General features: G+C 64.8%; 80 protein-coding genes, 1 other RNA gene and 2 pseudogenes (1 of these 83 running past the window's edge). 36 read left to right on the plus strand and 47 right to left on the minus strand.

The features are described 5' to 3' along the window. The 7 genes and pseudogenes from VSR72_RS10760 to VSR72_RS10790 all read left to right on the plus strand — a co-directional run. On the plus strand, window positions 1–510 hold the 3' portion of the coding sequence (locus tag VSR72_RS10760) for a paraquat-inducible protein A (protein ID WP_342952351.1). 297 nt of this gene lie to the left of the window's left edge; only the last 510 of its 807 coding nucleotides appear in the window; the start codon falls outside the window, past its left edge; its stop codon occupies window positions 508–510. Beyond that, entirely contained in the window at window positions 507–1169 is a 663-nt protein-coding gene (locus VSR72_RS10765) for a paraquat-inducible protein A (protein WP_342952352.1), read from the plus strand. The genes VSR72_RS10760 and VSR72_RS10765 overlap by 4 nt, the downstream gene beginning before the upstream one ends. A gap of 16 nt (window positions 1170–1185) precedes the next feature. Then, window positions 1186–2775: pseudogene (locus VSR72_RS10770) on the plus strand (MlaD family protein); the annotation flags it as partial. Then, window positions 2772–3476, plus strand: a complete 705-nt coding sequence (locus VSR72_RS10775) for a PqiC family protein (protein ID WP_342952353.1) — start codon at window positions 2772–2774, stop codon at window positions 3474–3476. The pseudogene VSR72_RS10770 and the gene VSR72_RS10775, both read left to right, overlap by 4 nt. A gap of 167 nt (window positions 3477–3643) precedes the next feature. After that, a complete protein-coding gene (locus VSR72_RS10780) occupies window positions 3644–3961 on the plus strand; it encodes a type II toxin-antitoxin system RelE/ParE family toxin (protein ID WP_342952354.1) in 318 nt (105 codons plus the stop codon). Window positions 3962–3967: 6 nt separating this feature from the next. Further along, a complete protein-coding gene (locus VSR72_RS10785; protein ID WP_342952355.1) occupies window positions 3968–4273 on the plus strand; it encodes an addiction module antidote protein in 306 nt (101 codons plus the stop codon). A gap of 110 nt (window positions 4274–4383) precedes the next feature. Then, window positions 4384–5706, plus strand: a complete 1323-nt coding sequence (locus VSR72_RS10790) for a class I SAM-dependent RNA methyltransferase (protein ID WP_342952356.1) — start codon at window positions 4384–4386, stop codon at window positions 5704–5706. A gap of 57 nt (window positions 5707–5763) precedes the next feature. Here the strand turns inward: VSR72_RS10790 and VSR72_RS10795 are convergent, their stop codons facing one another. Further along, the gene (locus tag VSR72_RS10795) at window positions 5764–6546 is read right to left on the minus strand and encodes a glycosyltransferase family 2 protein (protein ID WP_342952357.1); all 783 of its coding nucleotides are present in this window, start codon (window positions 6544–6546) and stop codon (window positions 5764–5766) included. Between the two features lie 225 nt (window positions 6547–6771). On the opposite strand from VSR72_RS10795, the gene VSR72_RS10800 reads away from it, so the two are divergent. Together VSR72_RS10800 and VSR72_RS10805 are read left to right on the plus strand one after the other, a co-directional pair. After that, on the plus strand, window positions 6772–7161 hold the full coding sequence (locus VSR72_RS10800; RefSeq protein ID WP_342952358.1) for a VOC family protein: 390 nt from the start codon (window positions 6772–6774) through the stop codon (window positions 7159–7161). Between the two features lie 78 nt (window positions 7162–7239). After that, window positions 7240–7932 (plus strand): annotated as a pseudogene (locus tag VSR72_RS10805) (YafY family protein); the annotation flags it as partial. A 79-nt stretch (window positions 7933–8011) separates the two neighbouring features. Here VSR72_RS10805 and VSR72_RS10810 read toward each other — a convergent pair. From VSR72_RS10810 to VSR72_RS10820, 3 genes are read right to left on the minus strand one after another with little or no spacing between them, the layout of a single operon-like run. Next, window positions 8012–9466: an NAD(P)(+) transhydrogenase (Re/Si-specific) subunit beta gene (locus VSR72_RS10810; protein WP_342952359.1), complete on the minus strand. Its 1455-nt coding sequence runs from the start codon at window positions 9464–9466 to the stop codon at window positions 8012–8014. Beyond that, window positions 9467–9793, minus strand: coding sequence for an NAD(P) transhydrogenase subunit alpha (locus tag VSR72_RS10815; protein WP_342952360.1), 327 nt, complete (start codon window positions 9791–9793; stop codon window positions 9467–9469). 17 nt (window positions 9794–9810) lie between these two features. Further along, window positions 9811–10962 carry a Re/Si-specific NAD(P)(+) transhydrogenase subunit alpha gene (locus VSR72_RS10820; protein WP_342952361.1) on the minus strand — a complete coding sequence of 384 codons (1152 nt, stop codon included), beginning with the start codon at window positions 10960–10962 and terminating at the stop codon, window positions 9811–9813. A 296-nt stretch (window positions 10963–11258) separates the two neighbouring features. On the opposite strand from VSR72_RS10820, the gene VSR72_RS10825 reads away from it, so the two are divergent. The 3 genes from VSR72_RS10825 to VSR72_RS10835 all read left to right on the plus strand — a co-directional run bounded on the left by VSR72_RS10825 (window position 11259) and on the right by VSR72_RS10835 (window position 14826). Next, window positions 11259–11750 carry an NUDIX hydrolase gene (locus VSR72_RS10825; RefSeq protein ID WP_342952362.1) on the plus strand — a complete coding sequence of 164 codons (492 nt, stop codon included), beginning with the start codon at window positions 11259–11261 and terminating at the stop codon, window positions 11748–11750. Window positions 11751–11767: 17 nt separating this feature from the next. Then, window positions 11768–12967: a tRNA 2-thiouridine(34) synthase MnmA gene (gene mnmA, locus VSR72_RS10830; RefSeq protein ID WP_342952363.1), complete on the plus strand. Its 1200-nt coding sequence runs from the start codon at window positions 11768–11770 to the stop codon at window positions 12965–12967. Between the two features lie 251 nt (window positions 12968–13218). Beyond that, window positions 13219–14826, plus strand: coding sequence for an FMN-binding glutamate synthase family protein (locus tag VSR72_RS10835; protein ID WP_342952364.1), 1608 nt, complete (start codon window positions 13219–13221; stop codon window positions 14824–14826). Window positions 14827–14923: 97 nt separating this feature from the next. Here VSR72_RS10835 and VSR72_RS10840 read toward each other — a convergent pair whose 3' ends face one another. Next, window positions 14924–15535: a glutathione S-transferase C-terminal domain-containing protein gene (locus tag VSR72_RS10840; protein ID WP_342952365.1), complete on the minus strand. Its 612-nt coding sequence runs from the start codon at window positions 15533–15535 to the stop codon at window positions 14924–14926. A 271-nt stretch (window positions 15536–15806) separates the two neighbouring features. Between VSR72_RS10840 and VSR72_RS10845 the strand changes: the two genes are divergently transcribed. The 9 genes from VSR72_RS10845 to VSR72_RS10885 all read left to right on the plus strand — a co-directional run bounded on the left by VSR72_RS10845 (window position 15807) and on the right by VSR72_RS10885 (window position 25261). Further along, the gene (locus VSR72_RS10845; protein ID WP_342952435.1) at window positions 15807–17204 is read left to right on the plus strand and encodes an aminopeptidase P N-terminal domain-containing protein; all 1398 of its coding nucleotides are present in this window, start codon (window positions 15807–15809) and stop codon (window positions 17202–17204) included. A 53-nt stretch (window positions 17205–17257) separates the two neighbouring features. Then, window positions 17258–18538, plus strand: a complete 1281-nt coding sequence (locus VSR72_RS10850) for a UbiH/UbiF/VisC/COQ6 family ubiquinone biosynthesis hydroxylase (protein WP_342952366.1) — start codon at window positions 17258–17260, stop codon at window positions 18536–18538. Window positions 18539–18732: 194 nt separating this feature from the next. Beyond that, on the plus strand, window positions 18733–19800 hold the full coding sequence (gene dusB, locus VSR72_RS10855) for a tRNA dihydrouridine synthase DusB (RefSeq protein WP_342952367.1): 1068 nt from the start codon (window positions 18733–18735) through the stop codon (window positions 19798–19800). Continuing rightward, entirely contained in the window at window positions 19797–20030 is a 234-nt protein-coding gene (locus VSR72_RS10860) for a Fis family transcriptional regulator (protein ID WP_342952368.1), read from the plus strand. Before dusB ends, VSR72_RS10860 begins: the two co-directional genes overlap by 4 nt. Before the next feature lie 64 nt (window positions 20031–20094). Further along, the gene (gene purH, locus VSR72_RS10865; protein WP_342952369.1) at window positions 20095–21660 is read left to right on the plus strand and encodes a bifunctional phosphoribosylaminoimidazolecarboxamide formyltransferase/IMP cyclohydrolase; all 1566 of its coding nucleotides are present in this window, start codon (window positions 20095–20097) and stop codon (window positions 21658–21660) included. A 190-nt stretch (window positions 21661–21850) separates the two neighbouring features. Next, window positions 21851–22393: a crossover junction endodeoxyribonuclease RuvC gene (gene ruvC, locus VSR72_RS10870; RefSeq protein ID WP_342952370.1), complete on the plus strand. Its 543-nt coding sequence runs from the start codon at window positions 21851–21853 to the stop codon at window positions 22391–22393. Window positions 22394–22512: 119 nt separating this feature from the next. After that, window positions 22513–23094, plus strand: a complete 582-nt coding sequence (ruvA, locus tag VSR72_RS10875; RefSeq protein WP_342952371.1) for a Holliday junction branch migration protein RuvA — start codon at window positions 22513–22515, stop codon at window positions 23092–23094. 99 nt (window positions 23095–23193) lie between these two features. After that, the gene (gene ruvB, locus VSR72_RS10880) at window positions 23194–24270 is read left to right on the plus strand and encodes a Holliday junction branch migration DNA helicase RuvB (RefSeq protein WP_342952372.1); all 1077 of its coding nucleotides are present in this window, start codon (window positions 23194–23196) and stop codon (window positions 24268–24270) included. 118 nt (window positions 24271–24388) lie between these two features. Continuing rightward, complete coding sequence (locus tag VSR72_RS10885; protein ID WP_342952436.1) at window positions 24389–25261, plus strand: oxygenase MpaB family protein; 873 nt, start codon at window positions 24389–24391, stop codon at window positions 25259–25261. 81 nt (window positions 25262–25342) lie between these two features. Here the strand turns inward: VSR72_RS10885 and VSR72_RS10890 are convergent, their stop codons facing one another. From VSR72_RS10890 to VSR72_RS10915, 6 genes are all read right to left on the minus strand, one after another. Then, window positions 25343–26488 (minus strand): branched-chain amino acid ABC transporter substrate-binding protein, encoded by a 1146-nt coding sequence (locus tag VSR72_RS10890; RefSeq protein ID WP_342952373.1) that lies wholly within the window; start codon window positions 26486–26488, stop codon window positions 25343–25345. Between the two features lie 326 nt (window positions 26489–26814). Then, complete coding sequence (locus VSR72_RS10895; protein WP_342952374.1) at window positions 26815–27498, minus strand: histidine phosphatase family protein; 684 nt, start codon at window positions 27496–27498, stop codon at window positions 26815–26817. A gap of 31 nt (window positions 27499–27529) precedes the next feature. Next, window positions 27530–28000 (minus strand): D-aminoacyl-tRNA deacylase, encoded by a 471-nt coding sequence (gene dtd, locus VSR72_RS10900; protein ID WP_342952375.1) that lies wholly within the window; start codon window positions 27998–28000, stop codon window positions 27530–27532. After that, window positions 27997–29250 (minus strand): tyrosine--tRNA ligase, encoded by a 1254-nt coding sequence (tyrS, locus tag VSR72_RS10905; protein ID WP_342952376.1) that lies wholly within the window; start codon window positions 29248–29250, stop codon window positions 27997–27999. Before tyrS ends, dtd begins: the two co-directional genes overlap by 4 nt. A 136-nt stretch (window positions 29251–29386) precedes the next feature. After that, complete coding sequence (locus VSR72_RS10910; RefSeq protein WP_342952377.1) at window positions 29387–29698, minus strand: HigA family addiction module antitoxin; 312 nt, start codon at window positions 29696–29698, stop codon at window positions 29387–29389. A gap of 12 nt (window positions 29699–29710) precedes the next feature. Next, entirely contained in the window at window positions 29711–29989 is a 279-nt protein-coding gene (locus VSR72_RS10915) for a type II toxin-antitoxin system RelE/ParE family toxin (RefSeq protein WP_342952378.1), read from the minus strand. Between the two features lie 303 nt (window positions 29990–30292). On the opposite strand from VSR72_RS10915, the gene VSR72_RS10920 reads away from it, so the two are divergent. Then, entirely contained in the window at window positions 30293–31447 is a 1155-nt protein-coding gene (locus tag VSR72_RS10920; protein ID WP_342952379.1) for an anhydro-N-acetylmuramic acid kinase, read from the plus strand. A 73-nt stretch (window positions 31448–31520) separates the two neighbouring features. On the opposite strand, the gene erpA is transcribed toward VSR72_RS10920, so the two are convergent. From erpA to rplM, 3 genes are all read right to left on the minus strand, one after another. Next, on the minus strand, window positions 31521–31886 hold the full coding sequence (gene erpA, locus VSR72_RS10925) for an iron-sulfur cluster insertion protein ErpA (protein WP_042262553.1): 366 nt from the start codon (window positions 31884–31886) through the stop codon (window positions 31521–31523). Window positions 31887–32097: 211 nt separating this feature from the next. Next, window positions 32098–32490 carry a 30S ribosomal protein S9 gene (rpsI, locus tag VSR72_RS10930; protein ID WP_028209425.1) on the minus strand — a complete coding sequence of 131 codons (393 nt, stop codon included), beginning with the start codon at window positions 32488–32490 and terminating at the stop codon, window positions 32098–32100. Between the two features lie 11 nt (window positions 32491–32501). Beyond that, window positions 32502–32930, minus strand: coding sequence for a 50S ribosomal protein L13 (gene rplM / locus VSR72_RS10935; protein WP_027795838.1), 429 nt, complete (start codon window positions 32928–32930; stop codon window positions 32502–32504). 614 nt (window positions 32931–33544) lie between these two features. On the opposite strand from rplM, the gene VSR72_RS10940 reads away from it, so the two are divergent. Next, entirely contained in the window at window positions 33545–33967 is a 423-nt protein-coding gene (locus VSR72_RS10940) for an OsmC family protein (RefSeq protein WP_342952380.1), read from the plus strand. Between the two features lie 81 nt (window positions 33968–34048). On the opposite strand, the gene rnpB is transcribed toward VSR72_RS10940, so the two are convergent. The 3 genes from rnpB to pyrC form a co-directional block, all read right to left on the minus strand. After that, an RNA gene (rnpB, locus tag VSR72_RS10945) (RNase P RNA component class A) lies at window positions 34049–34459 on the minus strand. A gap of 70 nt (window positions 34460–34529) precedes the next feature. Further along, window positions 34530–35396 (minus strand): DUF3025 domain-containing protein, encoded by an 867-nt coding sequence (locus VSR72_RS10950; protein WP_342952437.1) that lies wholly within the window; start codon window positions 35394–35396, stop codon window positions 34530–34532. Window positions 35397–35467: 71 nt separating this feature from the next. Beyond that, complete coding sequence (pyrC, locus tag VSR72_RS10955) at window positions 35468–36523, minus strand: dihydroorotase (RefSeq protein WP_342952381.1); 1056 nt, start codon at window positions 36521–36523, stop codon at window positions 35468–35470. Window positions 36524–36848: 325 nt separating this feature from the next. Between pyrC and VSR72_RS10960 the strand changes: the two genes are divergently transcribed. Further along, on the plus strand, window positions 36849–37757 hold the full coding sequence (locus VSR72_RS10960; RefSeq protein WP_342952382.1) for a class II glutamine amidotransferase: 909 nt from the start codon (window positions 36849–36851) through the stop codon (window positions 37755–37757). A 67-nt stretch (window positions 37758–37824) separates the two neighbouring features. Here VSR72_RS10960 and VSR72_RS10965 read toward each other — a convergent pair whose 3' ends face one another. From VSR72_RS10965 to VSR72_RS10995, 7 genes are all read right to left on the minus strand, one after another. Continuing rightward, entirely contained in the window at window positions 37825–38550 is a 726-nt protein-coding gene (locus VSR72_RS10965; RefSeq protein ID WP_342952383.1) for an amino acid ABC transporter ATP-binding protein, read from the minus strand. Then, window positions 38547–39224 (minus strand): glutamate/aspartate ABC transporter permease GltK, encoded by a 678-nt coding sequence (gltK, locus tag VSR72_RS10970; protein WP_342952384.1) that lies wholly within the window; start codon window positions 39222–39224, stop codon window positions 38547–38549. The genes VSR72_RS10965 and gltK overlap by 4 nt, the downstream gene beginning before the upstream one ends. Next, window positions 39224–39964: an amino acid ABC transporter permease gene (locus tag VSR72_RS10975; protein WP_342952385.1), complete on the minus strand. Its 741-nt coding sequence runs from the start codon at window positions 39962–39964 to the stop codon at window positions 39224–39226. Before VSR72_RS10975 ends, gltK begins: the two co-directional genes overlap by 1 nt. A gap of 89 nt (window positions 39965–40053) precedes the next feature. Further along, window positions 40054–40947 carry a glutamate/aspartate ABC transporter substrate-binding protein gene (locus VSR72_RS10980; RefSeq protein WP_342952386.1) on the minus strand — a complete coding sequence of 298 codons (894 nt, stop codon included), beginning with the start codon at window positions 40945–40947 and terminating at the stop codon, window positions 40054–40056. Between the two features lie 178 nt (window positions 40948–41125). Continuing rightward, a complete protein-coding gene (locus VSR72_RS10985) occupies window positions 41126–42412 on the minus strand; it encodes a Glu/Leu/Phe/Val dehydrogenase (protein WP_342952387.1) in 1287 nt (428 codons plus the stop codon). Between the two features lie 201 nt (window positions 42413–42613). Next, a complete protein-coding gene (locus VSR72_RS10990) occupies window positions 42614–43570 on the minus strand; it encodes a LysR family transcriptional regulator (protein ID WP_028201941.1) in 957 nt (318 codons plus the stop codon). Between the two features lie 99 nt (window positions 43571–43669). Continuing rightward, a complete protein-coding gene (locus VSR72_RS10995) occupies window positions 43670–45472 on the minus strand; it encodes a tetratricopeptide repeat protein (RefSeq protein ID WP_342952388.1) in 1803 nt (600 codons plus the stop codon). 243 nt (window positions 45473–45715) lie between these two features. On the opposite strand from VSR72_RS10995, the gene purB reads away from it, so the two are divergent. Next, on the plus strand, window positions 45716–47104 hold the full coding sequence (gene purB, locus VSR72_RS11000; RefSeq protein ID WP_342952389.1) for an adenylosuccinate lyase: 1389 nt from the start codon (window positions 45716–45718) through the stop codon (window positions 47102–47104). A gap of 70 nt (window positions 47105–47174) precedes the next feature. On the opposite strand, the gene VSR72_RS11005 is transcribed toward purB, so the two are convergent. The 4 genes from VSR72_RS11005 to edd form a co-directional block, all read right to left on the minus strand. After that, window positions 47175–47684: a gluconokinase gene (locus VSR72_RS11005; protein ID WP_342952390.1), complete on the minus strand. Its 510-nt coding sequence runs from the start codon at window positions 47682–47684 to the stop codon at window positions 47175–47177. 15 nt (window positions 47685–47699) lie between these two features. After that, complete coding sequence (locus VSR72_RS11010) at window positions 47700–49061, minus strand: GntP family permease (protein ID WP_342952391.1); 1362 nt, start codon at window positions 49059–49061, stop codon at window positions 47700–47702. A gap of 299 nt (window positions 49062–49360) precedes the next feature. Next, complete coding sequence (gene eda, locus VSR72_RS11015; RefSeq protein ID WP_342952392.1) at window positions 49361–50002, minus strand: bifunctional 4-hydroxy-2-oxoglutarate aldolase/2-dehydro-3-deoxy-phosphogluconate aldolase; 642 nt, start codon at window positions 50000–50002, stop codon at window positions 49361–49363. Between the two features lie 23 nt (window positions 50003–50025). Then, window positions 50026–51918 (minus strand): phosphogluconate dehydratase, encoded by a 1893-nt coding sequence (edd, locus tag VSR72_RS11020; protein WP_342952393.1) that lies wholly within the window; start codon window positions 51916–51918, stop codon window positions 50026–50028. A gap of 289 nt (window positions 51919–52207) precedes the next feature. Here edd and VSR72_RS11025 point away from each other — a divergent pair, with 289 nt between their 5' ends. After that, on the plus strand, window positions 52208–53065 hold the full coding sequence (locus tag VSR72_RS11025; RefSeq protein WP_342952394.1) for a MurR/RpiR family transcriptional regulator: 858 nt from the start codon (window positions 52208–52210) through the stop codon (window positions 53063–53065). Window positions 53066–53196: 131 nt separating this feature from the next. Here the strand turns inward: VSR72_RS11025 and VSR72_RS11030 are convergent, their stop codons facing one another. Further along, window positions 53197–57960 (minus strand): YadA-like family protein, encoded by a 4764-nt coding sequence (locus tag VSR72_RS11030; protein ID WP_342952395.1) that lies wholly within the window; start codon window positions 57958–57960, stop codon window positions 53197–53199. A 1251-nt stretch (window positions 57961–59211) separates the two neighbouring features. Between VSR72_RS11030 and VSR72_RS11035 the strand changes: the two genes are divergently transcribed. Next, the gene (locus tag VSR72_RS11035; RefSeq protein WP_342952396.1) at window positions 59212–59664 is read left to right on the plus strand and encodes a nuclear transport factor 2 family protein; all 453 of its coding nucleotides are present in this window, start codon (window positions 59212–59214) and stop codon (window positions 59662–59664) included. Between the two features lie 103 nt (window positions 59665–59767). Here VSR72_RS11035 and VSR72_RS11040 read toward each other — a convergent pair whose 3' ends face one another. The 9 genes from VSR72_RS11040 to VSR72_RS11080 all read right to left on the minus strand — a co-directional run bounded on the left by VSR72_RS11040 (window position 59768) and on the right by VSR72_RS11080 (window position 69511). Further along, entirely contained in the window at window positions 59768–60190 is a 423-nt protein-coding gene (locus tag VSR72_RS11040; RefSeq protein ID WP_342952397.1) for a CopD family protein, read from the minus strand. 74 nt (window positions 60191–60264) lie between these two features. Beyond that, window positions 60265–61536, minus strand: coding sequence for a glutamate-5-semialdehyde dehydrogenase (locus VSR72_RS11045; protein ID WP_342952438.1), 1272 nt, complete (start codon window positions 61534–61536; stop codon window positions 60265–60267). Window positions 61537–61735: 199 nt separating this feature from the next. Then, window positions 61736–62950, minus strand: coding sequence for a DNA polymerase III subunit delta (gene holA, locus VSR72_RS11050; RefSeq protein WP_342952398.1), 1215 nt, complete (start codon window positions 62948–62950; stop codon window positions 61736–61738). Window positions 62951–62993: 43 nt separating this feature from the next. After that, on the minus strand, window positions 62994–63557 hold the full coding sequence (gene lptE, locus VSR72_RS11055) for an LPS assembly lipoprotein LptE (RefSeq protein ID WP_342952399.1): 564 nt from the start codon (window positions 63555–63557) through the stop codon (window positions 62994–62996). A gap of 100 nt (window positions 63558–63657) precedes the next feature. Beyond that, a complete protein-coding gene (gene leuS, locus VSR72_RS11060; RefSeq protein ID WP_342952400.1) occupies window positions 63658–66252 on the minus strand; it encodes a leucine--tRNA ligase in 2595 nt (864 codons plus the stop codon). Window positions 66253–66394: 142 nt separating this feature from the next. Further along, on the minus strand, window positions 66395–66826 hold the full coding sequence (locus tag VSR72_RS11065; RefSeq protein ID WP_342952401.1) for a biopolymer transporter ExbD: 432 nt from the start codon (window positions 66824–66826) through the stop codon (window positions 66395–66397). A 12-nt stretch (window positions 66827–66838) separates the two neighbouring features. Continuing rightward, a complete protein-coding gene (locus VSR72_RS11070; protein WP_342952402.1) occupies window positions 66839–67567 on the minus strand; it encodes a MotA/TolQ/ExbB proton channel family protein in 729 nt (242 codons plus the stop codon). A 60-nt stretch (window positions 67568–67627) separates the two neighbouring features. Beyond that, complete coding sequence (dapB, locus tag VSR72_RS11075) at window positions 67628–68425, minus strand: 4-hydroxy-tetrahydrodipicolinate reductase (RefSeq protein ID WP_342952403.1); 798 nt, start codon at window positions 68423–68425, stop codon at window positions 67628–67630. 153 nt (window positions 68426–68578) lie between these two features. Then, complete coding sequence (locus VSR72_RS11080; RefSeq protein WP_342952404.1) at window positions 68579–69511, minus strand: outer membrane protein assembly factor BamE; 933 nt, start codon at window positions 69509–69511, stop codon at window positions 68579–68581. 136 nt (window positions 69512–69647) lie between these two features. On the opposite strand from VSR72_RS11080, the gene fur reads away from it, so the two are divergent. After that, on the plus strand, window positions 69648–70076 hold the full coding sequence (gene fur / locus VSR72_RS11085; protein WP_065065157.1) for a ferric iron uptake transcriptional regulator: 429 nt from the start codon (window positions 69648–69650) through the stop codon (window positions 70074–70076). A 93-nt stretch (window positions 70077–70169) separates the two neighbouring features. On the opposite strand, the gene VSR72_RS11090 is transcribed toward fur, so the two are convergent. From VSR72_RS11090 to VSR72_RS11100, 3 genes are all read right to left on the minus strand, one after another. Then, on the minus strand, window positions 70170–70682 hold the full coding sequence (locus VSR72_RS11090; RefSeq protein WP_342952405.1) for an ureidoglycolate lyase: 513 nt from the start codon (window positions 70680–70682) through the stop codon (window positions 70170–70172). A gap of 13 nt (window positions 70683–70695) precedes the next feature. After that, window positions 70696–71715: an allantoicase gene (gene alc, locus VSR72_RS11095; RefSeq protein ID WP_342952406.1), complete on the minus strand. Its 1020-nt coding sequence runs from the start codon at window positions 71713–71715 to the stop codon at window positions 70696–70698. A gap of 61 nt (window positions 71716–71776) precedes the next feature. Beyond that, complete coding sequence (locus VSR72_RS11100) at window positions 71777–73120, minus strand: C4-dicarboxylate transporter DctA (RefSeq protein WP_342952407.1); 1344 nt, start codon at window positions 73118–73120, stop codon at window positions 71777–71779. A gap of 264 nt (window positions 73121–73384) precedes the next feature. Between VSR72_RS11100 and VSR72_RS11105 the strand changes: the two genes are divergently transcribed. Next, entirely contained in the window at window positions 73385–74110 is a 726-nt protein-coding gene (locus VSR72_RS11105; RefSeq protein WP_342952408.1) for an FCD domain-containing protein, read from the plus strand. 56 nt (window positions 74111–74166) lie between these two features. Here VSR72_RS11105 and gap read toward each other — a convergent pair whose 3' ends face one another. Together gap and tkt are read right to left on the minus strand one after the other, a co-directional pair. Then, on the minus strand, window positions 74167–75177 hold the full coding sequence (gap, locus tag VSR72_RS11110; protein WP_342952409.1) for a type I glyceraldehyde-3-phosphate dehydrogenase: 1011 nt from the start codon (window positions 75175–75177) through the stop codon (window positions 74167–74169). Window positions 75178–75325: 148 nt separating this feature from the next. Then, window positions 75326–77368 (minus strand): transketolase, encoded by a 2043-nt coding sequence (tkt, locus tag VSR72_RS11115; RefSeq protein ID WP_342952410.1) that lies wholly within the window; start codon window positions 77366–77368, stop codon window positions 75326–75328. A gap of 227 nt (window positions 77369–77595) precedes the next feature. On the opposite strand from tkt, the gene VSR72_RS11120 reads away from it, so the two are divergent. From VSR72_RS11120 to VSR72_RS11130, 3 genes are all read left to right on the plus strand, one after another. Beyond that, the gene (locus VSR72_RS11120; RefSeq protein ID WP_342952411.1) at window positions 77596–77988 is read left to right on the plus strand and encodes a hypothetical protein; all 393 of its coding nucleotides are present in this window, start codon (window positions 77596–77598) and stop codon (window positions 77986–77988) included. A 105-nt stretch (window positions 77989–78093) separates the two neighbouring features. Continuing rightward, window positions 78094–78507: a VOC family protein gene (locus VSR72_RS11125; RefSeq protein ID WP_342952412.1), complete on the plus strand. Its 414-nt coding sequence runs from the start codon at window positions 78094–78096 to the stop codon at window positions 78505–78507. Between the two features lie 19 nt (window positions 78508–78526). Then, window positions 78527–79267: a 16S rRNA (uracil(1498)-N(3))-methyltransferase gene (locus VSR72_RS11130; RefSeq protein ID WP_342952413.1), complete on the plus strand. Its 741-nt coding sequence runs from the start codon at window positions 78527–78529 to the stop codon at window positions 79265–79267. Window positions 79268–79367: 100 nt separating this feature from the next. On the opposite strand, the gene VSR72_RS11135 is transcribed toward VSR72_RS11130, so the two are convergent. From VSR72_RS11135 to VSR72_RS11145, 3 genes are all read right to left on the minus strand, one after another. Then, on the minus strand, window positions 79368–79925 hold the full coding sequence (locus VSR72_RS11135) for a barstar family protein (RefSeq protein ID WP_342952439.1): 558 nt from the start codon (window positions 79923–79925) through the stop codon (window positions 79368–79370). A 7-nt stretch (window positions 79926–79932) separates the two neighbouring features. Beyond that, window positions 79933–80376, minus strand: coding sequence for a ribonuclease (locus tag VSR72_RS11140; RefSeq protein WP_342952414.1), 444 nt, complete (start codon window positions 80374–80376; stop codon window positions 79933–79935). Window positions 80377–80649: 273 nt separating this feature from the next. Next, window positions 80650–82944: an NADP-dependent malic enzyme gene (locus tag VSR72_RS11145; RefSeq protein ID WP_342952415.1), complete on the minus strand. Its 2295-nt coding sequence runs from the start codon at window positions 82942–82944 to the stop codon at window positions 80650–80652. 176 nt (window positions 82945–83120) lie between these two features. Here VSR72_RS11145 and thiL point away from each other — a divergent pair, with 176 nt between their 5' ends. From thiL to VSR72_RS11165, 4 genes are read left to right on the plus strand one after another with little or no spacing between them, the layout of a single operon-like run. Then, window positions 83121–84107 carry a thiamine-phosphate kinase gene (gene thiL / locus VSR72_RS11150; protein WP_342952416.1) on the plus strand — a complete coding sequence of 329 codons (987 nt, stop codon included), beginning with the start codon at window positions 83121–83123 and terminating at the stop codon, window positions 84105–84107. Next, the gene (locus tag VSR72_RS11155; protein WP_342952417.1) at window positions 84100–84708 is read left to right on the plus strand and encodes a phosphatidylglycerophosphatase A; all 609 of its coding nucleotides are present in this window, start codon (window positions 84100–84102) and stop codon (window positions 84706–84708) included. Before thiL ends, VSR72_RS11155 begins: the two co-directional genes overlap by 8 nt. A gap of 24 nt (window positions 84709–84732) precedes the next feature. Beyond that, the gene (locus VSR72_RS11160; protein ID WP_342952418.1) at window positions 84733–85233 is read left to right on the plus strand and encodes a CinA family protein; all 501 of its coding nucleotides are present in this window, start codon (window positions 84733–84735) and stop codon (window positions 85231–85233) included. Window positions 85234–85290: 57 nt separating this feature from the next. Further along, window positions 85291–85827 carry a cupin domain-containing protein gene (locus tag VSR72_RS11165; RefSeq protein ID WP_342952419.1) on the plus strand — a complete coding sequence of 179 codons (537 nt, stop codon included), beginning with the start codon at window positions 85291–85293 and terminating at the stop codon, window positions 85825–85827. 143 nt (window positions 85828–85970) lie between these two features. Here the strand turns inward: VSR72_RS11165 and VSR72_RS11170 are convergent. After that, window positions 85971–86265 (minus strand): OmpA family protein (locus VSR72_RS11170; RefSeq protein ID WP_342952420.1); only part of this gene is annotated, 295 nt, incomplete at its 5' end.

The following is an 86265-nucleotide window of genomic DNA, read 5'->3' on the forward strand; positions in this document are numbered from 1 at the left end:
TTCTGCGCAACCATCCTCTTTCCGCTCACGGAGATGGTAGCGCTGCTCTACGTCCTGCTGCCGGTGCGGCGCGGCTTCATTCCACCGGGCTTCAACTACGTGTTGCGCGCCATCCAGCTCGTGCGGCCGTGGGGCATGCTCGAGGTGTTCATGCTGGGCGTGCTCATCACCATCGTGAAAATGGTGAGCCTCGCGCGCGTGATTCCCGAAACGGCGCTCTTCGCCTTCGGCGCGCTCACGCTGATGTTCACCGTGGTCGTCACGTTCGATGCGCGCACGCTCTGGGACATCGCCGACGGCCTGCGCGACGCCGCCCGCGCGGCGCGCGAGGGCGGCGCGGGACCGTCTGATCTCCCGGGTGGATCGAGCGGCCCATCGGCGCCGCACTCGCCCTCCTCGCCGTCGCCGCACCCGCACCCGCTCTCCGAGCCCGAGATCCGCGAGCCCGGCGCAGGCGCGCAAGACCCGGCGGCGCCGCGCGGCGGCCCGCTCCCCAAGGGGCCCCGATGAAATACCAGACCGCCACCGACGCCGGCTACGTCTCCTGTCACGCCTGCGGGCATGTGCAGCCACACGTGCGTGCGCCCAGGCACGTGCGCTGCGCACGCTGCGGCTCGCCCGTGCACGAGCGCAACCCGGACAGCATCATGCGCACGTGGGCCCTCCTCGTTGCCGCGGCGCTGCTTTACATTCCCGCGAACCTGCTGCCTGTGATGCACACGGCCTCGCTCGTCGGCGACGAGGACGACACCATCATGAGCGGCGTGGTCTACTTCTGGACCTCGGGGGACTGGCCGCTCGCGGTGATCGTGTTCATCGCGAGCATTCTCGTGCCCATGCTCAAGCTCTCGGTGCTCGCGCTGCTCGCGTTCACCTCGCAGCGCGGCTCGACATGGCGGCCAGTCGAACGCACGAAGCTCTACCGGCTCGTCGAGTTCATCGGCCGCTGGTCGATGCTCGACGTGTTCGTTGTCACGCTAACCGTCGCGCTGGTACGCTTCCAGTCGCTTGCGGTCATCACGGCGGGCCCCGGCGCGATCGCGTTCGGCTCGGTCGTGATCCTGACGATGATCGCCTCGATGCAGTTCGATCCACGCTTGATCTGGGATCCGGTGGACGAAGACAAACACAAACCTGCGCAACACTCTCAGGATCAACCCCATGAATAGTCCGAAAGGACCGACCCCGCCCAATCTGCCAGAGCCGGAGATCGTCAAGCCGAAGCGCTGGCTCCCCTCGCTCGTCTGGATCGTGCCGATCGTCGCGGCGCTGATCGGCGTGGCGCTCGTCGTGAAGTCGGTCGCTACGCGCGGCCCGACCATCACGATCAGCTTCGTGAGCGCCGAAGGTCTCGAGCCGGGCAAGACCAAGGTCAAGTACAAAGACGTGGACATCGGCTCGGTGCGGGCAATCAAACTCTCGCCCAACCTTTCGCATGTGATCGTCACGGTCGAACTCACCAAGGACGCCGAACGATTCGCCGTGAAAGACAGCCGCTTCTGGGTGGTGCGCCCGCGCGTGGGCGCAAGCGGCGTTTCGGGGCTCACCACGCTGCTCTCGGGCTCGTATATCGGCGCGGACGCCGGCCGCTCGCAGGAGTCGCAAAGCGACTTCGTCGGGCTGGAGGCGCCGCCTGCCGTGACCATCGACGAGAAGGGGCATCGCTATACCCTGCACAGTTCGACGCTCGGGTCGCTCGACATCGGCACGCCGATTTTCTACCGGCGCATCCAGGTCGGGCAGGTGACGGGCTATTCACTCGACAAGGACGGCACCGGCGTGACAGTGCAGGTGTTCGTGAGCGCGCCCTTCGACCAGTACGTGGGCACCAACACGCGCTGGTGGCATGCGAGCGGCGTGAACGTGCAGCTCGATTCGAGCGGCATCAAGGTCAACACGCAGTCGCTCGCCACGATCGTGGTGGGCGGCCTCGCGTTCCAGGCGCCGGCCGGCCAGTCGATGGGTCCGCAGGCACCCGACAGCGCTACGTTCGCACTCGCCTCCGACGAGACTGAAGCGATGAAGGAGCCGGACGGCGCGCCGCAACGCGTCGTGATGTACTTCAACCAGTCGTTGCGCGGCCTTTCGGTCGGCGCGACGGTCGATTTCCGCGGCATTGCGCTCGGCCAGGTGACCGACATCGGCGTCGAGTACGACCCGAAGCAGCACAACTTCACGATGCCCGTGACGATGGATCTCTACCCGCTGCGCCTGTCGCGCCGTATCCGCGGCGAAGCGCCCTCGCCGCATACGCCGCAAAGCCAGGAGCTGATCAAGCGGCTCGTCGCGCGCGGCCTGCGCGGCCAGTTGCGCACCGGCAACCTGATCACGGGGCAGCTTTATATCGCGCTCGACATCTTCCCGAAGGCGGGCCCCGCGACGGTCGACTTCAACCACGACCCGCTCGAGCTGCCCACGGTGCCGAACTCGCTCGAAGAACTGCAGCTGCAGGTGGCGGACATCGCGAAGAAGCTCGATCAGATTCCGTTCGACAAGATCGGCAACAACCTGAACGAGTCGCTCAAGAACGCCAACCAGCTGTTCGGCAAGGTGAACGACCAGATCCTGCCGCAGCTGCAAGGCACGCTGGACCAGGCGCAGAAGACCTTCAACGCCGCGCAGTCCACGCTGCAGCAGGATTCGCCGCTGCAGTCCGACGTGCACCAGGCAATGCAGGAACTCACGCGTACGCTGCAATCGCTCAATTCGCTCTCCGACTATCTGGAGCGCCATCCCGAATCGCTGCTGCGCGGCAAATCTGGAGACAAGCCATGACGTTCCGACGCGTCCCCTCCCTTGCCACGCTCGGCGCGCTGGGTGCGCTGGTGTTCGCGGCCGCGCTGGCGGGCTGCAGCTCGCCTGCCAGCCGGTTCTACACGCTCAGCCCGACGGACGACTCAGCCCGCACCACTGCTGCGTCGAGCACGGCCAACGCCCCATGGCTGATCGAGCTGGCGCCTGTCGATGTTCCGCCGCAGGTGGCGAAGGCGCAGATGGTCGTGCAAACCGACGCCAACCAGGTGCGCGTACTCGAGCAGGAGCGCTGGTCCTCGATGCCCGGCGACGAGATCCGCCGGGCGCTCTCGGGCGACCTCACGCAGCAGCTCGGCACCATCGACGTGTACGGCTCGCCGCACCCCGAGGGCGTGCCGGTGTACCGCGTGAGCGTGAACGTGCAGCGCTTCGAATCGTGGCCGGGCTCGCATGCGCTCATCGACGCCGTGTGGAGCGTGCGCGCGCTCGACACACAAACGGTCCTGACCTGCCGCAGCGTGCTCAAAGAAAACGTGGGCGACGGCTACGACGCACTTGTCATCGGCCACCGGCAGGCGGTCGAGGCGCTCTCGCAGTCGATCGCGAGCGGTGTGCGCGCACTCGCGGCCGCGCCTCGCGTGAGCGTGGCGGGCAACGGCGCGAAGGCGGGTTCGCGCGCGAAACCGGCGCCGAGCATTGCTTGTCCGCAGATGGCGTCCTGAGCCGGCGGTCTTGCCGGTGTCGCTAAAAATGACAGTAAATGATGGAAGTTGACCGACGATAAAACGCGATCAACGCGAAGACGGTAGAGTCGACCTATCAGCACCGGCCAGGTGTTCCGTCCTTCGCGCCATATTGCGCGTGAACTCTGGTTCACAGTTAGTCAACCATGGATTACACTTCTTCCTGTATCACGATTCGGACGACCGAGATATTCGATGCCTGGTTCGTCAACCTGAAAGACCGGATTGCGAAACGCCGGATTCAGGCACGCATCGACCGGCTGATGCTCGGGAATCCGGGGGACACACGCTCTGCAGGTTCCCCGGTTACTGAGATGCGCATCGATCATGGCCCCGGATACCGCGTCTACTACGTGCAGCGTGGCTCCGTCCTCGTGATTTTGCTCTGCGGCGGCAACAAGTCCTCCCAGGAAGCCGACATCAGGGCTGCGCACAGCATGCTCGCCGAACTCGACACGGAGTAAGAAGCCATGTCTGCAAAGACAATCAAGACCCGGCCTTGGGATTCCGCGGAGCATCTCCAGACCGAAGACGACATCGCCGAATACTTCGAAGCCTGCCTCCGCGAAGGCGGCGATGATCCGGCGTTCATCGCTCATGCGCTGGGGGTGATCGCTCGTGCCCGTGGTATGGCGCAGGTGGCGCGCGATACGGGAATCAGCCGTGAGGGCCTCTATAAGGCGCTCTCCTACGAAGGTAATCCCAGCTTTGCGACCATCCTGAAAGTCGTGAAAGCGCTCGGGCTCGAGCTGCACGGCTCTAAGGCGTCCGCCTGATTCGCTCAACGTCCGCGCGGGCCGCCCGGCGCGCCAGCGGCCGACAGCACCTGGCCGCTCCCGCAACCCGCGTACAATAGCGCCTTCCCCGCAGCGTCCCATCCTCCTTCATGTCTTTCGATTTCTTTGCCCCCTGCCCGCGCGGCCTCGAAGCCGCGCTCGCCGCCGAACTGGCCGAAACCGCGCAACGGCGCCTGCCGCCCGGCGCACTCGAGGTCGGCGCCGAGGTGCCCGGCGGCGTGCACTTCCGCGGCAACTGGGCCGGCGGCATCGCCGCCAACCTGCATTCGCGCATTGCGAGCCGCGTGCTCCTGAAGATCGCCCAGCGCCCGTACCGCAGCGAACAGGACATCTACGCGCTCGCGCGCGAGCAGCAGTGGGAGAAGTGGTTCTCGGCGAACGAGACGATCCGCATCGACATCACCGCGATCAAGTCGCCGCTGCGCAGCCTCGAATTCGCCACGCTGCGCGTGAAGGACGCGATCTGTGACCGCATGCGCGACAAGGCCGGTGCGCGTCCGAGCGTCGATACTGCCTACCCGGATGTGCGTGTGTTCGCCTTCCTCACGGTGAACGAGTGCACGCTCTATCTCGACACGTCGGGCGAGCCGCTTTTCAAGCGCGGCTGGCGTCTGGACAAGGGCGCCGCCCCGCTGCGCGAGAACCTCGCCGCGGGCATCCTGCGCCTCACGGGCTGGACGCCCGGCACGCCGCTCTATGACCCGATGTGCGGCAGCGGCACCTTTCTCGCGGAAGCCGCGCAGGTCGCGCTCGACATCGCGCCGGGCCTTGATCGACGCTTCGGCTTCGAGTCGCTCAAGCAGGCCGACATGGCCGCGTGGCGGCACCTCAAGAGCGAGGCGAACACGGCGCGCAATCTCGCACAAAGCAAAACCGGCGATCTGCTGATTTATGGCAGCGACATCTCCGACGTGATGCTGGAAAAGGCGCGCGCGAACTTCAAGCGCGCGGGCTTCGGCAGCGTGACGCTCAAGCAGCTCGACGCGCGCAACATGACGCCGCCCTCGGCTGCGCCCGGTATTCTCGTGGCAAACCCGCCGTACGGCGAGCGTATCGAGGTGCGTGGCCGCAATGCGCGCGGCGAAGTGCGCCCGACGGCGCGCGAGCTGCGCGGCGACGACGATGAAGGCTTTCGCCGCGCCAAGGACGAAGCGCCCGACGCCGAGTTCTTCCAGGCGCTCGGCGACGCGCTCAAGCAGCGCTTCACGGGCTGGCGCGCCTTCGTCCTCACCTCGGACCGCAAGCTGCCGGGCCAGTTGCGCCTGCGCGAAGCCGCGAAGACGCCGCTCTTCAACGGTGCGCTCGAGTGCCGCCTGTTCCGCTTCGACCTGATCGCGGGCAGCGTGCGCCAGCGTCCGGCGAGCGGCGGCGCGAACCCCGCCGCCGGCAACGACGACAACAACGCCAGCTGACGCAAGCCAACGCGCATGGCGGGTGGCGTTTGCACCCGCCGTCGCGCCGCGCGAGGATCAGCCCGGCGCCGTCGCCGGCGCGCCCACCGCCAGCGGATACCCTTCGTACTCCGGAAACATCTTCGGCAACGTGAATGCCGGCATCGAATAGCGCGAAAAGCAGCGCGAGGTCGAAGCCGGGTGGATCAGGTGCAGGCAGCTCGCCTGAGTGTCATCCGCGGCGAGCACCTTGCGGCCCGCTTCGACAATGCGGCGGATGAAGCTCTCGTCTTCGCTCAGGTCGATATCGTCGAAGCGAGCCTGCTCGAAAAGCGCCTTGCGATACACGTACGAGAAACCGTAGAACAGGATGAAGTCCGCGCCGATTTTCATCTTGTCGTGGAACTCGACCGTCGCGACGCTATTGCCCGTCAGCACATAGTGCAGCCCCACGCGCGCATTCAGGTCCATGTAGCCGAAGAACCGCGTGTGCGGCGCGTACATCCAGAACGTCGCGAGCTTCATGAGGTCCGCGCCGTTGTCCCCCAGCATCTTCACCATGCCCGCGAGATAGTGCGAGGCGTAGTGGTCGTCGTCGTCGAAATGGGCGATCAGCGGGCTGCGCGCCTCGTTCACGAGAAAGTTGCGCTTGGCGCCGATCGACATGCGCGTTTTCGACCAGTAATAGCGCACGCGAGCATCGGTCTTTGACAGCGCGCTCAGGAATGCACTGGGCTGCGGGCTGTCGTCGAGGACAAGCCATTCCCAGGCCACGTGCTGACGCTGGATGCAGCGCCAGATTGCCGGCAGGAAGGCTTCGCGGTTGCCCGTGGGCGTGATGATCGAGACGGTGGGAGACATGCGGGTACGGGGATTTCGAACCCTCCGATTACAGCAGAGATGCGCAGAAGTCTCTCTCGAAAAGATTCGAAACGGCCGCCGGAGCTCATGCGGCACGGCGCGCCAAACCTACTGACAACACGCTGTCAGCAGCCCCCAGGCACACTGCTTCTACGCCATCTGGCGAGGCTGCCGCCGTCCGGCTGCCGCCATTTACTGTCCGCCGTTGCCTTCGAGGAGCGCATTGTGTCTACCGATCTGTCCCGTGTGATCTCGTGGTTCGAAATTCCCGCGTTCGACCTGGAGCGCGCGGCCCGTTTTTACGAAACCGCCTTCGACACCGCGCTGCAGCGCGATGTGGTCGGCGGCGTGCCGATGGCGCTGTTCGCGCACACCGATACGGAAACCGGTGGCTGCATCGTGTTCAATCCGCATGACGCCAAGCCCGACCCGAAGGGCGTGCTCGTGTATCTGAACGCGCAGCCTTCGGTCACGGCTGTGCTGGACCGCGTGGAGAGAGCCGGCGGCAAGCAGCAGGGGCCGGCGGTAGAGCTGCCGAACAACTACGGCTATATCGGCTTCTTCATCGACACCGAAGGCAACCGCGTCGGCCTGCACGCGCCGAAGCTCGGCTAACCGCGACCGGGCGCCGCGCGCGCGCCCGGCGCTATCATCTGTGGTTATTCCAGTTACCGCGCCCGCTTTCGCGACCGCCCTGCCATGACCCGCCGCGCCGACCGCCTTTTCCGCATCGCCGAGCTACTGCGCGGCCGGCGTCTCACCACCGCTCAGCAGTTGGCCGAATGGCTCGAAGTCTCGCCGCGCACGGTCTATCGCGACGTGCGCGACCTGCAGCTCTCCGGCGTGCCGATCGAGGGCGAGGCGGGCATTGGCTACCGGCTCGCGCGCACGGCAAGCCTGCCGCCGCTCACCTTCACCGCCGACGAGCTCACCGCGCTCGCGGTTGGCGCGCGCATGGCCGAATCGTGGGGCGGCGCGGCGCTCGCAAGCGGTGCACGCGGCGCGCTCGCGAAAGTCGCCGCAGCCATGCCCGCGGAAAAACGCGCCGTGCTGGAACGGCTTGCCGTATTCGCGCCCGCGTATCACATGGATCACGCGTTCTCGGACAAGCTCGACGCGCTGCATCGCGCCGTCGACACGCGGCTCGTCGTGCGCTTCGCGTACTGCGACCGTATCGGCGCGCATACGGAGCGGCGCATCTGGCCGCTCGGGCTCGTGTACTGGGGCGCGCAATGGACCGTCGGCGCCTGGTGCGAAATGCGCGAGGACTTCCGCAACTTCAACATCGCGCGCATGGAAAACGTGGAAGTGCTCGAGCAGTTTCCCGATGTGAGCGGGCGGCGCCTCGCCGATTATTTGCGCCGCGTGAACGCGCCTTCGCTGTAAACGCACCACAATGCGCGCGCCGATGAAAAAAGGCGCGCATCGCTGCGCGCCTTTTGCGTGGGTTTGAAGCGAGCAGCGCTTACTCCACGGCTTTCACCATCTCCTCGATCACCTTCTTCGCGTCGCCGAAGACCATCATCGTCTTGTCCATGTAGAACAGTTCGTTGTCGAGGCCCGCATAGCCCGCCGCCATCGAGCGCTTGTTCACGATGATCGTGCGCGCCTTGTACGCCTCGATGATCGGCATGCCCGCGATCGGCGACTTCGGGTCGTTCTTCGCCGCCGGATTCACCACGTCGTTCGCACCGAGCACCAGCACGACATCGGTCTGGCCGAACTCGTTGTTGATGTCCTCCATCTCGAACACCATGTCGTAGGGCACTTCCGCTTCCGCGAGCAGCACGTTCATGTGGCCCGGCATGCGGCCCGCCACCGGGTGGATCGCGTAGCGCACGTCCACGCCTTTTTCGACGAGCTTGTCGGTGAGCTCCTTCAGCGCGTGCTGCGCGCGCGCCACTGCGAGGCCATAGCCCGGCACGATCACGACGCTTTCGGCATTGCCGAGCATGAACGCCGCATCGTCAGCCGAACCCGACTTCACCGGACGCTGCTCCTGCGCACCGCCCGTCGCCGCCCCGCCCGCCTCGCCGCCGAAGCCGCCCAGCAGCACGTTGAAGAACGAGCGGTTCATCGCGTGGCACATGATGTACGACAGAATCGCGCCAGACGAGCCCACGAGCGACCCCGCGATGATCAGCATGGCGTTGTTCAGCGAAAAGCCGATGCCCGCCGCCGCCCAGCCCGAGTACGAGTTCAGCATCGAGACGACCACCGGCATATCCGCGCCGCCGATCGGAATGATGATGAGCACGCCCAGCGCGAACGCGATCAGCGTCATGATGATGAACGGCAGCCACGACTGCGTAATGAAGAACAGGATGCCGAAACCGATCATGCCGAGCGCGAGCATCAGGTTGATCAGATGCTGGCCAGGGTAGACCACGGGCGCGCCCTGAAACAGGCGGAACTTGTACTTGCCCGAGAGCTTGCCGAACGCAATGACCGAACCGCTAAACGTAATCGCGCCGACGAACGTGCCGATGAACAGTTCGATGCGGTTGCCGTACGGCAGGAAGCCGGGATACGGCGCGTCTTCTGCCACCAGCCCGAACGCTGCCGGTTCGGAGACGACCGCATAGGCAATGCAGACCGCCGCGAGACCGATCAGCGAGTGCATGGCCGCGACGAGTTCGGGCATCTTCGTCATCTCGACGCGCGCGGCGACATAGGCCCCAAGGCCACCGCCCACCACGAGCGCCGCAAACAGCAGCATGAGGCCTAGCCCGAGATTCGAGCCGAACTGTGCGGACTCCTTCACGATCAGTGCAAGGGTAGTGAGAATGGCGATGGCCATACCGACCATGCCGAACACATTGCCGGCGCGTGCGCTCTTCGGATTCGACAGCCCCTTGAGCGCCTGGATGAAGCAGACCGACGCCACCAGATAAAGCAGCGTAACGACGTTCATGCTCATTTACGCGCCCTCCTTGGCCGGACCGGAGAGCTTTTTCGGCTCCTTCTTGCGGAACATCTCCAGCATTCGCCTCGTGACGAGGAACCCGCCAAAGACGTTCACGGCCGCGAGCAGCACGGCGAACGTGCCGAAGAACTTGCCTGGGCCACCCACGGTCAGGCCCGTGGCCAGCATGGCGCCGACGATCACGATCGCCGAGATCGCATTGGTCACGGCCATGAGCGGCGTGTGCAGCGCGGGCGTGACGTTCCAGACCACGTGATAGCCCACGTACACGGCCAGCACGAAGATGATCAGGTTGATGACGGTATGGTTAATGACTTCCATTGTTGGTCTCCTCCTCGTCATGCCTTGCGCGTGACCTGGCCGTCGCGGGCCAGCAGCGTGGCCGCGACGATGTCGTCCGCGAGATCGATGTTGAGCGTGCCTTCCTTCGTGAGAATGAGTTTCAGGAAGTCGAGCAGGTTGCGTGCGTACAGCGCGGAGGCGTCGGCGGCGACCATGGAGGCGAGGTTCGTGTAGCCGCAGATCTGTACGCCGTGGTGCGTCACGACCTTGTCGGCCTCGGTGAGCGGACAGTTGCCGCCGCGTCGGCCGCTTGCCTGATCGGCCACCGGCCCGCGGCCTGCCGCGAGGTCGATCACCACCGAGCCCGGCTTCATCGCCTGTACGGTTTCCGATGGCAGGAGCGTCGGCGCATCGCGGCCCGGAATCAGCGCGGTCGAGATGACGATGTCGGCCTGCTTCGCACGCTCGTGCACCAGCGCGGACTGACGCGTGAGCCACGATGGCGGCATGGGCCGGGCATAGCCGCCCACGCCAACGGCGGCATCGCGTTCCTCATCGGTTTCGTAGGGCACGTCGAGGAACTTGCCGCCAAGCGATTCGATCTGCTCCTTCACGGCGGGGCGCACGTCCGAAGCCTCGATCACGGCACCCAGGCGCCGCGCCGTAGCAATGGCCTGAAGGCCCGCCACGCCCGCGCCGAGAATCAGCACGCGCGCGGCTTTCACCGTGCCGGCGGCGGTCATGAGCATCGGCATGAAGCGCGGATAGAGGGTCGAGGCCACGAGCACCGCCTTGTACCCGGCGATGTTGGCCTGCGACGACAGCACGTCGAGGCTTTGCGCGCGCGTGGTGCGCGGCGCAGCTTCCAGCGCGAAGGCCGTCACGCCTGCCTCGGCGAGCTTTGCGGCGTTTTCCGCATTAAAGGGATCGAGCATGCCCACGAGCACCGCGCCGCGCTTCATGAACGTCAATTCGCTGACGGTGGGTGACTGGACCTTGAGCACGAGATCCGCTCCGAGAGCGGCGGCTGCATCGGCGATCTGGGCGCCTACGGCCGTGTAGGCCTCATCGAGATAGCTCGCGCCGACGCCCGCGCCGGCCTGGATCGTGACCGTGTGGCCCTGGGCGACGTACTTCTTGACTGTCTCCGGCGTCGCGGCCACGCGGGTTTCGTTCGCCCGCGTCTCTGCAGGCACTCCGATATGCATCGTTGTTTCCTCCTCGACCTTCTTGTTCTAGCTGTTCTGGCTCGAATCGAGCGAAGGGAGGCCGACAAACGGCGTTCAGGCGCCGGCATCCATTGCAACGGCAAACGACGGCACCACTTTAACCGAAACGAGCGGCGGCTTTGTAGCAGGAATTGCCCGCTTCGGCGCGACGCACACACGACACGCTGCGTCGCCCGACCGGACGGTCGGCAGTGCCAGGTTAGCCGGCATGTGCGCCGTCGGGGCCCGATCCGGCCCCGGGCAGCGTTCTCGCCGTCCCGGTAAAATACCGGCCCATGAATGAGGAAACCTGGGCACCCCACGTCACCGTGGCCGCGATCGTCGAGCGCGACGGGCGTTTTCTGCTCGTCGAGGAGCACACACCGGCCGGCCTGCGCCTGAACCAGCCCGCCGGGCATCTGGAAGCGGGCGAGACGCTGCACGAGGCGGTGGAGCGCGAAACGCTCGAGGAAACTGCGCATGTGTTCACGCCTGAAGCGCTAGTCGGCGTATATATGACGCACTTCGGCAAGCCAGGCGAGAGCGGTGCGACATATGTCCGCTTCACGTACTGCGGCCGCGTCGCAGTCGAACCGGAAAACCGCGCGCTCGATCCGGACATCGTCCGCACGGTGTGGATGAGCGCCGACGAACTGCGCGCGGCGAGCGAGCGCCATCGCACGCCACTCGTGATGCGCTGTGTCGACGATTACCTCGCAGGCAAGCGCGTACCGCTGGATTTCATCCAGACGCACGCAACGGCGCCCAAGGTAGCACCCAAGAGCTGAAACAAGGCAGCAACGAAATGAGCAAACGTAAGGTCGTGGTAGGCATGTCGGGCGGCGTCGATTCGTCGGTTACCGCATGGCTGCTCAAGGAGCAGGGATTCGACGTCGTCGGTCTCTTCATGAAGAACTGGGAAGACGACGACGACGGCGAGTACTGCTCGACGCGCCAGGACTGGATCGACGTGGTGTCGGTCGCGGACCTGATCGGCATCGACGTCGAAGCGGTGAACTTCGCCGCCGAGTACAAGGACCGCGTGTTCGCGGAGTTCCTGCGCGAATATTCCGCGGGCCGCACGCCGAACCCGGACGTGCTCTGCAACGCCGAGATCAAGTTCAAGGCGTTTCTCGACCACGCCATGTCGCTCGGTGCGGAAACGATCGCCACAGGTCACTATGCGCGCGTGCGCCAGAACCACGAGCGTGACGGTCGTTTCGAACTGCTGAAGGCGCTCGACCACACGAAAGATCAGTCGTACTTCCTGCACCGCCTGAACCAGGCGCAGCTTTCGAAGACGATGTTCCCGCTCGGCGAAATTCCCAAGACGAAGGTGCGCGAGATCGCCGAGAAGATCGGCCTGCCGAACGCGAAAAAGAAGGATTCCACAGGAATCTGCTTCATTGGAGAGCGGCCGTTCCGCGACTTCCTCAACCGTTATCTGCCGACCAAACCCGGCCCGATGATGACGCCCGACGGCCGAGTCGTCGGCGAGCATATCGGCCTCGCGTTCTACACGTTCGGGCAGCGCAAGGGCATTGGTCTCGGCGGCAGCAAGGACGGCAGCGGCGAAGCGTGGTTCGTGGCGGGCAAGGACATGACGTCTAACACGCTCTACGTCGTGCAGGGTCACGATCATCCGTGGCTGCTCGCGCACGAACTGCGCGCGGGCAACGTGAGCTGGGTGGCGGGCGAGCCGCCGGCGCAGGACCACGCGTGCGGCGCGAAAACGCGCTATCGCCAGGCCGACGCGCCCTGCTCGTTCCATACCGCAGACGAATTCGGCGCGGGCCAGTTCACGCTGCGTTTTCCCGATGCGCAGTGGGCCGTCACGCCCGGCCAGTCGGCGGTGCTCTATGACGGCGACGTGTGCCTGGGCGGCGGCATCATCGAGGCGGTGACGACGCTCGCGCCGCACGTGCCCGCCGTACTGCCGCCTGAGGCGCCAAAGAAAAAGAAGCGCATACCGCGCAAGAAGCCCGCTGCGGCCACGACGGCGTGACGGCGGCGACGGCGACGGCAGGCCAAACGTAAGAGAACACCGCGCGGCGCCCTGGGCGCCGCGTTTTTTTATCAGACCTTCGACACCTCGCAAACACCGCTCAAACGGCGTGCCCGCTTCCCAGCCAGATTCACGAACTTGCGGCATCATTCCCGCAAGCCGCGCCCGGCAACCGCGCGGCTGACGCGCACCGCCCCTTTACGAGAGGAGAGCAGGCGCGCGCATTAAATCAAGTTCGAGGAGTTCCCCCAATGCTTTCCCGACGTTATCTCGCCATGTGGGGCGCGGTGCTGCTGCTCGCGGCCTGCGTCGCCGCGGCCGCGCTCCATCACCTGTCGTGGTACTGCGTGATCGTGCCCGCACTGCTCGTCGCGCTCGGCCTCTACGACATGTTCCAGGAGCGTCACGCGATCCTGCGCAACTACCCGATCTGGGGTCATCTGCGCTTTCTGTTCGAGTTCGTGCGGCCCGAGATCCGCCAGTACTTCGTCGAAGACGACACCGACGAAAAACCGTTCTCGCTCGCCCAGCGCAGCCTCGTCTACCAGCGCGCGAAGAACGCCGTGGACAGCCGCCCGTACGGCACCGAACTCGACGTGAAGGCCGTGGGCCACGAATGGATCAGCCATTCGCTCGCGCCCACCAGGCTCGCAGGCAGCGACTTCCGTGTGCTCGTTGGCGGCACTCGCGCGCAACCGTACTCGATGTCGATCTTCAACATCTCGGCAATGAGCTTCGGCGCGCTCTCCGCGAACGCCATCCGCGCGCTCAACATGGGCGCGAAGAAAGGCGGCTTCGCGCATGACACCGGCGAAGGCTCGATGTCGAAGTATCACCGCGAGAACGGCGGCGACATCATCTGGGAAATCGCTTCGGGCTACTTTGGCTGCCGCAACGACGACGGCACCTTCAGTGCCGAGAAATTCCAGCGACTCGCGAACGAGCCGCAGGTGAAGATGATCGAGGTGAAGCTCTCGCAAGGCGCGAAGCCCGGCCACGGCGGCATGCTGCTTGCCGCGAAGGTCACGCCCGAAATCGCCGAAACGCGCGGCATTCCCATCGGCAAGGATTGCGTCTCTCCCGCGCGCCACTCGGAGTTCTCCACGCCGCGCGGGCTGCTCGAATTCGTCGAGCGTCTGCGCAAGCTCTCGGGCGGCAAGCCCACGGGCTTCAAGCTGTGCATCGGCCATCCGTGGGAGTTTTTCGGCATCGCCAAGGCGATGCTCGAAACCGGCATCCTGCCCGACTTCATCGTCGTGGACGGTGCGGAAGGCGGCACGGGCGCAGCGCCGCTCGAATTCACGGATCACATCGGTACGCCGCTGCAGGAAGGCTTGCTGCTCGTGCACAACACGCTCGTGGGCATCGGCCTGCGCGACAAGATCAAGATCGGCGCGAGCGGCAAGATCATCACCGCGTTCGATATCGCGCGCACGCTCGCGATCGGCGCGGACTGGGTGAACTCGGCGCGCGGCTTCATGTTCGCCGTGGGCTGCATCCAGGCGCAGAAGTGCCACTCGGACCGCTGCCCCACCGGCGTCGCCACGCAAGACCCCGTGCGCCAGCGCGCGCTGAACGTGCCGGACAAGGGCGAGCGCGTCTTCAACTTCCATCACAACACGCTGCATGCGCTGCAAGAGCTGATTCAGGCCGCCGGTCTCGCGAGCCCTTCGGATCTGCGCGCGCATCACATCGTGCGGCGCGTGTCGTCGTATGAAGTGAAGCTGATGTCGGAGCTGCTCAAGTACCTGAAGCCAGGAGACCTGCTTGAAGGCCGCTATCGCTATCAGTTGTACGAGAAGTGGTGGCCGGTTGCGCGCAGCGATTCGTTTGCGCCGGCCGAGGAAAAGATCGTCTGAGGAAGACGCCGCGCATCGCCGCGCGGCTCACGCAAAAACGCCCGACGGCACGCCATGCCGTCGGGCGTTTTCACATCAACTGCCTGTGAACCGTTGATTAGCCTTGCGGCACCGTGTCGACGAACGACTGGCGCTGCGAGAGCTTCTCGAAGTAGCGCGCAAGATTGGGATGCGCCTCGCGCCAGTTCAGCTCCGGCATGCGGAAGTCGAGATAGCCGAGCGCGCAGCCCACGGCGATATCCGCGATCGTGTAGCGGTTGCCCGCGCACCACGGGTTGCCGTCGAGCCCCTTGGCCATCGCGGTCAGGCTTTCCTGGATCTTGCGCTCCTGGCGCTTCACCCACGCCTCGTTGCGCTGCTCCGGCGTGCGCTGCGTGCCTTCGAGACGGATCAGCACGGTGGCGTCGAGCATGCCGTCGGCAAGCGCCTCCCAGCAACGCACTTCAATGCGCTCACGGCCTGCGGGCGGAATGAGCTTGGCCACAGGCGAGAGCATGTCGACGTACTCGCAGATCACGCGCGAGTCGAACACGGCTTCGCCGTCGTCCATCACGAGACACGGAACCTTGCCGAGCGGGTTGAAATCGTGAATCGCCGTCTCGGCACCCCACACGTTTTCGAGCACCAGCTTGTAGTCGATTTTCTTTTCAGCGAGCGTGATCCGCGCCTTGCGGACATACGGGCTGCCGAGCGAACCGATAAGTTTCATACCACCTGCCTTTTCTGGAATCCGGCCGAAGTATACGTTGGATTCGTATTTTTCTGACGTGCCGCCTGTTGCAGTGCAGGATTTTTCCTACAAATAATGTCAGCAGGAGACAACACCCCGCGACAGCGGCGCGTCCGTTGGGTGTCCGCGAGCCAGCGCGCCCGATTGTAGCCAGCGCTACAATCTCACGATGGACTCGACCCTCAAGCAAAGCGCCCCGGCCGCCTCGAGCGAAGCCCACCCTGCGGCCAACGTGGCCGACGCAGCCGACATGCAGCGTGGCCCCGACGGCGGCGCGGCGCTCTATCGCGAGCGCCGCGAACGCGTGCTCGCGGCGCTGCGCGCGCAAGGCGGCGGTGTTGCACTCGTGCCGACCGCGCCCGAAGTGCTGCGCAATCGCGACGCGGACTATGCCTACCGGCACGACAGCTACTTCTACTACCTCACCGGCTTTACGGAGCCCGAGGCGCTGCTCGTGCTCGACGCGAACGCGGGCGAGAACCAGCCCGCCGCCATCCTGTTCTGCCGTGCGAAGAACGTCGAACGCGAAACGTGGGAAGGTTTTCGCTTCGGTCCCGACGCCGCGCGTGAAGCGTTCGGCTTCGACGCCGCGTTCCCCTTCGACGAACTCGATGCGCGCGTCCCGCAGCTGATCGCCAACCGTCCCGCGCTGCACTACGCGCTCGCGGCCTCCGATCGCTTCGACGCGCAAGTGAAGCGCTGGATCGACGCGGTGCGCGCGCAAGGGCGCAGCGGCGTCACCGCGCCGGCCGCGGCGTACGACTTGCTGCCGCTGCTCGACGACATGCGTGTAATCAAGGATGCGCACGAACTCGACACGATGCGCCGCGCCGCGAAGATCTCAGCGCTCGCGCACGTTCGCGCGATGCAGACGTGCCGGCCCGGCATGCGCGAATACGAGATCGAGGCGGAGTTGCTCTACACGTTCCGCAAGCACGGCGCGCAGGCGCCTGCCTACGGCTCGATCGTCGCGGCAGGCGCGAACGCGTGCGTGCTGCACTACCCCGCGGGCAACGCGGTGGCGCGCGAAGGCGACCTCGTGCTCATCGACGCCGCGTGCGAGTTGAACGGCTACGCCTCGGACATCACGCGCACGTTCCCTGCGAGAGGCCGCTTCACGAGCGCGCAGCGCGAGCTTTACGACATCGTGCTCGCCGCCCAGCAGGCCGCCATCGACGCCACGCGCGCCGGCGTGAACTTCGAGGCGCCGCACGACGCCGCGGTGCGCGTGCTCGCGCAGGGGCTGCTCGATACCGGCATCATCGACCGGCAGCGTTTTGCGAGCGTCGACGACGTGATCGCCGAGCGCGCCTATGCGCGCTTCTATATGCATCGCACCGGGCACTGGCTCGGCATGGATGTGCACGACGCGGGCGATTATCGCGAGCGTGATGTTACGGCGAGCGCCGACAAACCCGGCGCCCCGCCGCCCTGGCGCACGCTGCGCCCCGGCATGACGCTCACGATCGAGCCTGGCCTCTACATCCGCGCGGCCGAGGACGTGCCCGAGCGCTACTGGGACATCGGCATCCGCATCGAGGACGACGCCATCGTCACCGAAACGGGCTGCGAGCTGATCACGCGCGGCGTGCCCGTTGCCGCCGATGAAATCGAAGCGCTCATGCAAAACGCGCAACGCGGCGCCTGACGCAGGCGCAAGTGCGAACACGTGAAGATTCCACACGAAGCGAAGCAAACGACATGAACGCAGTTTCCGGCAGCGCGAACGACACCTCGAATGGCGCGAACCCGCACGCCCATTTCGATCACGACGTGACGATAGTCGGCGCGGGGCCGGTGGGTCTCGCGCTCGCGGGCTGGCTCGCGCGGCGCAGCGCCACGCAAGGTCTCTCGATTGCGCTGATCGACGCCCGCGAACCCGAGGACAGCGCAGGCGACCCGCGCGCCATCGCCGTATCGCAGGGCAGCCGCACGCTGCTCGAAGCGCTCGCGTGGCCGCACGACGCCACGCCTATCGAGCGCATCCATGTTTCGCAGCGCGGCCATTTCGGGCGCACACTGATCGACCGCCACGACTACGACTTGCCCGCGCTCGGCTACGTGGCGCGCTATGGCGCGATCGTGCAGGCGCTCGCGCAGGCCGTGCGCGGCACGCAGGTGCACTGGCTGCATCACGCGCAGGCGCACGATCCCGTTGTGGAAAACGACGGCGTGACGCTGCCGGTCGTGAGCGCGGGCGTCGAGCGGCAGTTGCGCACGCGCATTCTCGTGAACGCCGAAGGCGGGCTCTATCGGGCGCTGCCGCAACGTGACGCGCAAGACGACACCGACGAGACAGACGCGCAAGCGGTCGTGCCAGCCGCCGAAACCAAACGCACGCGCGACTACGGCCAAACGGCGCTGGTCGGCGTGGTGACGCTCGCGGCCCCGCAGCCGCACGTCGCGTGGGAGCGATTCACGAGCGAAGGCCCGATCGCACTTTTGCCGATGGGCGGCGTGCGCGGCGCTGACTACGCGCTTGTGTGGTGCTGCTCGCCCGCGCAGGCCGAGCGCCGTGCTCAACTCAACGACGCCGACTTTCTCGCCGAACTCGGCGTAGCGTTCGGCGCGCGCATGGGCCGCTTCACGCAGATTCACGGTCGCGCGGCTTTCCCGCTCGGTTTAAACGCGCTTGACGCCCTCGTTTCCGGCCACGGCCGCATCGCAGCGGTCGGCAATGCGGCGCAGACGCTGCATCCGGTGGCGGGCCAGGGCCTCAACCTCGGCCTGCGCGACGCCCACGCGCTCGCCGATTCGCTCGCGCAGCACGGCGCCACGCCGCGCGCGCTCGCCGAATTCGCGGGCCGCCGCGCGTTCGACCGGCGCATGACGATCAATGCGACGGATACGCTCGCACGCCTTTTCACCGTCGATTTCGGCCCGCTCGCCACGCTGCGCGGGCTCGCGCTCACGGCGCTCGAATTCGCACCGCCCGTGAAGACGGCGCTCGCGCGGCAGATGATGTTTGGGCAGCGGAGTTGATGCCGCGAACTAAGGGTCGCATCGCTTTTCTTTCAACACCGCAACACCGCTCTGAATCACGACCAGGGTCCGCGCTGCGCGACCTCGCATCCCGCTTACGCTAAAATACGCGTTTCCCCTTTTGCAAATTCAGGCCGTTCGCCGCGCCAGCCGGAATGCCATCCGGGTCGCGGCTCCGGCTTCGCCCGCGCGTCATGTTCACTATCGGCCGTCACACCTTGCGTAATAACCTGTTCGTCGCCCCCATGGCGGGTGTCACCGACAGGCCGTTCCGCCAGCTGTGCAAGCGGCTCGGCGCTGGCTATGCGGTGTCCGAAATGGTCGCGTCCAACGCGCAGCTCTGGAAGAGCGAAAAGACCATGCGCCGCGCCAATCACGCGGGGGAAGTGGAACCCATCTCTGTGCAGATCGCGGGCGCCGATCCGGAAATGATGGCCGAAGCCGCGCGCTACAACGTCGCCAACGGCGCGCAGATCATCGACATCAACATGGGCTGCCCGGCCAAGAAGGTCTGCAACGTCGCGGCCGGCTCGGCGCTGCTGCAAAACGAGCCGCTCGTGGCGCGCATCGTCAAGGCCGTGGTCGACGCCGTGGGCGTGGGTCCCGACGCCGTGCCTGTCACGCTCAAGATCCGCACGGGCTGGGACCGCGACAACCGCAACGCGCTCACCATCGCGCGCATCGCCGAAGAGAGCGGCATCGCCATGCTCACCGTGCACGGCCGCACGCGCGCCGACCTCTATCACGGTGAAGCGGAGTACGAAACGATTGCCGCCGTGAAGGCCGCCGCGCGCATTCCCGTGGTCGCGAACGGCGACATTACGTCGCCCCAAAAGGCGCGCGAGGTGCTCGCGCTCACGGGCGCCGACGCCATCATGATCGGCCGCGCGGCGCAGGGGCGCCCGTGGTTGTTCCGCGAAATCGAGCATTTCATGGCGACGGGCGAGCTGTTGCCGCCGCCGCGCGTGGACGAAATCCAGACGATCATGAACGAGCATCTGGAGGACCACTACGCGTTTTATGGGGAATTTACGGGCGTGCGTACTGCGCGCAAGCATATCGGCTGGTACACTCGCGGCCTTTGCGGCGCCAATACGTTCCGGCACCGCATGAATACGCTGGACACCACGCGCGAGCAGCTCGTCGCCGTCAACCAGTTCTTCGACGAACAGAAGGCGCGCTCGGAGCGCCTCGTCTACGTCGACGACGAGAACAACGACAGCGACGGCAGCGACGAATCAACCGATCGACTGGCAGCATGAGCAAGCACAACATCGAACAATCCGTCCGCGAGAGCCTTGGCATCTACTTCCAGGACCTCGACGGCAGCAATCCGCACGGCGTCTACGATATGGTGATGGCGTGCGTCGAAAAACCGATGCTCGAGGTGGTGCTCGAGCAGGCAGGCGGCAATCAGTCGCTCGCCGCCGAGTATCTCGGCATCAACCGCAACACGCTGCGCAAGAAGCTCCAGCAGCACGGCCTGCTGTAACGCCGCTGCGTTTAACTGGACCTTCGGCGCGGACTCCTCGATCTATCGGCAACTCTCCCACATCATGATCAAGCAAGCGCTCATCTCCGTTTCCGACAAGGCAGGCATTGTCGACTTCGCGAAATCCCTCTCGGATCTCGGCGTCAAGATCCTGTCGACCGGCGGCACCGCGAAACTGCTCGCGGACGCGGGCCTTTCCGTCACCGAAGTGGCCGACTACACCGGCTTTCCGGAAATGCTCGATGGGCGCGTGAAAACGCTGCACCCGAAGGTCCACGGCGGCATTCTCGCGCGCCGCGACCTGCCCGAGCACATGGCCGCGCTCGAAAAGCACGACATCCCGACGATCGACCTGCTGGTCGTGAACCTCTACCCGTTCGTCCAGACGGTGTCGAAGGAAGAGTGCACGCTCGAAGACGCGATCGAGAACATCGATATCGGCGGCCCGACCATGCTGCGCTCGGCGGCGAAGAACCATCGCGACGTGACCGTGGTCGTCGACCCGGCCGACTACGCGAAGGTCCTTGAAGAGATGCGCGCGAACGGCAACACCGTGAGCTACGCCACGAACTTCCGCCTCGCGACCAAGGTGTTCTCGCACACGGCGCAGTACGACGGCGCGATCACGAACTACCTCACGAGCCTCACCGAAGAGCTCGAGCACAAGTCGCGCAACACCTACCCGGCCGTGCTGAACCTCGCGTTCGACAAGGTCCAGGACTTGCGCTACGGCGAGAACCCGCACCAAAGCGCCGCGTTCTACCGCGACCTCGCAACGCCCGCCGGCGCACTCGCGAACTACAAGCAGATTCAGGGCAAGGAACTCTCGTACAACAACATCGCCGACTCGGACGCGGCATGGGAATGCGTGAAGACGTTCGACGCCCCGGCCTGCGTGATCATCAAGCACGCCAACCCGTGCGGCGTGGCGATCGGCACGAACGCGCTCGAAGCGTACTCGAAGGCGTTCCAGACCGACCCGACCTCGGCGTTCGGCGGCATCATCGCGTTCAACCGCGAAGTGGACGAAGCCGCGGCTCAAGCCGTGGCGAAGCAGTTCGTCGAAGTGCTGATCGCGCCGTCGTTCTCGGAAGCCGCAAAGGCCGTGTTCGCCGCGAAGCAGAACGTGCGTCTGCTGGAAATCGCGCTGGGCGACGGCCATAACGCGTTCGATCTGAAGCGCGTGGGCGGCGGCCTGCTCGTGCAATCGCTCGACGCGAAGAACGTACAGCCGCACGAACTGCGCGTGGTGACGAAGCGCCACCCGACGCCGAAGGAAATGGACGATCTGCTGTTCGCATGGCGCGTCGCGAAGTTCGTGAAGTCCAACGCCATCGTGTTCTGCGCGAACGGCATGACGATGGGCGTGGGCGCGGGCCAGATGAGCCGCGTGGACTCGGCGCGCATCGCCAGCATCAAGGCGGAAAACGCGGGCCTCAAGCTCGCGGGCACGGCAGTCGCGTCGGACGCGTTCTTCCCGTTCCGCGACGGCCTCGACGTCGTGGTCAACGCCGGCGCGACCTGCGTGATCCAGCCGGGCGGCTCGATGCGCGACGACGAAGTGATCGCCGCCGCCGACGAGCACAACATCGCCATGGTGATGACGGGCATCCGCCACTTCCGTCACTGATCTTCGCCGCTTTGGTTGCATGCAGCGCGTGACCTGCACGTGACGCGCCGCTTGTGCTAAGCCCGCCGGACGTATGTCTCGCGGGCTTTTTCTTTGCGCCGCGCGCCTTGTTCGCCTGCGTCTTCAAGGCTCGCGGCATCTGTGCCGTTCGTTGTACCATCCCAGCCACACCCGCTTTTTCCCGCATTTCATGAGAATTCTCGGCATCGACCCCGGCTTGCGCGTCACCGGCTTTGGCGTGATCGAGCGTCACGGCCATCAGCTCACGTATGTCGCGAGCGGCGTCATCCGCACCGCCGATGCCGATCTGCCCACACGCCTCGGCACCATCTTCGAGGGCGTTTCCACGCTGATCCGCCAGCATGCGCCCGACCAGGCCGCGATCGAAAAGGTCTTCGTCAACGTCAATCCGCAGTCGACGCTTTTGCTCGGCCAGGCGCGCGGCGCGGCCATCTGCGGGTTGGTTTCGGGAGGCGTGCCGGTGGCCGAGTACACCGCACTTCAGCTCAAGCAGGCCGTGGTGGGCTACGGACGCGCGACCAAGGAGCAGATGCAGCAGATGGTCGTGCGTCTGCTCGCCCTCACCGGCATGCCCGGCACCGACGCGGCCGACGCGCTCGGCATGGCGATCTGCCACGCGCACAGCGGCGACACGCTGGCCACGCTCGGCGGTCTTGCGCCTGCGCTCGCGAAAAAGGGCATGCGGGTGCGGCGCGGGCGGTTGATTGGCTGATTGCGTAGCAGAATTCGCGCTTGATGCACCTGGCCGAACGGCCAACGTTCCAGCCGCGCGCTCCGCACGGCCCTCCCCTCCGCTACACTCTTGAGCTTTCCCTCATCACAGAAACCGCCATGATCGGTCGCATTGCCGGCGTATTGCTGGAAAAGAACCCGCCGCACCTGCTCATCGACTGCAACGGCGTCGGCTACGAAGTCGACGTGCCGATGAGCACGTTCTACAACCTGCCCGGCACCGGCGAAAAAATCGTCTTGCTCACGCAGATGATCGTGCGTGAAGACGCGCACTTGCTCTTCGGCTTCGGCTCGCAGGAGGAACGCTCGACGTTTCGCGAACTGCTCAAGATCAGCGGCATCGGCGCGCGCATGGCGCTCGCCGTGCTCTCCGGCATGAGTGTGAACGATCTCGCGCAGGCGGTCACGCAGCAGGATGCGGCGCGCCTCACACGCGTGCCCGGCATCGGCAAGAAAACGGCCGAGCGTCTGCTGCTCGAACTCAAAGGCAAGCTCGGCGCGGACCTCGGCGCGATGGCCGCCGCAGCTTCCCCCTCCGACCACGCGAACGACATCCTCAACGCGCTTCTCGCGCTCGGCTACTCGGAGAAGGAAGGCCTCGCCGCGATCAAGAACGTGCCTGCCGGCACCGGCGTTTCCGAAGGCATCAAGCTCGCGCTCAAGGCGCTTTCGAAGGCCTGATTTCTTCCGCTCGCAGGCAGTGCTGGCAGTTAGTTGCAGCGCCTGCGCCGCGCGCGGGACGACGCCGCCAGCGCATAGTCTGCGCGGTACAATCGCCGGATGATCGAAACCGACAAACTCGCCGCCAACCACTCCGGCGCCGACCGTGTGATTGCCGCCACGCCCGCCTCGACTCACGAGGAAGCGTTCGAACGCGCATTGCGCCCGCGCCAGCTCGACGAATATGTCGGCCAGGAAAAGGTGCGCGGCCAGCTCGAGATCTTCATCGAGGCCGCGAAGCGCCGTTCCGAACCGCTCGACCACGTGCTGCTGTTCGGGCCGCCGGGGCTCGGCAAGACCACGCTCGCGCACATCATTGCGCGCGAAATGGGGGTCAATCTGCGGCAGACGTCGGGCCCGGTGCTGGAACGCGCGGGCGATCTTGCAGCGCTGCTCACCAATCTCGAAGCAAACGACGTCCTCTTCATCGACGAGATTCACCGGCTCTCGCCGGTCGTCGAGGAAATTTTGTATCCGGCGCTCGAGGACTACCAGATCGACATCATGATCGGCGAAGGGCCGGCCGCGCGCAGCGTGAAGCTCGACCTCCAGCCGTTCACGCTCGTGGGCGCGACCACGCGCGCGGGCATGCTCACGAACCCGCTGCGCGATCGCTTCGGCATCGTTTCGCGCCTCGAGTTCTACAACGCGGGCGAGCTCTCGCGCATCGTGCAACGCTCCGCTTCGCTGCTCGGCGCGCAGATCCACCCCGACGGCGCACTCGAAATCGCGCGCCGCTCGCGCGGCACGCCGCGTATTGCGAACCGCCTCTTGCGCCGCGTGCGCGACTACGCAGAAGTGAAGGCCGACGGCGCGATCACCGCGAAGGTCGCCGACGCCGCGCTGCGCATGCTCGACGTCGACCCTGTGGGCTTCGATCTGATGGACCGCAAGCTGCTCGAAGCCATCCTGCACAAGTTCGACGGCGGCCCGGTGGGCGTGGACAATCTCGCCGCCGCAATCGGCGAGGAACGCGACACGATCGAGGACGTGCTCGAACCGTATCTGATCCAGCAGGGCTATTTGCAGCGCACGCCGCGCGGCCGCGTTGCCACGCAGCTCAGCTATCGCCACTTCGGGCTCACCGTGCCGGACGACGCCTCGACGGGCGGCGACTGGGAACCGGACGCGTCGTAGCGCACACCTGACGCACTTCCTTCAACGCAGCGCGAGCGAGAGCACGATGTCCGATCACGCCGGCCTCCCTCCCAACGCTCCTGAACCGACCGGCCTCGCCGGTCAGCTCGTGCGCCGTATGCGGATGACGCTCGCCGAGAGCATCACGCATCTCACCACAGGCAGCGGCCCGAGACTCGATTACTCGAATCCGCCGGGCGACCCCGGCCTCTTCGGCCCCGACGCCGTTTGCTGGAAAGTCCACGCCGATTTCGCCGCGATGATGGCAGGCGGCGTCAGCGCGCTGCTCCTGCAGGCGCTGCATCCGCTTGCGCTCGCCGGCGTATGGGACCACTCGACGTTTCGCATCGACATCCTCGGGCGGCTGCGACGCACCGCGACGTTCATCGCCGGTACGACTTACGGCAGCCGCGCCGACGCGCTGGCGCTGATCGAACGCGTCAAGAAAATCCACCTCGCCGTGACGGGCGCCGCGCCCGATGGCCGCCCCTATCGCGCGAGCGATCCCGCGTTGCTGACGTGGGTCCACGTGGCCGAAGTGTCCAGCTTTCTCGGCGCGTATTTGCGCTTTGTGAATCCCGCACTGCCGGGTGAGATGCAGGACCAGTACTACGCCGAAGTCGCGCGCATTGCCGACCTGCTCGGCGCGACGAACGTGCCCCGATCGCGCGCGGAAATCGCTGCGTATCTGCAATCGATGCAGCCCGAACTCGTTGCGAGCGACCGCGCGTTCGAGGTCGTGCGCGTGCTCATGCAAGCGCCTACGCCGCGCCCGGCAATGCGGCCCGCGGGCGCGCTGATCCGGAACGCGGGCATCGACCTGTTGCCGCCCTTCGCGCAGCAAATGCTCGGCTTCGATTCGTTCGCCTTCGCGCGCCGCGCGATGGTGCGGCCCGGCATGCTTGCCGTAGCGCCTGTATTGCGCTGGGCGCTCGTCAATGGCGTGTCGAAACGCGCACGGCGGCGCGCGGCGGCAAAGCCCGTGCAATAAGCGCGCCGCGGAATAAAAAACGGCCAACCCGCTCGCGCAGGTTGGCCGTTTCATTTGCGGCACGTTGAGGTGCCAGCGTGCTTACATCTTCACCACGTCGAGCAGCGTCTTCTTGCCCGCCTTGTAGTTGTAGAGCGAGATCACGCCGTGCTTGAGGTCGCCCTTCGCGTCGAAGGTCGTCTCGCCAATCACGCCCTTGAAGTCCGTGCTCGGGATCTGCGCGAGGACCTTCGCGTGGTCGATGGAGTTCGCGCGCTTCATCGCGTCGACGACGATGTACACAGCGTCATACGTGAACGGCGCGTCGAATTCGATCGGGTGACCGAAGCGCTTCTCGTACTTCGCCGCGAACGCCGCGCCGCCATTCATGCGCTCGACCGCCATGCCGGCCTGCGAGCATACGATGTTGTCCGTCGCTGCGCCCGCGAGTTCTGCGAGGCTTTCCGTGCACACGCCGTCGCCCGACAGCACTTTCGCGCGCAAACCGAGTTGCCTTGCCTGCTTCGCGAACGGGCCGCCGGTGGCGTCCATGCCGCCGTACATGATCGCGTCGGGGTTCTCGCCCTTGATCTTCGTGAGAATTGCGCGGAAATCGACGGCCTTGTCGTTGGTCGCGTCGTGCGAGAGCACCTTCATGCCGAGCGACTTCGCCGTCTTCTCGAACTCGTTCGCGAGGCCCTGGCCATACGCGGTCGAGTCGTCGACCACGGCCACGGTCTTCACGTTCAGGCTCTTGGCCGCGTAGTCGGCGAGCGCGGGGCCTTGCTGGGCGTCGGTCGCGACCACGCGGTACGTGGTCTTGAAGCCCTGCTGCGTGTACGAAGGATTGGTCGACGACGGCGAGATCTGCACGATGCCCGCGTCGCTGTAGATCTTCGAAGCCGGGATCGATGCGCCCGAGTTCAGGTGGCCGATCACGGCCACGACCTTGTCGTCTACCAGCTTCTGCGCGACCTGGGTGGCCTGGCGCGGGTCGGCGGCGTCGTCCTGGGCGTCGAGCGCGAGCGTGATCTTCTGGCCATCGATCGTGAGGCCCTTGGCGTTGATTTCCTCGATGGCGAGACGCGCGCCGTTCTCGTTGTCCTTGCCAAGGTGGGCCGAACCGCCCGTGAGCGGCCCGACGTGGCCGATCTTGACGACCTGGTCGGCCGCCGCGTTACCCGACAGCGCTGCGAGCGCCATGACCGCTGCGCTCACCGGCAGCAGCTTGTGAAGCTTGAACGTCATTGAACTTTCTCCTGCGTGTTTTTCTGGGAATACCCGTTCGTATAACAACCTTGGGCACGCGGCCTCACGCTTGTCATGCGCGCGCGTCCCTCTTCAACGCAGGGCCGGGTTCAAACCCGGTGGCCAGAGCGCCCAAAGGTCGGACAAATGTTAGCAGGACGCTTAACTTTGTGGTTGGGCTTTGGAAAGAACCTGCAGGCGAACGGAAAGGGAATCGCCGAGGCCTTGGTCTGAACGAAGGCGCGGCGGGGGAACGACGTAGAGATGGGAAAGGCGGGGAAAAACAGGACAGCGCGGAAGAGCACCGCGCTGTGTGAGAAGACCGGTTAGCGCCCCGGCTCGGGCGTGCGCTTGAAGCCATCGTCGGCGCTGACACCGCCCAGATGCGCCACATCGCCCCATGCGACTACGCGCGCCTGCGTCACGTAGTCGTCGCGTTCAAAATCGACGACATTCACGCTCGTGTTGAGGAGCGGCCACGCGCGCGGCGCGTCGAGCGCGAGGCCATTGGCAAAGCGGTACACGCAGTCGAGCACGCCTCCGTGCGCGACACACGCAATGCGGCCACCCGGATGTATGGCCAGGATCGGCTCGAGCGCGTGCAGCACGCGGTGGTAAAACTCGCGCTGCGACTCGCCCTCGGGCGGCGCGAAGCCGGGGTCGCGCGTTTGCCAGTGCGCGTACTCATCCGGAAAGCGCTCGGAGATTTCGTCGCTGTCGTGGCCCTGAAACGCGCCATAGTTGCGCTCGCGCAGGCCTTCGGTGAGCTGTATCGGCAAGCCCAGGGCTTCGGCAATGGGCCGCGCCGTCTGTTGCGCACGCAACAAGTCGCTCGACCAGATTGCGTCGAGCCGCGCACCCGACGGCACTTCTTTCGCGAGCCGTGCGCCCAGCTGCTGCGCCTGTGCCACGCCACTTTCAGCGAGCGGAATGTCGATATGTCCCTGGATGCGCTTGATGCGGTTCCAGTCCGTTTCGCCGTGGCGGATGAAGAGGATCTGCGTGTTCATGGTCAAAAGCGCATAGTCAAAAGCGTATGGTTCAGTTACGCACCTGCAGCCAGAACGTGACGGGGCCGTCGTTGACGAGCGACACCTGCATGTCGGCGCCGAATTCGCCGGTCTCGACAGTCGTATGCTTCTCGCGCGCGGCGGCGACGAAATAATCGAACAGACGCCGCCCTTCTTCGGGCGGCGCAGCCGGCGTGAAGCTCGGGCGCAGGCCGCTGTTCGTGTCGGCCGCCAGCGTGAACTGCGAGACGAGCAGCAGGCCGCCAGCGGCGCCGTTGCCGTCGATGTTCTGCACGCTCAGGTTCATCTTGCCCGCCGCGTCGCTGAACACGCGATACCCGAGCAGCTTCGCGAGCAGCTTGTCGGCATTGGCCTCGTTGTCGCCGCGCTCCGCGCAAACCAGCGCGAGCAGCCCCTGGCCGATCGCGCCGGTCACGCGCTCGCTTTCACCTTCGACCACGCGCACTTCGGCGCGGCGCACGCGCTGGATCAGCGCAATCATGCGGTGAGCGTGACGCGCGCGAAGCGGCGCTTGCCCACCTGCACGACGAACTCGCCCGCTTCGATTTTGAGGCCCTTGTCGGAGACGGTGGCGCCGTCGATCTTCACGCCGCCCTGTTCGATGTTGCGCAGCGCTTCGCTCGTGGACGGTACGAGCCCGGCCTGCTTGAGCAACTGGCCGATGGCGAGCGGCGCGCCTGCGAGCGTGACCGACGGAATGTCGTCCGGCACGCCGCCCTTGGCGCGATGGTTGAAGTCTTCGAGCGCGCGCTCGGCGTCGGCCTGCGAGTGAAAGCGCGCGACGATTTCCTGCGCGAGCAGCACCTTGAAGTCGCGCGGGTTGCGGCCTGCTTCGATCTCGCGCTTGAAGCCCTCGATTTCCGCCATCGGCCGGAACGAGAGCAGCGTGAAGTAACGCCACATCAGCACGTCGGAAATGCTCATGAGCTTGCCGAACATGTCGTTGGGCTTCTCGCTGATACCGATGTAGTTGTTCTTCGACTTCGACATCTTCTCGACGCCGTCGAGGCCTTCGAGCAGCGGCATCGTGAGAATGCACTGCTGTTCCTGGCCGTACTGCTTCTGCAGTTCGCGGCCAACGAGCAGGTTGAACTTCTGGTCCGTACCGCCGAGCTCGAGGTCCGCGTTGAGCGCGACCGAGTCGTAGCCCTGCATCAGCGGGTACAGGAATTCGTGGATCGAGATGGGCACGCCGCCCTGGAAGCGCTTGGTGAAGTCCTCGCGCTCCAGAATGCGCGCGACCGTGTAGCGCGACGCGAGCTTGATCATGCCGTCGGCGCCGAGCGGCATCGACCATTCGCTGTTGTAGCGGATTTCGGTCTTTTCGCGGTCGAGCACGAGCGCGGCCTGCTCGAAGTACGTTTTCGCGTTCGACTCGATCTGCTCGCGCGTGAGCGGCGGACGCGTGGCGTTGCGGCCCGACGGGTCGCCGATCAGCGAGGTGAAGTCGCCGATCAGGAAGATCACGTTGTGACCGAGATCCTGCAGCTGGCGCATCTTGTTGAGCACGACCGTATGACCGATGTGGATGTCGGGCGCGGTCGGGTCGAGGCCGAGCTTGATGCGCAGCGGCTTGCCGGTGGCCGCGCTGCGGGCGAGCTTCTGCTCGAATTCTTCTTCGATCAGCAGTTCGTCCACGCCGCGCTTCGTGACGGCAAGCGCGTGACGGACTTCGTCGGTGACCGGAAAGGCGTCTTTTGCGCCGGAAGTGGATGTGGACTCGTTGCTCATGCTTCGATCGGTTCTGTCGTTAAGTCTGGGTCTAGACCGAGATTTTACGTGATTCGACTCGCGAGGCTGAGGTTTGCGGGTGTTTGGGCCTCGCGCGCGCGGCGTTTGCTCGCGGCGCGCGCCAGGAACCCCGCGCTCAGGAACGGGTGGCGGCGCGCTCAACGCGCGGCACGCCCTTTGCGCGCGCCTGCCAGAGGTCGTAGGCGACCTGCATGGCGAGCCACAGATCGGCGCGGCCGCCGTTCTCCTCACCGAGCCATGCCTCGAGGCGCAGCGCCATTTCCGGCGAAATGCCGGCGCGGCCGTTGAGCACGCGCGAAAGCGCCGCGCGCGTGACGCCAAGCTGCGCCGCGGCCTCGGTCACCGTGAGCCCCAGCTCAGGGAGGATGTCCTCGCGCAGCGTTTCGCCGGGGTGCGGCGGGTTATGCATGCGTATCGTGTCGTTCATCTTGCTCGTGCCTCAGTGGTAGTCGTGATAGTCGACAAGGACCGCGTGGCGGCCTTCGAAAGCGAAAGTCAGGCGCCAGTTGCCGTTGACGAGAATTGCGTGGTGGCCGTCGAGACGGCCTTCCAGCGCATGGCAGCGCCAGCCCGCGACGTTCATGTCCCGCGGCGACTCGGCTTCGTCGAGCCGCGCCAACTGGCGCCGCAGGCGCGGTATGTGATCGGGCCGGATGCCCGCCTTGCTGCCGGTGAAGAAGAACGCCTTCAGCCCTTTGTGATTCCACGACTTGATCATGATTCTCCAGACTAAGCAGTTCGAACATGGGTGGGTCTGGAGCCCGGGTCCGGCTTGAGGCCGGTGCGCGCTATCCGTATAGCGTATAGGCTCACTATACGGATAGCGCGTTGCGCAGTCAACATAGAGGCTCAAGGGGTTGATTTCGCGCAGGGCTCCAGTGCCGCTCGCGCTCAAGCGGCGAAGAGGAGCGTCCCACGTCGGGAAGGCGGCCAACAGTCAGCCGTTCGGCTTACGCTCGAGCGGCATTACGCAGATAATTCCCTCGCAGGGCACTGAATTGCATTGATAAAGGAGCACAACGTGGCGCCACGAGACGCACGAAACGACAGCGCACACGCCGCCGACGGCGTGTATTTCGGCCTGATGTCGGGCACGAGCATGGATGGCGTGGACGGCATTGCCGTACGCTTCGAGGCGGGCCAGCGGCCCGTAGTGCTGGCCGAGGCGTTCGTCGGCTTCGCGCAGGGACTGCGTGAGGCGCTCTTTTCGTTGCAGCAACCAGGCGAGAACGAGATCGAGCGCGAAGCGCTCGCCGGCAACGCGCTGGCTGCGCGCTACGCGGTGTGCTGCCATGAGTTGCTGTGCGCGGGCAATGTTTCAGCGGCCGATGTGCGGGCAATCGGCGCGCATGGCCAGACCGTGCGGCATCGGCCGGAGAAGGGCTACACGGTGCAGATCCAGAACCCGGCGTTGCTCGCCGAACTCACGCACATCGACGTGATCGCCGACTTCCGCAGCCGCGACGTCGCCTCGGGCGGCCAGGGCGCGCCGCTCGTGCCCGCGTTCCACGCGACGCTGTTCGGCTCGCAGGAAGATACGCGCGTGGTCTGCAACCTGGGCGGCATCAGCAATATCACGGTGCTCTCGTCGACGGGCGGCGTGCGCGGCTTCGACTGCGGTCCGGCCAACGCCCTGCTCGACCTCTGGGCCGAGCGGCATCTGGGCAAGCCCTATGACGAGAACGGCAAGTTCGCCGCGAGCGGCAATCTGCATCAGCCGCTTCTGAATGCCCTGCTCGACGAACCGTTCTTCGAACAGCAGCCGCCCAAGAGCACCGGCCGCGATCTCTTCAACGCCCAGTGGCTCGACGACAAGCTCAAGGGCTTCGAGGCGCTCACGCCCGCCGACGTGCAGGCCACGCTGGTCGCACTGACCGCCGTGAGCGTGGCGCGCGAGATCGAGCGTCATGCGAGCGATTGCCGCGCCGTCTACGTCTGCGGCGGAGGCGCGCGCAATGCGGCTTTGATGGCGGCGCTGCAAAAGGCGCTCGAAACGGGCGGAGTGGCGGGCGTGCCAGTGATGACGACGGACGCGCTCGGCGTCCCGCCGCAACAGGTCGAGCCACTTGCGTTTGCGTGGCTCGCCATGCGCTGCGTGGCGCGCGAGCCGGGCAATCTCGCGGCCGTAACCGGGGCTGCCGGCGAGCGCGTGCTGGGAGCGATTTACCCGCGCTGAGTGAGCGCACTACTGAGCGCGCGCACCAATAAAAAACGGGGCCGAAGCCCCGTTTTTTATTGCAGCAAATCGATCAAACCGAGAACGACGAGCCGCAACCGCACGTGGTGGTCGCGTTCGGGTTCTTGATGACGAATTGCGCGCCATTAAGATCGTCCTTGTAGTCGATCTCGGCGCCGACGAGGTACTGATAGCTCATCGAGTCGATCAGAAGCTGGACGCCGTTGCGGTTCATCACGGTGTCGTCTTCATTGACCGTCTCGTCGAACGTGAATCCGTACTGGAAGCCCGAGCAGCCGCCGCCCTGCACGAATACGCGCAGCTTCAGCTCCGGGTTGCCTTCCTCGTCGATCAGTTGCTTGACCTTGTCAGCCGCTGCTTCGGTGAAAACGAAGGGACCGGGCATTTCGGTCGCGGTAGTTTCGGTGACAGCGCTCATTCGAACTCTCCAAAAAAGCTTCTAGCCGCTATTGTAGGGCTCTTCCCGATATCGTGCTTAAGCCCACAATATCAAGGGTTTCTCCAACCTTTCGCAGCTTGCGCGCCACACAAGGGACGCGCCGGTAAAACGAAAAAGCCGCCCGGCGCACGGGGCGCGGACGGCTTTTGCAGCAGCACCGTGCCCCGCGAAGGGCACAGGCCCGAAACGATTAACGCTTCGAGAACTGCTTGCGGCGACGTGCCTTGTGGAAACCGACCTTCTTACGTTCCACTTCACGTGCGTCACGCGTAACGAAGCCAGCTTGCGACAGTGCCGGCTTGAGCGTTGCGTCGTAGTCCATCAGCGCGCGCGTGATGCCGTGGCGAACTGCGCCGGCCTGGCCGGTTTCGCCGCCGCCCGTCACGTTCACCTTGATGTCGAACGTCGTGCCGTGGTTCGTGAGTTCCAGCGGTTGACGCACGATCATCAGCGACGTTTCGCGCGAGAAGTAGTCGGCGATGGGCTTGCCGTTGACGACGATTTCGCCCTTGCCCGACTTGATGAAGACACGAGCGACCGCGCTCTTGCGGCGGCCCGTACCGTAATTCCAGTTACCGATCATGTGGGCTCCCCTTAGATCTCGAGCGCCTTCGGCTGTTGCGCCGAGTGCGGGTGCGTTGCGTCAGCGTAGACCTTCAGCTTCTTGATCATCGCGTAGCCGAGCGGGCCCTTCGGCAGCATGCCCTTCACGGCCTTCTCGAGCGCGCGGCCCGGGAAGCGTTCTTGCATCTTGCCGAACGTCGTTTCGTAGATACCGCCCGGGTAACCCGAGTGACGGTAGTACTTCTTGTCGGTGGTCTTGTTGCCCGTGACCTTCAGCTTGCCGGCGTTGATGATGATGATGAAATCACCAGTGTCGACGTGCGGGGTGAACTCAGGCTTGTGTTTGCCGCGAAGACGGCGTGCCACTTCGCTGGCGACACGGCCGAGAACCTTATCCGTCGCGTCAATCACGTACCATTCGCGCTGCACTTCATGTGCCTTGGCGGAAAAAGTCTTCATGATCGATCCAAAAAAAATGCTGTGCCCAGTTTTGGTCCTGCTTGTATGGTGACGCTCGTTGACGTCGGCGCAGGCTCTCCCTGTTTTTCTCCCGCGGGCATGGATGCGGGAAACCTACGATTATAAAGGGAAATTTGGCCGCAAGTCAAAAAAATTGCTTGCGGCAGAGGCAAAACGTAGGCGGCAGACGAAAAAAAGCCCGAACGCGTTGTTCGGGCTTAATCCACTCTTTGGAGGAGGGTGGAGGAGACATGCTGAGGTGTCGTGAAGCACGATAACCAATGAGATGAATTATACGGATGGGCCTTGTGCGGCGCAAGAGGATTTGCATTGCGAAATCAAGAACCACAATGTGAAATTCACTAATGATGGCACGCCGAAAATAAATTCCTTAAAAATCATCATCCTGCGAAGAGACGCCGCGAAAATCATGCGGCACGACTAGAGCGAAACCCCTAATTGCGTAAGGGAAATCTGCCTTGTTCTTAGGATGCCGCGCCGCAACATTCAAGCACGTGGCATAAGCCGCGCGCCGCGGCGCCCCCTCGGGCATACCAGTAAGGCGCGGGCTACAATGCCGTCTGAATCAAGAAACCGCGCAGAGGCATACGTACATGGAATGCAAAGTTAGCTGGATGGGTCAGGACGGCATGGCGTTCGCAGCCGAAACGGGCAGCGGCCACCTCGTCAACATGGACGGCGCGCCGGAAGGCGGCGGCCACAACCTCGCGCCGCGGCCGATGGAAATGGTGCTGCTCGGCACCGGCGGCTGCACGGCCTACGACGTGGTGCTGATTCTCAAGAAGAGCCGCCAGGAAGTGAGCGGCTGCAGCGTGACGCTCAAGGCCGAGCGCGCCAGCGAAGACCCGAAGGTCTTCACGAAGATCCACTTCCACTTCACCATGACCGGCAAGAACCTGAACCCGGCCACCGTTGAGCGCGCGATCAACCTTTCGCACGACAAGTACTGCTCGGCGTCGATCATGATCGGCAAGACCGCCGAGATCACGCATACGTTCGAGATCGTCGCGGCTTAAGATCCGCGGCAAGCTTGGCTGCAAACGAAAAAGCCGGCGCGGTTCTTCGATGAACCGCGCCGGCTTTTTGCATGAATGAGGCTGCAAAGCGGGCCGATAAGCCGGATTCTGTGCACACGCCGCGTCCGAAGACGCGCCGCGCGTGGCAGCCATTCCTCTAGGCGCGCCATTGCTGACGCGCTCAAGCTTCCTACCCGCAGACGGAATGGGGGCCCCATCCTGCATCCCGAAGATGCGCGCCTGCCTACTTGGAATTGCTCCGGGTGGAGGTTACCGTGCCGTCTACGTCACCGCAGACGCGGTGCGCTCTTACCGCACCGTTTCACCCTTACCTGATCCCGACCGAAATCGGGCCATCGGCGGTCTGTTCTCTGTTGCCCTGTTCCGCGTGTCGCCACGGATGGCCGTTAGCCATCACCCTGCCCTGTGGAGTCCGGACTTTCCTCGCCTCCTTGGCCGAAACCTCGGAGCCGCGACTGCCTGGCCTGCTTTGCGAGGCGCGATATTAGCACGCGCGGGCGCCTGGCGCCTGGGGCCGGATCGCTAGCGGCCCCGAAGCCTTTTAGCGCGCGCGGCGGCCTGCCCGAAAGACCATGGCGTCGTCATAGAACGACGGGGCCTCGTTTTGCGCCCACCAGCCCGGAATGCCGAGCACCGGCAGCGGCGCGAAGCTGCGCCCGTTGAGCGCGGCGTCGGTCGCGAGCGTGGCGCTCACCGTCTCGTCCAGATACGCGTCGCGTTGCGCGCGCGGCCACGTGAAATACGCTTGCGGCACCTCGACCACCCACGCGTGCGCCGTGCATGCCGCATAAGGCGAGATCAATTTTTCGAGCAGGGCATGGCCGAAGACGCGGACTTCGCAACGGGCCTTGCCAATCGTCTCTTCGAGAGTCGCTTCCCAGCCCGCGCGCTGCGTCACGAACAGCGTGCGCCAGTCGAAGCCGCGCAGCGCAGCGATCAGCACCGCGTCCGAAGAGGCGTAGAGCACCGCATTCTCGTCGAACAGCGTGAGCGCGTCGCGCACGCCGCCGCGTGCGGGACCCACGCCCAGCACGTCGATTGCTGCGGCCTGGCGTGCGTTAAGCGTCGCCTTGATGCGCGGGAACGCGAACCAGGCGAGTGCGTTGAAGAAGTCGTGGAGGTTGTGGCGCGTCGGCACGCAGCCCGTCGCTGCGATATGCGCCTCGTAGGCCGAGCCTTCGGGCAGATCGTCCTGGGCGATGAAGCGCAGCGGCTGGCCACGGCCCGTGCTCTGGGCAGCGGCCACCGCATCGGCGTTCAGTTCATCCAGGTACGTCGCGTAGCCCGCCAGCGCAGCCTGCTGCCATCGCCGGCCTCGTGCTTCGTGTTGCGCGAACCAGGGGCGCGTCCAGTCGACGTCGGTAAAACTGCCCAGCGGCATGGTCCTGCGCGGAGCACGCGCAAGCATCGGTGCGGGCGCATCGACTGCGTGGGCTGCACCGATCGTTGCCCCCGCAGCCACACCCTGCCCCGCCTCGTTCAAGCGAGTTTCCAGCCGATCGTCTCGCCGCCGCGCAGCGGCACGACGGGCGTGTCGCCCGCTTCGACTTCGGCGGGCAGCGTCCAGGTCTCACGGCGCAGCGTGACCGTTTCGGTCGCGCGCGGCACGCCGTAGAAGTCCGCGCCGTAAAAGCTCGCGAAGCCCTCGAGCTTGTCGAGCGCGCCTGCGTTGTCGAATGCTTCGGCGTACAGCTCGAGCGCGTGCAGCGCCGTGTAGCAGCCCGCGCAGCCGCACGCATGCTCCTTCAGGCCCTTCGGGTGCGGTGCGCTGTCGGTGCCGAGGAAGAAGCGATGATCTCCCGAAGTCGCCGCCTCCACGAGCGCCACGCGATGCGTCTCGCGCTTGAGCACGGGCAGGCAGTAGTAATGCGGACGAATGCCGCCCTGGAAGATCGCGTTGCGGTTGTAGAGCAGGTGATGCGCGGTGATCGTCGCGCCGAGCAGACCCGGAGCAGCGTGATCGGCGCGGATGTAGTCGACGGCGTCCTTCGTCGTGATGTGCTCGAACACCACCTTGAGCGCCGGGAAATCGCGGCGCAGCGGCGTCATCACGCGGTCGATGAAGACCTTCTCGCGATCGAACAAGTCGATGTCGGCGCTCGTCACTTCACCGTGCACGAGGAGCGGCATGCCCACTTCCTGCATCGCTTCGAGCGTTTTCGCGCACTTGCGGATGTCCGTCACGCCGGCGTCCGAATTCGTCGTCGCGCCCGCCGGATATAGCTTCACGCCGTGCACGAAGCCGCTCGCCTTCGCGCTGCGAATCTCCTCGGGCGGCGTGTTGTCGGTGAGATAAAGCGTCATCAGCGGCTCGAACGTCGAGCCCGCCGGCAGCGCCGCGAGAATGCGCTCGCGGTAGGCGGCGGCCTGCTCCGTCGTCGTGACGGGCGGCTTGAGGTTCGGCATGATGATCGCGCGGCCGAACTGGCGCGCCGTATGCGGGAGCACCGCTGCGAGCATGGCGCCGTCGCGCACGTGCAGGTGCCAGTCGTCGGGGCGGGCGAGCGTAAGAGTCGTGAGGGAAGAGGCGTTCATGGCAGGAATCAGGCGCGGTAATGAGTGAGCAGCGAAATTCCGGGCATATCACTGCAAAAAGCGCGGCGTTGAGCGCTACAGGACCAACGCACGCATTGCCCGCACCGTCGCGTACACACGACAATTTGTGCTGCATTGACGCCGGCTCGCGCGCTTCTACGCAAGCCTGCAATGCATCCGACAAAATTCGTATTGGCGACCCGCAGGCCGGTGATATGCTTGGAAAATCATTATTGTACCGGGTCGACGGCGGGTCCCGCCCACCGCTGCAGCCGCCGCACGAGCCGTCTCAGTCGCTTTAGTTGCATCACGCACCATCAGCACCATGTGCCAACTTCTCGGAATGAATTGCGCCGCGCCGACGGACGTCACGTTCTCCTTCACAGGATTCGCGGCGCGCGGCGGCGCCACCGATCACCACGCCGACGGCTGGGGTATCGCGTTCTTCGAGGACAAGGCCTGCCGCCTCTTCATCGACAACGAGGCTTCGGCGCGTTCGCCGATCGCCGAGATGGTCAAGCACTACCCCATCAAGTCGCGCAACACCATCGCCCACATCCGCAAGGCCACGCAGGGCAACTGCGCGCTCGAGAACAGTCATCCGTTCCAGCGCGAGCTGTGGGGTCGGCACTGGATCTTCGCGCACAACGGCGACCTGCAGGACTTCAATCCGGTGATGTCGGGCGTGTATCAGCCGGTTGGCACGACCGATAGCGAGCGTGCGTTCTGCTTCCTGCTGCAAGGCTTGCGCAAGGCGTTCCCAGGCGCTCAGCCGCCGCTCGACGAACTGTTCGCCGCGCTCGAGTCGCTCACGCGCGAGGTCACGCAGTTCGGCGTCTTCAACTTCCTGATGTCGAACGGCCAGGCGCTGTTCGCGCATTGCTCGACGCATCTCTACTACCTCGTGCGCCGCTGGCCGTTTTCGACGGCGCATCTCGTCGATGCCGACGTCTCCATCGACTTCGCCAAGTACACGACGCCCGAGGACCGCGTGGCCGTGATCGCCACCGCGCCGCTCACCGACAACGAGGTCTGGACGCGCTTCGCCCCCGGCGACCTGCTGATGTTCCAGCATGGCGACGTGATCGCCCAGACGCGAGTGCCGGTGCCGCAGAAGGTGCTCGACAAGCTCGCCAATCCTTCGCTCGACGCATCGGCCAGCGCACCGTGCGCCGGGCAGCCGGGCGAGATCGACGTGGAAGCCGTGGCCGCACTGCAGACCTGGGGCGAGTAAGCCCCGCGACGCCCTAAACGAAAAAAGCCGCGCATCGAGCGCGGCTTTTTTTCGAGCATACAAAGCTTCAGTGCAGGATCTTCGCCAGAAAGTCCTTCGCGCGATCCGACTTCGGGCTCGCAAAGAAGGCTTCCTTCTGGTCGTCCTCGACGATGAGCCCCTGGTCCATGAAGATCACGCGGTGCGCGACCTTCTTGGCAAAGCCCATTTCGTGCGTCACGCACATCATGGTCATGCCTTCCTGGGCAAGCTCCACCATCACGTCGAGCACCTCGTTGATCATCTCGGGGTCGAGCGCCGAGGTCGGCTCGTCGAACAGCATGGCGATGGGGTCCATCGAGAGCGCGCGTGCAATCGCCACGCGCTGCTGCTGACCGCCCGAGAGCTGGCCCGGGAATTTGTCGGCATGCGCGCGCAGACCCACGCGGTCGAGCAGCTTCAGGCCCTTTTGCGTGGCCTCGTCCTTGCCGCGGCCGAGCACCTTGATCTGCGCGAGCGTGAGATTCTCGGTGATCGACAGATGCGGGAACAGCTCGAAGTGCTGGAACACCATGCCCACCTTCGAGCGCAGCTTCGAGAGATTGGTGCGCTTGTCGCCCACCGACTCGCCGTTCACGAGGATCTCGCCCTGCTGGAACGGTTCGAGCCCGTTGACGGTCTTGATGAGCGTGGACTTGCCCGAGCCCGAAGGCCCGCACACCACCACCACCTCGCCCTTTTTCACTTCCGTCGTGCAGTCGGTCAGCACCTGAAACTGGCCGTACCACTTCGAAACGTTCTTAATTGAAATCATCTTGCGACCTTTTTCTGAAGACCTTTCACAAGGCTCGACGCGATCACGCAAATCACGAAATAACACGCGCCCGCGAACAGTACCATCTCGACCATCGTCCCGTCACGATCGCCGATATTGGTGGCCGTGCGGAAGAAGTCGGCGAGGCTGATCACGTACACGAGCGAGGTGTCCTGAAACAGCACGATGGCCTGCGTGAGCAACAGCGGCACCATCGCGCGGAACGCCTGCGGCAGCACCACGTATTGCATGGCCTGGCCGTAGCGCATGCCGAGCGCGAACGAAGCGTTCACCTGCCCACGCGGCACCGCCTGAATGCCCGCGCGAATGATCTCCGAATAATACGCGGCCTCGAAGAGCGAGAACGCGATCATGGCGGAAGCCAGGCGAATGTCGATGTCGGGCGAAAGGCCCAGCAAGTTTTGCAGCACCTGCGGCACGATCAGGAAGAACCACAGCAGGACCATCACGAGCGGGATCGAGCGGAAGATCGTGACGTAGCCCTTGGCGAACCATTCGAGCGGCTTCACGCTCGACAGGCGCATGAGCGCAAGCAGCGTCCCCCACAGAATGCCGACCACGATCGCACACAGCGTGATCTTGAACGTGATGATCGCTCCCGTCCACAGCGTGGGCATCGCGCCCGGAATACCGCTCCAGTCGAAGTGATGCATCACTTGCCTCCGATGTAGCCGGGCAGACGCGACTTCGCCTCGACCCAGCGCATGAGCGTCATGACGACGAGGTTGATGATCACGTAAGCGAGCGTGACTGCGATGAACGACTCATAAGTCTGCGCCGTGTAGTCGACGAGCTGACGCGCCTGGGCCGACAGATCGAGCAGGCCGATCGTCGAAGCGACCGCCGAGTTCTTGAAGATGTTGAGGAACTCGGAGGTGAGCGGCGGCACGATGATGCGATACGCCACGGGCAGCAGCACATAGCGGTACGTCTGCCACTGCGTGAAGCCCATTGCGAGCCCGGCTGCGCGCTGGCCGCGCGGCAGCGCATTGATGCCCGAGCGCACCTGTTCGCACACGCGCGCCGCGGTAAACAGCCCGAGACATACGACCGACGCCGAAAAGAACTGCACGCCCGGCGGCGACTGCTTGAACGCATTGCCTAGCGATTGCGGAACGATTTCCGGCAGCACGAAATACCAGATGAAGAACTGCGCGATGAGCGGAATATTGCGGAAGATCGCCACGTAAACCGTGCCAACGCCCGCAAGAAACCTGTTTGGCACCGTGCGCAGCACGCCGAAGAACGACCCGACGATGAGCGCGATCACCCACGCGCACAGCGACACCGAGACCGTCACCCAGAGGCCGGAGAGGATCCAGCCCAGGTACGTGGTGGGTTCGCCCGTCGAGACCGGGCTGAGCAGAATGCCCCAGTTCCAGTGATAGGACATAAAGAGACTCCAAGAAAAAGAACGGAAGAAGCGGCGCTTCTTCCGTTCCGTGCTAAACGCTAAATGCGGGTCGACCGGCCGGGGCCGTGTTAGTCGATCGCCTTGTCGTTCGGATTCTTGAACAGCGCTTTCATGTCGTCGCTCATCGGGAAGTTCAGGTTGAGACCCTTCGGCGGGATCGGCGACTCGAACCACTTCTTGTAGATCGCTTCGGCTTCGCTCGAAGTCTGCACCTTGGCGATGGCGTCGTCAGCAACCTTCTTGAACTCGGGATCGTTCTTGCGCATCATGCAGCCGTACGCTTCACGCGACTGCGGCTGGCCGACGATCACGAAGTCGCCCGGGTTGTTCGACTTGGCGCGCTCGCCCGCGAGCAGCGCGTCGTCCATCATGAACGCCACGGCGCGGCCCGTGGAGAGCGTCATGAACGACTCGCCGTGGTCCTTCGCGCTGATGATGTTCATGCCCATGCTCTTGTCCTGGTTCATCTTGCGCAGGAGGCGCTCGGACGTCGTGCCTGCCGTCGTCACAACGGTCTTGCCCTTGAGGTCGGCGAAGTCCTTGATGCCCGAGTCCTTCTTCGTCATGAGGCGCGTGCCGATCACGAAGATCGTGTTCGTGAAGGCGGCCTGCTGCTGACGTTCGGCATTGTTCGTGGTCGAGCCGCATTCGATGTCCACCGTGCCGTTCTGCACGAGCGGAATGCGGTTCTGCGACGTGATGGGCACCATCTTGACCTTCAGATTAGGCATGTTCAGCTTCTGCTTGACCGCTTCGACGATTTTCATCGCGTAGTCTTGCGAGTAGCCGATCACATTCTGCTTGTCGTCGTAGTACGAAAAAGGAATGGACGACTCGCGGTGCCCCAGCGAGATGACGCCCGTGTCCTTGATCTTCTTGAGTGTGCCCGCGTCCTGCGCGAAAGCGCTGGTGGCGACGAAACCAAGGAGTGCGAGCAGAGAGGCGGTCTTTTTGATTTGCATTGTTTTCTCCGGTACAAGAACCGCCGTTAGTTTAGCAAAGTAATTATTCTGAAAGAATTAAGAGTGACCCTGGCACAACGCCGGAAAGTGCGAAGGCGGACGCCCCCTTGTGGAGAACGTCCGCCTTCTATGCGCCTTGATGTGCAGCGCAAAAACTTGTCACTGATTCGTCATGCGATCAGGGGTACAGACCGCGCATTTCGCGCGCCATCAGGATGCGTTTACATGCAACGATGAAAGCAGCGGTACGCATCGAGACCTTCTGCTCGCTCGAGACCTGCCAAACCGCCGTAAACGCTTCACGCATCACGCGCTCGAGACGTTCGTTGATCTCGTGCTCGGTCCAGAAGAAGCTCGAGAAGTCCTGCACCCACTCGAAGTACGAAACAGTCACGCCGCCCGCGTTGGCCACTACGTCGGGGATCACGAGAATGCCCTTGTCGTGCAGGATGTCGTCCGCCGCCGTCGTGGTCGGGCCGTTCGCGCCTTCCACGATGATCTTCGTACGGATCTTGCCCGCGTTCTTTTCCGTGATCTGGTTTTCCAGCGCGGCCGGAATGAGGATGTCGGTTTCGACGGTCCAGAATTCGTCGTTCGCCATGACTTCAGCGCCCGAGAAGCCCGCCACGCCGCCCGTCTTCGCGACGTGCTCGAGCAGCGCTTCCGCGTTCATGCCGCTCGAGTTGTAGAGCGAGCCGGTATGGTCTTGCACGGCCACGATCTTCGAGCCCGCTTCCTGGAAGAGGCGTGCGGCAATGCCGCCCACGTTGCCGAAGCCCTGCACGGCAATGCGTGCGCCATCGATCGACAGACCCGTGCGGCGCGCGGCCTCGCAGCCGACGACGAACACGCCGCGGCCCGTGGCTTCGCGGCGGCCGAGCGAGCCGCCGAGCGAGATGGGCTTGCCCGTCACGACGCCCGTAGCCGTCTGGCCCTGGTTCATCGAGTAGGTGTCCATCATCCACGCCATGATCTGCTCGTTCGTGTTGACGTCCGGCGCGGGAATGTCGGTGTTCGGTCCGATGATGATGCCGATTTCGCTGGTGTAGCGGCGCGTCACGCGCTCGAGCTCACCACGCGAGAGCGTGCGCGGATCGACGCGGATACCGCCCTTCGCGCCGCCGTACGGCACGTTCACTGCAGCGTTCTTCACCGACATCCACGCGGACAGCGCCATTACTTCGGAGAGCGTAACGTCCTGGTGATAACGCACGCCGCCCTTGCCGGGACCACGCGACACGTTGTGCTGGACACGATAGCCTTCGAAGTGCGCAACGGTGCCGTTGTCGAGTTCGATGGGGCAGTCGACGATCAGGATGCGCTTCGGACGCTTGAGCGTCTCAAGCCAGCGCGAGAGCGAGCCGAGATACGGCGCCACGCGGTCGACCTGACGAAGATAGTTGCCCCAGGGGCCGAGATCATCGGCGTGGAGATAGGAAGGAACCGACTGCAGTTGGGATGACATGAACGCTCCGATCGAACAAGTGGTGCCATTGTCAGAAAACGCCCATCTGAAATCCAATGCCGTTTGATCATCCCGTTATGCTTTTCGTGCATAACGTCCCCGAAGTCGAAAAAACGTGTCGCGGGCGCCGTGGCTCAAGCCTTACAGGCTGAAATAGCCTGACTGTTTGCGTGGCTGCTCTGAACTCACATTGCCGCTTCGTCAGCGCTTGCCCTGCGCAAGTTCCTCGCTGACTGCCTCCCACAATTCGCGCACGAGCGCCTGGCGCGCGTCGTCGCCCTGCGTCGCGAGCTTGTCGCGATAGAGGCGAATCTCCATGTCGAGCGTGAACTGGCCCTCCGGCACGCCACGCGTACCGCGGTCGAGGCGGATCAGCTCGCCCTGGGCCACGGCGTCCTCCACCGCGCTGTGCGGCAAAAAGGCGATGCCGTGACCGGCCAGTGTCATCGCCTTGAGCCCTTCTGCCATGTCGGTTTCGTACACGCGGTCCAGATAGAGCCGCGCCGGTGCGTTGGCAACGATCACCTCGGTCATGCGGCCGAGATACGCATTCGGCGTGTAGGAGAGATACGGTGTGGGCGCATCGGGCGTGCCGGGCAGCGTGTAACGCGCACGCCCCGCGCGCTGCGGCGCCGAATACGGGCTGATCGACTCGATGCCGAGCGTCAGCGTGTCGTAACGCGCGGGGTCGAGCGTCACGGGGTGGCTCGGGTGGTGATAGCCCATCACGAGATCGCAGCCGCCTTCCACGAGCGAGAGCACGGCGTCGTGCACGTTCAACGCGCGCAGCCGCGTATGGATACGGCCGAGCTTCGCCTCGATGCGCTGCAGCCAGCGCGGAAAATACGTGAGCGAAAGCGTGTGCGGCACGGCGAACTCGATCGTCGCCGCGGGTGTGGCCGTATGGCCGCGCAACAGCGTGCGCGCCTCGTGAAACTGCGAGAGCATCGCGAGCGCCTGCTCGTAGAAGACCTGGCCCGCCGCGGTGAGGCGCGTCGGATAAACCGATCGATCGATCAGCTCGGTGCCGAGCCACGCTTCGAGCGCCTGGATGCGGCGCGAAAAGGCCGGCTGCGTCACGTGGCGCAGTTCGGCCGAGCGGCTGAAACTATGCGTCTCCGCCAGCGAAACGAAGTCTTCGAGCCATTTGAGTTCCATGCGGGCCAACGTGCGGATGCGAAGTCCGCATTCTAGGCCCGCGGGCGCACGCCTGGGCGCCGGCGCGGCGAATTTCGCGCGCCGCGGCGGCCGGATGCCTTAGCGGGACGCCTCGGAGAGCGCGACTTCCAGGTCGGCGACCACGCCGCTCCAGTCGCCGAGCGTGGATTGGCGGAATACGCGCGCCGATGGATACCAGACCGAACCGGCGCGATCCTTGCCCCAGCGCCAGTCAGGCTGCGCGGCAAGCAGCACCCAAACGGGCTTGCCCAGCGCGCCTGCCAGGTGCGCCACCGACGTATCGACCGTGATCACGAGGTCGAGCGCCTCGATGAGCGCCGCCGTGGCCGCGAAGTCGTGCAGATCGTCGCCGAGCGCATCCATCGGCCAGCGGCCCGCAACCGGCGCGAGCTGCGCGGCCCCAGGACCCTTCTGGATCGCGAACCAGGCGTTGCCGGTGAGCGCGGAGAGCGGCAGAAGCGACTTGAGCGGCACGGAACGGAAAGCGTCGAAATGGTGGCGCGGGTTGCCCGCCCAGACGATCCCGATACGGCGACGCGCGGCGCCGGCCAGCGCGTTCACACGTGCGCGCCAGGCTGCCGCCTGCACGGTGTCGGCGCGCATATACGGCATGTCGGCGTAGATGGGCCGGCCAGGAAATTTCAGCGGCAGGCTCATCACATCGCACCAGTAGTCGTATTCCGATGCGATGGTTTCGTCGCTCGGCGCAGCGTCGAGCACGCGTGCCACGCCCGGCACCGTGGCAGCGAGCGACGCCAGTTCCGGCGCGACCCACGCGTGGACCTGCGCGCCCATCTGCGCGAGCAGGCCCGCATAGCGTACGAACTGGATCTGGTCGCCCACGCCCTGCTCGCGGCAAATCAGGAAGCGCTTGCCCTCGAGCGGCTCGCCTTGCCATTCGGCGCATGGCCGCTTGCGGTAGTTGGCCTTGGCGGTCGAGGTGAGCTTGCGGTTCTCGAAGAGCGGCCAGCCGCCTTCGTAGTCTTCGCGCCGCAGCATCAGCATGCCGAGCTGAAAGCGCGATTCCGGCAAGTCGGGATTGAGCTCCAGTGCGCGGCGATAGTAGACCTCCGCCTCGTCGTAGCGCGCCAGCGCGGTCAGCGCGAATGCCAGATTGTTGATAATGCCCGCGCCATCGGGCTTGAGTTCCGCGGCACGCCGGTAAAGCGGAATGGCCTCTTCATAGCGGTGCATCGCGTCGTAGGCATAGCCAAGTTCGAAGAGCGCGACCACGTTGTCGGGCTCGCGTGCGATCACGCGCTCGAAGCAGGCGGCCGCTTCGGCGTGCTTCTCCGTCGCGCGCAGCAGCCGGCCCATGTGGATCAGCGTCTTCAGATCGCGGGGATCGAGCGCGGCGGCTGTGCGGAACGCCTCAAGTGCGGCATCTTTTTCACCGTTGGCTTCCAGTGCGCGCCCGAGATTGAACGCAAAGTGCGCGGATTGCGGCTCCAGCGAACGCGCATGCCGATAGTGCTGCGCGGCGCCGGCGATATCGCCGAGTTCCATCAGCGCATTGCCGAGATTGTTGTGCGCGTTCGCGAAAGCGGGTGCAAGCGCCAGCGCCTTGCGCTGCCAGGCGGCAGCGCCTGCATGGTCGCCCAGGCGGGTCGCGACCACGCCCCGGTTGGCCAGATATTCGGCGTTGTCGGGCGTCTGCGCGAGCGCGCGGTCTATCAGGGCGGCGGCTTCCGTCAGCTGGTTGCGGCCGAGCGCAATCACGCCAAGGTAGTGCAGCGCGTCGGGATGTTCGGGGTGCGCATCGAGTGCGGACGCGTAAAGGTCCTGCGCGTCGTCGATCTGGCCCGCGCGGTGGTAAGCGAGACCGGCGTCGATCAGTGCAGCGGCCTGTTCGGATGAGAGAGTGGGAGCATCGGTTGTCATGGTGGCAAATATTTGATTAAGCGCAAACTTTTGATGTGAGCGCACTCTATCTCCGTCTCAAAACTTCCGATCCCGTTAAGACAGTGGCGCGACGGAACGCCTCAGTGCCCGTCGCAAACGGCCACTGACAGCGCCGGCCTCGGCCCCTGTCGGCGAGGTGATAAAATCTCGGGTTCCCGCCGTCTTTAATCTGACTGCAACCGACTGCCAACTGAGCGTAACGCGCCACGTTACGTCCCCATCATGTCCGACACTCGTCCCGATACCCTCTTCGCGCTCAACGCGCTCTCCCCGCTCGACGGCCGCTACGCCTCGAAAACCGAAGCGCTGCGCGACTGGCTCTCGGAAGCCGCGTTCATGCGCAACCGCGTGACCGTAGAAATTCACTGGCTGATCGCGCTGTCGCAGGCCGGCTTCGCGGAAGTGCCGCGCTTCTCGCAAGCGTCGGAGCAATTCCTGCTCAAGCTCGCCGAGAACTTCACGGCGCACGACGCCGCGCGCATCAAGGACATCGAGCGCGTGACGAACCACGACGTGAAGGCCGTGGAGTACTGGCTCAAGGAGTCGGTGAAGGGTCAGCCGGAACTGGAGCGCGCAAGCGAGTTCATCCACTTCGCCTGCACCTCGGAAGACATCAACAACACGTCGCACGGCCTGATGCTCGCGGGCGCACGTGAGCACGTGATCCTGCCGGCGCTGCGCTCGGTGCATCAGCGGCTCGTCACGCTCTCGCACACGCATGCCGAGCAGCCGATGCTCTCGCGCACGCACGGCCAGCCGGCCAGCCCCACCACGCTCGGCAAGGAAATCGCCAACGTTGCGGCACGTCTCGCGCGCGCGATCCAGCGCATCGAGAAGGTCGAACTGCTCGGCAAGATGAACGGTGCGGTCGGCAACTTCAACGCGCACCTTTCGGCGTATCCGGAATTCGACTGGGAAGCGTTCTCGAAGGAAGTCGTCGAGCAGCGCCTGAAGCTCACGTTCAACCCGTACACGATCCAGATCGAGCCGCACGACTACATGGCGGAACTGTTCGACGCCGTGGCACGCGCGAACACGATCCTGCTCGACCTCGACCGCGACGTGTGGGGCTACATCTCGCTCGGCTACTTCAAGCAGAAGACGAAGGCCGGCGAAATCGGTTCGTCGACGATGCCGCACAAGGTCAACCCGATCGACTTCGAGAACTCGGAAGGCAACCTCGGCCTCGCGAACGCCACACTGCGTCACCTCGCCGACAAGCTGCCTGTTTCGCGCTGGCAGCGCGACCTCACCGACTCGACGGTGCTGCGCAACATCGGCGTGGCCTTCGGCTACTCGCTGCTCGCGTACGACGCGCTGATCCGCGGTCTGGACAAGCTCGAAGTGAACCCGCAGCGCCTGAACGACGACCTCGACGCCACGTGGGAAGTGCTGGCCGAGCCGGTGCAAACGGTCATGCGCCGCTACGGCATCGAGAACCCGTACGAGCAGTTGAAGGAACTCACGCGCGGCAAGGGCATCACGCGCGAAGCGCTGCAGACGTTCGTCAGCGGTCTCGCGATTCCTGAAGACGCGAAGAAGCGTCTGCTGGAAATGACGCCTGCATCGTACGTCGGCAAGGCGGTGGAACTGGCGAAGCGGATTTCGTAATCGCTACACCGTAAGGCCATAAAAAAAGCGCTCGATTGAATCGAGCGCTTTTTTGTTTACCGCCGTGAAATCAGGACGCCTGATTGCGGCGCGCTTCCATCTGCTTCATCACCTCGTCGACGATCTGTTCCGGCGTGAGTTCGATGCTCACTTCGATCGCCTCGTCCGCGCCCGGCTCTTCGAGCGTGTCGAGCTGGCTTTGCAGCAGCGTCGGGTCGAAGAAGTGGCCGGTGCGCGAAGCAAGCCGCTCGTGCAGCACTTCGAACGAGCCCTTCAGATAGACGAAGCACACGTCATGATCGTTGCCGCGCAGGATGTCGCGATACGAGCGCTTGAGCGACGAGCAGGTGAACACGGCAGTTTCGTGGGCGCGCTGCTTCTCCTCGATCGCCGCGCGAATCGTGCGCAGCCACGGCCAGCGGTCGTCATCGGTGAGGGGAATGCCGTCGTGCATCTTCTTCTTGTTGGCTTCGCTGTGGAAGGCGTCGCCATCGGTGAAGGTGCACTTGAGGCGCTCGGCGAGCAATTCGCCGATGCGTGTCTTGCCTGCGCCCGACACGCCCATCGCGATCAGAATCATTTACTGCTCCTGTTTCTACAACACCGCCGCCAAGGCAAACGTGAGCCCAAGCCCCAGCAGCGAAATAATCGTCTCCAGCAACGACCAGGTCTTGAACGTCTGACCCACGGTCATGCCGAAATACTCCTTGATGAGCCAGAATCCGCCGTCGTTGACGTGCGAGAAGATCAGCGAGCCCGAACCCGTGGCGAGCACGAGCAGTTCCGGCTTCACGGTCATGGCGCTGGCCGATGCGATCGGCGCGACGATGCCGCAGGCCGTGGTCATGGCGACCGTGGCCGAGCCCGTTGCGAGACGGATCAGCGCGGCGACGAGCCAGCCGAGCAACAGCGGCGAGAGATGCTCATTCTGCGCCAGCTCGACGATCTGCTTGGATACGCCGCTGTCCATCAGCACGCGGCCAAAGCCGCCGCCCGCGCCCACGATCAGCGTGATGCCCGCGATCGGCGCGAGACAGTCGCCGCAGAACTTCTGGATCTGCTCGCGCGTGAAGCCGCGTTGCGCGCCGAAGGTCCAGAAGCTTACCAGCACGGCGATCAGCAGCGCGACGTCGGACGTGCCGATAAAGTGCAACAGATTGTTCGGCAACGTCTTGGGCGTGAACACGAGGTCCGCCCAGCTGCCGACCAGCATCAGGATCACCGGCAGCAGGATCGTGAAGAGCGTGATGCCGAAGCCCGGCAGTTCGCTATCGGGCTTGGGATCGGCCTTGCTCACGAACTGCTCGGAAAGCGGATTGCTTTCCGGCAGCTTGATGAAGCGATGAATGAAGAGCGCGAACAGCGGGCCAGCGATGATCGCCGTGGGCACACCCACGATCAGGCCGTAAGCGATGGTCTTGCCGATGTCGGCGTGATACGCCTGCACGGCGAGGAGCGCGGCGGGGTGCGGCGGAATCAGCCCGTGCACGACCGAAAGACCCGCTACCATCGGCAAGCCGATCAGCAGCAGCGACTTGCCAGTGCGCTTGGCGACGTTGAACGCGATCGGAATGAGCAGCACGAAGCCGACTTCGAAGAACACCGGCAAGCCGACGATGATCGCGACAACCATCATGGCCCAGTGAATGTTCTTCTCGCCGAACCAGCGGATGAGCGTCGTGGCAACGCGTTCGGCGCCGCCCGACTCCGCCATCATCTTGCCGAGCATGGTGCCGAGGCCCACCACGATGGCGATGTGGCCGAGCGTGTTGCCGTTGCCGGTTTCGAACGACTTGACGATCTGATCCATCGGCATGCCGACGGCAAGGCCGAGCAGCAGCGAAACGATGATCAGGACGAGAAACGGATAAACCTTGAAGCGCGTGATCAGCAGGATCAACGCGGCGATCGCGACGAGCGCGTAAATCAGCAGCATGCTGCCGTGGGCCACTCCCATGAGGCTCCTCTCCAGGTAGTTGTTCGAGTTCCTTTTGCCCTGTGCGGCGACGGGTGAGCGTAGCTGCGCCCACGCGGGACAAAAGTACCGGCCGTCGCCGGGCCGGGGATTGTAGAGCTTATAACGACTTTTGGTGCAGCGTCCTTGAAAGACACGCGAGCCGCGCAAAGCGCGCGCCTGAAAGGCGACGTTTGCGCGGCTCGTTGCCCGCCCGTCAGACTACCGGGGCGCGGCGTTCCAGTCATCGTTGCGCCGCAACATGCGGCGCGTGCGTCAGAGCATCACGCAGAGGCGCGCGGTTAGCGCACCGGGCGCGACAGCTCGCTCGCGGCGTGCGCGAGGCGCGTGACTTCGTCCCAGTTCTGCGCGGCGATGGCGGCCTTCGGCGTGAGCCACGAACCGCCCACGCACACCACGTTGGGCAGCGCGAGGAAGGTCGGCGCGGATTCGGCGCTGATACCGCCAGTCGGGCAGAACTTGAGGGTCGGGAACGGGCCATGGAAAGCCTGCAGCATGTTCAGGCCGCCGGCCGGAACCGCCGGGAAAAACTTGACGATCTCGTAGCCCAGTTCCATCGCGACGATGATGTCGGTCGGCGTCATCACGCCCGGCAGAAGCGGGAGGCCCGCGTCGAGCGAAGCCTGATGGATCTCGCGCGTGAGGCCCGGCGAAACGCCGAACTGCGCGCCAGCCTTCTTCGCGAGCGCGCAGTGCTCGGGCTTCGTGATCGTGCCCACGCCCACGACGATGTCCGGCGCGATTTTCGCGGCGCGCTCGATCGCTTCGAGACCGGCCTTCGTGCGCAGCGTGATTTCCAGCACCTTCACGCCGCCCGCGTGGAGCGCGCGGGACACGTGCTCGCCCTGCTCCGGCGTGTCGAATGCGAGCACCGGGATGACGGGACCCAGGCGGACGATGTCGGCGACTGCGTTATTTGCCATGTTCAGGCTCCTTGATGATGAATTCAGTTCGCGGCGTGGGCCGGCGCGGGGGTGGCCGCAGTGGCGGGTGCGGGCGCAGCCTGCTCGCCCACGAGCGGTCCGAACACCGTAGCGCCCAGTTCCGCCGGCGCGGCGGTGGCGCGGAACACACCGAACAGCTCGCGGCCAAAGCCCACTTCGTTGAGTTCCTGGTGCGCGGGCTGCGCGACTGGGCGCGCGTCCCACTCGGCGGCGTCGACTTCGACGTCGAGCACGCCTTCCACTGCGTCGATCACGATCGTATCGCCATCGCGCACCTTGCCGATCGGGCCGTGCAGCAGCGTTTCCGGCGAAACGTGGATCACCGCGGGCACCTTGCCCGACGCGCCCGACATGCGTCCGTCGGTCACGAGCGCCACGTGAAAGCCCTTGTCCTGCAGGACGCCGAGCAACGGCGTGAGGCGGTGCAGTTCCGGCATGCCGTTGGCGCGCGCGCCCTGGAAGCGCACGACAGCCACGAAATCGCGCTCGAGTTCGCCGCGGTCGAACGCTTCCTGCACCGCTTCCTGCGAATCGAACACGATAGCCGGCGCACGCACCTTGCGGCGCTCCGGTGCAACAGCGGAAACCTTGATGACGCCGCGGCCCAGACGCCCTTGCATCAGGCGCAAGCCGCCGTCCGGCTGGAACGGCGTCGGGAGCGGTCGCAGAACGGAGTCGTCAGCGCTCTTCTCGACGGCCGGGACCCACGTGAGCTTGCCATCGATGAGCTTCGGCTCCTCGGTGAAATGACGCAGGCCGCGGCCCGCAACGGTATTCACGTCTTCGTGCAGCAGGCCGCCATCGAGCAGTTCGCGCACGAGGAACGCCATGCCCCCCGCTGCGTGGAAATGGTTCACGTCGGCCTTCCCGTTCGGATACACGCGCGCGAGCAGCGGCACGGCGTCCGAAAGCACGTCGAAGTCGTTCCAGTCGATGATGATGCCCGCCGCACGCGCCATCGCCACGAGGTGCAGCGTGTGATTGGTCGAGCCGCCCGTCGCCATTAGCCCGACGATGCCGTTGATCACGGCCTTCTCGTCGACGATGTGGCCAATCGGCGTGTAGTTGCCGCGCTCGACGGTGAGTTCGAGCACGCGGCGCGCCGCAGCGGCGGTGAGTTCGTCGCGCAGCGGCGTATGCGGATGGATGAAGGCCGAACCGGGCAGATGCAGGCCCATGATCTCCATGAGCATCTGGTTGCTGTTGGCCGTGCCATAGAACGTGCAGGTGCCGTGACCGTGATAGGCGGCGGCCTCCGATTCGAGCAGCGCCGCGCGATCGCACTGGCCGGTGGCGAACTGCTGGCGCACCTTGGCCTTGTCGTCGTTCGTGATGCCGCTCGTCATCGGGCCGGCGGGCACGAAGATCGTGGGCAGGTGGCCGAACTGCAACGCGCCGATCAGAAGGCCCGGCACGATCTTGTCGCAGACGCCAAGGCACAGCGCTGCGTCGAACATGTTGTGCGTGAGCGCAACGGCCGTGCTCATCGCGATGACTTCACGCGAAAAGAGCGACAGTTCCATACCGGCGTTGCCTTGTGTCACGCCATCGCACATTGCCGGCACGCCGCCCGCGAACTGCGCGACGCCGCCGCCTTCTCGGGCGGCCTTCTTGATGATGTCGGGGAAATCCTTGTAGGGCGCGTGCGCCGAGAGCATCTCGTTATAGGCGGAGACGATGCCGATGTTCGGCTCGCGAATCGACTTGATCGAGATCTTGTCGCGGCCTTCGAGGCCGGCGAAACCGTGGGCGAGGTTCGCGCACGAGAGCGCGCCACGCGCCGGGAACATATCCTGAGCGGCCGCGATGCGCGCCACATAGGCCTCGCGGGTCGGCTTGCTGCGCTCGATCACGCGCTGCGTGACCTTCATCAACTGAGAATGCGGGGAAACCATCGAATCTCCTTCCTTCTTGTCTCGGCGGGGACGCTCGGGGCCAGGTCAGGTGCACCTGGAGCGCACCAAACAGCGATGGCGCGATGTTAGTAGAAAAACTACAAGCCGACAATCCCGGTAAGACCCTGGGAGCGCTGGGTTAAACGAACGCCTAGTCTTATTATTCATAAGCCTTTCGCGTTGATGCGCGCCCGATTGGGGAAGAAGCAAACGGCGATCCTGTAGTTTTTGTACATTACGTCCGATCCGCTATAGTCCACGGATCTTTCAGCATAGTGCGAGTTTCCTGATGCTGCTGTCCCAGGTGAAAGCCATGCGCGAGCAATTGCGCCCTTCAGAGCGCAAGCTCGCCGATTACGTGATCCAGGCGCCGCGCGAGGTGCTCGATCTCTCGATGACCGAGGTCGCCGAGCGCGCGGGCGTGAGCCAGCCGACCATCGCGCGGTTCTGCCATGCGCTAGGGTTCTCGGGTTTCCGGGAGTTCAAGATTCGGCTCGCGCAGGCCGTCGCCGCCGATCTGCCGACGGAGCACCCGGCCGTGTACCGCGACGTGAGCCCGGACGAACCCGTGCCGGGCGTCGCGGCCAAGGTGCTCGACCGCACCATCGGCGCGCTCTTGCAGGTGCGCAACAATCTCTCCACCGACTCGCTCGCCGCGGCGATCGGGCTGCTCGCGCATGCGGCGCGCATCGAGTTCTATGGCGCCGGCGGCTCGGGCATCGCCGCGCAGGACATGCAGCACAAGTTCTTTCGCCTCGGCATGCCGAGCGTCGCGTATTCGGATCCGCATACTTTCTTGATGTCGGCGGCGCTGCTCGGTCCCGGCGACGTCGTGGTGGCGATCTCGAACACGGGGCGCACGCGCGACATCGTCGACGCCGCTCGCACGGCGCTCGATCGCGGCGCGAAGGTGATCGCGATCACGCACGGCACCTCGCCGCTCGCTCGCCTCGCGAGCGTCGGGCTGCACGCGAATGTCGACGAAGACACCGACGTCTTTTCGCCGATGACTTCGCGCACTTCGCATCTTGCTATTGGCGACATACTCGCGGTAGGCGTGGCGCTCCAGCGCGGTCCCGAACTCGCGGAAAAGCTTGCCGACGCGAAGGACATCATCGCGCGGCGTCGCATGGATGCGAACGGTTAAACTCGCGGCGGGCCCCGGCACGCAGTCGGCGCAGCAACAAAAAAGCGGACTCCCAGGGGAGTCCGCTTTGCATTTCGGCTTGAAGACCCGAAGCGGCCATACTGCGCCGCCTTCGGATCAACCTCAAGCGTTTACCACTGATACGACATACCGCCACCGAAGGTCGCGCCGCCACCTGAGGCGTAACCGCCGCCCAGCTTCACCTTGATGTTCTGGGTAATGCGAGCCGTTGCGCCGAGCGCCGCCGCCTGGTAGCCCTTGAAGTTGGCCGTACCTACGCCAACCGCAATGGTCTTGCCCTGATCGACGTCCGGAATCATCGTCAGCGCCGTGGCCGCTGCAATACCGCCGTAAGCATTACGCGCCACGGAGTTCAAGCCGCTTTGTAGCGAATTCAAGCCGCTCTGCAACTGCCCCACGTTCACCGCGTCGGTCGGGTTGACGCCCGGTGCGACGTTGGTGATGCGGCGCTCGTTGCCCTGAGAGCCCACGGACACGGTGTTGTCCTCGTCCGCCACCGAGTTCGCACCCAGCGCGACCGAGTTGTTGCCCGTGGCCTTCGCCATGTCGCCCATCGCCGTCGAGTTCGCACCCGAAGCAATCGCCCCGCCGCCCGCCGCGATCGAGTTCGAACCCGTAGCCGAAGCCGCACCGTTCGTCGTGTTGGTGGACAGATACTCAGAACCGTTGACGTTGATGTTCTGGATCTGCTGATTCAGATTTTCGACCTGCACGTTCGTTGCATACAGCTGCGAGCCGTTGACTGCATCGAGGCTATCCGCGCTCAGCACGCCGTTCGCCACGTTGTGCAGCGCCACGGCCGAAGTTGCGCCAGAGCCGCCCAACGTTACCGAGTCATGCGCCGACGAGTCGTACTGAACCGCATTCGCCACCTGGCCCGCGATGGTGGTGTAGTTCGTCTCGATCGTACCGACTCGTGAGTCGAGGTTGGTAAGCGCGCCACCCACATTGTTGAAGGTGTCGCCTCCAATGTTGTATGTCGGAGCCGAGACCGTACCATCCGGGGACACCGTCGAGCCGCCGCCCAACGCGCTCGCGGTGCTGGAAGCCACACCGTAAAGCTGCTGGCCGTTCACCGCGTCGAGGCTCGAGGCGTGGACGGCACCGTTCGCCACGTTGTGCAGCACGACCGGCGCATGATCCATGCCGCCGCCGAGCGTCACCGAACTCATCGTCGAATCGTCGTACGCAACGAACCCGTTCATCACGTTGCCGGAGCCGTCGATCTTCGCGCCCATTGCTTCAAGCTGCGCGACGTTCACGGCATCGTTCGATGCCACGCCGTTCGCCACGTTGTGAAGTACAACCGGATCGTGGCCCGAACCGCCGAACGTGACCGAGTTCATCGACGTATCGTCGTAAGCAACGAACGCGTTGATGATGTTGCCCGATGCGTCGGTCTTCGCACCCAGTGCGTATAGCTGCGAGCCGTTTACCGCATCGACGCTCGAGACGCTCAGTGCGCCGTTTGCCACGTTGGTCAGCACAACTGGAGCGTGACCCGAGCCGCCCATCGTGACCTTGCTCATCGACGTATCGTCGTAGGCTACGAACGCATTCGTGATGTTGCCCGAAGCGTCGGTCTTCGCGCCCAAGGCGTACAGCTGCGAGCCGTTGACCGCGTCAACGCTCGATGCGTTCAGGCCGCCGTTCGCCACGTTCGTCAGCAAGACCGGGGCGTGATCTGCGCCGCCCAGCGTGACCGCGTTGTGCGCCGACGTGTCGTACAGCACCGAATCCACGTTGCCGCCTATCGCCGCAGCCATCACGGCATTCAGCGCGGAGCCCACGTCCGTGTACGTATTTGCTGTGCCCTGGAGCCTGAAGGCAGGCGTACTGATTGAGCCGTCGGGGTTGACCTGCGTATTGCCGCCCAGCGCCTTGGCCGTCGAACTGGCGAGGCCGTAAAGCTGCGTGCCGTTCACCGCGTCGAGGCTCGTTGTGCTCACGTCGCCCGCCGCCACGTTGTGCAGCGCGACCGGCGCATGATCCATGCTGCCGCCGAGCGTCACCGCGTTCATCGACGTGTCGTCGTAGGCCACGAACTTGTTCGTGATGTTGCCCGACGCGTCCGTCGTCGCGCCCAGCGCGTACAACTGCGAGCCGTTCACCGCATCGACGCTTGATGCGCTCAGCCCGCCGTTCGCCACGTTCGTCAATCTGACCGGATCGTGATCCGCGCCGCCCAGCGTCACCGAATTGTGCTCCGACGTGTCGTACACAACACCGTCAACATTGCCGCTACCTGCCGCAGCCATCACAGCATCAAGTGCTGTACCCACGTCGTGGTAGGTCCCTTCCCCGAGAAGGTAGGTCGGCGCGCCGATCGAACCGTCCGCGTTGACTTTCGTCTTGCCGCCTAGTGCATTCGCCGTAGAGCTGGCCAGACCGTAGAGCTGCGAACCGTTCACCGCGTCGAGGCTCGCCGTGCTCACCTCGCCGTTTGCAACGTTGTGCAGCGCGACCGGCGCATGATCCATGCTGCCGCCGAGCGTCACCGAGCTCATCGACGTATCGTCATAGGCCACGAACTTGTTCGTGATGTTGCCCGACGCGTCCGTCGTCGCGCCCAATGCGTACAACTGCGAGCCGTTCACCGCATCGACGCTCGATGCGCTCAGCGCGCCGTTGGCCACGTTCGTCAGCGCCACCGGCGTTGTCGTACCCGAACCACCCAGCGTCACCTCGGTGTGCGCCGACGAGTCGTACAGCACCGCGTCAGCAACCTTGCCCTTGATGTTCGTGATTTCGCCCGCGATGTTCGTCACGTCGCCGGCCAGGTTCGTCAAGTTCGTGTTCGTCGCGTTCAGTTGCTGGCCGTTCACCGCATCCAGGCTCGATGCGCTCAGCGTGCCGTTCGCCACGTTGGTGAGCTTGACCGGCGTATGGTCCGAGCCTCCGAACGTCACCGCGTTCATCGAGGTGTCGTCGTACGCCACGAACTTGTTCGTGATGTTGCCCGACGCGTCCGTCGTCGCACCCAGCGCGTACAGTTGCGAGCCGTTCACCGCATCGACGCTCGATGCGCTCAGTGCGCCGTTCGCCACATTCGTCAGCGCCACCGGCGTGGTCGCGCCCGCGCCACCTAGCGTCACCGTCGCATGCGTCGACGAGTCGTACATCACCGCGTCGGCCAGCATGCCATTGATATTCGTGATCTGACCGTTGATGGTCGTCACGTCTTCTCGTAGATTCGAGATCGAGGTCGTGTTGGCCGTGACTTGCGTGTTGGTCGCGAAAAGCTGCGAGCCGTTGACAGCGTCCGTGCTGCTGTCGGTAACCTGCCCCGCCGCCACGTTCGTGATCGTGCGCTCGGCACCCGCCGCGCCCACGCTCACCGTGCCCGTTGGGCTCGTACCCGCATAGTCGTATGTCGTGTCGCCGATCACGCCGCTTGCCGTACCGATCACCTCGCCCGTTGCCGAGCGGCTGCCCAGCGCTACCGAGTTATCCGTTTCCGCCTGTGCGCCAAAGCCCAGTGCCGTGGCGCTAGCGCCCGTTGCCGTTGCGCGCCCACCCACCGCAGTTGCACCAGCGTTGGTCGCGTAGGCATTGGTGCCCAGCGCCGTCGCATACCGGCCGGCCGTAGTGCTCGACGCCGTCGACGACGTACCAATCGCGAGATCGCCGTTATTCAGTGCCTGCGCACTGGCGCCAATGGCCTGTGCGTAGTTGCCAAGCGCCTCTGCACCCGCGCCAAGCGCCGCGGCGTTCAGCGCGGATGCCGTTGCCGCTGCCCCCATGGCGATCGCGCTTGAGCCCGATGCGGTCGAGCCGTCGCCCAGTGCGAGCGAGTTGCTGCCCGCAGCGTTTGCCATTGCACCGAGCGCGGCCGCGTCCAGCCCGGTCGCGTTCGCCATATTGCCGATCGCAACCGAGTTGTCGCCTGCAGCACTTGCAGCAGTGCCTTGAGCCAGCGCGCCGAGACCAGAAGCCATCGCGGCACGTCCCAGCGCAACCGCGCTGTCATTCGTACTCACCGCGCCAGTACCGAGTGCAACGCTGCTAAGACCCGATGCCGTTGCGAAGCTGCCCGTTGCGAAAGCGTTCTCGCCGAGAGCGGTGGTACCCCAGCCAATCGCCACCGAACCCTTCTCTGTAGTCGTCGCAGCTGCGCCGATTGCGACCGAAGTATCTCCACTTGCCAACGCCCAGGAACCCAACGCGAGAGATGTGTTACCCGTCGAGAGAGCGCTGGGACCCAATGCCATGGCACTGGCGTTCGTCGCCGTAGCGCTATTGCCCAGCGCAATTGAACCGTACGCCGTCGCGGCAGCCTGCCCACCGAACACCACGGCAGCGTCTGCGGAGGCCGTCGACTCTGGGCCGATCGCGACCGAGTTATTGCCTGTGACGAGTGTCATCGTACCGATTGCCATTCCCGACTGCGCAGCTACCGTGGAGCCGTTGCCGACCGCGATGGCATTCTGACCTGTCACGACTGTCTTGTAGGTGTAGCTCTGCCCATCGAAGGTATCGGTATACGAATTGCCGAGCGCGATGGCGCCCACGCCACTCTGGGAGCCTGAAATATCGGTTTTGGTACCTGTCGTAACAACCGTGCCGGCACCTAATGCCATCGCGTTGGCGGGAGCGGCGGTCGCGCCTGCTCCTTGTGCCATTGAGTTGTACCCTGAAGCCACAGCCCCCGCACCGACCGCGATGGCGTTCTCCGCCGTCGCCGCCGCCCCAGAACCCACTGCGATGCTGTTCTCCGCCGTGGCCGACGAATCGGGACCGGACGAGGTGGTGTGGAAATAAGTGGTGCCAGCCATGTCATCAAGTTGGCTGCCGAGGGCGGCCACGCTTTTCAGATTGCTACCGAGTGGCGCGGGTTGACTCGCGCCAAGCCCGGTGCCGGTGCTAGAGGACATAGCGCCGACCGAACCCGGGAGAAGGACGGAGTCGCTCTGGGTTGCTCCACCAGGCGTTGCCGCAGCGACATAGCCCTCGAGGCTGGACCCACCTCCGCCCAAAGCGGCGCTCGTAGTCGTCGACGACGTCGTGCAGTTGCTATCGCCCCCAGCGCCCGAATTGCTCACAACCGATCCCTGCTTCACACAAGAATCGGCCCAGGCAGAACTGGACAACAAGATGCCGCCAACACCCGCACCGAGCGCGGCCAATCGGATTAGTTCGCCGCCCTTCGAACCGTTCTTTGCGCGCCCGCAGGCGTTTTCCTGAACCGCAACCCACGTCCCCGTGGACTCATTCCAGATTGATCGATATGTCTTGTTCACGCTCTGCCCCGGTTAATGAAGGAATACCGCCCGTGCGAGATGCACGCATAGCCGGACGCCCGCCGCACGAACAAGCGCATTGCAATCCGGCGGCGATTTCCCTCAGAAATGAAAATCAAGTAGTCGGTTGAGACCAACGATTTGCCTTACACGCAATGGCTTATTAATTCAGTCGCAGATAATGCCTACAGAATTAAATCACCACGATGCGATGTCATTCGCGACTTTAGGGGCTCAGATACACGAGGGACATAAGAGAACTCCGAAAGCACTTTATTATCGTTAACGCGATAAAAATGCCGTCATCCATGCAGTCACTCTGAAATTTGAGCAGTCGCCGACTATTCTTATTTTCTTGTCGAATGCATGAGAATCCGAATTCTCGGCATCCTATTGAAGATAGCGGATGGCGTTACACGGGAAATGACATTACTTTCTACTACTTTCCATATCCTATTTACCTACACCCTAGATCATTAATTCCCTCAAAAATCCTTCGCAAAATCTGAGAAACCATTCTTCGAGAAAAAACGAAACTCTGCGACCGAAATCCGCCCATTTCCCACGAATCTTGAATCAAACAAAATCGTCCGTTTGCTGAGCGCTAGATTCGACGGCATGCCTCGGGCCGGTTGCGTCGCAGCAACACTCGGCGTCGGCCGATTTGAGATTTGTCCTATGTCGCGCGATCTGTCAGACGCATAGACTTTGCATATCGGGAAACACTGACTTCCGGCCTCATCTCTCGCGAAGCGATCCAGGCGCCGCACAGACTTCGCGCGCCTTGCGCCAACGCCGTGCTCACGCCAGCTACGCATCTGCATGCCTGTGTCGTTTCCCCACTTCGCGAGCCACGCGGCCTCGCGTCACACTCAAGGAAACGTCATGAAACGCATGTTGATTCTCGCAGCCGCGAGTATCCTGGCGGCGACCGCCTACGCTTCGGTCACGCCGGCCGCTGAGCCCGTCATATCAGAAAAGCTGCAGATCGAACTGCTCGAACACCAGTGGACGCAAGCCGCCTCGGCCGGCGATCGTCCGGTGCTCGACGATCTGCTCGACGACAAGTTCATCGAGATATTTCCCGGCAATATCAAGCGCAGCAAACATGACTTGCTGGCGGCGCCCGCGCTGCCGCCCGGTGGCTCACAGGTACTGCAGGACGTGCGCATTCAGGTGCTCGACAATGTCGCCGTAGCTACCGGCATCAATCGATACACGCCTGCCGCGGGCTACAAGACGATCGAGTACCGCTTCACGGACGTATTCGTGAAGCGCGATGACGGATGGCATGTTGCAGCGGCCCGCATGCGCGCCAAGGAAACGGGCAGCATTTGAACAACGAGTTGCGTGGGACCGCGGTCAGCGCGAAGGCGCAAACTGCGGGTCGACAAGCTGCCGGGCAAGCCGAAATTCCAGAGAAGGATTTGGGAGAGTGGTATCAGAAGGGCTTGATGACTGCCAGCGCCACCGCGGCCAGCATGCCGAGCACCGGCAGTTCGTTGAACATGCGATACCACTTGTCGGAGCGCTTATTCTCACCGCGCTCGAAGGCCTTCAGCAGGCGTCCGCAGTAAGCGTGATAGCCGATGAGCAGCACGACCACACCCACTTTCGCGTGAATCCACCCCTGCCCGCGCCCAATGCCCACGACGAGCCACAGCCACAGCCCACAGAGCAGCGCAGGCACGGCAATCATCGTCATGAAGCGATAGAGCTTGCGCGCCATGATGAGCAACCGCTTGATGGCCGCGGGCTCGGTTTCCATCGCGAGATTCACGAAGATGCGCGGCAAGTAGAACAGGCCCGCGAACCACGAGGCGATCAGTACGATGTGAAACGTCTTGACCCAGAGCATCGACATTTTTCTTCTTCTTTGTGAGCGATTGAACAGTCAGGCGGCGCGCCTCGGCACGCGCGGCCGCCCGCGATGCGCGATTACTGACGGCCCTCGCCGTGGCCAAGCACCACGTACTTCATCGAGGTCAGCCCTTCCAGACCAACCGGGCCACGCGCATGCAGCTTGTCGTTCGAAATGCCGATCTCCGCGCCCAGGCCGAACTCGAAGCCGTCGGCAAAGCGCGTCGACGCGTTCACCATCACGCTGGCCGAATCGACTTCGCGCAGGAAGCGCATCGCGCGGTCATGGTCCTCGGTGACGATCGCATCGGTATGGTGCGAACCGTAGTGGTTGATATGCTCAACTGCGTCGTCGAGCGTATCGACCACCTTCACCGCCAGCACAGGCGCGAGGTACTCGGTGCGCCAGTCTTCTTCCGTGGCGTCCACAAGCGGGCCAACGCCGGCGTCCGCAAGAATCGAGCGCGCTGCGGCATCCACGCGCAACTCCACTTCTTTTTCGCGATACAGGCGACCGAGCGGCGGCAACACGTCATGCGCAATGCCGCGTGCCACGAGCAGCGTCTCCATCGTGTTGCAGGTGCCGTAGCGATGCGTCTTGGCGTTGTCGCACACGGCCAATGCCTTCGCGAGGTCGGCGCGGTCGTCCACGTACACATGGCAGATGCCGTCCAGGTGCTTGATCATCGGCACGCGCGCTTCAGCCATCAAGCGCTCGATCAGGCTCTTGCCGCCGCGCGGCACGATCACGTCGACGTACTCCGTCATGGTGATGAGCTTGCCCACCGCAGCACGGTCCGCCGTTGCCACGACCTGCACCGCGTCCTGCGGCAAGCCCGCCGCAGCAAGCCCCTCGCCAATCAGCTTCGCGAGCGCCGTATTGCATTCGAGCGCCTCGGAGCCGCCGCGCAGGATCGTGGCGTTGCCCGACTTCAGGCACAGCGCCGCGGCGTCGATCGTCACGTTCGGGCGCGACTCGTAGATGATGCCGATCACCCCGAGCGGCACACGCATCTGGCCGACCTGAATGCCGCTCGGACGGTACTTCAGGTTGCTGATCTCGCCGATAGGGTCCGCCAGCGCGGCCACCTGGCGCAAACCTTCCACCATCGTCTTCAGCGCCTTGTCCGACAGCGTAAGGCGGTCGATGAAGGCCGCATCGTGGCCCTTCTCCTTCGCCCGCGCGAGGTCGCGCGCGTTCGCGTCCTTCAGTTGCTGCGCATCGCGCTCGATGGCTTGCGCCACCGCTTCGAGCGCCGCGTTCTTCGCGGCCGTCGAGGCCCGTGCCATCGCGCGCGAAGCTTTGCGGGCGCGGCGGCCGAGGTCGGTCATGTACTGGTCGATATCCATGGTGTCTTTCGTCATGCGGCGCGTGAGGGGCAGTCAGATGCGCTGCCCGAGCGCGATTCGATTCAAAACGGTCAAAGCCGATTTTAAGGCCAGCCGCCAAGGTTTGCTGGACGCGGCCAGGCGGCTCGGCGTGTGCGCCGGCCTCGTGGCTGGCTAAAGGCAGTTGCAGAAGTGCCGGTTCAAGCGAGCGAGGAACGCTTCAGCCCGGCCGGCGCGACGGCCCTGCGGTGCGCGGTCGGGCCGCCGCCGCTGCCGCTGCGGCCGCCGCGGCCGGGCTACCTGGCTGACCACCGGGCTGCGCGCGCCCTGGCGCTGCAGCACCGTGCGCACCGCCAACGGCGCGCGCCTGCGTGGCGCTTTCGCGGGGCGCCGCCACCGTCATCGCCAGTTCGAACAGACCGTCCCAGGCGTCGGGCGGCAGCGCGTTGCGCCAGTCGGCGCGCGACTGACCGGAAAGCCCCTTCACCTGGCGGTCGAGCCGCGCCGCGAGCGCGAGGCCGCGCTCCAGCGTCGCCTCGCTCAAACGCGAAAGCGCCGGCCCGATGAGCCGCTCGCGCGGCCCCCACACGCGGTTCTCGCGCAGCAACATGGCGTGCGGCTTGCCCGCCGCCACGCCGCGCTTGATACGCAGCAGCGTGCGGATTTCCTCGACGACAGCCCAAAGCACCAGCACAGAGGCCTCGCCCTCGCCCTGCAGTCCGTCGAGCATGCGAGCCAGGCGGCCGACGTCGCCCGTCAGCATCGCCTCGTTGAGCTTGAAAACGTCGTAGCGCGCGACGTTGAGCACGGCGTCGTGTATCTGCTCGAAGCTCAGCACGCCTTGCGGATACAGCAGTCCGAGCTTCTGAATTTCCTGGTGCGCCGCCAGCAGATTGCCTTCCACGCGCTCCGCCACGAATTGCAGCGCGCGCCGGCCGTCCTCACCAGGCGCCACGCGCTGGCCTTGCAGCGCGAGCCGCTGGCCGATCCAGTTCGGCAGCGCCGCGCGCTCGACGGGATCGACCTTCAGCGCGACGCCGCTTTCGGCCAACGCAGTGAACCACGCGGACTTCTGCGTGGCCGCGTCGAGCCGCGGCAGCGTGACGAGCATCAGCACATCGGGATTCGCCGATGCTGCGAGCGTCTTGAGCGCGTCCGCGCCTTCCTTGCCGGGCTTGCCCGACGGAATGCGCAACTCCACCAGTTGGCGATCGCCGAAGAGCGACATCGACTGGCTCGCGCCGAGGAGCGAACTCCAGTCGAAGCCGCGCTCGACCGTGAACACCGAGCGGTCGGTAAAGCCCGCCGCACGCGCGGCCGCGCGGATGCGGTCGCACGCCTCCTGGGCGAGCAGGTGTTCGTCGCCATAGACGACGTACAGGCCGGCCAGCCCTCTCGCGAGGTGCGGTTCGAGTGCGTCGGGTCGCAGTTGCATGTCGCTCGGTCGAAGTTCGCTCAGTAGAAAGAAACAGCGCGCATTACAGCGGCGGCGGAGGCAGCGGTGCGCGCGGGGCGACACCCGGCACGACCTGATCGGGCGTGGGGTTGATCGTCTTCAGCACCGCGAGGCGCCGCATCAGCTGGTCGACGGCGTCGTTCTGCATGTCGGTGAAGAGCAGATCGGCTTCTTGCGTCTTGGCGGTCGAGAACTGATCGCTATAGGTCATCGCGCGGTTCAGCGAGATCACACTCGGCTGGATCAGCACGGAGCCGTCCGGCCTCGTCAGCGTGTAGGTCAGCGAGTAGTTGACCTGATACTCCACGACTGCGCCGAGGGAATTGAGCGTGAGCGTGCTGAAACTACGTCCTTCGGAAACGCGCAGCACGGCGTCGGCATTGGCCACCGAATCGACCACGACCGAGTCGCTGCCGCCTTCGACCATACGCGAGAGGCGCCCGACGAACGGCGGCGGCGCGCCGACGACGGCGAGGCGCTTGAAGGCGAAATTTTCCTCGCCGCGCAACTGGAAGCCGCAGGCCGAGAGGGCTAGCGCGCTGCCCGCCACGAGCGGGAACAACCTGAGGAACGATCTGCGAATCACATGGACTCCCTGGGTTCGCGACAGAGTCGCCGGTGTCGGCTGAGCGGCGCCGCGCGCACTTCGCGCGCCACGCCGCTCGACATGGCCTTTGTTTGCCTCTTTAGACCACGATGTTCACGAGGCGGCCCGGCACGACGATGATCTTCTTCGGTGCACGGCCTTCCGCGAACTTGACGAACATTTCGTGCGCGAGTGCAGCCGCTTCGATCGCATCCTTCGGTGCGTCCTTGGCCACCGTCACGGCGCCGCGCACCTTGCCGTTCACCTGCAGCACGAGTTCGATCTCGGCCTGCTCGAGCGCCTTTTCATCGACCTTGGGCCACGGTGCGTCGAGCAGCGTGCCGTATTCGTCGCCATAACCGAGCGCCTTCCACAGTTCGAACGCGATGTGCGGCACGACCGGGTACAGCACGCGCAGCAGCACGCCAAACGTCTCGCGCTGCACGCCGGCACCGGCGCCCTTCGCGCCGTCGATGGCGTTGAGCATCTTCATCGCCGCCGACACGACGGTGTTGTACTGCAGGCGCTGATAGTCGAAGTCGGCCTGCTTGAGCACGCTATAAACCTCGCGGCGCAACGTCTTTTCGACGTCCGTGAGCGCCGCCGCGTCGAACGAAGCGCGCGACTGGATCGCGTCGGCGTTCGCGTGGCCGAAGGCCCAGACGCGGCGCAGGAAGCGGCTCGCGCCTTCCACGCCCGCGCCCGACCACTCCAGCTGCTGCTCGGGCGGCGCCGCGAACATCGTGAAGAGACGCGCCGTGTCCGCGCCGTACTGGTCGATCAGCACCTGCGGGTCGACGCCGTTGTTCTTCGACTTCGACATCTTTTCGATGCCGCCCAGCACCACAGGCTGGCCGTCGGCGTTCAGCGTCGCGCCGATCGGGCGGCCCTTGTCGTCGTGCGTGACGCTCACATCGGCCGGGTTGTACCAGGTCTTCTTGCCCGCGGCGTCTTCGCGGTAGAACGTTTCGTTGAGCACCATGCCCTGCGTGAGCAGGTTCTTCGCAGGCTCGCCGAACTTCACGAGACCGAGGTCGCGCGAGACTTTCGCCCAGAAACGCGAGTACAAGAGGTGAAGAATGGCGTGCTCGATGCCGCCGATGTACTGGTCCATCGGCATCCAGTAGTCGGTGCGCTCGTCGACCATGTTCTGCGCATCCGGCGCGGCGTAGCGGTAGAAGTACCACGACGAGTCGACGAACGTGTCCATCGTGTCGGTTTCGCGCTTCGCGTCGGCGCCGCAGGTCGGGCACTTGCAGTTCAGGAAGGCTTCGGACTTCGCGAGCGGGTTGCCCGTGCCGTCCGGCACGAGGTCTTCCGGCAGCACGACCGGCAGGTCCTTTTCCGGCACCGGCACGTCGCCGCAGCTCGGGCAATGGATGATCGGGATCGGCGTGCCCCAGTAGCGCTGGCGCGAAATACCCCAGTCGCGCAGGCGCCACGTGACCTGCTTGTCGCCCAGGTCGAGCGCCTTGAGGTCGGCGGCGACGGCGTCCACGGCCGCCGTGTAGGCGAGGCCGTCGTACTTGCCGCTGTTCACGCACACGGCGCGTTCCTTGTCGCCGTACCACTCCTGCCAGCCGTCGAGCGAGTACGTCTCGCCTTCCACGGCGATCACCTGCTTGATCGGCAGGTTGTACTTATGCGCAAACGCGAAGTCACGCTCGTCGTGGCCCGGCACGCCCATCACGGCGCCTTCGCCATAGCTCATCAGCACGTAGTTGCCGATCCACACCGGCACTTGCTCATGCGTGAGCGGGTGCGTCACGGTAAAGCCCGTGGGCATGCCCTTCTTTTCCATCGTCGCGACGTCGGCTTCGGCCACGCCGCCGCGCTTGCATTCGTCGATGAACGCCTGGAGCTCCGGCTTGCCTTGCGCGAGACGCGTGGCGAGGGGGTGCTCGGCCGCAATCGCGGCAAAGGTCACGCCCATAATCGTGTCGGCGCGCGTGGTGAACACGCGCAGCAGCTTCTTCTCGCCGTCCAGCTCATACGGGAAGCCGAAGTTCACGCCGAAGCTCTTGCCGATCCAGTTCTGCTGCATGATCTTCACGCGCTCGGGCCAGCCGAGGCCGTCGAGGTCGTTCAGCAGTTCATCGGCGTACTGCGTGATGCGCAGGTAGTACATCGGGATTTCGCGCTTTTCCACGAGCGCGCCCGAGCGCCAGCCGCGCCCGTCGATCACCTGCTCGTTGGCGAGCACGGTCTGATCGACCGGGTCCCAGTTCACCGTGCCGGTCTTCTTGTAGGCGATGCCCTTCTCGAGCATCTTCAGGAAGAACCACTGGTTCCACTTGTAGTAGTCGGGCTTGCAGGTGGCGATTTCGCGCGACCAGTCGATGGCGAGACCCATCGACTGCATCTGGCCCTTCATGTACTCGATATTGTCGTACGTCCACTTCGCCGGCGGCACGCTGTTGGCCATTGCGGCGTTTTCGGCGGGCATGCCGAACGCGTCCCAGCCCATCGGCATCAGCGTGTTGTAGCCGTTCATGCGCAGATAACGGTACATCACGTCGTTGATCGTGTAGTTCCGCACGTGGCCCATGTGCAGCTTGCCCGACGGATACGGCAGCATCGAGACGCAGTAGAACTTGGGCTTGTCGGCCGTTTCGGCCGTCCGGTAAGCGTCGGTGGCGCGCCATTCGCCTTGCGCGGCGGATTCGACGTCGGAGGGAACGTATTTTTCGAGCATGGTGTGGATGGTGAACGCTGAAAACGGGCGCTTTCGGTGCCGGATGCACCGGGCCGGCCGTTCACGATACCGGCAGGTTGCGGCGGTTTCGCTGGGCCCGTTTTTAAAGGAAACGTTGATTATACCGTTGACTGGCGTGCGCTCAGTGCGCACCAGCGGGCGGCTCGGTCACGAAGCCAAGGCGCGTGAGACCGGCCTGCTGCGCGGCGCCCATCACCTGGGCGATTACGTCGTAGCGCGTCTCGCGCGCGGCGCGCAGTTGCAGCTCGGGCTGCTGCGACTCGGGCGCTTTACCCGCGGCCGCGAAGCGCGCGCGCAGTTCGTCCAGCGTGATGGGTTGGGCGTTCCAGTAGAGCTTGCCGGCGGCGTCGATGGAGAGCGTAACGGTTTGCGCCGTTTGCTGCGCGGGCTCGGCGGCGACCTTCGGCAAATCGAGCCGGATCGCGTGCGAGAAAAGCGGCGCGGTGATGATGAAGATGACGAGCAGCACGAGCATGACGTCGATGAGCGGCGTCATGTTGATGTCCGACATGGGTGCCGAATCGCGCTTCTTTTCGAGTCCGCCGAATGCCATACGCGTTGCCTCCTACGACTCGGCGCGCGCGCCTTCGCGCAGCGCGCCCTGCGCCCCCTCGCGGCGCAGCGGCGCGCCTTCAGGCGCGCAGGCATAGGCGTGCAGATCGTGGGCGAAGCCGTCGAGATCGTCGCAAAGCTGGCGCACGAGGCGACCGAGCACGTTATAGGCGAGCACCGCCGGAATCGCGACGACGAGACCGAAAGCCGTCATGATGAGCGCCTCGCCCACCGGCCCGGCCACGTTCTCGATCATCGCCTGGCCGCTAGCCGCAATGCTGCCGAGCGCGTGATAAATGCCCCAAACCGTGCCGAGGAGGCCCACGAACGGCGCCGTGCTGCCCACCGAGGCCAGCAGCACCTGCCCAAACTCAAGGCGCCGCTGCGAGGCTTGTAGCGCGCCGCGCAGCGCGCGCAGCACACGCTCGCCGCGGTCCACGCGGGCGAGCATCATGCCGGGTGCGTCGGCTTCCTCGGCGGCGAGCGCCGCCTGCGCGAGCGGCAGGAAAACGCGCTCGCGGTCGATGCCGCGCATGGCGGCCACGCCGTCTGCGAGCGTGCGCGCCTGCCAGAAGCGCGCGATGGCGCGCGGCCCCTGGCGCTTCGCGCGCAGGAGGATCCAGCTCTTGATGATGAGAAAACACCAGCTCGCGACCGACATGGCCAGCAATACCCACGCAACCGCGTGGGTGACCGCATCGCCCGTCTGCAGATAGTGAATGACTCCGGAACTCGCTGCCATCGGACCTCGCTCACTGTCTGTCCGGCGCCGCGGGAGCTGGGCCGGACCTAAGGGAAACGCTCAGCGCAGGCCGAGCACGTCCTGCATATCGTACAGGCCGTTGGCCTTGTCCTGCAGAAAGCGCGCGGCGCGCACGCTGCCTTGCGCATACGAAAGGCGGCTCGAGGACTTATGCGTGATCTCGATGCGCTCGCCAATGCCCGCGAACAAGACCGTATGATCGCCGACGATATCGCCGCCGCGAATCGCCGAAAACCCGATCGTCGAAGGGTCGCGCTCGCCCGTCACGCCTTCGCGGCCGTACACGGCGCATTCGTCGAGATTGCGGCCGAGCGCTTTCGCCACGGCCTCGCCCATCGCAAGCGCGGTGCCCGAGGGGGCGTCGACCTTGTGGCGATGGTGCGCCTCGATGATCTCGATGTCGTAGCCGGTCTCGAAAAAGCGCGCCGCGTATTCGAGCAGCTTGAGCGTGACGTTCACACCCACGCTCATGTTGGCCGCGAACACGACACCGACCTTTTGCGCCGCCGCGCCGAGTTGCGCCTTTTGCTGGGCGTCGAAGCCGGTCGTGCCGATCACCATCTTCACGCCGTGGCGCTGCGCCGCCTCGAGATGCACGAGCGTGCCTTCGGGGCGCGTGAAGTCGATCAGACAGTCGCTTTGCGCGAAAACCTGCTCGATATCGTCGGTGATGCGCACGCCGGTGTCCTTGCCGAGGAACGCGCCGGCGTCCTGGCCAACGGCGGCCGAACCCTTGCGCACGAGCGCGCCCGATAGCGTGACGTCGGGCGAATTGAGGACGGTTTCGATGAGCATGCGGCCCATGCGGCCCGATGCACCGGCGATTGCGATTTTCATGAGTCTTCCTGCCAATGTGTCGCTGGCAGCGACGCCGGATGCAACAAAGCGCCGCCAAAAAACGCGGCGGCCGGTAATGACACCTCGGCCGCCGATTCGAAGCGTGGCACGCCTCGCGCACCACGCCCTGCTTGTCTTACCGGCTCAGCCGGCTCAGTTGCTCGGGGCCGCAGCAGCCCCCGAAGCCGGCACCGTGGGCGGCGCGGCGAGCGACGAATCCCGCGCGGGACCGGACGTCGACGTATTGGTGTCGCCGGTGCCTTGCGCGCCGGGAGCCGGGCCCACCGGATTGCTCTGCACGCCCTGAATCTGCGGCTGCGGCTGACGATGCAACTGCACCTGTGAAGGCATCGTACCGACGTTCTGCGGCAACGCCGACGACTGCGGATTGCCCGCGCGCACCGACGGCGTGAGGCCGGTTGGCGTTTGCACGGCTTCCGTGGCGCGGTTCGCGGCGGCGGCCGCCTGCGCGTTGGCGTCCTGCGGCAGCGCACTGGTGGCGGTGCCGAGTTCCGACGACGGCGTGCGCGCCGTGTCGCCGACGGTCGGGCCGGTCGCGCTCGACGCCTGATCGGGCGCGCCCGCAGCCGCCACCGGCGCCGAAGCGCCCGACGCCGGCGCAGCCGCGACGGCCTTCTTCTTGCCGCTGCGGTCGCCATCGATTTCGGCGAGCAGTTCGAGGTTCGAGGGCAGGTCTTCACCGCCCGACCAGCTCGCTACGCGGTCGCCTTCGAACAGCACGACGAAGTCACGCTGCTGGACCACGGAGGTCGAGCCGCGCTTGAAATAGAAGATGTAGTCCCAGCGGTTCGCGTGGAACATGTCCGTGAGGAGCGGCGTGCCGAGCAGTTGCTTGACCTCGGCGCGCGACATGCCCACCTTCATCTGCGCCGCGGCTTCCGCCGAGACGAAGTTGCCTTGCACGATGGTAATGCGGTAGGGCGTGATGCTCTGGGCGACACGCTGCGTCACGCTGTCGTAAGTTTTACAGCCGGCGAGCGCCGCGAACGCGGCCGCAGCCAGCAGGGTGCACGCCAGGCGGCCGCCGTGCATGCGCCGGCCGATCGTTGTGAATTCTGGAATCATTTCCCTCACCGTGCGGGCTTTTCGCGAAGCCGCGCGTATTCTGTAGAAGATCGTTCGAAGTTCTGGCGAAAATGCCCGGAACGGCAAAAACGCATTAACATAACAACCTAGCATTGTACTCCAGGGACTTATCGTCATGACCAATCCAACCGATCTCAAGAACATCGGCCTCAAGGCGACGCTGCCTCGCCTCAAGATCCTGGAGATTTTTCAGCACAGCCCCGTGCGCCATCTGACCGCCGAAGACGTCTATCGCAACCTGCTGAACGAGGAGCTCGACATCGGCCTCGCCACGGTCTACCGGGTTCTCACGCAGTTCGAGCAGGCGGGCTTGCTCACGCGCAGCAATTTCGAATCGGGCAAGGCGGTGTTCGAGCTCAACGAAGGCAGTCATCATGACCACCTCGTGTGTCTCGACTGCGGAATCGTTGAAGAATTTTTCGACCCCGAAATCGAAAAGCGCCAGCAGATGATCGCCAACGAGCGTGGCTTCAAGCTCCAGGAACACGCACTCGCCCTGTACGGCGCGTGCACGAAGGAAAACTGCCCGCACCGCAAGCACTGAGCGGCGGCAGGCTGTACACGCGCAAACGCCCCGGCAGATCTGCCGGGGCGTTTGCGCTTGGGGCGACGGATTTCGAGAAAAGCCGGCCGGGCCTCAGGCGGGCACGAGCGACGTGTCCGCTTGCACGAGCCGCAGGGCCTCTGCGAGCGCGATCTCGTCGCAGTTCGGCTGCGCGCCGCCGCGGTCGATCACCACGAAGTCGCTCACGCGTTCGAAAGCAAGCAACGGGTGATGCCAGACGCCTTTGGCGTAATTGACGCCTTGCCCGCGTCCGGCCCAGAACGCCCGCAGCCCCGCCGGATCGAACTCGCCCGCGGGCGCGACCACCACCGCGTAGGCCACGTCGCCGAGCGGCACGAACGCCTGGCTGCCGAGCGGATGCCGCTCCATCATCGCGATCTCCACGGGCCACGCGCGCGGTTGCGCGCGGAACACGCTGACGATGGGGCGGCCGCCCGCCTCGTTCACATCGATGGCGGCGAGATCGTGAAAGCGCTCGGTCGTGCCGCCGTTGATCGGAAAGTGGCGCGCGCCATCGAGTTCGATGACGTCGCCAAAGGGCGCGAACGCCTCGCGCGTCAAGGGTTCCATGTGCAGGATCTGCATCGCGGCTCCTCGTTCAGACGGGTTCGCCCCACAGGCGCAGGCGCGAAACGCCGCCGTCCGGGAAGATGTTGAAACGCACGTGCGTGACCGGGCCGAGCGCGCCAATCCCGCTCTCGAACACGTGTTGCTTGTCCATTTCGAGCTTCTGCTCGCCAAGCAGCTCAGGCCAGAACATCGCCTGGGTGACGAGCGAGTCGTCGGTGCCGCCCGTCACGCTCGCCGCCTGCAGCGAGCAGCGATCCGGATAGTTGCCCTTGAAGTGCGCCGTGTCGACTTCGATCTTGCGGATGATGCCGGGGCGCGCGAGCGCCACGATCGCCCAGTCGTTGCCAGGTTCCCGGCGGCGGCGCGTTTCCCAGCCGTCGCCCATGTTCACGCCGCGGCCCGGCATGAGGATGGTCGAGGCCAGCCCGAAGTGCTGGTTGTTGGCCGCGACGAGATACGCGCCGTTCTCGATCGCGCCCAGATCGATGAGGCTGCCGCGCTCCACCTTGCTCCAGTCGCGGCGCGGCTGGCCGTACACGCGCAAACGCGCGAGACCGCCGTCCGGATAGAGATTCACGCGCAGATGCGTGAACGCACGCGTATCGCTCACTTCGACGTAGTGGTGCTGGTTGCCCTGCAATGTCGTCGCGGGGACGATGGTCTGCCAGTCGGCGTTGTCGCCGGGCGTTTCGTCGTCGCCGCCTTGCGCGTAGCACGCCTCGATCGAAGCCGCCGGCGGAAAGTTGCCCGTGAAATGGCTCGTGTCGAGATCGAGGCCGTAGATCACGCCTGGGCGCGCGAGGCGCACGATGCAGAAGTCGTGGCCCGTCGTGCGCTTGCGGCGCGTTTCCCAGCCGTCCATCCACTTGCCGTGGTCGTCGTACTTGCCGGGGATGAAGACCGCGGGCTGCGGGTCGAGCATGCGCTCCTTCGGCGCGAAGAACTCGTCGCTCGCGTGGAGCGCGCGCGCGCCCAGACGCGGATCGGCGAGGTTCATGTAGCGGCGCGTGAAGGCAGGAGCGTTGGGGTCGAGAGTCGGAATGGCCATGATGGTGTCGTTCGCTTGAAGTGGTCAGTTGATCGAAGAAAGGTGAATGCCGGGTGAATGGTCAAGCGTGCGCATGCTTGCCGCCGAGCGCGCTGTCTTCGCCATGCGCTGCGTCCGCATCGCTGTCGCCGGCCGGCACGTAGAGAAAGCCTTCGTCGAGGTTCAGCACACGCTTGGCGCGCACCTTGTCGATGTCGTGCTCCCACACCGCGACCACCACCGTCGCGACGCAGTTGCCGATCAGGTTCGTGAGCGCGCGGGCGATGCCGACGAACCAGTCCACCGGCAGGATCAGCACGAGGCCGAGCACGGGAATCGCGGGAATGGCGGAGAGCGTGGCGGCGAGAATCACGATCGCCGAGCCGGGAATGCCGTGCGCGCCCTTCGAAGTAATGAGCGAAACCAGCACGACGACGATGAGGTCGTGCATCGAGAGCGGCGTGTTGGTCGCCTGCGCGATGAAGATCACTGCGAGCGTGAGGTAGATCGAAAAGCCGTCGAGGTTGAACGAGTAGCCGGTCGGGATCACGAGGCCTACGGTGGAGTCCTTCACGCCCATGAATTCGAGCTTGCGCATGATCTGCGGCAGCACGGCGTCCGAAGAAGCGGTGCCAAGCACGATCGAGAGTTCTTCGCGCAGGTAGCGGATCAGCTTGAACACGTTGAAACCCGCCAGACGCATGACGATGCCGAGCACGACCGCGACGAACACGATGCAGCTCGCGTAGAACACGATCACGAGCAGGCCGAGTTGCTTAAGCGATGCCACGCCGTACGTGCCGGTTGTGAACGCGATCGCGCCGAGCACGCCGAGCGGCGCGAGCTTGATGATGAAGCCCATCACGCGGAAGAACACCTGTGAAAGTTCGTCGATCAGGCCGTTCACGCGCTGCGCCTTCGGGCCGAGCAGCGAGAGCGCGCTGCCGAACAGCACTGAGAACACGAGAATCTGCAGGATGTCGCCCTTCGCGAAGGCGTCGAAGGCGGTCTCGGGAATGATCTTGAGCAGGAAACCAGCCGTGTCCTTCAGGCTCTTGGCGTGCTCGGTGTACGCCGCAAGCGAGGCGGCATCGAGCGAATGCAGATCCACGTTCATGCCCGCGCCCGGACGCGTGACGTACGCAAGCACGGCGCCGATCACGAGCGCGACGGTCGTCATCGCCTCGAAATACACCACAGACTTCAGGCCGACGCGGCCCACCTTCTTGAGGTCGCCTGCGTGCGCCATGCCGCTCACGACCACGCAGAACACAATCGGCCCGATCACCATCTTGATGAGCTTGAGAAAGCCGTCGCCGAGCGGCCGCAGCGACTGGGCGAAATGGGGAAATAACGCGCCTACGACGATGCCCAGCACGAGGGCGATCACTACGCGGCCAAACAGCGAATTGAAGAACTTCGTCACGACTGTCTCCTACTGAGCAAGGGGGAGCAAGCAACTGTTCTGACTGGTCTGACCAGCACTGTTATGGTGGATAGTAGAAAGCCGATATACTGGAGTCAAGGTTGGGAGGCGGGGTGTTTACCCTCGTGCGGTCTGACCAGTTTGCGGGCCGGAGCGCAACGCTTTGTCCCGCGGCGCGAGGGCGTTGATGCGATGCACCATGCGTGTGCGCCGTACAGGACTACAATACCGGTCAGACCACGCGATCGAAGCCCGCGCCACCCGATGAAGAACGTTCCGCACACCGTTACCGACGCCGCCATCGCCACGATCCGCGAACGGATCGAGGGTGGCCTGTATCCGGTCGGCAGCCTGCTGCCTGCGCAGCGGCAGCTTTCCGAGGAACTGGCGATCAGCCGCGCATCGCTGCGCGAGGCGCTTTCGACGCTCGAAGCGCTCGGCATGCTGTCGATTCGCGCGGGCAAGGGCGTGTACGTAACGAGCGCGCAGGCCACGAACGCCCACCCGTGGCGTTTCGCCGATCAGTCCTCGCTGCCCGACACCTACCAGATGCGCTACGCGCTCGAAGGCTTCGCCGCGCGCATGGCGGCGCTCGCCATCGGCGACGCCGACGTCGCGTGGCTCGAGCAGAACACCGAGGCGCTGCACAGCGCCCTCGCCTGCGACGAGCTCGACGAAGCCGCGCAACTCGACTTCGAGTTCCACATGCGCATCGTCAATCTCGCGGGCAACGCGGCGATCGAGTCGATCCTGCGCAGCAGCGCCGACATCATGAAAGAAAGCCAGCGCATGCCGTTCTACCGGCGCGAGCGCGTGCTTTCCACGCACCGCGAGCACGGCCTGATCGTGGTGGCGCTGAAGGCGCGCGACTCGGCAGCGGCCGGCGAGGCAATCGAGGCGCACATCGCCAATGCGGCACAGCGCGCGGGCGTGTACTTCCCTACTCCGCCGACGTTTGCCAGCGCGGTGCAAAGCGCGATCGAAAAATAAGGTCGAAAAAAAACCGCCCCGAAGGGCGGTTTTTTCATCCAGCGTGTGAAGCGTGCTTACTTCGCGTTCGCGAGCGCCACAGCCGTGTCCAGCATGCGGTTCGAGAAGCCCCACTCGTTGTCGTACCAGCTCGACACCTTCACGAGACGGCCCGAGACCTTCGTGAGCGTGGAGTCGAACGTCGACGATGCCGGGTTGTGGTTGAAGTCGATCGACACCAGCGGTGCGTCGTTGTAGCCGAGGATGCCCTTGAGCGAGCCTTCCGAAGCTTCCTTCATGATCGCGTTGACTTCTTCGACCGTCGTGTCGCGCTTGGCGATGAACGACAGGTCGACGATCGACACGTTGATGGTCGGGACGCGGATGGCGTAGCCGTCCAGCTTGCCGTTCAGTTCCGGCAGCACGAGGCCAACAGCCGATGCAGCACCCGTCTTCGTCGGGATCTGGCTGTGCGTGGCCGAGCGCGCGCGGCGCAGGTCTTCGTGGTACACGTCGGTCAGAACCTGGTCGTTCGTGTACGCGTGGATCGTCGTCATCAGGCCGGTTTCAAGGCCGATCTTGTCGTTCAGCGGCTTGACGAGCGGTGCCAGGCAGTTCGTCGTGCACGATGCGTTCGAGATGACCGTGTCCGATGCCTTCAGCACGTTGTGGTTCACGCCGTAGACGATGGTCGCGTCGACGTCCTTACCGCCCGGCGCCGAGATGATCACCTTCTTCGCGCCGCCCTTGATGTGCGCGCTCGCCTTTTCCTTGGTCGTGAAGAAGCCCGTGCATTCCATCACGACGTCGACGCCCAGTTCGCCCCACGGCAGTTCTGCCGGGTTGCGGTTGGCCAGCACGCGGATACGGTCGCCGTTCACGACGAGGTAGTCGCCGTCGACCTTCACTTCACCCGGGAACTTGCCGTGTGCCGTGTCGTATTGCGTCAGATGCGCGTTGGTCTTCGCGTCACCCAGGTCGTTGATCGCAACGATCTGGATGTCGTGCTTCTTGCCGTTCTCGTAGAACGCGCGAAGCGTGTTACGGCCGATGCGGCCGTAGCCATTGATAGCGACGCGAATGGTCATGGTTTATCTCCTAAGGGCTGAAAAATTCTGAAACCAGTGCTGCGCTGACGTCGACGCCGGGCTGGGCGGCTTGAGTTGAACCCAAGCGGGACGCTCAAGGCAGCGGGCCCGCCAGATCTTGCCGATCAGGCGGGCCCGTAACGCATGCTTAGTTGTCGAGCGCGGCCTTGGCCGTCGCGACGACATGATCGACCGTGAAGCCGAAGTGCTTGAACAGCGCGCCAGCCGGGGCCGATTCGCCGAACGTGTCGATACCGACCACGCCGCCTTCGAGGCCCACGTACTTGCGCCAGAAGTCGGTCACACCGGCTTCGATCGCGACGCGGCGCACGCCCTTGGGCAGCACGCGCTCGCGGTATTCGGCGTCCTGCTTGTCGAACACGTTGGTCGACGGCATGGACACCACACGAGCGCCGATGCCTTCGCGCTGCAGCGCTTCGACGGCCTTCATCGCCAGTTCGACTTCCGAGCCCGTGGCGATCAGGATGATCTTGCGGCTCGGGATATCGTCGTTCCAGTCCTTGAGCACGTAACCGCCCTTGGCGATGTTCGCGATCTGCGCGTCCGTGCGCTCGTTGAACTGCAGGTTCTGACGGCTGAAGATCAGCGACGACGGGCCGTGATGCGAGATCGACTCGGTCCAGGCCACCGCAGTTTCCACGGTGTCGGCCGGACGCCAGAGCGTCATGTTCGGGATCAGGCGCAGGCTCGCGACCTGTTCGATCGACTGGTGCGTCGGGCCGTCTTCGCCCAGGCCGATCGAGTCGTGCGTGAACACGAAGATCGACGGGCACTTCATCAGTGCGGCCACGCGCAGCGCGTTGCGGCTGTAGTCCGAGAACGTGAGGAACGTGCCGCCGAACGCCTTGTAGCCGCCGTGCAGGTTCAGGCCGTTGAGCGCCGCGCTCATGCCGAACTCGCGCACGCCGTAGTTGATGTGGTTGCCCCACTGGATGCCGCTCTCGCCTGCCTTCGCGGCGCGCACGGGCTTCGAAGCCTTCCAGTTGGTGAGGTTCGAGCCGGTCAGGTCGGCCGAGCCGCCCAGCAGTTCGGGCAGCGCTGCTGCGAGGCCTTCGATAGCCTGCTGCGAAGCCTTACGCGTGGCGACAGTTTCCTTGCGCGAATCGGCGCCAGCGACGATCGCGGCGGCCTTCTGCGCCCAGTCGGCGGGCAGCTTGTGCGCCATGCGGCGCTCGAACTCGGCGGCTTCGGTCGGGTACTTCGACTTGTACGCGGCGAACTGTTCGTTCCATGCGGCTTCGAACTTCGCACCGGCAGCCTTGGCGTCCCAGTCTGCGTACACTTCCTGCGGCAGCGTGAACGGCTCCCAATTCCAGCCGACGGCTTCGCGCCACTTGGCGATTTCTTCCGCGCCGAGCGCCGAGCCATGCACATCGTGCCCGCCCTGCTTGGTGGGCGCGCCCTTGCCAATGATGGTCTTGCAGCAGATCAGCGTAGGCTTGTCCGATGCCTTGGCCTGCTTGATGGCCGCGTCGACCGCGTCGACGTCATGACCGTCCACGTGCGGGATCACGTTCCAGCCGTAGGCTTCGAAGCGTTCCGGCGTGTTGTCGTGGAACCAGTTGACCACGTCGCCGTCGATCGAGATGCCGTTGTCGTCGTACAGCGCGATCAGCTTGTTCAGCTTGAGCGTGCCGGCGAGCGAGCAGGCTTCGTGCGAGATGCCTTCCATCAGGCAGCCGTCGCCGAGGAACACGTACGTATGGTGATCGACGATCTTCGCGTCAGCCTTGTTGAACTCCGCTGCGAGCAGCGCTTCAGCCAGCGCCATGCCAACCGAGTTCGCCAAGCCCTGGCCGAGCGGGCCCGTGGTCGTCTCGACGCCCGGCGTGATGCCGAACTCGGGGTGACCCGGCGTCTTCGAGTGCAGCTGACGGAAATTCTTCAGCTCCGCCATCGGCAGGTCGTAGCCCGTGAGGTGCAGCAGCGAGTACAGCAGCATCGAGCCGTGGCCATTCGACAGCACGAAGCGGTCGCGGTCGCTCCAGAGCGGGTTCGTCGGGTTATGGCGCAGATGGCGCGACCACAGCGCAACGGCAATCTCGGCCATGCCCATGGGCATGCCGGGGTGACCGGAGTTCGCTTGCTGAACGGCGTCCATGGACAGCGCACGAATGGCGTTGGCCATCAACTGGGTGGTAGCGGGGGAGGCGGAGGACGAGGTCGTCATGTCGAGTCCGGAAGTGTGCAAAAAGCGGCGTGGGCGGCGCAGGTCGCGAACAGCGCAAACGGCGGGCGCACACAGCAGCGCGGAGGTCCGGCAAGCTCGGCAAATCGCCCGCTCAAGCGCACATGCGGCGCCAGGAGACGCGAAACGGCCGGAGCAAACGGAGAGGGCTGCAAAGCGGAATATTCTAGCAGATCGTGGGGATTATCCCTGGACGTAGGGCGCGGGGTATGCGCCGTGCGCGCCGATGTCCCCGCGTTGTCCGCTGGCGGGGCCGGGGGGCAGTTCACGCACTCTATAATGGCTCTGTTGACCCCATTTTCCGCGCGATTTTCGCGCGCACCGGCGCCCCGGCAGCGCATCTCTACCTCCGCGACCTGCACGCTGCCTTCACCGTCGTCCGCCCGCTTGCCGCCTACGTGCCGCTCTACGGTTCGCTCTGGCTCATGGCGATCGCGAGCGACGCGCTCGACCCCGCCAGCGTCGACGAGACCACGTTGCAGGCGCGCGCAACTGAACGCGAGCTCGGAGGCTTGCGCTATTACGACCCGCAACTGCACTCGGCGTTCTTAAAAGCTTCATGCACAGCCCGCGATAAACTAGGCGAATTCCTACAGCTTTAGTGGTCCTGTCCATGGACAATGGCGGGTCCCAAGCGCTTTTTTCATGCGCGCCCTCGCCCAGAGCGGCACGGCGCTTCATCCGAACCGCGAAACTGGAGAGACTCGATGACCCCACCCCGCCCTGCCGGCGTGCCGTGGCTGACCCCGTATCTGACGGTGCGCGACGCGCGCGCGTCAATGGACTTTTATCAGGCAGCGCTCGGTTTTGCGGTACGCGATAGCGTGGAGGACGACGGCGCGATCATGCACGTGGAAATGACTTACCGCGATCAGCTGATCGTCATGTTCGCGCCGGAGGGTGCATTCGGTTCGACGGCGCGCACGCCCAAAAGCGCACAGACCGTCGCGCCGCAATCTTTTTATCTGTATGTCGACGACGTCGACGCGGTGTATGCGCGGGCGCTCGAAGCCGGCGCGAAATCGCTGAGCGAGCCACAGGACCAATTCTGGGGGGACCGTTTCGCGCAGGTCGAAGACCTCGACGGTTACCGCTGGGCGCTTGCTCGCCACTTGTCCTGAATCAATGAGAAATAGTCTTATGCCCCGCTTTTTCGTCGGCAGCGCCCTGCAATCCGACGAGGTTGTCACCCTTCCTGACGAAGTCACCCGCCATGTCCGGGTGCTGCGCCTGCAGCCCGGCGACACCATCGTGCTGTTCAACGGTCTTGGCGGCGAATACAGCGCCGAGATTCTCGAAATGGAGCGCCGCGACACGCAGGTGCGCATTGGCCCTTACCGCGACTTCGAAGCCGAGCCGCCTTACCGGCTCACGCTCGCCCAGGGCATTGCCGGCAGTGACAAGATGGACTGGCTGATCGAAAAGGCCGTCGAACTGGGGGCGACGAACTTCGTGCCGCTGACCACCTCGCGCAGCGTCGTGCGGCTTTCGGGCGAGCGCGCCGTGCGCCGCCAGGCGCACTGGCAGCGCATCGTGCAGGCTTCGTGTGAACAGTGCGGGCGCAACCGCATGCCCGACGTCGCGCCCACGCGCGAAATCGCCACGTGGCTCGGCTCCCTGCCCAAGCGCCCGGGCGAAGGCGAACTGCGCGTGCTGCTCTCGCCGCGCGCCAACGTCTCGTTCTCGTCCTTGCCGGTCGAGCCGCCTTCGGGCGAGGTGACGGTGCTGGTCGGGCCTGAGGGCGGATTCTCGTCACAGGAAGAAGCGGCAGCGCTCGACCACGGCTTCATCGCCGTGGGGCTCGGGCCGCGCGTGCTGCGCACGGAAACGGCGGGCATCGCCGTGCTCTCGGCGCTCGCCGCGCGCTGGGGTGGCTGGTAAGGGTGGTTGGTAGGCAGCAGCGCGTAAAAATGACAAAGCCCGCTGGAAAGCGGGCTTGTGGTTTTCTGTCGCATGCGCGCGACGGAACGTGAGTCGAACGTCAGGCGAACGAATAAAAAACGCGGAACGGCACCTTGCGTTCAGCCCAGTACTCCGAAGCCTCGCGAAATACGTCGAGCAGCGTCTCCCGCCCGTCCTTGTCGAACTTCTGGGCAATCGGCAACCCTTCCAGCACGATCACGAAACCCGGCTGCTCGCCGGCCTTCTGCACCAGATCGGTCAGGCAGTCGTACAAGCCATCGTAATTCTTGCCGAAATGCTTCGGAAACAGAAACGACGTGGCAATGGTCTCGAGCACTTCCTGCTTGGTTTGCGCATTCGCGCAGAACGCAAAGAGGAAATGTTGCTGCAGCCGCTGGGCTTCGTCCGCGAGATCCTGAATGCGAAATGCCCGGATCGATTGGACGATATTCGGCTGCACAGTCGAAAACAGGCTCATGGCCCCCTCGTTCGATGAAAGCGCAGCCTCGCCCTGGTGCGCCTCGCTGTCTTGCTTCAACTGCATGACGCGCTGGAACAGGTTGCCCTCCCCGGACGCGAACAGATCGCTCGCGACCCGGGGGTCGTGCGCGTAAACGTTATCGCTCATGCCGCTCATCCCGGTGTCAATCAATAATTCGCCTGAAACTGGCGTAGTGGTCGTCGGAGTAGTAACAGTTGTCGGTCTGCTTGCGCGGGCCGCCACAAACAATGCGCTTGGCGCCGCGGTTGTGCGCGCTCGGCGTCGGGACCGTGTACTCGTGATAGTAGCCCCGCCGATGCGGTGGCAATATCCGTTCAAAATTCCCGAATACGACGCCGTCCTTCTCGTAAGGAAACGGGCCGCCCGCCGCAATCAGGCTCAACGTATTCACCGCCTCGCGCGGAAGTTCGTTGACCGAAATGCTACCGACCGAATTACCCGCATCTTCCGGCTGACTCGTGCGCGCCTGAGCGCCACCTGCCGCGAGCGCTACGGTTGCGACCAGCGCCACCGCTGCGGCGCGCCGCAAGCTACGCAGTGAGTCCGCTAAACCGCCGCCGAAACAATGAGTTAGACGAGGCGCCATTGCCTGGTTCCCGCTTCCCTGGTTACGCGTTCGACGACCATGAAAGGTGTAAGGGTATCGCTAATGATGCCTGGAAGCAACGTTAGTCAGGCGAGGGCGACTAGAGCTTCACCGCGCACAAGGGCCAAATCGGTAATTTTTACAATCTTGTTTTGCGCGATTCTGGGAGATTGCGCAGGGTCTCGCGGGTGAAAAAAAATCGGCGCGCTCGCAGGAGCACGCCGATTTTCGGAACCGCATCGCCGATGCCGCCGGCAACTTGTGCGAATGAGCTTAACGCGCCGCGTTCACGTCCGCGACGAGCAGCGCCGTCATGTTGACGATGCGGCGCACGGTGGCGGAAGCCGTCAGCACGTGCACCGGCTTGGCTGCGCCGAGCAGGATCGGCCCGATGGCGATGTTGTTGCCGGCCGCCGTCTTGAGCAGGTTGTAGGAAATGTTTGCGGCGTCGATGTTCGGCATGATGAGCAGATTCGCTTCGCCTTCGAGCGTCGACTCGGGCAGGATCTCCTTGCGCAGGTTCGCGTCGATCGCCACGTCGCCGTGCATTTCGCCGTCCACGTGAAGATCCGGAGCGCGCTCCTGGAGGAGCTCGAGCAGATCGCGCATCTTCTGCGCGCTAGGCGCGTTGCTCGAACCGAAGTTCGAGTGCGAGCACAGCGCGATCTTCGGCTCGATGCCGAAGCGGCGCACTTCCTCGGCCGCCATGATGGTGATTTCCGCGAGCTGCTCCGGCGTCGGGTCGACGTTGACGTGCGTGTCGACGATAAAAATCTGGCGGTTCGGCAGCACGAGCGCGTTCATCGCCGCGTAGACATTGCAGCCTTCCTTCTTGCCGATCACCTGATCGATGAAGTGCAAGTGGCGGTGCGTCGTGCTGACCGTGCCGCAGATCATGCCGTCGGCTTCGCCTCGCTGCACGAGCATCGACCCGATCAGCGTGGTGCGGCGGCGCATTTCGAGCTTCGCCATTTGCTGCGTGATGCCCTTGCGCGCCATGAGCTTCGCGTAGCTTTGCCAGAAGTCGCGGTAGCGCTCGTCGTGATCGGTGTTGACCACCGTGTAGTCCTGGCCGGCCACGAGCCGCAGGCCGTAGCGCGCGATGCGCTGCTCGATCACCGACGGGCGGCCGATCAGGATGGGCTTCGCGAGCTTTTCGTCGACCGCGATCTGCACCGCACGCAGGATGCGCTCCTCCTCGCCCTCGGCGAACACGATGCGCTTCTTCTCCGGCTCCACGGCGCGCGCGAGCTGGAAGATCGGCTTCATGGTCGTGCCGCTGTGGTAGACGAACTGCTGGAGGTGCTGCTCGTAGGCGTCCATGTCCTCGATCGGACGGGTCGCGACGCCCGAGTCCATCGCCGCCTTGGCCACCGCCGGTGCGATCTTGACGATCAGGCGCGGGTCGAAGGGCTTCGGGATCAGGTATTCAGCCCCGAACTGCAGATCCTGAATGCCGTAAGCCGTGGCCACGACATCGCTCTGCTCCTGGCGCGCCAGTTCCGCAATCGCGTTCACGGCGGCGATTTCCATTTCGCGCGTGATGGTGGTCGCGCCCGCGTCGAGCGCGCCGCGGAAGATGAACGGGAAGCACAGGACGTTGTTCACCTGGTTCGGGTAATCCGTACGGCCTGTGGCGAGCACAGCGTCCGGACGCACTTCGAGCGCGAGTTCCGGCAGGATTTCCGGCGTGGGGTTGGCGAGCGCGAGAATGAGCGGCTTCGCGGCCATCTGCTTGACCATGTCCTGCTTGAGCACGCCGCCCGCGGAGAGGCCGAGGAAAATATCGGCGCCTTCGATCACTTCGGCGAGCGTGCGCGCGTTGGTCTCGCGCGCGAAACGCTCCTTGTCCGGGTCCATCAGCTCGGTGCGGCCCTTGTAGACCACGCCCGCGAGGTCCGTCACGACGATGTTTTCGAGCGGCAGGCCAAGATCGACGAGCAGGTCCAGACACGCCAGCGCCGCCGCGCCCGCGCCCGAGGCGACCAGCTTCACGTCCTTGATGTCCTTGCCCACGACCTTCAGGCCGTTCGTGAAGGCGGCCGCCACCACGATGGCCGTGCCGTGCTGGTCGTCGTGGAAGACCGGAATCTTCATGCGCTTGCGCGCTTCGCGCTCGACGATGAAGCACTCGGGCGCCTTGATGTCTTCGAGGTTGATGCCGCCGAACGTCGGTTCGAGCGCGGCGATCACGTCGACGAGCTTGTGCGGGTCGGTCTCGTTCAGCTCGATGTCGAACACGTCGATGCCCGCGAACTTCTTGAAGAGCACCGCCTTGCCTTCCATCACCGGCTTCGAGGCGAGCGGCCCGATGTTGCCGAGGCCGAGCACGGCCGTACCGTTCGACACGACGCCCACGAGATTGCTGCGCGCCGTGAAACGCGCGGCGTTGAGCGGATTCTCGACGATCGCCTCGCACGCGAACGCAACGCCTGGCGAGTACGCGAGCGAGAGATCGCGCTGATTGATCATCTGCTTGGTCGGCGCGATCGCGATCTTCCCGGGCGTGGGGAACTCGTGATAATCGAGGGCGGCTTCGCGAAGCTTGTTCGTGGCGGGATTCGACATAAGAGGCGGGATGTTAGTGCAGATTAGAATAACAACTCGAACGCTAATCCGACCGATTGTAGCGCCAATCCCCGACAGCATTCCTTTCAGTTCGGGCGCAAGTGCCGCGACTGCAATGGGGGGAACGGCGCGCGCGCTGAAAGCGCGCTTACGACTATCGTCATAGACCTTTCGCCATGCTTTCCGAGTTCTCCCTGATCGACCGATATTTCGCGCGGCGCGCACGCACGAACACACAACGCGCCGCGCTCGGCATCGGCGACGACTGTGCGCTCATCGCGCCCGACGCCGGCGAAATGCTCGCCGTCTCGACCGACATGCTGGTGGAAGGCCGCCACTTTTTCCCCGATATCGACCCGCACGCGCTCGGCCACAAGGCGCTCGCCGTCAATCTGTCGGATCTCGCCGCGATGGGCGCGCAGCCGCTGGGCTTCACGCTCGCGTTCGCGCTGCCCAAGCCTCAGGAGGACTGGCTCTCCGCCTTTAGCGCGGGGCTCTTCGAACTGGCCGACCGTCACGGCTGCGAACTGATCGGCGGCGACACCACGGCCGGGCCGCTGAACCTGTGCCTCACCGTGTTTGGCTCGGTGCGTCAGGATGTCGCACTTCGGCGCGACGCCGCGCAGGCTGGCGACGACATCTGGGTTTCCGGCACGCCGGGGGACGCGCGCGCGGGCCTTGGCATGATGCGCGGCGAATGGCAGGTGAGCGAGCACGATGCAGCGCACTTTCGCCGCGCGCTCGAATACCCCGAGCCGCGCGTGGCGCTGGGCCTTGCGCTGCGCGGTGTGGCGCGTGCGGCGCTCGACGTCTCGGACGGCCTGGCCGGCGACCTGCGCCATATTCTGGAGCGCTCGAACCTGGCGGCGACCATCGACGTGGACGCCCTACCGCTCTCGCCCGCGCTTGCGCGCCTGCCGCGCGAAGCGCAGCTGCAATGCGCGCTCGCGGGCGGCGACGATTACGAACTGTGCTTCACGGCGGCGCCAACGCGGCGCGAGGACATCGAGGCGGCGGCGCAACATGCCGGCGTACGCGTCACGCGCATCGGTACAATGAATTCCCGCACCTCGCCTCAAGCGGCGCCCGAGATCGCCTGGCGCGACGCCGCGGGCACGCCGCTCAACCTGACGTTGCAAGGTTTCGACCACTTCCATGACTGACCCCACGCGCTCGCCCACCAACGACTTCGCGACGGCAGGGCAGCCTGCTCCGGCGGCCGGCGATACGCCGAACGCCGCCGCATCGGGCGCTTCAGGCACGCGCGCCCAGGCGAGCGGCCCGCGCCGCGCAGACGCGCCGTTCATGCTTACGCACCCGCTGCACATCATTTCGCTCGGCTTCGGCTCGGGGCTCTCGCGCCTCGCGCCCGGCACGGCCGGCACGCTGTTCGCATGGGCGGCGTTCGAAGTGCTCAACCGCTATCTAACGGTGACCGAGTGGGGACTGCTGATCTTCTTCGGCTTCTTTGCGGGCATCTGGATCACCGGGTTCACGGCGACGAAGCTGCGCACGGAAGACCCCTCGTCCATCGTCTGGGACGAGATCGTCGCATTCTGGCTCGTGCTGCTCATGATCACGCCAGTCGATTTCGAGGGCCGGCTCTGGGCGTTCGTCGTCTTCCGGTTTTTCGACATGGTGAAGCCGCCGCCCATCCGCTATTTCGACCGGCGTTTCAAGGGCGGGCTCGGCATCATGCTCGACGACATCGTCGCTGCGTTTTTCACGCTGCTCGTCATCGCGCTCTGGCGCATGTCGGTCTAACGCAACCTACAACGGATTGCTGCAATGTCTACCGATTCCGTCGTCCACCAACTCGCCATCCGCGTCGGCAACAAGCTGCGCGACGGGCGGCTCATGCTCGCGACCGCCGAGTCCTGCACGGGCGGCATGGTCGCCACCGCTGTCACCGACATTTCGGGCAGCAGCGGCTGGTTCGAGCGCGGCTTCGTGACCTATTCGAACCAGGCGAAGTCCGAGATGATCGGCGTGCCGCCCGAACTCATCGAAAAGCACGGCGCGGTGAGCGAACCGGTCGCGCGCGCCATGGCCGAAGGCGCGCTCAGCAATAGCCGGGCACAAGTTTCGCTCGCCATCACGGGCGTCGCCGGGCCGGGCGGCGGCACGCCGGAGAAACCTGTCGGCATGGTGTCGTTCGGCTGGAGCAACCGGCTGCATACGAGCGTCGAAACGCTGGTGTTCAAGGGCGACCGCGAACAGATCCGCGTGCAGGCCGCCGCGCACGCGCTGCGCGGGCTGCTTGCGTTTATCGACGAACAGGAACGTTAAGACCGGCCTGCGGCTCATTCGAGCGCCGGCGCCGGGATCAACACGGAGGCGCATGCCATGGCTACCGCGAATGCCGCAGTCGAAGATCTGATCCGCCGCTTCGGGCTCGAACCCCACCCCGAAGGCGGCTATTACAGCGAAACCTATCGCGCCGACAAGTTCGTGCGCCGCGACGGTGCGAACGACGCAGACGGCACGCGCGCGGCCTCGACGGCCATCTACTTCCTGCTCGCGGATGGCGCTTATTCGGCCTGGCACCGCATCCGCTCAGACGAGCTCTGGCATTTCTACGCGGGCTCGCCCATCGAGATCCATTCGATCGACGATCGCGGCGTGCTTTCCACACGCAAGCTCGGCCATGCGCTCGACCATCCGGGCACCGTGTTTCAGGCCGTGGTGCCTGCGGGCCACTGGTTCGCGGCGCGCTGCTGCGATCCGTCGACTTATGCGCTCGTGGGCTGCACGGTGGCGCCGGGGTTCGAGTTCAGCGAATTCGAGATCGCCGATGCCGCGAAGCTCGCCGAAAAATATCCGCTGCATCGTTCGATCATCGAGCTGTTTGGCAAGCCGGCTTCGGTAGCAAAGAAAGACTGAAATTAACCGCGTCGCGTCTCGAAACCCGCGCAAAAAAAAGCGGCGTGCCCGAAAGCACGCCGCAAACGTCCTACCACTCCGGCAGCCCCGCAAGGGGCCGCCGTTGAGCTCGCGGGCTCTACTCGCGAGCCCTCTCTCTCCACTTATTGCAGTGAGATCTGAACGCGCCGGTTAGGCGCAAGACACTGAATCACTTCCGGCGTCGCCTTCGTGCCCGCGCATTCCTTCACCGGATCTGCCGCGCCTCGTCCGTGGATTTCGTAGCGCTGGGCCGTGACACCTTCGGCTTGCAGCGCCGTGAGCACGGCCTGGGCGCGTTGCTGCGACAACTTCTCGTTGTGCGCCGCCGAGCCGAACCGGTCGGTGTAGCCGTCGATCTTCAGCCACTGAAGCTTCACCTTCGAATCGCGAATGCGCTGCCCCAGTTCACCCACCATG

The sequence above is a fragment of the Paraburkholderia sp. JHI869 genome, assembly GCF_038900775.1.
Classification (GTDB): domain Bacteria; phylum Pseudomonadota; class Gammaproteobacteria; order Burkholderiales; family Burkholderiaceae; genus Paraburkholderia.

What these genes read in the sequence shown, in the direction of transcription:
- VSR72_RS10765 (WP_342952352.1), top strand. Translation starts at nt 507, where the DNA reads ATGAAATACCAGACCGCCACCGACGCCGGCTACGTCTCCTGTCACGCC.
- VSR72_RS10775 (WP_342952353.1), top strand. Translation starts at nt 2,772, where the DNA reads ATGACGTTCCGACGCGTCCCCTCCCTTGCCACGCTCGGCGCGCTGGGT.
- VSR72_RS10780 (WP_342952354.1), top strand. Translation starts at nt 3,644, where the DNA reads ATGGATTACACTTCTTCCTGTATCACGATTCGGACGACCGAGATATTC.
- VSR72_RS10785 (WP_342952355.1), top strand. Translation starts at nt 3,968, where the DNA reads ATGTCTGCAAAGACAATCAAGACCCGGCCTTGGGATTCCGCGGAGCAT.
- VSR72_RS10790 (WP_342952356.1), top strand. Translation starts at nt 4,384, where the DNA reads ATGTCTTTCGATTTCTTTGCCCCCTGCCCGCGCGGCCTCGAAGCCGCG.
- VSR72_RS10795 (WP_342952357.1), bottom strand. Translation starts at nt 6,546, where the DNA reads ATGTCTCCCACCGTCTCGATCATCACGCCCACGGGCAACCGCGAAGCC.
- VSR72_RS10810 (WP_342952359.1), bottom strand. Translation starts at nt 9,466, where the DNA reads ATGAGCATGAACGTCGTTACGCTGCTTTATCTGGTGGCGTCGGTCTGC.
- VSR72_RS10815 (WP_342952360.1), bottom strand. Translation starts at nt 9,793, where the DNA reads ATGGAAGTCATTAACCATACCGTCATCAACCTGATCATCTTCGTGCTG.
- VSR72_RS10820 (WP_342952361.1), bottom strand. Translation starts at nt 10,962, where the DNA reads ATGCATATCGGAGTGCCTGCAGAGACGCGGGCGAACGAAACCCGCGTG.
- VSR72_RS10825 (WP_342952362.1), top strand. Translation starts at nt 11,259, where the DNA reads ATGAATGAGGAAACCTGGGCACCCCACGTCACCGTGGCCGCGATCGTC.
- mnmA (WP_342952363.1), top strand. Translation starts at nt 11,768, where the DNA reads ATGAGCAAACGTAAGGTCGTGGTAGGCATGTCGGGCGGCGTCGATTCG.
- VSR72_RS10835 (WP_342952364.1), top strand. Translation starts at nt 13,219, where the DNA reads ATGCTTTCCCGACGTTATCTCGCCATGTGGGGCGCGGTGCTGCTGCTC.
- VSR72_RS10840 (WP_342952365.1), bottom strand. Translation starts at nt 15,535, where the DNA reads ATGAAACTTATCGGTTCGCTCGGCAGCCCGTATGTCCGCAAGGCGCGG.
- VSR72_RS10845 (WP_342952435.1), top strand. Translation starts at nt 15,807, where the DNA reads ATGCAGCGTGGCCCCGACGGCGGCGCGGCGCTCTATCGCGAGCGCCGC.
- VSR72_RS10850 (WP_342952366.1), top strand. Translation starts at nt 17,258, where the DNA reads ATGAACGCAGTTTCCGGCAGCGCGAACGACACCTCGAATGGCGCGAAC.
- dusB (WP_342952367.1), top strand. Translation starts at nt 18,733, where the DNA reads ATGTTCACTATCGGCCGTCACACCTTGCGTAATAACCTGTTCGTCGCC.
- VSR72_RS10860 (WP_342952368.1), top strand. Translation starts at nt 19,797, where the DNA reads ATGAGCAAGCACAACATCGAACAATCCGTCCGCGAGAGCCTTGGCATC.
- purH (WP_342952369.1), top strand. Translation starts at nt 20,095, where the DNA reads ATGATCAAGCAAGCGCTCATCTCCGTTTCCGACAAGGCAGGCATTGTC.
- ruvC (WP_342952370.1), top strand. Translation starts at nt 21,851, where the DNA reads ATGAGAATTCTCGGCATCGACCCCGGCTTGCGCGTCACCGGCTTTGGC.
- ruvA (WP_342952371.1), top strand. Translation starts at nt 22,513, where the DNA reads ATGATCGGTCGCATTGCCGGCGTATTGCTGGAAAAGAACCCGCCGCAC.
- ruvB (WP_342952372.1), top strand. Translation starts at nt 23,194, where the DNA reads ATGATCGAAACCGACAAACTCGCCGCCAACCACTCCGGCGCCGACCGT.
- VSR72_RS10885 (WP_342952436.1), top strand. Translation starts at nt 24,389, where the DNA reads ATGCGGATGACGCTCGCCGAGAGCATCACGCATCTCACCACAGGCAGC.
- VSR72_RS10890 (WP_342952373.1), bottom strand. Translation starts at nt 26,488, where the DNA reads ATGACGTTCAAGCTTCACAAGCTGCTGCCGGTGAGCGCAGCGGTCATG.
- VSR72_RS10895 (WP_342952374.1), bottom strand. Translation starts at nt 27,498, where the DNA reads ATGAACACGCAGATCCTCTTCATCCGCCACGGCGAAACGGACTGGAAC.
- dtd (WP_342952375.1), bottom strand. Translation starts at nt 28,000, where the DNA reads ATGATTGCGCTGATCCAGCGCGTGCGCCGCGCCGAAGTGCGCGTGGTC.
- tyrS (WP_342952376.1), bottom strand. Translation starts at nt 29,250, where the DNA reads ATGAGCAACGAGTCCACATCCACTTCCGGCGCAAAAGACGCCTTTCCG.
- VSR72_RS10910 (WP_342952377.1), bottom strand. Translation starts at nt 29,698, where the DNA reads ATGAACGACACGATACGCATGCATAACCCGCCGCACCCCGGCGAAACG.
- VSR72_RS10915 (WP_342952378.1), bottom strand. Translation starts at nt 29,989, where the DNA reads ATGATCAAGTCGTGGAATCACAAAGGGCTGAAGGCGTTCTTCTTCACC.
- erpA (WP_042262553.1), bottom strand. Translation starts at nt 31,886, where the DNA reads ATGAGCGCTGTCACCGAAACTACCGCGACCGAAATGCCCGGTCCCTTC.
- rpsI (WP_028209425.1), bottom strand. Translation starts at nt 32,490, where the DNA reads ATGATCGGTAACTGGAATTACGGTACGGGCCGCCGCAAGAGCGCGGTC.
- rplM (WP_027795838.1), bottom strand. Translation starts at nt 32,930, where the DNA reads ATGAAGACTTTTTCCGCCAAGGCACATGAAGTGCAGCGCGAATGGTAC.
- VSR72_RS10940 (WP_342952380.1), top strand. Translation starts at nt 33,545, where the DNA reads ATGGAATGCAAAGTTAGCTGGATGGGTCAGGACGGCATGGCGTTCGCA.
- VSR72_RS10950 (WP_342952437.1), bottom strand. Translation starts at nt 35,396, where the DNA reads ATGCTTGCGCGTGCTCCGCGCAGGACCATGCCGCTGGGCAGTTTTACC.
- pyrC (WP_342952381.1), bottom strand. Translation starts at nt 36,523, where the DNA reads ATGAACGCCTCTTCCCTCACGACTCTTACGCTCGCCCGCCCCGACGAC.
- VSR72_RS10960 (WP_342952382.1), top strand. Translation starts at nt 36,849, where the DNA reads ATGTGCCAACTTCTCGGAATGAATTGCGCCGCGCCGACGGACGTCACG.
- VSR72_RS10965 (WP_342952383.1), bottom strand. Translation starts at nt 38,550, where the DNA reads ATGATTTCAATTAAGAACGTTTCGAAGTGGTACGGCCAGTTTCAGGTG.
- gltK (WP_342952384.1), bottom strand. Translation starts at nt 39,224, where the DNA reads ATGCATCACTTCGACTGGAGCGGTATTCCGGGCGCGATGCCCACGCTG.
- VSR72_RS10975 (WP_342952385.1), bottom strand. Translation starts at nt 39,964, where the DNA reads ATGTCCTATCACTGGAACTGGGGCATTCTGCTCAGCCCGGTCTCGACG.
- VSR72_RS10980 (WP_342952386.1), bottom strand. Translation starts at nt 40,947, where the DNA reads ATGCAAATCAAAAAGACCGCCTCTCTGCTCGCACTCCTTGGTTTCGTC.
- VSR72_RS10985 (WP_342952387.1), bottom strand. Translation starts at nt 42,412, where the DNA reads ATGTCATCCCAACTGCAGTCGGTTCCTTCCTATCTCCACGCCGATGAT.
- VSR72_RS10990 (WP_028201941.1), bottom strand. Translation starts at nt 43,570, where the DNA reads ATGGAACTCAAATGGCTCGAAGACTTCGTTTCGCTGGCGGAGACGCAT.
- VSR72_RS10995 (WP_342952388.1), bottom strand. Translation starts at nt 45,472, where the DNA reads ATGACAACCGATGCTCCCACTCTCTCATCCGAACAGGCCGCTGCACTG.
- purB (WP_342952389.1), top strand. Translation starts at nt 45,716, where the DNA reads ATGTCCGACACTCGTCCCGATACCCTCTTCGCGCTCAACGCGCTCTCC.
- VSR72_RS11005 (WP_342952390.1), bottom strand. Translation starts at nt 47,684, where the DNA reads ATGATTCTGATCGCGATGGGCGTGTCGGGCGCAGGCAAGACACGCATC.
- VSR72_RS11010 (WP_342952391.1), bottom strand. Translation starts at nt 49,061, where the DNA reads ATGGGAGTGGCCCACGGCAGCATGCTGCTGATTTACGCGCTCGTCGCG.
- eda (WP_342952392.1), bottom strand. Translation starts at nt 50,002, where the DNA reads ATGGCAAATAACGCAGTCGCCGACATCGTCCGCCTGGGTCCCGTCATC.
- edd (WP_342952393.1), bottom strand. Translation starts at nt 51,918, where the DNA reads ATGGTTTCCCCGCATTCTCAGTTGATGAAGGTCACGCAGCGCGTGATC.
- VSR72_RS11025 (WP_342952394.1), top strand. Translation starts at nt 52,208, where the DNA reads ATGCTGCTGTCCCAGGTGAAAGCCATGCGCGAGCAATTGCGCCCTTCA.
- VSR72_RS11030 (WP_342952395.1), bottom strand. Translation starts at nt 57,960, where the DNA reads ATGTCCTCTAGCACCGGCACCGGGCTTGGCGCGAGTCAACCCGCGCCA.
- VSR72_RS11035 (WP_342952396.1), top strand. Translation starts at nt 59,212, where the DNA reads ATGAAACGCATGTTGATTCTCGCAGCCGCGAGTATCCTGGCGGCGACC.
- VSR72_RS11040 (WP_342952397.1), bottom strand. Translation starts at nt 60,190, where the DNA reads ATGTCGATGCTCTGGGTCAAGACGTTTCACATCGTACTGATCGCCTCG.
- VSR72_RS11045 (WP_342952438.1), bottom strand. Translation starts at nt 61,536, where the DNA reads ATGGATATCGACCAGTACATGACCGACCTCGGCCGCCGCGCCCGCAAA.
- holA (WP_342952398.1), bottom strand. Translation starts at nt 62,950, where the DNA reads ATGCAACTGCGACCCGACGCACTCGAACCGCACCTCGCGAGAGGGCTG.
- leuS (WP_342952400.1), bottom strand. Translation starts at nt 66,252, where the DNA reads ATGCTCGAAAAATACGTTCCCTCCGACGTCGAATCCGCCGCGCAAGGC.
- VSR72_RS11065 (WP_342952401.1), bottom strand. Translation starts at nt 66,826, where the DNA reads ATGGCATTCGGCGGACTCGAAAAGAAGCGCGATTCGGCACCCATGTCG.
- VSR72_RS11070 (WP_342952402.1), bottom strand. Translation starts at nt 67,567, where the DNA reads ATGGCAGCGAGTTCCGGAGTCATTCACTATCTGCAGACGGGCGATGCG.
- dapB (WP_342952403.1), bottom strand. Translation starts at nt 68,425, where the DNA reads ATGAAAATCGCAATCGCCGGTGCATCGGGCCGCATGGGCCGCATGCTC.
- VSR72_RS11080 (WP_342952404.1), bottom strand. Translation starts at nt 69,511, where the DNA reads ATGATTCCAGAATTCACAACGATCGGCCGGCGCATGCACGGCGGCCGC.
- fur (WP_065065157.1), top strand. Translation starts at nt 69,648, where the DNA reads ATGACCAATCCAACCGATCTCAAGAACATCGGCCTCAAGGCGACGCTG.
- VSR72_RS11090 (WP_342952405.1), bottom strand. Translation starts at nt 70,682, where the DNA reads ATGCAGATCCTGCACATGGAACCCTTGACGCGCGAGGCGTTCGCGCCC.
- alc (WP_342952406.1), bottom strand. Translation starts at nt 71,715, where the DNA reads ATGGCCATTCCGACTCTCGACCCCAACGCTCCTGCCTTCACGCGCCGC.
- VSR72_RS11105 (WP_342952408.1), top strand. Translation starts at nt 73,385, where the DNA reads ATGAAGAACGTTCCGCACACCGTTACCGACGCCGCCATCGCCACGATC.
- gap (WP_342952409.1), bottom strand. Translation starts at nt 75,177, where the DNA reads ATGACCATTCGCGTCGCTATCAATGGCTACGGCCGCATCGGCCGTAAC.
- tkt (WP_342952410.1), bottom strand. Translation starts at nt 77,368, where the DNA reads ATGACGACCTCGTCCTCCGCCTCCCCCGCTACCACCCAGTTGATGGCC.
- VSR72_RS11120 (WP_342952411.1), top strand. Translation starts at nt 77,596, where the DNA reads ATGCGCCGTGCGCGCCGATGTCCCCGCGTTGTCCGCTGGCGGGGCCGG.
- VSR72_RS11125 (WP_342952412.1), top strand. Translation starts at nt 78,094, where the DNA reads ATGACCCCACCCCGCCCTGCCGGCGTGCCGTGGCTGACCCCGTATCTG.
- VSR72_RS11130 (WP_342952413.1), top strand. Translation starts at nt 78,527, where the DNA reads ATGCCCCGCTTTTTCGTCGGCAGCGCCCTGCAATCCGACGAGGTTGTC.
- VSR72_RS11135 (WP_342952439.1), bottom strand. Translation starts at nt 79,925, where the DNA reads ATGAGCGGCATGAGCGATAACGTTTACGCGCACGACCCCCGGGTCGCG.
- VSR72_RS11140 (WP_342952414.1), bottom strand. Translation starts at nt 80,376, where the DNA reads ATGGCGCCTCGTCTAACTCATTGTTTCGGCGGCGGTTTAGCGGACTCA.
- VSR72_RS11145 (WP_342952415.1), bottom strand. Translation starts at nt 82,944, where the DNA reads ATGTCGAATCCCGCCACGAACAAGCTTCGCGAAGCCGCCCTCGATTAT.
- thiL (WP_342952416.1), top strand. Translation starts at nt 83,121, where the DNA reads ATGCTTTCCGAGTTCTCCCTGATCGACCGATATTTCGCGCGGCGCGCA.
- VSR72_RS11155 (WP_342952417.1), top strand. Translation starts at nt 84,100, where the DNA reads ATGACTGACCCCACGCGCTCGCCCACCAACGACTTCGCGACGGCAGGG.
- VSR72_RS11160 (WP_342952418.1), top strand. Translation starts at nt 84,733, where the DNA reads ATGTCTACCGATTCCGTCGTCCACCAACTCGCCATCCGCGTCGGCAAC.
- VSR72_RS11165 (WP_342952419.1), top strand. Translation starts at nt 85,291, where the DNA reads ATGGCTACCGCGAATGCCGCAGTCGAAGATCTGATCCGCCGCTTCGGG.